Source organism: Heliophilum fasciatum (genome assembly GCF_004341395.1).
Classification (GTDB): domain Bacteria; phylum Bacillota; class Desulfitobacteriia; order Heliobacteriales; family Heliobacteriaceae; genus Heliophilum; species Heliophilum fasciatum.
The window spans coordinates 1-111595 of record NZ_SLXT01000009.1; the positions used below are offsets into that span (position 1 = coordinate 1).

The window sequence follows — 111595 nt, forward strand, 5'->3', positions numbered from 1 at the left end:
ACGGTACGGTTTGCGGCTATTTTCTTGATTAATTTGGAAAAAACACGGTTTCAACGGATACCATACTTGGTTCCATTGGGTTCCTGGACGGACTCATTTAGGTAATTAAGGAATATTTTTTGAGTTATGGGTAGATAGTAACCTAATTGCGCAGCGATGAGTTCGCCAATTGAAAATAATTTCTGATTGCAGGGATTCGAATTGTCGTGTAGAATAAATATGTTTTGGGGATATTGCACTTTCTGTTGACTCCTTATAGCTGATTTGAATGACCGGAGAGGGGGGATAGATATGTTAAAAGAGTATTTGGCGATAAGCATGTTTTTTATAGTCGCCTTACTGATCCCTGTAGCAGTTATTTTTATATCCAGATTGGTTGCGCCTAAAAAGACAACGCCGGAAAAAGAAGAAGTCTACGAGTGTGGGGTAGACACCGTTGGTGACACATGGATTCGGTTCAAGACAAGCTACTTCTTGTATGCCCTTGTCTTTGTTGTCTTCGACGTGGAAACAGTGTTTCTGTATCCCTGGGCCGTTCAGTTCCAGCAACTGGGGACCTTTGCGTTTGTAGAAATGTTTATCTTCATCGCAATTTTGGTTGTTGGTTTCTGGTATGCCTGGAAGGAAGGAGCTTTGGAATGGAAATAGAGAAAGGGATTGAACGCCTCAATGATCAACAAGTTGAGGAATTCGTCCAAAAAAACATTATTTTAACGAGTTTAGATGCAGTGTTCAACTGGGCACGGGGACGCTCGCTCTGGCCATTGTCATCAGGTTTGGCTTGCTGTGCCATTGAGATGATGGCTACCGGTGCCAGCCGCTTTGACATGGCGCGGTTTGGTTATGAAGTGTTCCGGCCTTCGCCGCGTCAAGCCGACGTGGTCATTGTCGCCGGTACGCTGACTTGGAAGATGGCTCCGGCCATGAAGCGTGTCTATGAGCAGATGGCTGAGCCCAAGTGGGTCATTGCTATGGGCGCGTGTGCATGTACCGGCGGTCCTTTTAACGAGTCCTATGCAGTGGTGCCTGGTGTGGACAAGATTTTGCCTGTTGATGTGTATATCCCCGGATGTCCTCCCCGGCCGGAAGCATTGCTTGACGGCATGTTGAAATTAAAAGAAAAAATTCAAGATCCGTCCAAGGCGAGGGTGAAGCATGGTTAAGTTTTTACTTGATGAATTCGAACCGGCTCAATTGTCGAACCTGTTAGGTCAAGAAGTGGCCATTGCCGGTGAAGGTGTTTCCCGGGCGCTGATCGTAACACCGGAACAATTGATTGCTACGATGGAAGCGTTGGTAACGAAGCTTGGTTTTGATTATCTCGGTGACTTGACTTCCGTTGACCGCGGTGCGGAAGGATTGGAAGTTGTTTATCATCTTTACTCCTTAACGAACCAACGGGAAATACGGGTCAAAGCCAAAGTAGACGCAGAAACAGCGACGGTACCAACAGTAACGACAATTTGGCCCGGTGCCGATTGGTTTGAACGGGAAGTCTACGATTTGATGGGCATTTCGTTTGCCGGCCATCCCAATATGACCCGGCTTCTCTTGCCTGAGGATTTTGAAGGACACCCATTGCGAAAAAGCTACAAGCTTCAAAAGCGAGTATAGATAGGTCAGGTGACATTGATTGCAAACACAAACCTATGAATTGAATATGGGGCCGCAGCACCCCTCTACGCACGGGGTTTTGCGGATTATCCTTGAGCTCGACGGAGAAGTTGTTGTCAAAGCGACGCCGGTAATTGGCTATCTGCACCGGGGAATCGAGAAGATCTGCGAAGGCAAGACCTATGGGCAGACCATTCCTTTTACCGACCGGATGGACTACATGCACAGCATGAACAACAACTTAGGGCTGTGTCAAGCTGTGGAAAAGCTCATGGGCCTGGAAGTGCCGGAGCGGGCCGAGTATATTCGTGTGATTATGGCAGAGCTTTCGCGCATTGCTTCTCACATGATTTATGCGGGCGCACTGGTGAATGACTTAGGCGGCGTAACCGGATTCGTCTTTTTGATTCGTGACCGCGAACGCATTTTGGAGCTCTTCAACAAAGCTTGCGGAGCGCGCATGACTTTCAACTACATCCGGATCGGCGGTGTCCAGCAGGATGTGCCGGAAGGTTGGGTCGAAGAATGTCGGCGTTTTGTTGATGATTTCCCGGAAATGATGCATACCTATAATGGTTTAATCATGGGAAATGAAATTTTCCAAGCGCGGATGAAGGACATTGCGATCTTACCGCCCGATCGTGCTGTGGCTATGGCCGCCAGCGGCGGTGTCTTGCGCGCCAGCGGCGTCAACTACGATGTGCGCAAAGACGATCCCTACGGTATCTATGATCGCTTTGATTTTGATGTACCCCTTGGCACCAAAGGGGACAACTGGGATCGCTTTATTGTACGGATGCAGGAAATGGAACAATCGATCCGGATTATCGATCAGGCGCTCAAGCAAATGCCGGAAGGACCGGTCATGGCCAAAGTGCCGAAAGTGATCAAGCCGCCTGTTGGTGAGGTCTATCACCATGTGGAAAATTCCAAAGGTGATCTCGGATATTATGTAGTCAGTGATGGTGGGATGAAGCCCTATCGCTGGCACGCACGTCGTCCGGCCATGGTCAACCTGCAACTGCTGGACGAATTGTGTCGCGGTTATAAGATTGCTGATGTTGTCGCCATCCTGGGAACATTGGACCCGGTGTTAGGCGAGGTTGACTGTTAATGTCACAAGGTAGGGAGTCGATGAAATGAACAGCAACCCGGATTTGTTGACAAGTCTGGCCGGCTCCATTCGCTCTGTTCTGTCACCGTTGATCGGCAATCCGGACGGTGTAGACATGGCTATGTATGGGGTCGGATTGCTTGCGGTGATCACCTTGATTTTTACAAATGCGGTGATCTTGGTTTGGGGCGAACGGAAAGTTGCCGGTTTTATGCAGTCTCGTTACGGTCCCAACCGCTTGGGCCCCTGGGGTCTTTTCCAGTCTATTGCTGACGTCTTAAAGTTGATGTCCAAAGAAGATTATCGTCCGAAACTGGTCGATAAGTGGGTCTGGGCGCTGGCGCCAATCATTATGTTTGCCCCGGCCGTGGCTGCATATGCAGTCCTGCCTTTTGGCAAAGACTTGGTGCCCGTCGATCTGAACATTGGGATCTTTTACTTTATCGCTGTGTCATCAATTACGACAATACCGCTGTTGATGGCCGGATGGGGTTCCAATAACAAATATTCCTTAATCGGTGGTATGCGGGCTGTTGCCCAGATGGTCAGTTATGAAATCCCACTGGTTTTCTCCATGCTGGGAGCGATCATGCTGGTAGGCTCATTGAAAATGTCTTCCATTGTGGAAGCACAATCGCATATCTGGTTTGTCTTCCTACAACCGGTCGCTTTCTTGGTCTACGTGATTGCAGCGACAGCCGAAACGAACCGGGCACCCTTTGACCTCGTCGAAGGGGAATCGGAAATCGTTGCCGGTCCTTTGACGGAGTATTCAGGGATGCGCTGGGCCATGTTCTTTCTCGGCGAATATGCTAACTTACTAGCAGTTTCGGCAATCGCTTCCGCTGTATTTCTCGGTGGTTGGCAACCGTTGCCGCTGCCTGGTGCACTTGGAGATATGATGCATGCGATTCCGGGTTGGATCTGGTTTGCCTTGAAGACATATATCATGATCTTCGTATTTATGTGGTTCCGTTGGACATTCCCCCGTTTTCGGGTGGATCAATTGATGGGCTTTGGATGGAAGGTTCTTTTGCCGCTGTCTTTGGCTAACATCCTGGTTACCGGTGTGGGGATTTTTCTGTACCGCGTAGCGATTGGAGGGTAAACGATGCAGGGTAAGGGACTACTGACAGGAATGGGAATCACCTTCCGTGAGTTTTTTCGCAAGAAGGTTACGGAAGAGTATCCCGATGTACAACCGGATCTGGGTGACCGTTTTCGCGGCGGTAAGATTCATCTGGTAGCGAGCAAGTGTATTGCTTGCGGGCTTTGCCAGAATGCCTGTCCGAATGGTTCGGTTCGCCTGACAACGGTGAAAGATGCGAACAATAAACGGCAGTTGGCGACCTATGTGCACGATACAGGCCTTTGTCTTTATTGCAACCTTTGTATTGAGGCGTGCCCGACAAAATGCATTGAATGGACGAAGGAATTTGCTCTATCGAGCTACTCCCGCGATGGTCTGGTCTTTGACTGCCTGGAAGCGGCGCGTCAACGCGGTGATGTGAAACCGCCGGAAGCACCGCAACCGGACGGGGAGAAGGGGTGAGTGACCGGTGAATGACATGGTCTTTGCAACAGCGTTCTATATCCTGGCGGGGATAACAATACTTTCGGCAGTAGGTGTGGTTTTTCTCAAAAACATTGTTCATTCAGCTTTCTTGTTGGCTTTAGCCTTCTTTGGTGTAGCAGGAATTTACGTGCTTTTGAATGCGGAGTTCTTAGCTGCTGTACAACTGCTCGTCTATGGCGGTGCCATTGCCGTCTTAATCGCTTTTGGTGTGATGTTGATTCAGCGCCGGGATATGAGTTCATCGAACCCGGATGCTGCCTGGTCACCCTTAGGTCTCGGCATGGCTGTGATGGCGATGGTTGTTTTTATCGCAGCGATTGTGCTGACCCAGTTTCCGGTTACCAATGTGGCGCCGGAATTTTCTGTGGAGGGCCTGGCACGGTTGTTGTTAACCGATTATGTAGTTGCTTTTGAAGCTGCTGCTGTGTTGCTCTTGGCAGCGATGGTCGGTGCGATTATCTTGGCGAAGGGGGCGAAAGAAGCGTGACTGTAGGCTTGACGCATTTTTTAATTCTGGGCACGATTCTTTTTAGCCTTGGCTTGTATACTGTCTTTGCCAAGCGCAGTGCCATTGCCATTTTAATGGGCATTGAGTTAATGCTCAATGCAGTCAACGTTAACCTCATAGCCTTTAACCGGTATGTGGCTCCTGAAAGTCACATTGGTCAGATTTTCTCGGTTTTTGTTATCGTTGTCGCTGCTGCGGAAGTAGCTGTGGGATTGGCGCTCGTGATCAGCATCTACCGGGATCGCATTAGCACCAATGTGGATGACTTAGACTGGCTGAAATGGTAGAGGCTGTGAATCGGAGAAGAAGGTAGGTGTGGCAGGGCGATGAGTTTTGCCCAGTTTAGCTTAAATAATGCCTGGCTGATTCCGATGTTGCCGTTTATTGGCTTTTTGCTGATCGTCACGTTTTTTAAACGGATGGAAAAGACGGCTTCGACGACAGCGATCATCTTTAGTGCGATGTCGCTGGCCCTGGCGTTGGGTGTAGTTGCTGCGATTGCGCAACGCCCCGAATTAATAGAAGAACCTTTTGTGCGCTCTTTCCGCTGGTTCTCCATGCCGGGATTAGAAATTTCCATGGGGATGATGGTGGATACCGTAGCGGCTGTCATGCTGTTTGTGGTGACTTTGGTTGCTACGATGGTCATGATCTATTCGACCGGTTACATGCATGGTGATCCTGGATATACGCGCTTTTTTGCGTATCTCTGTCTCTTTGCTTCGTCCATGCTGGGTTTGGTCATTGCAACGAACTTGTTGCAGATGTTTGTCTTTTGGGAACTAGTCGGTCTGTGTTCGTATCTCTTGATCGGCTATTACTACTTCAAAGATTCGGCGCGGGAAGCGGCAAAAAAAGCCTTTATGACCACGCGGATCGGCGACTTTGGCTTGCTCTTGGGGATTGTGGTTCTGCAACTTAACTTGGGTACGCTCGAATTTACCGAATTGGCCGAGAAGCTGCCTGCTTTTGCTGCAGCGAAGCCGGCGCTGCTGACCCTGATCGGTACGCTGATTTTCATCGGTCCGATCGGTAAATCCGGTCAGTTTCCCTTGCACGTGTGGCTGCCCGATGCGATGGAAGGTCCTTCGCCTGTGTCCGCTTTGATTCACGCGGCGACGATGGTTGTTGCCGGTGTTTATCTGGTGGCACGACTCTTTACCCTTTTCCATGTTTCACCGGAAGCGCAACATCTGGTCGCTTATATCGGCGGATTTACGGCCTTCTTTGCTGCTTCGATTGCCTTGACGCAACGAGAAATGAAGCGAATTCTGGCTTATTCTACGGTTTCGCAGCTGGGCTATATGATGATGGCCCTTGGTGTGGGCAGCTTAACTGCTTCCATGTTCCACTTGATGACGCACGCCTTTTTCAAAGCACTCATGTTCCTTGCTGCCGGTTCGGCGCTGCATGCGCTCCACGGCACGGCTGATATCTTTGAGATGGGTGGCCTGCGCAAAAAGATGCCTTGGACGGCTGCGTTCATGGTCATCGGGATGCTGGCGATTGCCGGGATTCCGCCCTTTGCCGGGTTCTGGTCGAAAGATGAGATTCTCTTGATGACCAAACTGCATGGGTTTACCGACCTCTATATTCTTGCCTCGCTGACGGCCTTTATGACCGCCTTCTATATGTCGCGTATGGTTTTTGTAGCCTTTTTCGGACCTGAAAATCCGAAAAATCATCCTCATGAATCGCCGGCGAGCATGCTGTTCCCGATGAGCGTTTTAGCTGTACTGGCTGTTGTTGGCGGCCTCGTCGGTACCCCTTGGACAGAGCATGGCTTTGGCTACTGGGTACGCTTTGGCGAGTATCACCATCCTGAAGCTGACTGGACAGTTATGGGCGGTTCCGTTGTCTTGGCCGTGGCAGGTATCGCTTTGGCTTGGGCTATCTATGGTGCGAAAGTAATTGATGCTGAAAAGCTCAAGCAACGTACAGGATTTCTGCATACGTTATCGTTCCGTAAATTCTTCATCGATGAGATCTATCAATGGTTTAACGAAAAAATTGTTACCGGTGCAGGAAAAATGCTTTACTGGGTTGACTTGCATATTGTTGATGGCTTGATTGACGGAATGGCCTACATTACCGGTAAATTCGGTGAACAGTTGCGGCTGACGCAAACCGGCCAGTTACAGCATTATGCATTGGTCCTTGTTGGCGCGATTGTGTTGCTCGTTTTATTGATGGGTATCGTTGGCGCTGACTCGGCCATGGCATTGATGGGAGGTGGCAGGTAGATGGGCTTTCCGTTGTTGACGATCGCGCTGTTAGCGCCGATCATCGGTGCGTTGATCTTGATGTTTGTACCGGAAGACGAGCACCGGACGATCAAAGGAATCTCGGCTTTTTTTACCGGCATCTCTCTGATCTTGTCACTGGTCGCTTACTTTGGCTATGATTTTGCACTCGGCGGCTATCAATTTGTCGAAGATTTGGTTTGGATCAAGGAAATTGGCGTTACCTATGCCATGGGTGTTGACGGGATCTCGTTGCCGATGCTGCTTTTAACGAACTTGATCGGCTTTAGTGCTGTCTTTGCTTCATGGAATGTAAACAAACGTCCGAAAACCTTCTTCGTGCTACTGTTGCTTTTGATTGCCGGGGTTATGGGTACCTTTATCTCGCGCGACCTCTTTATCTTCTTCCTCTTCTACGAAGTTGTGGTTATCCCGCTCTATATTATGGTTGTCATCTGGGGTTCGACCAAGCGGGTCACCAAAGAGTATGCTGGTATGAAGTTAACCATTTACTTGTTAATTGGTTCGGCTTTTCTGCTCGTTGGTGTTATCGCACTGTACCTCAATGCGTTCCCCGTTGGCGAACGGACGTTCTTGATTGAAAAGCTGGCCCAAGCGCAGATGAGCGACTCCTTCCAGATCTTCGCCTTCTTGCTGCTTTTGATTGGCTTTGGTTCACTGTTGTCGATGTTCCCCTTCCACTCATGGTCACCGGACGGTTATGCTGGTGCGCCTACAGCCGTGTCGATGATTCACGCCGGGGTCTTGAAAAAAATCGGTGGTTACGGTTTGATCCGCATCGGCCTGCTGGTTCTACCGGTAGGGGCCAAGTTCTGGGCTCCCGTCATTGCTGTCTTAGCGGTATGTAACGTAGCCTATGCAGCGATGATTGCCTTGGCGCAAAAAGACCTCAAGTATGTTGTCGGTTATTCGTCAGTCAGTCACATGGGTTATGTGTTGATCGGTTTTGCTGCGCTGAACGTGATCGGTATCAACGGAGCGATTGCGAATATGTTTGCTCACGGTGTTATGTCGGCGCTGTTCTTTGCCATGATCGGTTTTGTCTATGAAAAAACCCATACCCGGTGGATTCCCGATATGGGCGGTTTAGCTCATCAAATGCCGCGAGCGGCGATTGGTTTGATGATGGCCGGTATGGCATCCTTAGGTCTGCCCGGTTTAGTTTCTTTTATTCCGGAGTTCACGATCTTTATCGGTGCTTTTAAGGTTTATCCGGTGTTGGCGACGATCTGTATTTCGGCGATCATCATCACAGCATTGTATACGCTGCGGGCCCTGGCAAATGTGCTCTTTGGGCCGCGTCGTCCTGAATTTGATCAGTATCAAGATGCTAAGGGCCCCGAATTAGTTCCGCTGGTTGTGCTTGGTTCGGTCTTGGTTCTGGCAGGCTTCTTCCCATCACTGTTGATGGATATGGTCAATTCCGGTGTTGAGCCGATGCTGAAGCCGTTGATGGATACGTTAAACTCGGCTCCTGCGATCGGAGGTGGCTTCTAAGATGAACTTTTCGCTTCTTTCGTCGGAGATGTTAGCTGCTGGTCTGGGAACGGGGTTGTTAATACTCGGGTTGATAGCACCGAAAACAGAAAACCGTCGTGGCTTTGGTTATATCACAGCCTTTGGATTGCTGGCGGTGCTTGTAGCAACGTTCTTTCAATATGGGATCAACCAGTCCACTTTTCATGAGCTATGGATCGTTGACGATTACTCGGTGTTCATGAAGCAAGTGTTCATCGTGGCAGCAATTCTTGTGGTGTTGTCAGCGGTGGACTTTGTGGAGACGCTGCCTCGTTTTCGCGGTGAATTTTTCGCCTTAATTGTCTATGCCTTATTGGGCATGATGGTCATGGCTTCTGCCAATGATCTGATCACCATCTATGTTGGTTTGGAACTGATGACGATTACGTTCTTTGTCCTGGTTGCTTATCAACTGGGGGACGGACGTTCGTCGGAAGCCGGGATCAAATATCTGATCCTGGGCAGTGTTTCATCAGCGGTGCTCCTCTATGGGATGAGCATCCTTTATGGCTTGACAGGTACGACGACTATTCCTGAAATGCTAACCAAGCTGACCTGGAGTCCGATTCTGGTTGTGGCCATTGTCATGCTGATCGGTGGTTTTGGCTTTAAAATCTCTTTGGTGCCGTTCCATATGTGGTCACCGGATATTTATGAAGGTGCGCCAACGCCGATCACAGCTTTCTTGGCGGTAGCTTCGAAGGCAGCCGGTTTCGCTGTAATGGTGCGGGTTTTCCTGCTCGGTCTGCCCTTGGAAGGTGCCGTAGATTGGATGCTCTTGATCTCGCTCCTGGCGGGGATTACGATGGTTATCGGTAACGTAGTAGCTATCCCCCAGACGAATATCAAACGCATGCTGGCCTATTCTTCCGTGGCCCAAGCCGGTTATATGATCGCTGGCTTGATGTCGATGGATGCGCCGGGCGTCAAAGGGATTCTTTTCTACTCGATGATTTATGTCGTAGCCAACGTCGGCGCTTTTACGGTAGCGACCTTGGTGCGCCGTGCCCTCGATACGGATACGATTGCTGATTATGCCGGTCTTGGTCAACGGCAACCGTTGCTTGCTTCAACGCTGACCATCTGCTTGCTTTCGCTGGCAGGGATTCCGCCGTTGTCGGGATTTGTCGGGAAGTTTTATATCTTCCAGGCCGTTATGGATAAGGGCATCCTGTGGCCGGCATTTGTCGGGTTTGTCATGTCCATGATCTCGGTGTATTACTATCTGAATGTAGCGCTCTACATGTGGCGTGATGATCCCAAAGATGATCGGCCGGTGCCGGTGCCTGGGCCTGCTAAACTGGTGATTGTACTTTCACTCGTTGTTACAGTAGTTCTCGGGGTGTACCCAGGTCCGCTGGGCGAACTGGCCACAATGGCAGCTAAGTCACTCTTTTAATGCGTAATCAGTAAAGGAATATAAAAAGCCGCTTCTCTACTTGTTAAGGTAGGGAAGCGGCTTTTTGATTTTTTAAATAAGGAAAGCCACGTTTTTGTTCGTGTAAGAGCTTACGCTTTTATGTCCAGCAGGCTACCTAAGTGCGGTTGAAGCGATTTTTCCATCATTGCGACCATGGAAGCACTTGTTTGTTCAGCTGTATTCATTGACATTTTAAGAACGGAAATGGAAACCTGCTGTGCTACTTTTGCTTGACTCATTGTACTGGAAATAGCACCTATATCCATCTACCTCACACCTTTATAACGGTAATAATTCCCAAAACCAGATCCTCAATTACTTAAAATCATTATACATCAATTGCAGATGGAATGCTTGATCTTTTATCAGATTTATGATTTAGCTTCAGCGATACGTTGCGGTTCGACTGTAGTATATGGCTCTGGAAAACAAAATTGGTTAAAATTGATGCAATTAGCAGGACTGAGCCAATTGCTGACGAAAAGATAGCGGAAGATTATCGGTAGCCGAATGAGTGAGGGGAAAAGTGATGAATCGGCAGGAACTGGGTCGCTGGGGGGAAGAACAAGCATTTCTTCATTTAATTAATTTGGGATGGGCGCCGGTAGCGCGTAACTATCGCTGTCCCCATGGTGAGATGGATCTTATTTTTCAAAACAGTGATTGGCTGATTTTTGTCGAAGTGCGTACGCGATCATCAGGACGGTGGGGGTGGGGAGAAGAATCAATAAATTTTCGAAAAAAAAGACGATTGCTACAGATCGCGGGCTTCTTCATGCAACAATGGAAGGAAGGTTTTGTACGCTTACGTTTTGATTTGGTGGCGATTGATTATGAATCGATCGATCAATTTCGTTTGCGCCATCTGCAGGGGATCTTATTAAATTAACGACCAATAAGAGGGGATGAGAACGCTTGCTGGCACGGGTACAAAGTGTCGTCTTAGAAGGTTTGGAAGCTCACCCGGTATTAGTAGAGGTTGATGTAGCCAACGGACTACCTGCTTTTGATCTGGTAGGTTTAGCGGCTGCCTCCGTGCGTGAAGCGCGTGAACGTGTTCGAGCAGCCATCAAAAACAGCGCTTTTGATTTTCCTTTACAACGGATTACGGTGAATTTAGCACCGGCGAATGTACGTAAAGAAGGTTCGGGATTAGATGTAGCGATCGCGCTCGGTATCTTAGGGGCGACGGGACAGCTTCAAGGGGTCGATATAGGCAATGTTTTTGTTGTCGGCGAACTAGCCCTCGATGGAAGCATTCGGCCCGTAGATGGTGTACTGGCGATGGCTCTGGGAATAGTTAAAAAAGCAGTTGGGCAAAAAGGTACTTGGTTTGTTGTGCCGGAAGAAAATGTTGATGAAGCTGTGCAAGTAGCAACACTGCCGGTAATGAAGGCTACTGCCTTACGGTCGCTGGTTGAAGAGTTAAGCACAGGACGTAAGCAAGCAAAGCGACAGTGTATTACTTCTTCTCCGGTCGTAACAGGTGTAGATTTAGCGGATATTCGCGATCAATCTACGGCAAAACGAGCTGTTGCAATAGCGGCAGCGGGTGGACATAACCTAGTTCTCGTAGGTTCGCCGGGTACAGGTAAAACCATGTTGGCACGAGCGTTGCCATCCATATTACCGGTGATGACGGAGCAGGAATCGTTAGATGCAACGATGATTCATTCTGTGGCGGCTCAATTACCGCATGGAGTAGGGCGCTTAGTTCATCGTCCTTTTCGGTCCCCCCACCATCACATTACCTTGCCGGCATTGATCGGTGGCGGTCGTAATCCAAGGCCTGGTGAAGTAAGCTTGGCCCATCATGGTGTGCTTTTTATGGACGAATGGCCGGAATTTTCTCGCGATGCATTAGAATCTTTACGACAACCCTTAGAAGATGGTCAGGTTACAGTGGCACGCAGTAATGGTACTGTTGTTTTCCCAACCAGGTTCATGCTTGTGGCCTCGATGAATCCTTGTCCTTGTGGGAACTTGCTTGCCGACGATAACGCATTGGAATGCACATGTACACCCAATGCCATTGAGCGATATCGCCAGCGTATTTCCGGTCCTCTTTGGGATCGTATGGATTTACAGGTTCATGTAGCGCGGCCCCGATATGATGCATTACGTGGTGAGGGAGGAAGTGAAGAAACCTCCGCAGCAGTGCAAGCGCAGATCATGGCTGTGCGGGAAAAGCAACTATGGCGTTGGAGGCAAAAATTCGGTACGAAGGTGGCTTTTGTTAGTAACGGTCACTTGCGAACCGATATGCTTAGAGAGCTGACGACGGTTCGTCCTGAAGCGGAAGACCTTTTGAAGCAAGCTTATCAACGTTTAGGCTTAAGCGGACGTGCGGTTCATCGTACCTTGAAAGTAGCGTTGACGATTGCTGATCTACGTGATCAGATGATCGTCGGCAGCGAAGAGGTGGCCGAAGCGTTACGTTACCGGTTACACTAACCGATGATGAGCAGGATATTCATGGTGATGGTAAAGTATATCCCATGGGGTAAAGCTGCTTTTGTGAAAAGACGGTCTTGACAAAATTACAGCCAACCCGTTATCGTAGTAGCGATTATGGCATGAATATCCAAAGATCAGGTGATGGAAGGTGTGGATTGTTCATGCAACCAACTACAGCGGCAGAACGTGTGTTTTGGATTGCTCTGGCTTCATTGCCTATGATCGGCGCACGACGTTTTTATCGGATCTTAGACCATTTCGGTTCAGCCAAAGCGGCTTGGTCAGCACCGACTCAAGCTTGGGACGGTGTTGCCGGAGTGTCTTTGATGCGTTGGTTGCCGACACTGAAAGAGCGTCATGACGATAGAATTGAGCAGTTACGCGAAAAATTGTATCGATCGTCTGTACAAGCCTTGACGATGATTGATTCATCCTATCCTGAATGGTTACGACAAATTCCCGATCCGCCGCCGGTGCTTTATATCCGTGGTGAACTGCGCCCTGAAGATAGCAAAGCCATTGCGGTGGTAGGAACGCGGCGACCATCTGCCTATGGAGAACGTGTTTGTCGTACACTGGTTAAAGAACTGACGTTGCGAGGTTGTTGCATTGTCAGTGGCTTAGCCCGGGGTATCGATGGTATTGCCCATCAAGTTGCACTGGAGAATGGGGGACGGACGATTGCTGTCATGGCGAGTGGTGTGGATATTATCTATCCCTCGGAGCATCAGCGTTTAGCCGAAGCGATCACACGCCAAGGAGCGCTGGTTAGTGAATACCCGCCAGGCTTGCCGCCGGAACCGGGACTTTTTCCGGCTCGCAACCGCGTGATTGCTGGATTATCACAAGGTGTTTTGGTGATTGAGGCCGGTGAACGTTCTGGTGCTTTGATCACGACGGACCAAGCTTTGGAGCAAGGACGGGAAGTTTTTGCTGTGCCAGGACCCATTACGCAAAAACAAAATGCCGGCACGAATCGCTTGATTCAACAAGGGGCAAAACTGGTGATGAATGTGAATGATATTTTGGCCGATGAGCAGGGCTGTTTACCTTTTGGAGATACTGCTGTTAGCGTGCCACCGGTTTTGTCGTCGACAGAACAGCAAGTGTTGGGTTGCCTCAATTGGGATCCTCAGGGCGCCGATGAAATTATCCGCCTGACGGGCTTGCCGGAGAGGACCGTTGCTACCACCTTGACCTTATTAGAACTAAAAAACATGATTCGTACCCTGCCGGGTGAACGTTTTGTGATTGCCTAAGTGAAAAATAGATGCATATTTTTTATTTCTAGGCCATAATAGGCGTTAACGGGTTTCTTCCGGATGCAGATCATGTAAAGCAAGCAGCATGGACAGATTCCTGCTGGTATAAGAATAAATCCTGAGGATATGGAAATAAACGAGGTGAACTGGTTGTCCAAGATGTCCAAGGTGCTTGTTATTGTAGAATCACCAGCCAAAGCCAAGACGATCGGTAAGTTTTTAGGGCGCCGTTATCAGGTGAAGGCGTCCATGGGACATGTACGTGATTTACCGAAAAGTCAATTTGGTGTCGATGTGGAGCAAGATTTTGAGCCGAAATATATTACCATACGCGGCAAAGGCGATCTGTTGAAAGAACTCCGCACTGCTGCCAAAAAGGCCGATAAGATTTTGTTAGGCCCTGACCCGGATCGAGAAGGTGAAGCGATTGCTTGGCATTTAAGTCAAGTCTTGGGCGTGGAAGCGATGCAGCCTTGCCGGATCGAATTTCATGAAATCACCAAGTCGGCCATCCAGAACGCTGTTAAACATCCCCGGCAGATCGATTTACATCGAGTTGAAGCTCAGCAGGCTCGGCGTATTCTTGACCGCCTTGTCGGCTATAACCTAAGTCCCCTGCTTTGGCGTAAGATCCGTAAAGGACTTTCGGCAGGACGCGTACAGTCAGTAGCTGTTTCCATGATCTGTGAACGGGAAGAGGAGATTCGTGCCTTCCAAAAGGAAGAGTACTGGACGCTTACCGTTCTCTTAAAAGCAGGCAAAGGCAAATTAAAGGCTCGTTTACTACGCCAAGGTGATCAAAAGCTGGAGATCACTTCGGAAGAGCAGATGAATCAAGTGTTACAAACGCTTGATGGCCGAGAATTTATCGTTAAAGAGATTAAAAAGCGTGAAAAACGTCGTAATCCGGCACCGCCGTTTACGACGAGTTCGCTGCAACAGGAAGCCTATCGTAAACTTGGCTTCACGGCACGACGAACGATGATGGTGGCCCAACAGCTTTATGAAGGGATTGACCTGGGAGAAGAAGGTACGGTAGGTTTGGTAACTTATATTCGTACCGACTCGGTTCGTGTTGCCGATACGGCCTTAGCTGATGTACGAGATTATATTGGTCAGCGTTTCGGAGCGGACTATGTGCCGGAAGAAGCCCGTGTTTTTCCCACCAAAAGCCGTTCCCAAGATGCTCATGAAGCGATTCGCCCTACATCGTTGGAGCGAGTGCCGGAAGCGATGCGCTCCGTATTAACGTCGGAACAGTACAAATTATATAAGCTGATCTTTGAACGCTTTGTTGCCAGTCAGATGAGTGTAGCGGTTTTGGATACAACGACATTGGAAATCGAAGCCGGTGACTACGGGTTTCGTGCCAATGGTTCGGTTGTTAAGTTCTTTGGTTTTATGAAAGTATATATAGAAGGAAAAGATGAAGAAAGTAGCGACGATGAAGGCTTGCTGCCCGATGTAGCTGTAGGAGAAACATTACATCAAGTTCAGTTGGAGCCAAAGCAGCATTTCACCCAACCGCCACCGCGATTTACGGAAGCGACACTGGTGAAGACCTTGGAAGAGAACGGCATTGGTCGTCCCTCTACTTATGCACCGACCATTGAGACGATTGTTATGCGTGGCTATGTAGCACGAGAAGATAAGCAGTTTTTTCCAACGGAGCTCGGTGAAATTGTGGTTGACCTGCTCAAAGAGCATTTTACTGAGATTGTTGATGTAGAATTTACGGCCGGTATGGAACATCAACTCGATGAAATTGCTGAGGGCCAGGTTGCTTGGCGCGATGTGTTGCGCCGTTTTTACGAGCCATTTAAACACACCCTTGAAGAAGCTGAACAACAAATTGGTACGATTGACATTGTTCCGGAAGTATCGGATCAAACATGCGATCTGTGCGGTGCGAATCTTGTCGTTAAGATGGGTCGTTTTGGCAAATTTTTAGCTTGCCCACGTTTTCCCGAGTGTCGCTTTACGAAGCCCTTGCTGGAGGAAATCGGCGTAACTTGTCCAAGATGTGATGGTGCTGTTGTAGCGCGTCGTTCCAAAAAAGGGCGCAAGTTTTTTGGCTGTGCCAAATACCCGGAATGTGATTATGTGTCTTGGGATCGACCGACGAATCTTGCTTGTCCGCAATGCAATCAACGTTTGGTGATCAAAGAATCGAAGAAAAACGGTGCACGCCACATCTGTCCGGAACCGGGCTGTGGTTATGAAGAAGTGGTTGTCGAAACAAATGAGCAGGAACAGGGGACAGGATCGTGAAAGTTACAGTGATAGGCGGCGGTTTAGCCGGCGCCGAGGCAGCGTGGCAGATTGCTGAGCGCGGAATTGATGTGCAACTTTATGAAATGCGGCCAACGACAATGACGCCAGCCCATCATACGGGCGACTTGGCTGAATTGGTTTGCTCGAATTCCCTGCGCGGGGCAGCGCTGGAGAATGCTGTTGGCCTATTGAAGGAAGAATTGAGGCAACTGGGCTCATTGATCATGAGAGCTGCTGACGCCAGTTCGGTGCCGGCAGGCGGTGCATTAGCCGTTGATCGTCAGACCTTTTCGCGAATGATTACGGAACATCTTGAGGCTCATCCGCGGGTACGCATTGAGCGAAGAGAAGTAACCGATATTCCTGATGAGGGCATTGTGATCATTGCCAGTGGTCCTTTGACTTCATCCGATCTTTCGCAGGCAATCGGCAAACTTACCGGTCAAGAAAAACTTTATTTTTATGATGCGGCTGCGCCCATCGTCGACGGAGAGACGATCGATCATGCAGTCGCTTTTTGGGCGTCCCGCTATGACAAGGGTGATGCTGACTACCTGAATTGTCCCATGACTCAAGAGGAATATGAGCGGTTTTACGATGCATTGATCACCGCAGAGATTCATCCCCGTAAGGACTTTGAAAAAGAGATCTTTTTTGAAGGTTGTATGCCTGTTGAGGTGATGGCCAAACGGGGACGGCAAACGCTGTTATTTGGCCCGCTTAAGCCGGTGGGCCTCATTGATCCGCGCAATGGACGGCAGGCTTACGCTGTGGTGCAATTGCGACGGGAAAATCGCGAAGGTACTATGTTTAATTTGGTTGGTTTTCAGACGCACTTGAAGTGGCCTGAGCAGAAACGTGTTTTCCGGATGATCCCAGGTCTGGAGCAAGCCGAGTTTCTCCGCTATGGTGTCATGCATCGCAATACTTTTATCAATGGTCCTCTTTTGTTAACACCGACGTATCAACTACGTACGGACAAGCGAATTTTCTTTGCCGGACAAATTACCGGTGTCGAAGGTTATGTCGAATCGGCTTCTTCCGGGTTTGTCGCCGGAGTGAATGCCGTCCGTCAAGTACTCGGTCAGCCAAGAGCCCTTTTCCCAGCGGCAACAGCCATCGGTGCGTTAGCGACGTATGTGTCCAGTGCTGATCCGGCCCATTTTCAACCAATGAATGTAACCTACGGTTTGTTTCCGCCATTACCGCATAAAATCAAAGGCAAGCGTTTGCGCCAAGCAGCTCATGCAGAGCGGGCCTTGCAGATGATCGAATGTTGTCATGTATGAGTAAGAAAGTTTTTCCACAACACCAGGGAGAAAATGATCCGGCAGTACGGCGATTTTTAGATTACCTCTTGGTGGAGCGTGCTGCCTCTCCCCATACACTGCTGGCCTATGGCGCGGATTTGCGGGAGTTAATGCGCTTGCTGGAGCAACGCTACGGTCATGTACCTGCCTGGACAACAATCCAACCAGAGATGTTGCGGCTGGCCTTAAGCGGCTTGCATAGCGCTGGCAACAGCCGAGCTTCGATGGCGCGCAAACTGGCTGCTTGGCGCAGTTTCTTTCGCTTTTTACAGCGAGAAGGTCTGCGTCACGACAATCCGATGCGGCGCTTGCGCGCACCCAAGTTAGGGCACCGTTTACCTAAGGCGTTGGCGCAGAAGGAAACAGAGCATTTGCTCGATGATCAGCCACCACGTCCTTTGGATGATCCGCGACAACGTGCGTTGATCTGGCGCGATCAAGCGATTTTGGAACTACTCTATGGTTGCGGTTTACGGGTTAGCGAGCTTTGCCAGTTACATCTCGCGGATTTGGATTTAGATCTTGCTTACGTGCGCGTCTGGGGTAAGGGTAGCAAAGAGCGGATTGTTCCGATGGGCGAAATGGCGAAGGAAGCACTACGCCTTTATATCGATGAGGGAAGGCCTTGGCTGCTGCAGTCCAATGAGGAAGCGTCAACGGCCCTCTTTCTTAACGCGCGCGGTGGTGCTTTAGGTGTGCGGGCGATACAAATGATGATACATAAACTGGCACAAGGGGCAGGGTTGAATCAAAAAGTGACGCCACATACGTTTCGCCATTCTTTTGCAACGCACTTACTGGAAGGTGGCGCCGATTTGCGAACAGTGCAAGAATTATTAGGTCATAGTCAGCTTTCAACAACGCAGATCTATACATCGGTATCGGTGGAACGGTTGAAAAAAACCTATGACCGCACGCACCCGCGAGCGTAACGTTGCCCAGGCATATTTTTAAGGAGGCTTTCGAATGGAGTTTCGCGGCACGACGATTGTGGCTGTAAAAAAAGGCAATCAAGTTGCAGTGGCCGGTGACGGGCAAATTACCTTAGGTGACAAAACGATCATGAAGTCTACGGCCAGGAAGGTGCGCCGTCTCTATCACGATCAAGTGATCGTCGGTATTGCCGGTTCGGTAGCTGATGCATTGACCTTGCTGGATAAATTAGAAAGCAAACTGAATGAGCATCGCGGTAACTTGCAGCGGGCTGCTGTTGATCTGGCCCGTGAATGGCGTACGGATCGGTATTTACGCAAGCTTGAAGCGTTGATGTTAGCCGCTGATGCACGGCAGTTATTATTGATTGCCGGGTCTGGTGAAGTGATCGAACCGGATGATGGCGTAGCGGCCATCGGCTCTGGGGGACCTTATGCGCTGGCGGCAGCTCGATCACTGTCTCGGCATACGGATTTACCACCAAGTCAAATTGCCCGTCATGCCTTGCAGATTGCTGCGGAGATCTGCGTTTATACCAATGATCAAATCACGGTGGAAGAGATAGGGGGAACAAAGCCGTGAGTACAGAACAACTGACGCCACGGGCCATTGTCGAAGAGCTCGATCGTTATATTGTCGGTCAGCGTGCGGCCAAAAAAGCTGTAGCTATTGCCTTACGCAATCGTTACCGTCGTCACTGTCTGCCTGAAGCGATGCGTGATGAAATTACGCCCAAAAATATCTTGATGATTGGACCGACCGGTGTAGGCAAGACGGAAATTGCTCGCCGCCTCGCTCGCCTTGTACAAGCGCCTTTTATTAAGGTCGAAGCGACGAAGTTTACCGAAGTGGGCTACGTTGGACGGGATGTCGAATCGATGGTACGCGATCTTGTAGAGATGGCGATTCGGATGATCAAAGCAGAAAAACTGGAAGATGTACAGCAAGCAGCAGTTCGGGAAGCCAATGAACGTTTGCTGGAGCACCTTGTGCCACAGCCCAAGCCAACGCGCCCGGGGATCAATCCTTTTGAGATGATTTTTGGCGGGTCGGCAAATACACCAACAACACAGGAACTCGATCCGGCGATTCGCGAAAAGCGTGCCATTATCCGGGAGAAGCTAAAACGTTTGGAACTGGAAGACGATTGGGTCGAAGTCGAAATAGAAGATCATGCTCAACCCCTTGGTGGTTTCATGAATCAGGGCGGTATGGATGATATGGGCATGAATCTGCAAAATATGCTCGGCCAGATGCTACCGCGGATCAAGAAAAAAAAGCGAGTTAAAGTTAAGGAAGCGCGCGAGATTCTGGCTGTGCAAGAAGCACAAAAGCTGATCGACATGGAAGCAGTGCAGCGGTTAGCCGTTGAGCGGGCGGAACAATCAGGGATCATCTTTCTTGACGAAATCGATAAGATTGCCCAGCGTGAAGGTGGCCAAGGTCCCGATGTTTCACGAGGTGGTGTTCAAAGGGATATTTTGCCGATTGTTGAAGGGTCGACTGTGATGACCAAATACGGACCGGTAAAGACGGACCATATTCTGTTCATTGCCGCCGGCGCTTTTCATGTATCAAAGCCATCCGATCTGATTCCCGAACTGCAAGGACGGTTTCCCTTGCGTGTGGAATTAGAAGCATTGAGTCAAGAGGATTTTCAACGGATTCTTACGGAACCGGAAAATTCACTTTTGAAGCAATATGTGGCCTTATTATCAACGGAGAACCTCCATTTGGAATTCACAGAAGATGGTATCGAAGCCATGGCCTCGATCGCTTTTCGTGTCAACGGGCAAACTGAAAATATCGGAGCACGGCGCTTGCACACGATCTTGGAAAAGGTTTTAGAAGAGATCTCTTTTGAAGCACCGGAATGGAAGGAACCGAAGGTGGTCATCGACAAGCATTATGTCGAAAAGCGCCTCAACGATATTGTCGAAAAAGAAGATCTAAGTAGATATATTTTATGAATAAGTGTTATAATACAAAATTAGAACGGTATTGATTGAGCTCCCGCCAGATTTTTGGGCGAGCGACGTAAGGAGGAACGTAAGGCAGTATGGCAATGGCAACGTTATTAGAAAAAACACGTATCGTCAACCGCCTTATTCAAAAGTCTGCTGGACATCCGGTTAATTTTGAAGAAATGGCTAAAATTGTATCCGAGCTAATTAACTCGAATTGCTATATCATCGATCGCCGAGGCAAAATCCTCGGCTATGCTTTTATGCCCAACTTTGATTGTGGCATCATGATTGATATTGTTCATCATACAGAGCGATTTCCGGAAAGCTATAATCAGGATTTGTTACGTGTAACGGAGACACAAGCCAACTATTGTCAGTTAACTAATGCTTGTGTGTTTAACTACGGTGAAAAATGCTCCTATGGGCATAAATTAATGACGGTGACGCTGATTTTGGGCGGTGGTCAGCGTCTTGGGACGCTAGTCCTGGCGAAGTTTAATGAGGAGTTTACGAATGAAGATTTAATTTTAGCGGAGTATGCTGCTACTGTCGTTGGCATGGAGATCTTGCGTGCCAAAGCAGAGCGCTTGGAAGAAGAAGCTCGTAAAAAAGCAGCTGTACAAATCGCCATCGGTACACTTTCCTATAGTGAACTGGAAGCAGTAGAGCATATCTTCTCTGAGCTTGATGGGAACGAAGGGCTGCTAGTCGCTTCCAAAATTGCTGATCGTGTCGGTATTACTCGTTCGGTGATCGTCAATGCCTTGCGCAAATTTGAGAGTGCCGGCGTTATTGAATCAAAGTCATTAGGCATGAAGGGGACCTATATTCGCATCCTTAACGATAATCTGCTGGAGGAGTTGGAAAAACTCCGCCATTAATAATTGCTTCTCTTTGATGTTTTTAGGTTGGAATGTCATAGTTTTATCGGATATCAGCGTTAAAGGTGACGGTTATCGTCACCTTTTTCTTTTTTATTTAAGCAACAAAATTCGATTAATTGTTGTCAAAATGAAAGAGGATTTGCCGAAATTATAGCGAAATTAAAACGAGGGAGACTGTGCAATTCGTTTTAAAAGGTCGCCATAGCTGGTAATTATGCTATAATTCGACAGACAGATATGAGGTGGAAGGGATGGCCGGCTTTTTTGATACCCCGCTGCAACGCATGTTGGAACAAGGGCTTGACGCAGCTGCGTTGCGTCACCGGGTGATTTCTAATAACTTAGCTAACGTTGATACACCTGGTTATAAGCGTCAGGAAGTTGCATTCGAAGACGAATTAGCACAGGCACTGCGGCAAGAACGAAGTGGATTGGTTGGTAAGACGAGCAATCCGCGGCATCTGCCGATCAATGGTGTAGAGAATGCTGATGTAAAGCCAAAGATGATCACTGTAAACGATGAAGTGTTTCGCAATGATAAAAATAATGTTGATATAGACAAAGAAATGGCTGTACTTGCTAAAAATACGCTTTGGTATGATGCGCTGATCACTCGTACCGCCGGTCGATTGGCCGGTATCAAGAATGTGATCCGGGAGGTGCGTTAACGATGCGGTTTCTTAATGCAGTGGATACAAGTGCTTCAGCACTGACGGCGCAACGTTTGCGTATGGATATCATTGCCAACAATTTAGCCAATGTGAATTCCACCCGTACCGGTCAAACCGATGCGGAGGGTAATCAAATTCCCTATCGGCGTCAAGCCCCTGTTTTTGAAACGCGGACGCGTGGAGTTTCCTTTGCGGAAGCTTTGCGCGATGCCGGTGAGCCAGGAGCAACTGATGCTCCCGGATCGGGCGTTCGGGTCGTACAAATTGTTGAAGACGAAGCACCCTTTAAGTTTGTTTATGATCCTCAGCATCCCGATGCGATCCGTAATGGTCCGCAAGCAGGTTATGTACGAATGCCTAATGTGAATACCGTCACGGAGATGGTTGATATGATCTCGGCTACACGTGCCTATGAAGCCAATGTCACAGCTGTAAACGCCGCCAAAGGAATGGCCACAAAGGCACTGGAAATCGGTAAAGGGTAATTTTTGGTATAACAAATCTTCCAAGGAGGGATGAATAATGGGAAGTTCACCAATCTCCATGTTGAAGCCGCTAACGCCGATGATCGAGCGTGAAACGACAGGTCCTGCCAAGGCAACTGTCGAAGGCCAAAACTTTGGAGATTTTTTGCAAAGTGCAGTAAAAGGCGTACAACAACTTGAAAAAGAGGCGAATCAACAAGCGGTTGCTTTAGTTTCAGGGCAATCGAATGATCTTCATCAGGTCATGATTGCGGCGGAGAAAGCGAGTATGGCCGTTCAATTAACCGTTCAGGTCCGCAACAAAGCGATTGAGGCATATAACGAAATTATGCGTCTGCAAGTTTAATCGCGCGGGGAAAAGGACTATTAACCGATGAATGAACTCTTTGAACAGATCCGATCGCAACTCAGTGAACTGTTAGGTAGATTTTCCTTACAGCAAAAACTGATTATCGGTGGATCGGTTTTGACCGTGTTGATTGCCTTAGGGGGCTTTGTTTTTTGGGCGGGACAGCCTGACTATGTGCCGCTCTATCCAAAGCTTGATCCGGCAGATGCCGGTGCGATTCGCGCCAAGTTGTTGGAAGCCAAAGTTGATTTTAAGATACCTGAAGATGGTTCGACCATTCTCGTGCCAGCGAAAGATCAGGCGAACCTACGATTGGAGTTAGCGAATGCTCAACTGCCGAAAGGTTCAGGCTGGGGCTTTGAAACGTTTAATGAAAGCCGCTTCAGTGAAACCGATAAAGAACGAGACATTCGACTAAAAGTCGCCACCGAAACGGAACTGGCCAGGACATTACAAAATGTCCCTGGCGTTGAAAATGCTCGTGTCATGATTGTGCCGGCACAAGATGCTTTATTTAAAACGAATGCTTCGGAAGCAACGGCATCAGTCATGTTGGTATTAAAGCCATATACCGAATTAGAGCCTAAACAAATCCAAGGGATTATTCATTTAGTTTCACGCAGTGTAAAATCACTGAAACCTGAAAATGTTACCGTCACTGATCACACAGGGACGGTTTTATCGGACGGTTTGATCCAATCAGCGGACAAACCAAACCTAGAGGGCCTTACAAGCCAACAGATTGCGGCGAAACGTGAATTTGAAAAATACTTGGAGCAAAAAGCCCAAGATATGCTTAACCGCGTTGTCGGACCGGGTAATGGGATTGTTAAAGTCGCGACAGAACTTGATTTCTCACAGTCCGAAACCAAAGGATCGCAATATGGCAAACCTGTAGGCCCCTTGTCGCAACGAGAGATCATCGAGTCCGGTACTGGTTCAAGTTCCGGCGGAACACCGGGAACGAATGCGAACATACCAACGCAACAAAGTACGGCAACGGGAACAAGTAATTACAGCAAGACGGACATAACGACAAATAATGAAATTCCCAAGACGGAGACATTTGTAGTAACACCACCGGGTTCAACGATCAAACGTCTCAGCGTCTCCGTTATTGTCAATCGTGATGGACTGACTCCGGAAGAAACTCAAAAATACGAACAGGCCGTAGCTCAAGCTGTAGGGATTCAGTATCCCATTCAACAACCGTTACCGGGACAAGTACCGGCCCGTGTGGAACAGGTTAGTGTCGTGGGTATGGCCTTTGATCGCACCCAGACTGACGAATTGAATCGAATTGCTGAACAGCAGAAGATGCAGCAACTTTACATCTGGATTGGTGTGGCCGTGGCAGCGTTACTTTTTCTTAGTGGCGCAGGATATCTTGGATGGCGTGCTTACCAGCGCAAACAAGCGGCGGCCCGCGCAGAAGCGGAAAGATTGGCAGCCCTTATGCCGCCACCACCACCCCCGCCTCCGCCGCCGATTCCAGCACCAGTAGTTGAATTAACGCCGGAAGAGAAAAGAAAGCAAGAGCTTCGTGATCAGTTGGATGAGATATCTGACACCAACCCAGAAGCGATTGCCCGTTTAATCAAGACTTGGATGAACGATGAAATGGGGTGACCGTAGGTAATGGCAACAGCTAAACCGAACTTGACGGGTAAGCAAAAAGCGGCGATCTTGCTGATTTCGTTAGGTCCGGAGAAGTCTGCCAATGTATTTAAGCACCTAAAAGATGAAGAAATTGAGCAGATGACGCTGGAGATTGCAACGATCCGGAAAGTCCCGCCGGAAAACCGTGACGCTGTGTTGGAAGAGTTTAATCAGCTTTACATGGCAACAGAGTACATCAACAATGGCGGGATTGATTATGCCAAAGAAATATTAGAAAAAGCTGTGGGGTCGCAAAAAGCGATTGAGATCATTAATCGTCTGACGGCATCCTTGCAAGTTCGTCCTTTTGAATTTGTCCGTCGTACTGATCCGGCGCAGTTGCTGAACTTTATTCAATCAGAGCATCCGCAAACGATTGCATTAATCCTTGCATACTTAAGCCCTGATCAAGCTTCCGTCATTCTCTCGGCTTTACCGCCGGAACGGCAGTGCGATGTAGCCCGACGTATTGCTTTGATGGATCGCACTTCACCTGAAGTGATCCGGGAAGTTGAGATGGTTTTGGAACGAAAATTATCGTCCTTGGTAACACAGGAGCAAACCGTAGCCGGTGGTATTGATGCCGTCGTGGAAATGCTCAACCGTGTCGATCGTAGCACCGAAAAAGCCATCATCGAGTCACTGGAAGTGCAAGATCCGGAACTGGCCGAAGAAGTCAAGAAACGCATGTTTGTCTTTGAAGACATTGTCTTGCTGGACGATCGTGGCATTCAACAAGTGTTGCGCGAAGTCGATACCAAAGACCTGGCACTGGCACTCAAAGGATCGAGTGATGACGTGGCACAGAAGATTTTCAAAAACGTATCCAAACGGGCTGCCGACATGCTGCGCGAAGATATGGAATTCATGGGTCCTGTACGTTTGCGTGATGTAGAAGATGCGCAGCAGCGTATCGTTAATGTGATTCGCAGACTAGAGGATTCCGGCGAGATCATCATTGCCCGCGGAGGAGGCGATGAACTCATTGTCTAAGGTAATCAAGCATTCTTCCTTGGCGATTAATTCGCCCAAGGTGATGACCTTATTTCCGCGTGTTCCGCTACCGGAAACGATTCCCGCGCAACCGAGCGTAACGGAAATCACTGAAAATGATCATAAAGAAAAAACTCGCCATGCAGAGGAAGAAGCACGACGAATTCTTGAAGAAGCCCGAGGACATGTACAATCACTCCTGGAAACAGCGCGAGAACAGACCGGGGTGATTTTACGCGAAGCCAGGGAAGAAGCTCAGTCGATTATTAACCAAGCGATCGCTGAAGGAAATACACTCAAAGCAAAGGCTGTTGAGCAAGGTTATCAGGAAGGTTATGGGCAAGCACTTCAGGATGTCCAAGGGCAAGCGGAACAGATCATGGCCAATGCTTGGCAAGAGGCCGAGGTAGCTCGTCAGGCGAAAGCTGCTTATCTTACTAATCATGAAGTAGAAATTGTTGAATTAGCCTTGGAAATTGCAGCTAAGATTTTACACCGAGAAATCGAAAGTAACAGCGAAACGGTCATCGCTGTTACTACGGCCGCTTTAAGCAAGGTACAGGATATGAGCCAAGTTGTCGTTCGTGTTCATCCTGATGACTATCCATTGATTGATCGCATTAAGCCCGAACTTTACAGCTTAATCAAAGGCTTGCGAACCATGTCCATTGAGAAAGACGATACCATTGCTCGCGGCGGATGCATTGTAGAAACAGGTAACGGTTATGTCGATGCGCGGATTGATGCCCAGTTTGAAGAAGTGCGGCGCGTAATTTGTGACATTATGAACGGGTGATCACTTGATAAAAAAATGTCTACAAGCGGTCAAACGGCTTGAACCGGTGCGCATGAACGGTAAGGTTAGCCAGGTCATTGGCCTCGTGGTTCAGGCCGATGGACCCGGTGCTAATCTGGGGGAAATTTGTTTATTGTCCACACGAGATGGCCGTGAACGCGTTCGAGCCGAAGTCGTTGGTTTTCGTGAAAAAAAGACCTTGTTGATGCCCTTTGGTGAAATGACCGGAATCGGACCAGGCTCACAAGTGTTAGCTACGGGCGATGTCTTGCGGATTCACGTGGGCGATGCCATGCTTGGCCGTGTCATTGACGGACTTGGCTATCCCCTTGACGGTAAAAGTTTTTGGGAAGCGCGCCAAGCTTACCCTTTAGTTGCCCAACCGCCCAGCCCTTTGACGCGGGCACGTATTAGCGAAGTATTGCCCTTAGGTGTTAAGGCGATTGACGGGCTTTTGACGTGCGGAAGGGGGCAGCGCCTCGGCATCTTTGCCGGTTCCGGTGTAGGCAAAAGTACGCTATTAGGGATGATTGCTCGAAATACGACGGCCGATGTTAACGTGATCGGTCTAATCGGTGAGCGGGGCCGGGAAGTTCGTGAATTCATTGAAAAAGATCTGGGGCCAGAAGGGTTAGCCCGTTCCGTAGTTGTCGTGGCTACTTCCGATCAACCGGCCTTAGTTCGCTTAAAAGGCGCTTTTGTCGCTACGGCGATCGCGGAATATTTTCGCGATCAAGGGCGTGACGTCTTATTGATGATGGATTCGGTTACTCGTTTTGCCATGGCCCAACGGGAAGTCGGATTGGCTGTTGGCGAGCCACCGGCTACCCGTGGTTATACACCATCAGTCTTTGCGATGTTACCGAAGTTGCTTGAGCGTTCCGGCACAGCTGACAAAGGAACAATTACGGCACTCTATACGGTACTTGTTGATGGCGATGACATGAATGAACCGATCGCTGATGCTGTTCGCGGTATTCTTGATGGACATATTGTCTTATCCCGTAATCTGGCGGCGCAGAACCATTATCCCGCTATTGATGTACTTAGCAGTGTCAGTCGTGTAATGATTCAATTAGTAGACGAAAAACATCGAGCTGCAGCAGCACAATTAAGACAAGTATTGGCCACCTACCGGGAGGCAAAAGATTTGATTGACATCGGGGCGTACCAACGAGGGGCCAATGAACGTATTGATTTTGCCATCGCACGCGTTGATGATTGTCGTCGTTTTTTATGTCAGGGCATTGATGAGCGCAATTCTTTTGCGGATACAGTTGGCCGCATGCAGAATCTGTTCTCATCATGAAGCGCTTTCAATTTCGTTTACAAACAGCGCTGATGGTCAAGACGCATCAAGAAGAAATGGTCAAACGTGAGATGCAAGTTCAACAGCAAGCGCTGGAACAGCAAGAAACATTGCTAGCAGAAATTCGTCAACACATGGATTCAGCCATGCAAAATGTTCGTAACCGGTCGGCCGTGAACATTGATGTGCAAGAGCGTATGATGTTTGTCCGATACTGGCAGCGAATGCAGGCTCAGGAACAAAGACAATTACGTCAGGTTGATCAGGAAAAACAAAAACTGGAGGCTGTCCGGCAGCGCTTAATCGCTGCGATGCAGGAGCGCAAAGTTTTGGAAAAGCTTCGGGAAAAACATCTAACTGAATACAAGAAACAAATGTTAGAAGAAGAACAGATCTACCTTGATGAGTTAGCGACGATGCGACATGGAAGAGCCGAACTTGAGTGATCGATGGAGGGAAGGGTGTGGCAGAATCAGCGAATCGAAAAAAAACCGCAACATCGTCGTTGATGTGGTTGCTTATTCTGGCAATACCCGTTGTCGGGATGGCCGCCGTAGCAGCTGCTCAGGTCGCAGGTATTATCGATGCACGTCCCTGGCTACAACAAATCCCGGTAGTTGGAGCTTGGATTCCCCAAAAAACACCGGACCAGATTGGTTTTCAGCAGACGTTAGAAGAACGCAACATGGCCAAGTTGCAAGCAGAAAATGCAGATCTCGCTTTAAAATTAGCCGAGGCAGAGGCTGCTAAAGCAGCCTCTGCCTCGGCACCGCCGCAGCCATCAGCAGAAGAGGTAGAAAAGAAAAAACAGGTCGAAGCAGAAAAACAAAAGCAAGCCGCCTTGTTGCAAGAACAAATTAAATTGGCAGAAGAAGCAAAAGCTCGTGATCAAAAACTTCTGGAAAAACTGCTGGCGATGAAACCGGCCGCGGCGGCCAAGATCATGCAGGAATTTCCTGATGACGATATCAGTCGCTTGCTGGGCTTAATGGAAGTTGAAGATGCAGCAAAAATGATGGCAGCTTTTGAACCAGCTCGGGCGGCGCGAATCATCTATCCGTCCGGAGGAACAGAGTATGATAACCGGCTGAAGGATCAACTGCAAACCGCACAAATGAAAGAAAAATACCAGCAATTAGGAGCAACCTTAGCGGCAATGAATTCTGCAGATGCCGTATTGATGATGGAACAGATGCAAGATAACATGGCTGCCTCTGTGCTTAGAGCAATGAATCAGGATGCTGCCGGCAAATTGCTTTCCGCGATTGCAGCAGCAAACCCTTCCCGTGCGGCCATGCTGGTTAATCTGATGACTTCGGTGTAGTTCGATTTTTTGAAAGGTGGCGATGCCTTGCCAGCTAAAACAGTATGATACCGTTCGTGAACTAGGAATGACAGAAACAGGAGGTTTTAGAATGGGACAACTTGTTTCCCCACTTTCCGGAATGAATGTACCAGTAGAAAAAACAGCAGTAAAAACCATGAACAGTTCCTCGAAACAAGCGTTGTTTCAAGATTGTTTGCAACAATGGGTCAGTGCATCGGGGCGGAATGTGAGCAATGGCCAAAGCAGTACCATTGCCAATTATTCTTTCCTAACTGCACAAAGTGATATGAATCGTGAACGAATTCAGGCTATGGCCAGTCAAAAACAAGCAGCACAAAGTAAAGCTGCAACCAGTAAGGCCAATCAGAATAAATCATCATCAATAAAAGATGAACCGCAAGAACAAGTGGTGGCTAAAGATAATTCAGCGCAACGAATAAATCGTGGAACTTCAAAGAACAATGAAAATTACGGTAAAGAAAAAGTAAACCGTTCTCCAACGGCCGATCGTGCTGTACAGGATCGACAGGATGTTAAAGATACTGATCAGCTTGATGGAAACGAACAAGCGCTTGAGGTCAACGGCAACGGACTCGTCACGAATCCTTTGATACAAAACCAAGTAATTCAGCAAAATGATGAAGTGGCCACCACCTCAATGGCAGCGCAAACCTCGATCGTTGCAACACCAACGGAACAAAGCGCTAAAGCCAATCAACTGCAGCAAGATGAACAAGTACTAAGTGCTTTGCAAGAAGAAGGTCAACTGGATGCAGAAAAAGCTTTGCAGTCGAAGTTGATACGGCAGGATCTCCGTGAGGACGGGAAAAGACGAGATAGCAAGCAAGATGGAATGTTGACGAATGATATGCAAATGCTAGTAGGTAACAGTGACGGAAAACCTGAGCAAGCGGAAATCATGGGACAACGCCAGATCAACAGCACCGTTCAGGTAATGACAAAGGACAACCTTTTGACACAAGATGGTGGAATCAAAGGAAAAACAGCTGATCTGACCGTGACAAACGATGGTAGCAAGGGAGTGGCATTAACAGACGCTGCTACAAGTACAAAAGATATCGCTGCACAAGGAGCAAAGCAAACTGCCGAAGCTTCAACAGCAACTGAGGACCGCTATGAAATTATTCGACAAATTGTTGATCAAGTCAAAGGTGTCCATAAGCCCGGTTCCCATGAAATGCAAATTCGTCTAAAGCCGGAATTCCTCGGTAATCTTGATGTGCGGGTGCGTATGGAAGGCGCTGTCTTTACCGCACAATTTATTGCCGATAATCCTCAAGTCAAACAGTTGATTGAATCACAACTCGATCAATTACGTCAATCGCTGGAAGATATGGGCCTACGTTTTGACAGTCTTGATGTAGGGCTTAACGATCGCGGTATGGGCCAGCAATACCCAGGAGATCAGCAAGGGCTGTGGACGAATAACTTTTCTAAACAAAGCATGAATGGTCTCGAGCGTGACTTTTATATTAGCAACGAAGAGACGGAAACGACTACGACACCGTCGGTAGAGCGCTTGGGTAGCACCGCTTCTATTGAATATTTAGCATGATAAGTTAGCGAAAGGAAGTGATACCATGAGTGTTGTTGCCAATGTAGGACCTGTAGTTACCAACCCTGCACCAGCCAACAGTCGGTCAGTGGACAATAACCTAGGTAAGGATGATTTTTTAAATCTGCTAGTCACTCAATTACGTTATCAAGATCCGATGAACCCCATGGACAATACTCAGTTTATTGCGCAGATGGCGCAATTCAGTTCCTTGGAACAGATGAAAAATATGACCGAAGGGTTAGCAGAATTACAAAAGACGCAAGAAGAGCAACTAAGCACTATGAATAATGTGTTGACGCAACTGATGGGCTCGCAAAGCCAATTTTATTCGGTCACGATGATCGGTAAGAACGTAGAAGCGACAGTTCCCAAGTTGGATGAACAAGGTAATGCCTTGACCGACGGCAGTACGGAGATCTTATCGGGACAAGTCACGGGTGTACGCAACAAAAATGGAGTTTCATTGTTGGTCGTTAACGGCAAAATTGGCGAAACAACGGTTACCCGTGAAGTAAAGATGACTGATCTCCAATCGATTACCAATGCCCAGTAACTCGACAAACAAGTCGATGAAAAGCAGGTGCAAAAGGGGTGAGAAGCAACTTTATGGATCAGCGCCTTTGGATACAGCCAGCACCGATGACTACCAAACTACCCGGAATCAATAAAGCAGAACATCGAGCCCATCCTTCATCTTCGCGTAGCTTTCAGCAGGTGCTCCATCAAGAAGTTGATCAGATTACTTTTTCTTCACATGCTGCCCAACGAATGTCAACACGGGGCATTCCCTGGGGTGAGAAAGAAATGAGACAATTAACAGCTGCTGTTGATAAGGCTGAGCAAAAAGGCTCTCGCTCTTCGCTGATCGTCATGCCCAATTTGGCCTTGGTTGTTTCTATTAGTAATCGAAAAGTGATCACAGCTATTGATAAAGCAGGAATGCAAGATAATATTTTCACTAATATTGACAGTACCGTTATTGTCACAGAATGAACATTTGATTGATCGCGATAAGGCCGGACCTCAAGAGAGGATGCCTTTAACCGCTGAATGACAGAAGCGGTTACGATCGAACACAACGTTGGGAGGTCAGATAACGCTATGATGCGATCGCTTTATTCTGCTGTAACTGCGTTACGTAACCACCAGACCAAGATGGATGTTATTGGTAATAACATTGCTAACGTCAATACAACCGGGTTCAAAAAAAGCCGGGTGGTTTTTCAAGATATTCTTAATCAAACCATTCGCGGTTCTGCTGCACCGGCGGGAGTGCGTGGCGGCGTCAACGCGATGCAAGTTGGTTTAGGCATGCAAACGGGAGCTATCGAAACGGTTCAGACGAGCGGTAGTCCGTCCTCAACTGGCAAAAACTCCGATTTAGCTATAGCCGGTGATGGCTATTTTATGTTGGATAGTGGTGGCCCTGAGCCTTACTATACAAGGGCAGGCAACTTTGATTTCGATAAAGATTATAATCTAGTTCGCACTGATAACGGTGGTAAGGTTATGGGATGGGTCGTCCAAACCGGTGGGGAATTTCCAGAAATACCGGCGCCACCAACACCGCTTCCTGATGCCAGCTTGCCGAAGGCGATCAATATTAAAGAATCGATCGCTAATTTGGGCAATGAAGATGCAACCATTGAAACGTTACAATCCTACTCCATTGATGCAACCGGTATGATCACCGGGATTTTTCAAGGTGTGAGCATCCCTATCGCTAAAATTGCTACAGCAACTTTTCCCAATCCCAGCGGCTTGGTCAAGACCGGTGAAAATATGTATATAATTTCAATGAACTCTGGTACCCGAGATATCGGTATGCCGGGCACCGGTCAGCGTGGAGCACTTATGCCTGGCAACTTAGAGATGTCGAACGTAGAGCTGGCACAAGAGTTTACCGACATGATCACAACCCAGCGGGGCTTCCAAGCAAATAACCGGATTATCACCGTTTCGGACACGATGCTTGAGGAGTTAGTCAACTTAAAACGCTAGATAAGCTAAGGTCAGCAAGCCTGCCGAAGCGGCAGGCTTGCTGACCCTCGTCGGAGGAATGCGAATTTGATCAAGGTACACTTGCTAAATGGTGAAGAATTTGTGATCAATGCGGAAATGATTGAAACAATGGAAGCAAGACCAGATTCAACGATTACCTTAATCGGTGGCAAAAGGCTTATTGTTAGCGAAAGCATTGATTGCTTGATTGAACGTATCGTTGCTTATCGACATGCTTGTTTGCAAGGGCCAAAATTCTTGCAATTATAAAAAAGCAGGAGCTGATACACTGATAACGAATATAAAGAGGGAACAGGATAGTCAGTGGTATGAGCAGATTAGGAATCGATTAACCGGACGGAAGGAGCGCATTTGGTCATGGAAGATAAAGAAGAAAAGGAAAAAGAACCAAATGCCAAGGGCGGCGGAATGTCAAAGCTGCTAATCATTGGGGCTGTTGTTGTCCTTGTTGCAGCGATTGCAGCCGGTGCAGTTTGGTATTTTTTCTTTTCTGCGACGGATCATGCAGGTGAGGAAGCGGCAAAAACACCGAAAACACCTGGTGTTGTCTTCGATGTCGGTGAGTTCAAAACGAACTTGGCTGATCCGGGCGGTAAACGCTACCTGGTGACGAAAGTAGCCATCGAGCTTAACGAAGAGAAAAAAGACGAAAAGAAGATGGCTGCACTAAAAGAGCAAACACCGTTGATCCGTGACCGGATTCTGATGATTCTTTCGGCAAAGACGGTTGAAGATCTGCAAACACCGGAAGCACGTGAAAAGGTAAAAAAGGAAATACTTGTGTCATTGAATAAATATTTTGGTCCTGATAAATTCCGTGGAGTTTATTTTTCCGATTTTATTTATCAATAGTATGATTTTAAAGATAGTACAGGGAGGTGGGGGGCGGAAGTGGCTGAGGTACTTTCCCAAGCAGAAATTGATGCATTACTAGCCGCCCTCGCCAGTGGTGATGTTACGGCCGATGAGGCTAAGCAGGAAGAGCTGGCTTCCAAGATCCGCATGTATGACTTCAAACGGCCGAATAAGTTTTCTAAGGATCAGATTCACACACTGCAAGTTATTTATGAGAACTATTGCCGTAGCTTAACTACTTATTTTTCGGCCAATCTGCGTACGCTTGTGCAAATTTCCGTGATGTCCGTTGATCAGTTGACTTATGAAGAGTTTATTCGATCAATACCTAACCCAACGATCATCAACATTTTCACCATGGCCCCTTTAGATGGCAATGGTATCATGGAGATTAACCCGAATATCGCCTTTTCCATTATTGAGCGTCTTTTTGGCGGGTTGGGTCAAGCCCCTGAGAAGATCCGTGCTTTGACGGAGATTGAACAGTCTGTATTTCAACGTACAACGCGACGTATGCTCGACAATTTTACCGAAGCATGGGAGAACATTGCCCGTGTAAAAGCCCGTTTGGAATTGATTGAGACCAACCCGCAATTCATTCAGATTGTCGCGCCCACTGAAATGGTTGTGCTAATCACCATCTCATGTAAAATCGGTGGCGTTGAAGGTTTGATGAATATATGTCTACCTTATATTTTGTTAGAGCCGATTATTAACAAGTTAAGCGCTCATTTCTGGTTTTCCAATACAGGAAAAGAGCGAACACCGGAACAACTGGAAGTTCTGCGTAATCGCCTTGAAAGAGCTGCCATTCCCTTATCTGTGTTGCTAGGTCGAACAACGTTGACCATTGGTGAACTTCTGGATTTGCAAAAAGGGGATGTGATCCAACTCGATAATCGTGCTGATCAAGAATTAGAGATTTTGATTGGTCAACGTCCCAAATATCGGGGGCGTCCAGGCACATTTGGTGCCAAGATGGGCATCCAGATTGTTTCAACCTTAAGTGAAGGAGTTGAGCTCGATGATGAATAGCGGCGTCTTGTCACAAGAAGAGATTGATGCCTTGTTACGAGGCGCAGAGATTCCGGAAGGTGATACGGAAAATGAATTAGACTATAGTCATCTCGATTTCACTGATATGGAAAAAGACGTTATCGGTGAGATCTCGAACATTTCTATGGGTACGGCAGCCACGACGTTGTCTACGCTGTTAGGGCGCAAAGTTGATATTACAACGCCACAAGTTTCTGTAACATCTAGGTCAGATATTGAAAAAGATCATCCTGCTTACTTTGTTGTCGTTGATGTAAAATACACTGCCGGTCTGGAAGGTAACAATGTCCTAATCATTCATCAAAAAGATGTAGCCGTCATCGTTGATTTAATGATGGGTGGTGATGGAACGGCGCCACCGGTTGATCTGACAGAATTACATTTTAGTGCGATTTCGGAAGCGATGAACCAGATGATGGGTTCAGCTTCCACCTCTATGGCGACGATGCTCAATAAAAAAATTGATATCTCGCCGCCTGATCTTAACTATATAAACTTAGCTACCGAGAAATTAGAATATCCCATTGGCGATCCGATCGTGAAAGTTTCTTTTCGCATGGTTATCGAAGGGTTAGTTGACAGTGAATTAATGCAGATCTATCCCATTCCCTTTGCGAAGATGTTGGTACGTGGTTTAATTGGTGACCCCTCTGAACCTGGTATGGGGGCAGAAGAAATACCTGTGTCAACTGCGATGCCGGAAGTACCGGGGATGATGCCGGAAGCACCAGGAATGATGCCGGGAGCCCCGGGGATGATGCCGGGAGCACCGGGGATGATGCCAGGGGCACCAGGGATGATGCCGGGAGCCCCGGGGATGATGCCGGGAGCACCAGGGATGATGCCAGGAGCACCGGGGATGATGCCAGGAGCACCGGGGATGATGCCAGGAGCACCGGGGATGATGCCGGGAGCACCAGGGATGATGCCGGGAGCACCAGGGATGATGCCAGGAGCACCAGGGATGATGCCAGGAGCACCGGGGATGATGCCGGGAGCACCGGGGATGATGCCGGGAGCACCAGGGATGATGCCAGGAGCACCAGGGATGATGCCAGGAGCACCAGGGATGATGCCGGGGGCACCGTCTGGTATGGGTAGTTATCCCGGTTGGGGATATCCACCACCGGCTTATGGGAACTATCCACCATCACCCAGTCCGATGCCAGTTCCGCCTCCAGTGCCAGTACAACCTGTGCAATTTACACCACTTCAAGAACAAGCTACGGGTAAGGATCTCACCAATCTTGGATTGATCATGGATGTGCCCTTACAAGTCACCGTGGAATTAGGGAAAGCCAAAAAGACGATTCGAGATATTCTGGAACTTGGACCTGGTTCCGTCATCGAACTTGATAAACTGGCCGGTGAACCCGTTGACATCTTGGTCAATGGGAAACTGGTAGCTAAAGGGGAAGTGGTGGTTATTGACGAAAACTTTGGCGTCCGAATCACCGATATTGTTCAACCGATGGAGCGTATCTTAAATTTGCAATAAAAAATGGAGGTTTTGAAAGTGTCAAATCGGATTTTAATTGTGGATGATGCAGCTTTTATGCGCATGATGGTGAAAGATATCCTGACAAAAAACGGGTATCAAGTTGTTGCGGAAGCTGAAAATGGTGCAATTGCCGTAGAACGCTGGAAAGAACATAAACCGGATTTGACGACGATGGACATTACGATGCCAGAAATGGATGGAATTAATGCAGTGCGGGCAATCCGGGCGATTGATCCGAATGCACGTATTGTCATGTGCAGCGCTATGGGGCAACAAGCGATGGTTATCGATGCTATTCAAGCGGGTGCCAAGGACTTTATCGTTAAACCTTTTCAGCCGGCCCGGGTACTTGAAGCAGTTCGTAAAGCCTTAAGTTAAACCAGAAAATTCAGGGGGGAGGTTAAACATGTGAGTTTTTTCTGGCGAACCCGCACATATCAAAGCATGCGCATTGGGGTTGCGACACTTTTGCTAGCGGTATTCGCCTGTGCTCATCCGGTGTTGGCTGCCCCTGAAAAAGAAACGGCGAATTTTCAAGATCAAGCGTACCTTGCGGTAGATACAGCTGTAAGTCCACCGGCAGCAACGAGCACAGTTGAATTGCTTTTTCGTATGATCATTGTCATTGGTGTGCTTGGGGCTGTTGGTTGGGGAGCAGCGCGATTTTTGCGCCGTAGTATGGCCTCGACAGCCATAGGTGATTGGGTAGCCGTCATCGATCAAGCGAGTTTAGGCCCAAATCGTAGCCTTTATGTAACGGAACTTGCCGGACGTTTTTTTGTTCTTGCTATTACAGAGCATGCGGTGCAGCCGATTATGGAAATTACCGATCCGGCGATCATCGAAGCAATGCGTCAATCACGAGATAATCAGAAAAATGCCCTATTATCGACAGAGGGGACGCTACCTTGGCAAAAATGGTTAACTCATTTGCAGCGATTGACAAAGCCGGCTACCGATGATTCTTTTCAAGAAAAAATTAATCATCAGCTTGCCCTTTTGCAACAAACCAAGATGAGCAATGAAGATAAGTCTCCCCAAAAGGGGGAGCAACCATGAAGAAGTGGAACCGCTGGCTCATCTTGTTTTGCCTATTCATAGCGATAGGCTTTATGGATGCTACGGTTGCTTCGGCTGCACCGATTCAGTTTCCGACGGTAAGTATTGGTGTCGAGTCATCGACGGAACCGGCTGACGTGTCGAAAAATTTACAAATCCTTTTTTTGCTGACGGTGTTGTCGCTTGCTCCGTCCATCTTGATCATGATGACGAGTTTTACCCGTATCTTGATCGTGATGCATTTTACTCGTACCGCTTTAGCCTTGCAAACGATGCCGCCGAACCAAATCTTGATTGGATTGTCACTTTTTCTTACGTTTTTTATCATGCAGCCTACATGGACTCAGATTAATGATCAGGCGCTGCAACCGTATCTTGCCGGAACAATTCAGCAGGATGAGGCATTGGAAAAAGCACTTGATCCGCTCCGTACCTTTATGTTTAAGCAAACACGGGAAAAAGATCTGGCTTTGTTCGTTAATTTAGCAGATATCGAGCAACCCCAAACCTATCGAGATATACCTACACGTGTGGTTATTCCGGCCTATATTCTCAGCGAATTAAAGACCGCCTTCCAAATTGGTGCAGTTATCTATTTGCCTTTTATTGTGATCGATATGATTGTCGCTTCGGTCCTGATGTCCATGGGGATGATGATGCTGCCACCGATGATGATTTCGCTTCCGTTTAAGGTGATTGTATTTGTTTTAGCTGATGGCTGGTACTTAATCATCCGGTCACTCATCATCAGCTATCAATAAGTCTGGAGTTGGTTAGTTCTATGACAGCAGATCTTGTCAATCAATTAGCCAGGGAAGCCTTATGGGCCGTGCTTTGGATTTCGGCACCGTTGCTGATCGGTAGTTTGGCTAGCGGTCTGTTGGTCAGTATTTTTCAAGCGACAACGCAAATCCAAGAAGCGACCTTGGCTTTTATTCCGAAGATCGTTGTTGTGTTGGTGATTATGATTTTTTTTGGCCCTTGGATGCTGCAGTCCATGTTGGAATATGCCATCGGCATTTTGGGGGAACTTCAACGCTTTGCAGTGATCCGATGAGCCAAAGGAAGGTCGCATAAAGTGGATAATATTCTCACGGTACTGCAAATGCGCTTGGATACGTTGTTATTAATTATTGTCCGTGTATCCGGTATTATGCTTCTGGCACCGATTTTTAACCAGCGCGGCTTTTCAACATTGGGAAAAGCCGGTACATCTTTTTTCTTGGCGTTGATCGTATTTTTTTCATTACCGGCGGAAAAGTTGCCACCCGTACCGAGTGAGCTTTTTCCCTATGCTTTAACCGTTGTCCAAGAAGCTTTACTGGGTGTAGCGATCGGCTTTATTCTTCAATTTGTTTTTTCAGCGATCATGATCGCCGGACAAATGATCGATGTACAACTCGGTTTAGGGATCGTCAGTGTAATTGATCCCTTATGGGGTGGACAGGCGCCGATCTCCGGCAACTTTCTACAGTTACTGGCCTTACTGATCTTTGTTATCTTTGACGGACATCTATTGATAGTTAAAGCGTTGATTGAAAGCTTCCATACGATTCCGATTACGCAAGCGCTTTGGGGGCAAGTTGATGCCGGGGCCATGGCCGATTATATGGCACGTGTATTTTCGGGCGTCTTCTTAACCGGTATTCAACTGGCCATGCCGATCTTGGCAGTTACGTTGATTACTGATTTTGCTCTGGCCATCGTGGCAAGAACGGTACCGCAGTTAAATATTTTTGTCGTCGGTGTACCGCTGAAATTACTGGTTGGGTTAGCTGCCATGTGGGTGCTTATTCCTTTTTATCTTGATGCTCTAGACAAGCTTTTTTCCATTGACTTTGATCAACTAAGTGGCTTTTTGCGGTTTTTTTATCCATCGACACCGCAGCAATGATGAAGGTGAATAGTATGATTGACTGGCATCTGCAGTGGTTTGCCGGAGAAAAAACTGAAAAACCAACCGAAAAAAAGCGTCAAGATGCTCGTAAAAAAGGCCAAATTGCGCGAAGTATTGAAGTTAATTCCGCACTGATTATGTTGTGTTGTTTTGTTGCCTTAAACAGTTTTGCACCGTCGATTTTTCACGGGACGAAATTGATTATGGTGCGCATTTTTACTGAAACGATTTTGCAGCCAGTTACTCCGACATTAGTGTTTACCGTTGCCTTAGATTTATTTAGCCAAGTACTTTTATTAATTGCACCGATTCTACTTGTTGCTTTACTGGCGGGATTGGTGGCCAACTATCTGCAAGTGGGTTTTTATTTTTCCGTAGAAGGCCTGAAAGTGGACTTTGCTCGTCTTAATCCCTTGAACGGATTTAAACGGATCTTCTCCATTCAGTCAGTTGCGGAATTAGTTAAATCGATGTTAAAAATCTTCATTGTTGGCTACGTAGCAATCTCCACTGTAATGGACTATATCGGCCTTTTTCCCAAAATGCTTGGCTTGGATGTACAACTGGCGATCACCTTGATCTGTCAAATCGCTTATGATGTTGCTTATCGTGTTGCTTGGTTGTTAATTCTTGTGGCAGCGCTGGATTATTTCTTCCAACGTTATCGCACCGAAGACTCGCTCAAAATGAGTAAGCAAGAAGTAAAAGATGAAAATAAGCAATCGGAAGGCGATCCGCAAATCAAAGGACGTATTCGACAAAAAATGCGACAAATGGCAATGCAACGAATGATGCAGGAATTACCGAAAGCTGATGTTGTCATTACCAACCCGACGCATTTTGCTGTGGCTTTGCGTTACGATGGTGCCAGTATGACAGCGCCGGTTGTACTGGCGAAAGGTCAAGACTTGATTGCTTTTCGTATACGTGAAGTGGCGAAACAGCATGAGATCCCCCTGGTTGAGGACAAACCGTTAGCTCGTGCCCTTTATCAAGTTGTAGAGATTGGCCAGGAAATTCCAGCGGAATTTTTTCAAGCGGTTGCAGAGGTGCTGGCCTTTGTCTATCGCTTGAAGCGTAAACGGGCGTAATCGAGAAATGATGAATGCGGTGGATGGAACCATCTGACTGATCAGCATCGAGGAGAGGAGGCGCATTCATGTCCGTACCCCAAGTATCGACACCATCGATTCGATATACAGATTTAGCCGTAGCGGTAGCGATTTTGGGTACCGTTGTCATGATGATCATTCCTTTGCCTTCGTTTCTGCTGGACATGATGCTGATCATCAATATTACCATCGCCATGATTTTGTTGCTGGTGACGATCTTTATTCAAGGGGCATTGGAAATCTCAGTATTTCCCTCGCTTCTGTTAATTACGACCTTGTTTCGCTTATCACTGAACGTATCATCGACGCGGTTGGTCTTATTGAACGGGTATGCCGGAGAAGTGATCGAAAAGTTCGGCACTTTTGTGCTCGCTGGAAATCCTGTTGTCGGCTTTGTCGTGTTTTTGATTCTGGTGATCATTCAGTTTATCGTGATCACCAAGGGCGCCGAGCGGGTAGCGGAAGTTGCAGCTCGATTTACCCTTGATGCGATGCCCGGTAAGCAAATGGCGATCGATGCCGACTTAAACGCAGGTATGATTAACGAAGCTGAAGCCAAACGACGCCGTAAAGATATTCAACGAGAAGCTGATTTTTTTGGCGCCATGGACGGTGCTACCAAGTTTGTCAAAGGTGACGCGATAGCCGGGATCATTATCGTGGCCATCAACGTTATCGGCGGTTTTATTATTGGCGTATTACAAAAAGGGTTATCGATTTCTCAGGCAGCCCTGAAATATACCATATTAACTGTCGGTGACGGTCTGGTGACGCAAATACCGGCACTGCTGATCTCCACCGCAACCGGTATTATTGTTACACGGGCAGCCTCGGAATCGAATCTCGCTGAAGATTTACGGAACCAGCTCTTCAATTACCCTCGTGTTCTACAGATCGCCGCAGGTATGCTCGCGTTACTTGGGTTAATTGGGTTGCCGCCGCTACCGTTATTATCGATGAGTGGCGTACTGTTTTTTCTCGGTTATCGACTCAGTAAAGAACAAAAAGAATCGGTTGTTGCTGAGATGGAAAAGGCGCAGGAAAAAGAAATCGAAGAGATCAAGAAACCCGAAAATGTTATCTCTCTCTTGGATGTGGATCCTTTGGAATTAGAGATGGGCTATGCCTTAATCCCCCTTGTCGATACGCAACAAGGTGGCGATTTACTTGATCGTGTGATCATGATCCGGCGTCAATGTGCCTTGGAACTAGGCTTGATTGTGCCACCCATTCGTCTACGCGATAATATGCAACTCAAGCCAAGTGCCTATTCGATTAAAATTAAGGGCGTTGAAGTGGCCGGAGGAGAATTGTTAATTGATCACTACCTGGCCATGTCTCCGGGATATGATGATGGCAGTATTGGGGGCATCGATACAAAAGAGCCGGCCTTTGGTTTACCGGCCAAATGGATTCCTTCCCAGATGCGCGATCAAGCAGAATTGGCCGGATATACCGTCGTCGATCCACCCAGCGTAGTAGCGACTCATTTGACCGAAGTGATTAAATCCCATGCGGCAGAGGTTCTTGGACGTCAAGATGTGCAGACCTTGCTCGATCATGTCAAGCAATCGAACCCGACGGTAGTATCTGAGTTGATTCCCGACTTGATGACCGTGGGTGATTTGCAAAAAGTTTTGGCAGGACTGCTTAATGAACGGGTACCGATCCGGGATCTGGTGACGATCATGGAATCACTGGCTGATCATGCGCGGATGACGAAAGATCCTGATATTTGGATTGAGTATGCACGCCAAGCACTGGCTCGCCAGATTGTAAAACCTTATCTGATGCCAGGGACTAATCAATTGAATGTGATTACCTTAAATCCCATGCTTGAGAATAAAATTCGCGAAGCGATTCAACAAACGGAACAAGGAAGTTATTTAGCTCTTGATCCGATGGAGGTCCAGATTATCGCCAATAAGCTTGTAAGTGAAGTAGAACGGGTCACACAAATGGGTTATCAACCGGTTGTGCTTTGTGCGCCAATTGTTCGACTTTATTTCAAGCGCATGACAGAACGTGTGATACCTCAGTTGGTTGTTCTATCCTACAACGAGGTTGGTATGCAAATTGAAGTTCAATCGATTGGAATGGTGAGCTAACGTGCGAGTCAAACGATTTGTCGGGGCCACGATGCAAGAAGCTATGGCGCGATTGAAAAGCGAAATGGGAGCGGATGCCGTGATTTTGCATACACGCAAAGTCCAAAACCGTCGTTTTTTTGGTTTGATCTCGCGAGAAATGATTGAGATCACCGGAGCGGTAGAAGAACCGACGTTCGCAGCGAAAGAAACGACGCTTTCAAAGCTCAATCCTTCAACGTTACAACTAAAACCAACGCAAACCCGATTAAGCGCTTCAACCATAGCACCGCCGTCACAACCGGCCGTGGGAAGTAGCTTTACCTTAATTCCGAGTTCGCCTGCGCCCAATCCAATGAAAGAAAGTGATCCACTAAAAGAAACCATGGCAGCAGAAATGGTTGAAATCAAAGGAATGGTTGGAGAGATCTTAGAGCGTTTGAATCAACCAGCCGAAGATCTGCCTTCCGACATTCACCGAATTCATCAGCTACTGATTAAAAATGATGTTGAACTCCGGTTAGCTGATCAAATCTGTTCTAAAATCATGCCACTTGATACGCGACAAAATAACCAGCAAGCAATCGCGTTAATTCAAGCGATACTTGGTCAGCCGAAACCGATTGTTTTACCTCCACCAGGTAATGGTTCTCACGTGGTGATGATGATTGGACCGACAGGTGTAGGCAAAACAACGACCATTGCCAAATTAGCAGCAACCTTCTCCATTGTACAAAAACGTAAAGTCGGCTTGATTACGGCCGATACCTATCGTATCGCAGCGGTAGAACAATTACGAACGTTTGGGGAAATCATTGGTGTACCTGTAGAAGTCGTGTTCTCACCACCGACGCTGCGTACAGCCATTGAGCGTAACTGGGATAAAGACTTGATCTTGATCGATACGGCCGGGCGCAGCCATAAGCATGAACGACAAATGGAAGAATTACGCGCCTTTGTGGAGGCAGCGCAACCATCAAGCCTCTGTTTAGTATTATCGATGACCACCAAAGGCAAGGATTTAGACCAAATTCTCAATTCCTATAATCACTTAAATTTTGAACGGATTATCTTTACGAAAATGGATGAAACAACACAATACGGCACAATGTTGCAAGTAATTCAGCAAACTGGAAACCCGCTTTCTTACGTTACTACGGGGCAAAATGTACCTGATGATATTGAAATCGCCGATCCGGCTAAACTGGCACGCTTGATTTTTGGAGAAATGCAATGAACGATCAAGCAGAAAAGTTACGCACAATGATGCGCAATGTTAAACGACAAGTTGAAGAAGAAATTACCGGCAAGCGACCGACAACAAGAATTATTTGTATATCAAGTGGCAAAGGAGGAGTCGGTAAAACCAATGTCACGCTAAATCTTGGATTGGCCCTTACGGAATATGGTCAACGAGTGATGATCATCGATGCCGATATGGGTATGGCTAATATTGATGTAATTTTGGGTAAGGTACATCCCTTCAATCTTTATCATGTATTCCGAGGTGAAAAACAACTCCGGGACATTATCTTTGATGGTCCCAATGGAATACGACTTATTTCCGGAGGATCGGGAATCGCCGAACTGGCCAATCTAAGTGAACAAGAATTAGACTTGCTTATCGCGGGACTTGCTGACATTGAAAATGCTACCGATATTCTGCTTATTGATACTGGGGCGGGGATATCACGGAATGTCTTATCTTATATATACGCTGCTGATGAATTGATTGTTGTAACCACTCCGGAGCCAACATCAATCACCGATGCCTATGGACTGATTAAATCGGTTGTTGTGAAGCAAAAAAACAAACCAATCAGCTTGATTGTTAATCGAGTAGAAAATAACCTTGAAGGCGAAATGGTAACTAAAAAACTTTCAACAGCAGTAGAACGATTTCTCAATCGAGAAATTAAATTATTAGGTTTTATTCCTGAAGATGTGAACATATCCAAGGCGGTAAAACAGCAGACCCCTTTTTACTTGCAAAATGAACAAACTCCGGCAGCCCAAGCAATCTCGATACTTGCAGCAGGGATTTGTCGGGTATCACCTAAAAATATACAAACTGGTGGAATGACTCGTTTATTTATGAGAGTAAAGCAATTTTTCGCCTAGTTCCCATTTATAGGAATCCGTTGATAAATTATAGAATTATAAGATTAGATAAGCAGGAGATTATAGCGTTATTGTGGAATTTAAAATTTTATTTTTCATGATACGTTTTTTCTTGATACAGGTAGCCAGGAGTGATAGGTTTGCAAAATATAAAAGTTCTTGTTGTTGATGATTCTGCATTCATGCGTAAAGTTATATCCGATATGCTTAGCTCGGAATCAGATATTGTTGTTGTTGGTACAGCACGTAATGGTCAGGAAGCGTTAGAAAAGGTTAAACAACTATCTCCCCATGTAATTACGCTTGATGTAGAGATGCCGGTCATGGATGGCTTAACAACGCTTGAGCGTCTCATGCGTGAAAGCCCAGTGCCGGTTGTGATGCTATCAAGCTTAACGAAAGCCGGAGAAGTAGCCACGTTGCAAGCATTGCAGTTGGGTGCAGTTGATTTTGTTGCAAAGCCATCTGGAACAATATCACTTGACATTCATAAGGTGCGTGATGAATTGATCACGAAATTACGTGTGGCGGCGTCAGTCAAAATACGCACGAAGTCCACGCTACATGTTACCGCGCCCGTGGCACCGACCATCGCTAAGACTTCTCAGCGTCCTTCTGTACTACCTACCGCTAAAATGGGTGAACGGCTCGAGAAACTGGTCTTATTGGGTACTTCAACAGGAGGTCCGAAAGCGCTTTACGAAGTGATCCCACGATTACCGGCCAATTTAGGTGCTGCCGTGCTTGTAGTTCAACATATGCCTCCCGGTTTTACCCGATCTTTAGCGGAACGACTAAATCTATCGTCGGCATTAAAAGTTAAGGAAGCACAGCATGATGAGCCGATTCTACCGGGTGTTGTTTACATTGCCCCCGGTGACTACCATTTGACAGTACGAGTAACAGGGACTTCCGGTGGCAGTTCACAGATGTGGATAAATCTTAATCAAGAGCCTGCTGTGGGGGGGCATCGACCTGCTGTTGATGTCATGATGAAATCGGCAGCTTCACAATTTTGGTCACATATGGTTGGCGTCATTCTAACTGGTATGGGTAGTGATGGAACGGAGGGGATGAAGTTGATCAAGCAACGGTCAGGTCGTACAATCGCTGAAGATGCTTCGACTTGCGTTGTCTTTGGGATGCCAAAAGTAGCGATAGAATCTGGTTGTGTTGACCGTGTTGTTCCTTTAACGGATGTGGCTGATGAAATTGTTAAACAGTTGTATTACAAGTAGTTTGGCAAAGATGGAGGTGTGCTCCCCGATGGATATGAATCAATATATGGACATGTTTATGGAAGAATCACGGGAACACTTACAATCGTTAAATCAGAAAATTTTAGAGCTGGAAGCTAATCCCGATAATCATGCGATTCTTGATGAGATCTTTCGATCGGCCCATACGCTCAAAGGAATGTCAGCCACCATGGGGTATGAACGGATCGCGGAATTAACCCATGAAATGGAGAATGTTCTCTCCGAGTTGCGTAATGCAAAAATGGCCGTAAACACAAACATTATCGACTTACTTTTCCGTTGTCTTGATGCATTAGAAAATATGGTCGAGTCCATTGTCGGTGGCGATAACGGTGATATGAATGTAACGGATTTAGTTAATCGCTTACGTAGTGCCAGTCAAGGTGGATTTGTTGCTGCACCACCACCGAAAATGGTAAAACAGCAAGATGTGCCTACCGCCATTAAGCCGCTCATTAATGGGCCCGTTTCTTTCGAATTCAATTCCTATGAACTTTCCCTTTTGCATGAGGCGCAGCGTAAAAACCTTAACGCTTTTCTGCTTAATGTCGAGATTGAGCAAAGTTGTGTAATGCGGGCAGCTCGGGTTTATATGGTATTTCGCAATATTGAAGAGATCGGTGAAGTCATCAAGTCGGTACCGTCTGTACAAGAGCTTGAGGATGAAAAATTCGACTATACGTTTGAAGTCGTTGTGGTTACTCAGGAAGATCAGCAGCGATTAGTCGAGGCGTTAGAGACGATTTCTGAGATTAAAATTGCCTCGATCAGAAGCATTGATTTTGAAACGAGGCCCAATGATGAAATCATGCCAAAAGAAACAGAAGAAACCCATAAAACCCATGAAACTCATGAAACTGAGCAATCGCCGAAACATGCTGATGTGATCGATACAACGGTTGTAAAAGCTCAACCGACTACGGAGCAAGTGCGTAAGAGCAAGGGAAGCCAAACGGTTCGTGTAGATATTGAACGCCTGGACAGCCTCATGAATCTGGTTGGAGAATTAGTCATTAACAAAACAAGGTTGGAACAAATATCAACGACCAGCAACATTTCTGAACTAAATGAAACCATTGAACATATCGATCGCATCACAACGGATTTACAAAATGTTGTGATGAAAGTGCGGATGGTACCGGTTGAGCAAGTATTTAATCGTTTCCCCCGGATGGTTCGCGATCTGGCGAAGGAATTAGGGAAAGAAATCAATTTGATCATTGAGGGCAGCGAAACAGAGTTGGATCGTACCGTCATTGATGAAATCGGTGATCCCTTAGTTCATTTAATTCGTAACGCTATCGATCATGGGGTAGAAGTTCCTTCGGTACGTCTTAATGCCGGCAAGCCGGTAGAAGCGGTTGTTCGTTTGATCGCCAAACACGAAGGTAACCACGTAGTGATTGAAGTTAATGATGATGGTAAAGGCATTGATGGTGCTAAGATTCGAGAAAAAGCACTGAAGAAAGGAATAATTACGGCCCAAGAAGCAGAGCAGATGGATGATGCTGCTTCCGTTCAGTTGATCTGGCTGCCAGGATTCTCAATGGCTGAAAAAGTGTCCGATATCTCCGGTCGGGGCGTTGGATTGGACGTTGTGCGCAGCAAGATTGAGGCATTGAGCGGTTTTGTAGAGATTGAAAGCAAACCTGGGATCGGAACGAAGTTTAAAATTCGCTTGCCTTTGACATTGGCGATTATCCAAGCACTGCTGGTTCATGTTGGTTCGGAAATCTATGCGATTCCATTAGGTACGATTGATGAAACCACCAGTATTCAACCAGAACAAATTCGCAACGTACAAAATCAAGAAGTTATCTTGTTGCGTAGCAACGTGTTACCGTTAGTGCGGTTACGTAACTTGTTAGAAGTGCATGAAGAGGCGATTGAGGAAGAAGAACTTTATGTGGTTGTTGTTCGTAAAGGTGACAAAAAAGCAGGATTAATTGTCGATTCGTTAATTGGGCAACAAGAAATTGTTATCAAATCTCCCGGGAAATTATTGCAAGGGGTCCGAGGAATTGCCGGAGCAGCGATCCTTGGCAATGGTCATGTTTCTTTAATTCTCGATGTAGGAACGCTATATTAGGAGTTGATAACAATGGACGAAACGCAATCTTTACAGGAGATTCAATTGGTCGCCTTTTCTCTGGCTGATGAAGAGTACGGTGTCGATATTCATTATGTACAAGAAATAGTTCGATTGTTGACCATCACACGTGTTCCTAAAGCACCAGGTTATGTGGAGGGTGTAGTCAATCTTCGTGGTAATGTAGTACCTGTTATTGATTTACGTAAACTTTTTTCCCTACCCATGCGTGATGTAACGGATCGAACGCGCATTATCATTGTTAAGATAAAAGATATCACCGTAGGGATTATTGTTGATGGTGTATCGGAAGTGTTGACCGTTCCTGTCAATGACATTGAGCCACCACCGATGGCCAATAACAACATTGATCAAGAATTTATCTCTGGTGTAGGTAAATTAGGGCAACGCTTACTGATGTTGATTAACTTGGATAAAGTGATTCTTAATTTAACGCAACAATAATCAGTTTTCGTTTGAACCGCAGGCAATTGGGATGGGGAGGTGATGGCGTGCTTGTTAAGGTGGGAATGGCTGATCTAAAGACAGCAAAAGCACCTGCTAATTTAATGACTGCCGGTCTTGGATCTTGTATTGGAATATGCCTCTTTGATCCGGTGGCTAAAATTGGTGGGCTAGCTCATATCATGTTACCCTTATCTACACAAGCCCGCAGCTCAGACAATAAAGCGAAATTTGCAGATACAGCCATCCCGGTATTGGTTGATGATATGATCAAACTTGGGGCATCGAAATCCCGAATTGTGGCGAAAATTGCGGGTGGCGCACAGATGTTTGCCTTTCCGGGTACTTCCGATGTGATGCGCATCGGTGACAGGAACGCAGAATCTGTAGTTAATGGCCTAAAAAAGATGAATATTCCCCTGTTGGCTCGGGAAACAGGAGGGAATTTTGGACGCACAATTGAACTAAATACAACGACCGGAATGCTCCACATTCGCACTGTTGACCGAGGTGAGAAGGTGGTGTAGGGAGGAAGAAGAATTGTTTGGGCCAAAATTTTGGCTCCCCCTCGGCTTGGCCATAATAACGATGATAATAACCACTGCTGTTGGCATTCATGCATCGGTAACATGGTTTATTCTTTTGTTACGTAGTTTCTTTTTTTCCGTGGTTATGGGAGGATGCACTTTTGCTCTGGTCGCTTATATTGACCATATTTTAGCCGAGAAAAAAATTTCTTCACCGGGGACTGCACAAGAGCAAGTTGGTGCAGGAAATGACAGTACGTTAGACATGCAAATACCTTCGGTCCTTCCTTTTGCACCTAGTCAGATTGAACAAGATCTAGAACGTTTATTGTCAGCGGATCCCGAACGGGCTGCAGAAATTATTCGAAAAATGCAGTTGGATGACTAGCCAGAGTCGAAAGAGCAAGGGTTATAATTTTAGGAGCAGGATCGTAGGTAGGTGGCGAATGATATGACTTCGACAAAGTCGGCTGTGCTGGCGGCGCCACTTTGGACTCGATACAAGGTTCATCATGATCGTGTGGCGAGAGATGAGTTGATCGTTCTGTACGCACCATTAGTGAAGTATGTAGCTGGTCGATTGGCCATTGGGTTGCCGTCCAACGTGGACCGCGATGACTTATACAGTTATGGTGTATTTGGATTGATCGATGCGATTGAGAAATTTGATCCAACGCGTGGACTTAAATTTGAAACGTACGCTGTATCGCGCGTACGTGGCTCCATGTTTGATGGGTTGCGAGCGATGGATTGGGTTCCTGCTTCGGTTCGCCAACGAGCGAAAGAATTAGAGAAGCTTTTACATTCCTTATCGGGCAAATTAGGGCGTGTAGCAACAGATCAAGAAGTAGCCGAGGCGATGGGAATTACGGAAGCCGAATACCAAAAGCTACTTCATGATCTGCAAGCTACCTCACTACTTTCACTTGATGAACCTTGGACAACTGATGGCGGAAAGAGCGAGAGTGTTCGCTTATTAGACACACTTATCGATGTTCGGGGGCATGATCCGGTTACCGCTGCCGAAGTCTCTGAGTTACGAAATACATTAATTCGTTCCATTGACCGCTTACCCGAAAAGGAACGTCTGGTGATTACCCTTTATTATTATGAAGATTTGACACTTAAAGAAATCGGCAGTTTAATGAATCTTTCCGAATCTCGTATTTCTCAACTTCACACCAAAGCGATTTTGCGGTTGCGTGGTCAGTTATCACGCCATAAGAAGAAGTTGATTGAAAATTAAACGTAACAAGTATCATTAAGATTACACGCAACCAATCTGTTCATCCGAGGGGGAACAATCGCATGGTTACATCGAATGGGCTATTCAAAAGTGAAGGGAACCTGTCGAACGATTCGCGGGAGACTGTTCAAGAAGTCCATAATAATGAACTACCTGAACAAACAGAACTGCCTGAAGATGTTCCGGCCTATCAAGAAGGCAAAGTGACTGTGCAGATTGACCGTGATGGGATGCATGCATATGTTATTGTTTTGGGTGCAGGAAGCGCGAATGATGCAACCAAAAACGTTGATCCCTCGATTGTTCAAGAGGCATTGCAAAAAAATGGTGTGATCTTTGGTATTATCGATGGCGCTATTGAAAAAGCGGTGCAACCGTTGAATTTTGGCCAAAAAATTACAGTAGCTAAAGGAATTCCGCCTCAACCAGGAACAGATGCACAATTAAATTATTGTTTTGATCCTGACCAAAGAATAAAACTCACCGAACTTGAAGATGGTCGTGTTGATTATTATAATTTGAGTTTGATCAAAAACGTTCAAGTTGGCGACATCTTGATGATTCGTGTTCCACCTACCAGCGGTACACCGGGAACGACGGTCATGGGGCATGAAGTTAAACCAAAGGCTGGGAAAGATCGCCGTATTCCTGCCGGTAAAAACACGATATTAAGCGAAGATGGAAAACTTTTGACAGCTACGGTAGCAGGTCATGTTCATATTGCCGGTGGGCGTGTACATATTGATCCGGTTTTTGAATGGCCCGGTGATGTTGACTTTTCTTCGGGGAACTTATCCTTTCTTGGCTCGATTATCGTTCGTGGGAATATTTCTTATGGCTTTAAGGTCGAATGTGCAGGTAATCTGGAGGTCTTTGGATCCATTGATGGAGGATCTGTTGACATTGGTGGTAACTTAACGGTTCGACAAGGTATTCAAGGGCAACAGCGCTCACTGCTTAAAGTCAAAGGGAATATTGCGGCCCACTTTATTGAAAACTGTACAGTTCAAGCTGATGGTGATATTGTTGTTGGTGAAGGGATTATTCACTCACAAGTTGATGCCGGTGGCAAGATTCATGTTGGCGGTAAAAAAAGTGTAATTGTTGGCGGGCGAGTTCGTGCTGTTGAAGAAATCGAGGCAAAAATTATTGGTTCACCTCATGCAACAGTGACTGAAATTGAAGTGGGAATTCGCCCGGAACGTCGAGAGTATTTTCAAGAATTATTGAATCGGGAAAAGCTTAATGCTTCAAAAGTTGAACAAACCGAGAAAACTATCGCTTTACTTAAAGACTGGGAGAAAAAACAAGGCCGTCTGTCACCGGACAAGCGGCAAATCTTATTGCGGTTAACGCGTTCACAGTTTCAATTGTTAAAAGAAGCTGACGATTTAATGAAGGAAAAAGCGCAGATTGAAAAAGAGTTTGAGCAAGTGGCGCACGGTAAAGTGTGCGCTCATACCATTATTTATCCTGGTGTAATGATCAGAATTGGAACTGCTTCGATGCGGGTCCGTGACAATATTCGGGCTTCTACAGTAGTCATTCGTGATGGGCTATTAGAAGTCATTCCATGAAAACAATGAATCAAAATTGATGAAAAATAGCCTGTAGGGGGGATTCCATTGACCATTCGATCGGTTGATATGCAGGTTATTGTACCGAAAGTCACAGAAATTAGCCGAACTCAACAAATTCAGCAACAACAAGGTCAAAATGAACAGCAGTTTCAATCCCAGCTAAATCAACAAACAACACAATGGAAACAACAAAGTGTACCTACTACAGGACAAGCTGATAAAGGAGCAATCAAAGATCGCGAATCAAAACAACAACAAAGAAAACAACACGAGCAAAAAAGTGACGAAGATAAAGAGCAAAACAAAGATGTACTTGACAACGAAGGACTATTACGGGGACATCATTTAGATTTAAGAATATAATTAGCAAGGAGGCGAGTTTTACACGATGCTCACAGTGCTAACAGTAGCAGGTATCATCATTATGATTATTGGTATTGGACTGATTCTAAAAGAGCAATCGGAAAAACACCTAGATGGGGAAGAGTTAGGTAATTGGCAACAACGTCAAAAAGAAGCACAACGGCTTCAAAACGATCTGGATTTATTGATGCGTACCTTAAGTAGACGCAGTGAAGAGGCAATCGAAAAATTGCGTGTACAAATTGAACAGGGTCGGCAATTAACATCACAATTAGAAGTTGAACGAGCCTATATCGCGGAAATGAGCCAAGATATTTCGGCGAAACGCAAAGAACTTTTATTGCATGCCCAAGCCATAGCACCCACACCCACTGTGGTTGCTGAAGCTTTTGTAGCATCGCCAAGTGAAGCCTCTGTAATGGTCACAGAGCCCTCAACGGCAGAAGCGCCTGTAATGGTCGAGGAGTACGAAGCTCCAGCGGCAGAAGCGCCTACAATGGTCGAGGAGTACGAAGCTCCAGCGGCAGAAGCACCTGCAATGGTCGAGGAGTACGAAGCCCCGGCGGTAGAAGCGCCTGCAATCGTCGAGGAGTACGAAGCCCCGGCGGTAGAAGCGCCTGCAATCGTCGAGGAATATGAAGCCCCAGCGGCAGAAGCGCCTGCAATGGTCGAGGAGTACGAAGCCCCAGCGGCAGAAGCGCCTGCAATGGTCGAGGAGTACGAAGCCCCAGCGGCAGAAGCGCCTGCAATCGTCGAGGAGAACGAAGCCCCAGCGGCAGAAGCGCCTGCAATGGTCGAGGAGAACGAAGCCCCAGCGGCAGAAGCGCCTGCAATGGTCGAGGAGTATGAAGCTCCAGCGGCAGAAGCACCTGCAATCGTCGAGGAGTACGAAGCTCCAGCGGCAGAAGCGCCTGCAATGGTCGAGGAGTACGAAGCCCCGGCGGCAGAAGTGCCTGCAATGGTCGAGGAGTATGAAGCCCCGGCGGCAGAAGTGCCTGCAATGGTCGAGGAGAACGAAGCCCCAGCGGCAGAAGCGCCTGCAATCGTCGAGGAATATGATGCTCCGGGCGTTGAGACACCTGTTTTAAAAGATAAGGTTGTTTCGATTAATGATTATGCAACATTATTAGAGGCACCCTCAGAAGTTGAAGCACCGGAGAGTGGATTGATCTCCTATCCATTGCGTCAATATGCACAGATTCAAGAGCTTACAAAACCTCAAAAGCCCGAGCGCAATTTAGCCCAACTTTTCCCGCCTGAAAAAGGAGATCCCCGCCTATGGCCACGGGAAGAACGTTATGAGAAAGTAGGCCCGTTATATCTTCTGGGGGTAAGTGATGAAGAAATTGCGGAGTTTCTGAATTTAGGAAAAGATGAAGTTAAGCTCATCCGCCAACTCCGGAGGCAGGAGTAGGAGGGGGATATGGTGAACGAAGATCGTACAAACGTTGACCATGACAAAAGCATGGTACCGAGCGTAGGGATGAAAGTCTTTCTAAGCGGTGCTATGTTATTTATGATTAGTGTATCACTTTATGTTTGGGGTCCAACTGATGTGGCTTCTACGGCTGTATCGTCAGCACCACCTGAGCAAGAAAGCGTAGCGCCACCGCAACCTGAAGCAGAAGATTCAAAGCCGCAGGGGATAGCAGCCGGAACTGCCGCTACTCCAACGATGACAGGCACAAACACCCCTATTCAGCCTGCGGCGACCGCAAAAGGAACTGCTTCAGAGCCATCGACACCGAAAAAAACTGTTGACACTACATCCCCAGCGAAAAGAACTTCTGAAGAAACAGCAGCAAAGAAATCTACGACCACGGCCGCCGTAAAATCACGAGTTACGACTGAGCCGGCTGCTTCGGCGCCAGTGAAACCACAGCTAAAACAAGAACCGCTTGCCGATAAAGTTCCAGTGAAACCGCGAACAGAAGAAGAACCACTTACCGACAAAGCTCCAGCAAAACCGCGAACAGAGCAAGAACCGCTTGCCGACAAAGTTCCAGTAAAACCGTGGACCGATGAGGAACCAATTGCTGAGAGAGCGTCGACAAGACCGGAACCGGCACAAGAACCGCCGGCATGGCTTAATTATAATCAGCCATCGCAAGCCCCTAGAGAAGATGATTGCCCAACGTGGTTGAAATGTGTGAAATCTCATAAATAATCAAGTAAATGGAAAACGCAGTCTTCATGGAGAAGACCGCGTTTTTTTATCGATTAGAGGCGGAACAACACTTGCGAGTGTAATTAAAATATGATACTATTACCAACGGTGTTAAAATCCGCACGGTCGTGGACTGGCTCGCCGGGTCTCCTGATTTCGGGAGAAGCGAGGAGAGATGAAGCAACCGGAGGTAAAAAAACCTAAAGGAGGTGGAGATAGTGGCGGTTATTTCGATGAAACAGCTGCTGGAGGCCGGGGTACATTTCGGTCACCAAACCCGCCGCTGGAACCCCAAGATGGCTCCGTATATCTTCACGGAGCGCAATGGTATTTATATCATTGATCTGCAAAAGACGGTGCGCAAAGTCGATGAGGCCTATAACTTCATCCGCGACGTCGCAGCCCAAGGCAAAAAGATTCTTTTTGTCGGCACGAAAAAACAAGCCCAAGACTCCGTCAAAGAAGAAGCAGAACGTTGCGGCATGTACTTCGTGAACCAACGCTGGCTCGGTGGTATGCTGACCAACTTCCAAACCATCCAAAAACGCATCTCCCGTTTGCGTGACTTGGAGAAAATGGAGACAGATGGCACCTTTCAACTGCTTCCCAAAAAAGAAGTAGCTCAACTGATTCATGAAAAAGAAAAGTTAGAGCGATTCCTTGGCGGGATCAAAGACATGAAAGAATTGCCCGGTGCGGTATTCGTGATCGATCCGCGCAAAGAACGGATTGCTGTTGCCGAAGCACGTCGATTAGGGATTCCTCTCGTTGGTATTGTTGATACCAACTGTGATCCCGATGAAATCGACCACGTGATTCCTGGCAACGACGATGCAATTCGTGCAGTGAAGTTGCTGACCGCAAAAATGGCCGATGCAGTTCTTGAAGGCAATCAAGGACAATCAGAAGCCCAGTAAGCTTGTGGGGTGACCCCGGGGACAACCCCGCGGTCACCTTTTTGTTTCGTGTCAGAAGCGATAGGTACTTGATAGAGAAACCGCAGATTCTGATGTTGTATAATAATGATACAGGGAATAAATCAGATTATATTTAGTAAAACTAAATAAATGATACACAAATGAGGAGGAAACTGTTGTGATTACAGCAGCGATGGTCAAAGAATTGCGTGAGCGCACCGGTGCAGGTATGATGGAATGTAAAAAAGCCCTTACTGAAAAAAACGGTAATATGGAAGATGCAGTTGCGTACCTGCGGGAAAAAGGCTTAGCTGCCGCCGCGAAAAAAGCCGGTCGGATTGCTGCCGAAGGTCGCGTTGAAGCATATATTCATGGTGACGGCCGAATTGGTGTTTTGGTAGAAATCAACTGTGAAACTGACTTTGTGGCTAAAACTGACAACTACAAAGCGCTTTGCCGCGATATCGCAATGCAAGTAGCTGCAGCAAAACCAGAGTATGTTAAACGTGAAGAAGTGCCTACCGAAGCACTGGAAAAAGAAAAAGAAATCCTGCGCGCTCAAGCGTTGAACGAAGGCAAACCAGAAGCCATCGTCAATAAAATGGTTGACGGACGTATCGAAAAGTATTACAAAGAAGTTTGCTTGATGGAGCAAGCTTTTATCAAAAATCCTGATAAAACGATTAAAGATGTCATCAATGAAGCAGTAGCGACGATTGGTGAGAATATCTCGATCCGTCGTTTTGTCCGTTTTGAAATGGGTGAAGGCTTGGAGAAACGCCAAGATGATTTCGCATCGGAAGTTATGGCAGAAATGAACAAGTAAGCGATTGGTCAAAAAAGGGAGCACACTTCGTGTTCTCTTTTTTGACACAAAAGGATTTTTTCGCATCGTTGTAGAATGGACAGATATAGAAAGAGGAGGTATGGATGGCTTGCAACCGAAATACCGTCGAGTAGTGCTTAAGCTTAGCGGCGAAGCACTGGCAGGAACGAAGGGATATGGAATCGATCCAGATGTGGTCAATTCCATTGCTGATCAAATTGGTGAGGTCAAAGACTGCGGCGTTCAAGTTGCTGTGGTTGTAGGTGGCGGCAATATCTGGCGTGGCGTTGCCGGATCAGCGAAGGGGATGGATCGAGCTACCGCCGACTATATGGGCATGCTGGCGACGATCATGAATTCCTTAGCCATTCAAGACGCTTTAGAAAAACGCGGCATCGATACGCGCGTACAGACAGCAATCGAGATGCGGCAAGTCGCCGAGCCTTATATTCGTCGCCGGGCGATCCGGCATCTGGCCAAAAACCGTGTGGTTATTTTAGCAGCCGGTACCGGCAACCCCTATTTTTCGACAGACACAACAGCAGCGTTACGGGCAGCTGAAATGGAAGCTGACGTGATTCTGATGGCCAAACGTGGCGTTGACGGTGTTTATGATTCGGATCCACGCACCAATCCGGATGCCAAAAAAATAGAAGAATTGGCTTATATCGATGTATTAAATCGTGGACTTGGTGTCATGGATTCAACGGCCACTTCACTTTGTATGGATAACAATATCCCCTTAGTTGTCTTTGGCTTAGAGACCCGCGGCAACATCAAACGGGCCATTATGGGTGAAAAAATTGGCACGATTGTTGGAGGTACGGACAATGATTAAGTTGCTCAAAACAGAAACAGAAGAACGGATGAAAAAAAGCGTCGAAGCACTGCGCAAAGAATACCAATCGGTGCGTGCCGGGCGCGCGAATCCTTCATTACTGGAACGTGTGCAGGTAGAGTATTACGGTTCACTGGTGCCTGTTAACCAGGTGGCCAATATTTCTGCACCGGAAGCTCGGATGTTGTTAATTCAGCCTTGGGAGCGCTCTTCGTTGGGGGCTATTGAAAAAGCGATCCTTAAATCCGATCTCGGTCTTAATCCCAACAACGATGGCTCTGTAATTCGTTTGATTTTGCCTTCCTTAACCCAAGAACGCCGTGCTGAGCTGGTAAAAGGCGTAAAAAAACGTGCTGAGGAACATCGGGTCATTCTACGCAACATGCGTCGTGATGCTAACGAAGAGATCAAAGCACTGCAAAAGGATCATTCCATATCAGAAGATGAAGCCAAACGGGCTACTGATGATATACAAAAGCTGACTGATAAATATATTAAAGAAGTGGACCGTGTTGCTGAGACGAAAGAAACGGAGATCATGGAAGTTTGACAAGCGTAGCACCGCAGGATGAACAGTTAAAGGTGCTGATCGGTAAAACGGTTGAGCAAGCGGAGGCTTATTGTTCTGAATGGGCATGTTCATTACGGCTAACCTTGACAGGAACGGCTAATGAAGCGTCGGATCGCATTGCGCGAATCGTTCAGGTCTATTCATCTCTCGATGGTGAGATACACGCCATTTACGCCTATTTTCCCGCCCAATTGACCATATCGCAAAGGATATGACCCCCTCGGGGCTCCGAGGGGGTTCAATCTTACATGAACCCCATGTAAAATGACAGCCAAGAATGAGGAGGGGTTAGCTTGCAATGGCGTTTTTGGCCTTTTCACCGTCGTAGAAAAGGCGCAGGATCTGATGATTTGTCAGCGCAACTGAATGCGCAAAAATTACCTAAACATGTAGCGATTATCATGGACGGTAACGGGCGATGGGCCAAACGTCGTGGATTGCCACGTGCGGCCGGTCATCGTGCTGGTGTAGAATCCCTGCGGCAAGTGCTGGAAACATGCACGGATCTAGGGATTCAAGTGTTAACAGTTTACGCTTTCTCCACGGAAAACTGGAAACGACCGGCCGATGAAGTATCTGCACTTATGGATCTCTTAGTTGAGTACTTACGTAAAGAAATTAAAGAGCTTCATGAAAAGGGTGTCCGCGTACGGGCGATTGGCAAAGTGGATGATCTTCCCCAAGTGGCCCAGCGTGAGTTAGCATCGGCGATCAAGAAAACCCAAGACAATCGCAAAATCACCTTAAATCTCGCCTTAAATTACGGTGGTCGTGTAGAGATTGTGGAAGCCGTCAAAAAAGTTGTTGCCAATGTAACGGCTGGCACGATTCAGATCGATGACATTAATGAGCAATATCTGGAGCAGCATCTGTATACGGCCGGTCTGCCCGATCCGGATTTGTTGATTCGCCCTTCCGGTGAATTACGGTTGTCAAACTTTCTATTATGGCAATCAGCCTATACGGAGATTTGTGTGACATCGACATTATGGCCAGATTTCGGGCGGCAGGAGTTGTTACAAGCACTTATCGATTATCAAGGGCGCGACCGCAGATTTGGTGGCGTCAAGGTCTAGGGGGCCTGCCCTATGCTCTGGATGCGTACAGTTAGTGCCGCCGTTGGTATTCCTTTGCTTCTTTATCTAGTCTATCTTGGCGGTTGGTTTTTCACGATCACTGTAGGTGTTCTTGCACTGATTGGTTTCTATGAATACGACAAAATGATGAAAAATCTGGATGTGGAAGGGCCAACCTGGTTAGGCTATTTGATAGCGGGTCTATTGCCACTAACGGCACATTTCCAAAGTGGTCTGGTGTTGGGGCTTACTGTGAGTTTCTGGGCCGGATTAGCGTTATGGGTAATCGCCTACCCACGCATTTCGCCGGTTGCAGTCGGCACAACGATTTTTGGTGCTTTAATGGTAGGTGGTCTGCTTAGCTACTTGCTATTACTGCGCCAATTTCCTCAAGGGGAATGGACTGTTCTTTTGACCTTTTTGCTTACTTGGGCAACCGATACCGGTGCTTACTTTGCCGGTCGTTTTCTCGGACGTCATCGCCTAGCACCTCGTGTGAGTCCGAAAAAAACCTGGGAAGGCAGTATCGGTGGAGCCTTATTGGCTAGTTTAGTTGCTATGGTTTGTGGTCCTTTGTGGTTTCCACAGATCGATGTACTATCATGGGCAATCGCTGCACTGATCATTTCGGCACTTGGCCAGTTTGGTGATTTAGTTGAATCGGCGCTAAAACGGATGGCAGGAATTAAGGACTCAGGAACGATATTACCAGGACATGGTGGGGTATTGGATCGCTTTGACAGTACATTGTGGACGGCGCCGGCGATGTATTATTTTCTGACGTGGGTAGCGAGGTTTTGAGCATGAATCCTTGGCAAGATTGGTTGACGCGTTTTTTGCGCTTAGCGATATGGGCGTTGGCACTGGTGGTCACCTATTTTGTCATTGAGTTTTTGCTACCGATGACGGTTCAGGTGATTAACCAGGTGGTCACCTATTTATTGCCCTTTGTGCTAGGTGCCATGATTGCCTTGTTGGTCGATCCGATCGTTGACTTGATCGTCAGCAGAACCAAACTTGAACGTGGCTGGGCCACTTTTATTTCCTTGATCTTGTTATTGGGTTTGATGACACTGGCAGCAATCCTCCTGATTGGCAAACTGGGCGTGGAATTGATTCGTCTCGCTGGCAATTTGCCTTCGCCTCAACAAATCAGCCAATTTTTTAATGAACTGGTCAGTGGGGCTGCTCCTTATTATGCAGCTATTCATTCTTCGCCTGAGGTACTGACAACATTGCAACGAACTGTCGATGAATTGTTGGCTGTTGTCAAGGGCTTTTTGCTTTCCGGTTCTAATTATATTTTGGACACGGTAGCATCGTTGCCGAGTTTTTTCACCGTGTTAGTTTTCAGCTTGATGGCCAGCTTTTTTCTCAGTCGAGATAAAAGATTGGTATTACAGGCGATTTATTGGGGACTGCCGGGGCGCTATGCTCGGCAATTGCGCTTAATTTTGCTGGACATGAGTAAAACCTTTATGGGGTTTATTCGAGCTCAGATTGTTTTGATTAGCATTACGGCTTTGATTGCGATTATCGCTTTCTACTTAATGCAAATTGAGTTTTCCTTTACGCTGGGCATTTTGGTCGGACTTTTTGATTTGCTGCCGATCTTGGGGCCGGGGCTGATTTTACTTCCTTGGATCATCTGGGAATCTGTAGGCGGTAATTATGCGTTAGCTACCCAACTGGCGATTTTGTATGGCATTTTAGTGTTGAACCGGCAATTCATTGAACCAAAAATAGTGGCTGATTCGATTGGACTTCATCCGTTAGCAACATTGATGGCTTTATATATTGGGATGAAGGCATTTGGCGTTGTTGGCGTAGTGCTTGGTCCGGCTGTTGTCATGTTGCTCTTAGCCATGTATCGAGCCGGAGTTTTTCATAACTTTCAAAAGAGGTGATACCTGTGACTCGTCGAATTGCTATTCTCGGCTCAACAGGCTCCATTGGTCGACAAACGTTGGAAGTTGTTGATCAAAGCGGCGATGCGCTGCAAGTGGTAGCGTTGGCGGCTGGTGGCAATTGGTCATTGTTATTTGAGCAGGTAAAAAAATATCGCCCTGCCGTTGTAGCGATGATGGATCCAATAGCGGCAGAACAATTGCAAGCTGCGTTGCAAGCTGCTTCGATTATGGTGGAAGTGCACACCGGTCAAGACGGACTGATTGCTGTGGCTACCGCGCCTACGGCCGATATGGTGGTTACGGCTGTTAGCGGGGCCATTGGTTTGATGCCGACCATGGCAGCCATCAATTCTGGAAAAACCATTGCTTTGGCAAATAAAGAGACGCTGGTGGCTGCCGGACAACTGGTCATGGCAGCAGCCAAGGAGAAAAATGTGGCCATCTTGCCGGTTGACAGTGAGCATTCAGCCATTTACCAATGCTTACAAGGCCAAGATTGCCGCGATTTACGCTTAATCCTGACCGCTTCAGGCGGACCTTTTCGCGATTTTTCGTTGGAAGAACTGGTCCAGGTATCTCCGGAGCAAGCATTGCGTCATCCCAACTGGGCAATGGGTGCGAAAATTACCATTGATTCAGCTTCGTTGATGAATAAAGCACTGGAAGTTATTGAAGCTCATTGGCTTTTTGACGTTTCCTTTGATGCCATTGAGGTATTGATTCACCCCCAAAGTGTCATTCACTCGATGATCGAACTGCGTGACGGTGCGGTGCTGGCGCAACTAGGTATTCCTGATATGCGCTTACCGATTCAATATGCCTTGTCTTATCCTGAACGTTGGACAGCCAGTTGGCCACGATTGCGTTTTAGCGATCATCCGAATTTAACCTTCCGTGCACCGGATCACGAACGGTTTCCTTGTCTCGCCTTGGCTATCGAAGCAGGGCGCGCAGGAGGCACAGCACCGGTGGTGATGAATGCAGCCAATGAAGTGGCTGTCCATGCCTTTTTGGCTCACCAAATTGGTTTTATGGATATTCCTCGGATTGTCCGCGAAACAATCCAAGCTCATGCCTGGCAGGCATCCCCCAATCTGGATGGAATTTTAGCCAGTGACCAGTGGGCTCGAGAAAATGCTGCGATGCGTGTAGCAGGTGGGAGGGAATTCTCAGGATGATCACTGCGATTGCGTCGATCTTTGTTTTTGGTTTGATGATCGTTTTTCACGAATTCGGCCATTTTGCTACAGCTAAACTAGCCGGAGTGCGGGTGCTGGAATTCAGCATTGGCATGGGACCGAAGCTTTTCGGGATGCGCCGTGGTGATACGTTGTATTCGCTGCGTATGTTACCGCTCGGCGGTTTTGTACGGATGGCCGGTATGGATGCGGAAGAAGGACGAGACATTGAATCATTGCGTCATGATCCGGAGAACTTCAACAATAAAACAGTTTGGAAAAGAGCGGTAATCATTGCTGCCGGTTCGATCATGAATTTTATCTTGGCGTTTTTACTTTTTCTTTATATCTTTATGATCATCGGGGTTCCGGCTTTTTCCAATGTGATTGGTGATGTGGTACCGGGAAAGCCTGCACAGCAAGCGGGAATTTTACCGGGTGATCGGATCGTAGCCGCAAATGACAAGACGGTGCAGAAGTGGTCTGATTTGATTGCTGAGATCCATCCCAATGCTGGGAAGCAAATTGTGCTTAAAGTGGACCGCCAGGGCCAAATACGGGAAGTGCCCGTAACGCCTCTGATGGATGAACAGCGTAAAGTCGGTCAACTGGGAATTATGGCCGATGAAGATTCCATGTTCATGCAGCGGCAAGGTGTTTTTGAATCATTGCGCATGGGAATTGTCAATACGATTGGAATCACGGGGCTGATCATTCGCTCCCTTCTCGATATGATCGCCGGTACAGTACCGGCCGATGTGGGGGGGCCGGTGATGATTGTCAGTGAGATCGGCAAGGCTGCGCAAACGGGCTTAAGCAATTTGTTGATGTTGGCAGCTGTGCTATCCATCAACCTCGGTGTACTCAACCTTTTTCCGATTCCGGCGCTCGATGGCAGCCGTTTGGTTTTTCTGGGCTTAGAAGCACTGCGGGGTCGCCCGATTGATCCGGCAAAGGAAAACATGATCCATCTGGCCGGCTTTGCCTTGTTGATGGCTTTTATGGTCTTTATCGCTTATAACGATATCGTTCGCTTGTTGGGAGGCATGTGAAATTGGAACGTACTTTTCCACGCCGGCCGACGCGGCAAATTCAGCTTGGCTCCGTAGCCATTGGCGGTAATGCACCTGTTTCTGTGCAGTCCATGTGCAATACAGATACGCGCGATCCCCAAACGACACTGTCACAAATCGAGCAACTGGTGGCTGTCGGATGTGAGATTGTTCGTGTAGCTGTACCGGATGAACAAGCCGCTGAGGCACTAGCGGCGATTGTTGCCGGTTCAGCGATACCGGTGATCGCCGATATTCACTTTGATTATCGCCTGGCCATCGCTTCGTTGCGAGCCGGTGTTCATGGGTTGCGACTAAACCCCGGTAATATTGGCGGTACTGAGAAGGTAAAAGCTGTCTTGGATGTGGCCAAAGAGCGGCAAGTACCGATTCGCATCGGTGTAAATGCAGGTTCACTGGAGAAGTCTTTGTTAGTGAAGTATGGTGGGGTAACACCGGAAGCGATGGTCGAAAGTGCCCTTGCCCATATTCACTTGTTAGAAGAATGTAACTATCCTTGGATGAAGATTTCATTAAAGGCGTCTTCTGTACCGTTAATGGTGCAAGCTTATCAAGCGTTGTCACAAGTTGTTGATTATCCGATGCATGTTGGGGTGACGGAAGCGGGAACGATTCGTTCCGGCGTTGTTAAATCGGCCGTTGGGATTGGTGCTCTGCTTGCCCAAGGCATTGGTGATACCATTCGAGTTTCCCTAACGGGCGATCCTGTCCCGGAAGTAACCACAGGATGGCAAATCTTATCTTCCTTAGGCCTGCGACATCGGGGCCCCGAATTGATCTCTTGCCCTACTTGTGGCCGCTGTCAAATCGCTTTGGCTTCCGTTGCTGAAGCGGTAGAACAAGCGCTGCTGGCAGAAACAAGGCCTATCAAGGTGGCCGTCATGGGTTGTGTTGTCAACGGCCCTGGAGAAGCGCGCGATGCCGATGTGGGCATCGCCGGCGGCAAGGATTGTGGACTCCTGTTTCGTAAAGGGGAAGTCGTCCGCAAAGTTCCACAAGATCAATTAGTAGAAGCATTACTGGCTGAGATTGACCGCTTACCTGGCGGCGATACCTAGAGGAGCGTGAACATAGATGCGCATGTCCCAATTATTGATGCCCACATTACGGGAGACCCCTGCGGAAGCTGAAATCGTCAGCCATCAATTGCTGTTGCGGGCCGGATATATTCGACGTTCATCAGCAGGAATTTATCATTATTTACCCTTAGCACACCGGGTATTACAAAAGATCATGGCGATTGTTCGTGAGGAAATGAACAAAGCCGGTGGTCAGGAAATTCTCATGCCGATTGTTCAACCGGCAGAACTTTGGCAAGAATCAGGACGCTGGCAAGTTTATGGTGACGAACTGTTCCGTTTAAAAGATCGCCACGATCGTGATTTTTGTCTCAGTCCCACCCATGAGGAGATCGTTACCGATCTGGTGCGCAGCACTGTCCGGTCCTACCGGGATTTGCCGCTGTCCGTGTATCAAATCGCTAATAAATATCGTGATGAACGGCGTCCACGTTTTGGCTTGATGCGCGGCCGCGAATTTATCATGAAGGATCAATATTCTTTCGATCGTGATGAGGCTGGTCTGGATCAAGCCTATCAAACCATGTATGAAGCCTATAAACGTGTGTTTACCCGTTGCGGTTTGACTTTCCGTCCGGTGGAAGCGGATGCCGGAGCGATTGGCGGTGCCGGTGGAACCCATGAATTCATGGTGCTCGCTGAATCCGGGGAAGCAAGCCTTGTCTACTGCGATGCTTGTGATTACGCAGCGAACGTAGAAAAAGCCGAATGCCAAGCACCGGCACTGGCGGAGAACGTTACGGAATTTCCTCTGGAGAAAAAAAGTACTCCCGGCCAAAAGACGATTGAGCAAGTCGCTGCTTTTCTTGCAGTTGCACCGGCTACAACGATCAAAACGTTAGTTTATCGTGCTGATGATCAACTGGTGATGGTTTTAGTCCGGGGCGATCGTGAACTCAATGAGATCAAGCTGGGTAATTTGCTCGGTTGTCTGGAATTGCGTATGGCTACCGATGTCGAATGCCAAGAAGCGCAACTGGGGCCGGTTGGTTTTCTCGGTCCCATTGGCGTACAAGCGGTATCTATCTATGCCGATCAAGAAGTCATGGCGCTTACCGATGCTGTTGTTGGTGCTAATGAAACGGATATGCACTGGGTCCATGTGCTGCCTGGCCGCGATTTTTCCGTTACGGCTGTAGCTGACTTGCGGATGATCGAAGTAGGAGAACCTTGCCCGGCTTGCGGAGCCCCCTTGCAAGCGGCTCGTGGCATTGAAGTTGGGCAAGTCTTTAAACTAGGAACTAAGTATTCCAAAGCCTTGGGATGTACTTATCTTGATGAAAAAGGGCAAGAAAACCCCATGGTGATGGGTTGCTATGGTATTGGTGTCAGCCGTACGATGGCAGCTACGGTGGAACAAAACTATGATGAGCATGGTATCATCTGGCCGCTGGCCATTGCACCTTTTGGCGTCGTCGTTGTTCCCGTATCCAATAAAGACGAAGGTCAAATGGCCGCTGCCCAGGAGATCTATGAGCAATTAAAGCTTTCCGGTTGGGATGTGTTGCTCGACGATCGTGCTGAACGGCCTGGTGTCAAATTTAAAGATGCCGATCTCATCGGTATTCCGCTACGCGTAACCGTAGGCAATAAGCTAGCCAGTGACGGTGTAGTTGAACTAAAGGTGCGTAAAACCGGTGAACAGTTCCTCCTGCAACGAGAGGAAGTTTTAAGCAAGATCAATGCTTTGCGTCAGCAACTGGCACCAACTGAGTAATCGGAAACGAGGCGTTCTGATGAAGCCAACCGATGTGCTGTTGTTGTCGGTCGAAGCAGGTGCCGGTCATGGGGAGGCAGCGAAAGCGGTTGCTGCCTCCCTGCAGCGGCGTGGCCTGACAGTACAAATTGATGATATGTTCGCTTTTGGTCCGCCTTGGGTCTTTGCGACGGTGATCGGCAGCTATCTGCAGATGTTGCGCTGGTTGCCGTCGCTTTATCGTTGGGGCTACCGGCGTGCGAAAGAACCGTCATCGGGTGCCATGAGCAAAAAATTAATGGCGGCTTATCTGGATCAATTGCTCGGTACAGCCTTACGCCAACGAATTCACCAACTGCAACCGCGGGCAATCTTATGTACCCATCCTTTTCCGATGGGCCTACTCAGCCGGTATCGCCGTGAAGGATGGTTACAAGGTCGATTGGCGGGAATCGTGACCGACTTTACTGTCCATCCTTTTTGGGTTTACCCGGAATGTGATTGTTATTATGTCGCGGCACCCGCTTTGCTTCCGGAGGCGGAAAGGCTGGGCGTTAGGCCAGATAAAGTCGCTGTTACCGGTATTCCCATTAACGATCGTTTTTCGGAAGCACAACAACGACTGCGCTGGGAGCATGAGCAAGCTTTACACTTGCCCACGGCGGAACATCGCCTTTTACTGATGGGCGGTAGTCTGGGATTAGGACCATTGGAGGCGGCAGTGTCGCAATTGCTGAAGTTATCGCTACCGCAACTGCAGATCATCGCTGTTGCCGGCAAAGATCAGCAATTGGAAAAACGTTTACGGGCAATGAAGGGAGAGTCCCCTTCTTTGTTCGTTTATGGATATACGCGGGAGATACCGGCATTAATGGCCTGTGCCGATCTGATCGTAACAAAACCAGGTGGCTTATCATCGTCAGAAGCGATGGCGATGGGGGTGCCGCAACTGCTATTGCCACCTTTACCAGGCCATGAAGAAGATAATCGTGACTTTTTAATTAGCCATCATACAGCGATTGCTGTGCCGATAGAAGAATTAGCGGAGCAAATCACGGCATTATTGGTTGAACCGACAGTCATGGCATCGATGCGCAAGGCTTGCCTGAACTTGGGCCGGCCTGATGCAGCTGCCATAGTTGCCGGTGATCTTGCAGAGATGTTGGATGGTTGACCAGTTGGAAGATGGAGGAAAAGCATGAGTGGTTTGGTTTGTGACCGTTCCGCACAGTCACCGCAAGAGGTACCGCTTCTCAGAAACGACCTGAAGGTCGTACAGGTCGTAGTCTTGCGTCGTCAAGTTGCTTGGCAAGTTCATGTACAAGCAGCCCAACCATGGACAGAAAAAGCGTTACAGCAACTGGAGACATGCATTCGCTCGCATGTTCCGGCATTATCGAATGTGTTTTTGGTTATGCACTGTACCGTAGATAACTTGGAATCCTTGATTGGTCCTTATTGGGAATGCTGGGTTTGTACAGCCGTCAAAGAAAGCAATCCTTTTGTCCGGACGACCTTGCTCGGCACAAAGCGACAAATCAAAGATCAAAAGATCATCTTGGCGCTTCCTCCGGCGCAAGCTGATTTTTTGCGCTCTCGCCAGTGTATTCCCGAATTAGTTCGCTTTGCTCAGCAGACCTTTGGACGTACCATCGATATTTGCCTGGAAGAAGTGCAAGTTGCCGACGATACCGAATATTTTGAAGCCCGGCAACAAGAGGAAAAACGTCTCTTGGCTCAGGTTTGCCCATTGCCAACGGAAGCTACCGCTAAGAATGAAGCTAAACCGGTACCGGCGAATGGGCCGATTTACGGTAAGGCCATCAATGATGGGGCCGTAGCCATTAGCACCATCGAAGATGAAGAGCGTAGCGTGATCATTCAAGGGCGCGTTTTTGACTTGGATACGCGTGAGATGAAATCCGGACGCCGCTTGATCACTTTTGCTGTCACCGATGAGACGAATTCGATTGCGGTCAAAGTCTTTGAAGGGGAAAAAGAAGATCTTTTAGCTGATGGCCGCTTGAAGAAAAATGCTTGGGTTAAGGTACGCGGCAGCGTGCAAATGGATAAGTATTCGCAAGAGTTAACGGTGTTAGCTCGCGATATTGTCCCGGCGCAGCCGGTGATTGGCCGCATGGATCAGGCGGAGCAGAAGCGCATTGAGCTTCATGCCCATACTAAGATGAGTACGATGGATGCTGTTGTTTCCACGGGGGAACTGGTAGCACGTGCCGCTGCTTGGGGCCATGCAGCTGTAGCGATTACCGATCATGGCGTAGTGCAATCGTTTCCCGAAGCCTACGAAGCTGGGCAGAAGCACAAGATCAAGATCATCTATGGTGTGGAAGGTTACCTTGTCGAAGAACCGCCGCAAGCTGGTGTAAAGTTTAAGTCCTACCACATTATCTTGCTCGTTAAAAACATGACGGGACTGAAAAACCTTTATAAATTGATCACTCATTCTCATTTGGATTATTTTCATCGTCGACCGCGCATGCCCCGTGCGTTGATCGAGCAATACCGTGAAGGGTTAATTATCGGTAGCGCTTGTGAAGCCGGTGAAGTTTTTCAAGCATTGCTGCAGGAAAAAACGCCTGATGAGCTGGCGGCGATTGCTTCGTTTTATGACTACCTGGAAATTCAACCGATCGGCAATAACCAGTTTTTGGTTCGTAATGGGCAAGTGACGGATGAGCAAGGGTTACGCTGTTTGAACCAGCGCATTGTCGAATTAGGCGCAACATTACAAAAACCAGTTTGTGCGACTGGGGACGTCCATTTCATGGATGCTAAGGATGAAGTATTCCGACGTATTTTGATGGCTGGGAAAGGATTTGCGGATGCAGAAGATCAACCACCTCTTTATTTTCGCACCACTGAGGAAATGCTCGAGGAGTTTGCTTATCTGAATCCGGAGCGGGCCAAACAAGTGGTTATCGACGGTCCCGCTTGGGTAGCAGACCAAGTCGAAGTGATTAAGCCGATTCCCGATGAACTGTACCCGCCGATTATTGACGGTGCTGAAGAACAAATCCGCGAGATGTCGGAAAATAAAGCGGCTGAACTTTATGGAGCCACCTTACCGGAACCGGTACGCAAGCGCTTGGATAAAGAACTGAATTCGATCATCACTCATGGTTTTTCTGTGTTGTATTTGATTGCTCATAAATTGGTTAAAAAGTCGAATGACGATGGCTACCTCGTTGGTTCTCGTGGTTCCGTCGGTTCTTCCTTAGTAGCGACTTTTACAGGAATTACGGAAGTCAATCCCTTGCCGCCGCACTATCGTTGCATGCATTGCTTGTACAGTGACTTTATCATGGATGGTTCTTATGCTTGTGGTGCCGATTTACCCGATCGCGATTGTCCGACCTGCGGCAAACCGTTGATCAAAGACGGCCACGATATTCCTTTTGAAACTTTCTTGGGTTTTGAAGGCGATAAAGTACCGGACATTGATTTAAACTTCTCTGGCGATTATCAACCGCGTGCTCACAAATACACAGAAGAGCTCTTTGGCAAGGACTATGTTTTCCGGGCTGGTACAATTTCGACGATTGCTGAGCGTACTGCCTTTGGTTTTGTCAAAAATTATGTCGATGAAAAGAAACATAAAGTCCGCAGTGCTGAGTTATCACGGTTAGTTTCCGGTTGTTCCGGTGTCAAGCGTACAACCGGTCAGCACCCTGGCGGTTTGATGGTTGTGCCGCGTGATGAAGACATTCATAACTTTACGCCGTTACAACGCCCTGCTGATGATACTAAGTCCGATACGATCACGACGCACTTTGATTACCACTCGATCTCCAGCCGCCTGGTTAAGCTGGATATTCTCGGTCATGACGATCCCACGGTGATTCGCATGCTCGAAGACCTTACCGGTGTTGATGCCAAGCAGATTCCCTTGGATGAATCCAAAACCATGTCTTTGTTTTCATCAACAGAGGCATTAGGTGTAACACCGGAACAGATTCGTTCCAATACAGGCACCTACGGCATCCCCGAATTTGGCACGAAATTTGTTCGCCAGATGCTGGAGGATACTAAGCCCAAGACGTTTTCGGAATTGGTGCGGATCTCTGGTTTTTCCCATGGTACCGATGTATGGCTAAATAATGCTCAGGATCTGATTCGCAATAAGATCTGCCGTGTTAATGACGCCATCTCGACACGGGACGACATCATGGTGTATTTGATCTATCAGGGTTTACCTCCCAAAAAAGCTTTCTCGATCATGGAAGGTGTCCGTAAGGGCAAGGGCGTAAAGCCTGACGATGAAGCGTTAATGCGTGAACATAAAGTACCTGATTGGTATATTGATTCTTGTAAAAAAATCAAATACATGTTTCCTAAAGCTCACGCAGTGGCCTATGTGACGATGGCTTTTCGTATTGCTTATTTCAAGGTTTACTACCCCTTAGCCTTTTACGCTTCCTTCTTTACTGTCCGAGCTGACGAGTTTGATGCCGACTTAATCTGTGGTGGTGCATCGCATGTACGCCGATTAATTGAAGACATTGATCGTAAAGGCAACGAAGCATCGACGAAAGAGAAAACGATGCTGACCATCTTAGAGATGGCCCTGGAGATGTATGAGCGCGGTTTTCAAATGCATCGTGTTGATCTGCAGCGCTCCCATGCAAGCAAGTTTCTGATTGAAGGCAATGGTTTGCGACCGCCTCTCGGGGGATTGCCTGGAGTAGGTGTGGCGGCGGCCCAAAATATCATGCAAGCACGGGATGAAGCACCGGTTATTTCGATTGAAGATTTACGTATTCGCAGTCGTAGCAGTAAAACTGTGATCGAAGCGCTCGAAAAACACGGTGCCTTAGAAGGATTGTGCCTTACTGATCAAATCTGCTTGTTCTGACCTTGCATTGGATGAATTGGCGTGCTATACTAGTTTTGGTGTATAACCTGACTATTTGTAGGGATTTGGCTTCCTGTCCGGTGCTTGAAGTGTTATTCATGCTGTTGCTTTGAAGGAGTGGGTCTAACCCACTCTTTCCATTTGTTACGGTATCTCTTCATCGCCCAACATAGCCTTTACCGATATGGATAAACTAATCAGAAGTCACGTTGAAGCTCAAGCGCGTCAATCGCGGGAAGAATGATTGGCCATGATGAAGTGAGCAACAGATTGAGGAGGGTCGTTAGTTGGCAGGTAAGATCAATATTGAGCAGCAAGTGAGCGAATGGCTTCAACCAATCCTCGATGAGTTAGGCTTGGAATTGGTTGATGTAGAGTGGCTCAAGGAAGGAGGCGCATGGTATCTTCGGATATTTGTTGATAAAGAGGAAGGCATTGATCTCGATGATTGTCAGGAAGTGAGCCGGCGGTTAGACGAGATTCTGGAGCGCGAGGACCCCGTTCCCCAAGCCTATTCGCTGGAAGTATCCTCGCCGGGGATTGAACGTCCCTTAAAGAAAGATCGTGATTTTGAGCGATTTGCAGGCAGTGCTGTGCGCATCACTACATTTGTGCCCATTGGGAACACCAAAGAGCATATTGGTAACTTGATTGCGAAGACAGATGAAGGAATCCGGATTGAGCAAAAAGGGGGCGAATTGTTAATTCCCTTAGCTCAAGTTGCGTCAGCGCGCTTATATGTTCAATTTTAAAGACGATCAAAAGCCTAGTAGGAGGATAATCCATGAACGTCGATTTTCTGGAGGCTCTCCAGGACCTCGAACGTGAACGAGGTATATCTAAGGATATACTTATCGAAGCGATTGAAGCTGCATTAATTTCTGCGTATAAAAAGAACTTCAACCAGCTCCAAAATGTTCGCGTTCAAATTGACCGCACCACCGGTGAAATAAAAGTCTATTCCCGTCGAACTGTAGTTGAAGAGGTGCTTGATCCACGCATGGAGATTTCCTTGCAAGAATCTCGCGCCATTCATCCCGGTTATCAGGTGAATGACATCATCGATACAGAAGTTACACCTAAGACCTTTGGTCGGATTGCTGCCCAGACGGCAAAGCAAGTCGTCGTTCAACGTATCCGCGAAGCTGAACGGGGTATGATTTTCGAAGAGTTTTCGAGTAAAGAAGGCGACATTGTCAGCGGTACGGTGCAGCGTATCGAAGCCAAAAATGTCTTTGTTGATCTTGGCCGAGTCGAAGCGTTGCTCAGTGTAGCAGAACAAATGGCAGGCGAGCAGTACCGCCATAATGATCGGATTAAAGCCTATATTGTTGAAGTGAAAAAGACGAACAAAGGGCCCCAAGTCATGATCTCCCGTACTCATCCCGGATTGTTGAAACGCTTGTTTGAGTTTGAGGTTCCGGAAATCCAAAACGGCACTGTCGAATTGAAAGCGGCTTCGCGGGAAGCCGGCGCTCGTTCGAAAATCGCTGTGTACTCAAAAGATGAGACCGTCGATCCAGTTGGTGCTTGTGTTGGTCCTAAAGGAATGCGTGTGCAAGCTGTAGTCAGTGAATTGCGGGGCGAAAAAATCGACATTGTCAAATGGAGCGCCAATCCTTCTGTTTTTGTAGCCAATGCGCTGAGTCCGGCGAAAGTTACATCCGTACAGATCGATGAGCAGGAAAAAGTTGCTCGCGTTGTAGTTCCCGACTATCAATTGTCACTGGCGATTGGTAAAGAAGGACAGAACGCACGCTTGGCGGCCAAACTGACCGGTTGGAAAATTGATATCAAAAGTGAAAGTCAAGCCCGGAATTTGCCATCGGATCAGTTTGCAGCCAATTATGAAGAACATGATGAAGCCTACGATGACGAATATGATGATCAGTACACTGATGAAGAATATGATGAAACCTACGATGAAGCTTATGATGATGCAGAATATGACGAATCAGAATATGATGATTTCAACGAAGACGATGACACCGTTGAAAATGATGTGATCGCCACGAAGCGGGCCTAGGGCGGAGGAATATAAGCATGGTACGACCCAAAAAGATTCCTCAGCGCATGTGCGTCGGTTGTGGCGTCATGAAAGAAAAAAAAGCGATGACACGCGTTGTCAGAACGCCGGAAGGCGAAGTGCTTATTGACCCCACAGGAAAAAAATCAGGGCGCGGCGCTTACTTATGTCTCGATCAAGAATGTTTACTGAAAGCGACCAAAGCGAAACGATTAGAAAAAGCGTTACGTCAGCCGATTTCAGCGGATATTTATGATACCTTAAAAACCCAATTGGGTACGTTATCATGAGTACGGAAAAAGTCATGGGGCTACTCGGCTTTGCCCGTCGTTCCCAGAAAACCGCTTCGGGAGATGCAACCGTTGAAGCGTTCTTAAAGAAAGGCAAGGTGCATTTGCTAATCCTTGCCGATGATGCATCACCGGGTATCAGCAAAAAACTTCAGTTCTGGTGTGAAGATCTCGGAGTACCCGTGCAACGTTTTGGCTCAAAAACCGCTCTCGGCCTTGCTTTGGGGCAGTCAGCTCGATCAGCGGTGGCGATACTGGATGAGGGATTTGCCCAGGCGATACGAAAGGCGTTGTCGGATGACTCGTAGTGACGAGTATGATTTGACGGGGGTGGCAGAATGGTCAAAAAAAGAATATTTGAGTTAGCCCGAGATATGAATGTTGACAGTAAAACCTTGTTAAACAAGCTTAATGACTTAGGTATTAATATCCATAACGCATTAAGTACGATTGATGATAAAGAAATTGAAAGGGTTCGACCCTATTTTAAGAAAAATGGAGGCAACATGCCTACGGATATGCCAAATGAAAAACAAAATGAAGTAAAAGCTGTTAAAGAAAATACAGCCAATGAAGTTATCCAACATAATTCAGTAGAAAAACGCAATGAAGCTGCTGGCGAAGCCGGAGAAAAAGGGCCTGCTCGCCCTAATGAAGTAAATAACCAGCCTACCCGGACGGCACGTCCGGAAGGCGGTCGGCCGCCACGTTCCCAAAGTGGTCCATCAACTCGTCCGGAAGGATCTCGTCCACCCCGTGCAGAAGGTCAAGGACCCCGTGGACCGCGTCCGGAAGGGCAAGGCTTTGCGCCCCGTGGACCTCGCCCGGAGGGTCAAGGACCGCAGGGACCGCGTCCGGAAGGGCAAGGCTTTGCGCCTCGTGGACCTCGACCGGAGGGCCAAGGACCGCAGGGACCGCGTCCGGAAGGGCAAGGCTTTGCGCCCCGTGGACCCCGTCCGGAGGGTCAGGGACCCCGCCCAGAGGGTCAAGGCTCCCGTGGACCCCGTCCGGAGGGCCAAGGGCCCCGTGGACCACGCCCGGAAGGCCAAGGCCCCCGTGGACCCCGTCCGGAGGGCCAAGGGCCCCGTGGACCACGCCCGGAAGGCCAAGGCCCCCGTGGACCCCGTCCGGAGGGCCAAGGGCCTCGTGGACCTCGTCCGGAAGGCCAAGGACCCCGTGGACCTCGTCCGGAAGGACAAGGCTTTGCACCCCGTGGACCGCGTCCGGAAGGGCAGGGTTTTGCGCCCCGTGGACCGCGTCCGGAAGGGCAAGGCTTTGCGCCCCGTGGACCTCGTCCGGAAGGGCAAGGCTTTGCGCCCCGTGGACCGCGTCCGGAAGGGCAAGGCTTTGCACCCCGTGGACCGCGTCCGGAAGGCCAAGGCTTTGCGCCCCGTGGACCGCGTCCGGAAGGGCAAGGCTTTGCGCCCCGTGGACCGCGTCCGGAAGGGCAAGGCTATGGACCCCGACCTGCCGGTCAAGGTGGCTATCCGCCCCGACCTGCAGGAGCACGTCCACCGATGGGTGCAGGTCGTCCCGGTGGTGGTCGCCCCCTCAACAAAACAGCGATTCCCAAACCACCGGAAGTCGCTGAGCCGCCGAAGAAAGATGGCCGTCAACGCCATGCTAACCATAAAATGCAAGGGCCGAAAGAACAAAGCTCACGCTATGACGATAAGCCAGGCGCCAAGCTCATTCACCCGCGCAACCAAGGAAAAGGTAAGAAAACAATCCGTGACTTTGAACAAGAGTTGCCGAAACATATCGTAATTGATGAGTCGGTAACCGTCTTGGAACTGTCACAAGCTATGGGTAAATCCGTAACGGATATTATCAAAAAGTTAATGACCCTCGGTGTGATGGCCACCATCAACCAAGAAATTGACAGCGATACCTGCTCCATTTTGGCAGCCGATTGGGGCATTACCGTTGATGTCAAAAAAGCGGTAACAGCGGAAGATATTCTGGGTGAAGAACCGGAAGAAGAAGAAGCCCACCTCATCCACCGTCCGCCTGTAGTCACCGTCATGGGACACGTTGACCACGGTAAAACCTCCTTGCTCGATGCGATTCGTTCAACCAATGTAATGGCGTCGGAAGCCGGCGGTATTACCCAGCACATCGGTGCTTACCAAGTTGAAATCGATGACAAAAAAATCACCTTCCTTGATACACCCGGTCACGAAGCTTTTACAGCCATGCGTGCCCGTGGTGCCCAAGTTACCGACGTAGCCATCTTGGTGGTTGCTGCTGATGACGGGGTGATGCCGCAAACGATCGAAGCGATTAACCATGCCAAAGCAGCAGGCGTACCGATCGTTGTTGCTATTAATAAAATCGATAAGCCCGGTGCCAATCCTGACAAAGTAAAGCAAGAACTGACCGAACACGGCCTTGTCGTCGAAGAGTGGGGCGGCGATACAATCGCTGTTCCTGTATCAGCCAAGGCTCGTCTGAATATTGAGCAGTTGCTTGATATGATCTTGCTGGTAGCCGAAGTTCAAGACTTAAAAGCTAACCCTGATCGGGAAGCCCGCGGCACTGTTGTCGAAGCTAAGCTTGATAAGGGACGCGGTCCGGTGGCAACCGTTTTAGTTCAACGGGGCACATTGGAAGTAGGCGATTTGATCGTTGCTGGTTTTAGCACCGGTAAAGTTCGGGCCATGATCGATGATAAAGGGCGGCGGGTACGCAAAGCCGGTCCTTCGACGCCTGTCGAAGTTTTGGGGCTTTCTGATGTACCGCAAGCCGGCGACACTTTTGCGGCCGTTGTTGATGAAAAGCTGATCAAACAAGTACTGGCCGAGCGGATCAACAAGCGCAAGGAAGAAGAACAAAAACGCACTTCGAAAGTTTCCTTGGATGATCTGTTCAAACAAATCAAAGAAGGCCAGATCAAAGACCTCAATGTTATCGTCAAAGCTGATGTACAGGGCTCGGTAGAAGCGGTCAAAGGTGCCATGGAGCGCTTGTCGACGGACGAAGTGCGCGTCAATTGTGTGCACGGTGGTGTTGGTGCGATCACGGAAACCGATGTGATGTTAGCGGCCGCTTCTAATGCGTTAATCATTGGCTTCAATGTACGGCCTGATGCGCAAACACGGCGGGCTGCAGAACTGCAAAGCGTCGATATTCGCACCTATCGCGTGATTTACGATGCCCTCGATGACATCAAAGCAGCCATGTCGGGACTGTTAGATCCAGAGAAAAAAGAAAAGATCCTCGGTCATGCTGAAGTGCGACAAACCTTCAAAGTTCCTAAGGCTGGCGTGATTGCCGGCTGTTATGTCACCGATGGCAAGATTGTACGCAATGCGGAAGTACGCGTAATTCGCGATGGTATCGTCATTCACGAAGGCAAAATGGAGTCGCTCCGCCGCTTCAAAGATGATGTTAAAGAAGTGGCCGAAAGCTATGAATGCGGGATTGGCATCGAGAAGTTCAATGATTTGAAAGAAAACGATACGATCGAAGCATTTATTATCGAAGAAGTTGAGCGACACATCAAGTAGGGAGGAAAAACCATGTCAGGACACCGCGTGGCTCGGATGTCCGAGGAGATCAAGCGCGAGTTAGCACGTCTTTTACGGGACGAGATGAAAGACCCGCGTCTCGGTTTTGTTTCGGTAACAGCGGTGGAAGTCTCTAAGGACATCCGCCATGCCAACGTGTTTGTCAGTGTACTGGGTAAAGAAGAGGAACGTAAAAATTCGCTGGCCGCTTTAAAGCAGGCCAGCGGGTTCTTGCGTTCAGAACTGGCCCAAGCCATATCAGCACGCTATATTCCCGAGCTTGTATTTATTTTTGACCCGTCCATTGAACGGGGAACTCGTATAGCTGAATTGTTACACAGTGTCGAAGGGACGAATCATGAACACCACAACAACGACCGGCCCGAGTGAATTGCTTGATTCGATTGTGACGGTGCTTACGGAAGCCAAAAAAGTATTGGTTGTTGCCCATTTGATCCCTGACGGTGACACACTCGGTTCTTTGAGCGCTTTGCTTTCAGCATTCGGCGCTCAAGGAATCGAAGCCGTTGGTTGTTGCGATGATGCCGTTCCACGGATCTATCGTTTCTTACCCGGAATGGAGCAGGTTTATCGGCCAGAGTCCATGCCAGCCGGTCCCTTTGATGTTGTGGTTGTTGTTGATTGTGGCGATCTTGGCCGTGTCGGAAATGTACGACCTTGGTTGGAGAAAGCGGATAAGGTAGTCAATATCGACCATCATGTGGGCAATACCGCCTTTGGCCAGATCAATTGGTTAGATCCTTCAGCAGCAGCAACAGGCGAAATGATCCTTACGTTAATTGAACATGCCCAATGGCCGATTGATGAACAAATCGCCACAGCGCTGTACACATCCTTAGTGACCGATACAGGATCCTTTCGTTTTTCCAACACCACGCCAATGACGATGCGCAGAGCGGCTTTATTGCGCGAGCGGGGAGCCGAAGTTAACCGGATTACCAGTGAGATTTATGAACGGCGATCTCTCGCTTCATTACGCATTTTGGCTGCCGCATTGCCGACGATGACATTGTCGGCAGATGGCCGTATTGCTTGGTTATCGGTCAGTATCAGTGATATGGAACGTTTTGGCGCAGTTCAAGAAGATCTAGAAGGATTGATCGATTACCCTCGTTCGATTGATGGTGTGGAAATCGCGATTTTGTTTCGTCAACTTGATGCGCAACATGTGAAAGTGGGTTTGCGGTCGACCGGTGCTGCCGATGTGAATGCAGTGGCAAGGCAGTTTGGCGGTGGCGGTCATCGCAAAGCGGCCGGGTGTACTTTTATTGGTGGCCTGGAACCAGCAGTAGCTGCTGTAGTACCGGCTGTTCAACAGGTCTTAACGCCTGGGCCGCTTGAAAGGTAAGGTGACCTTGTGTCGCTCTGTGGTCTTGTTAATGTTCTTAAGCCGCCGCAAATGACATCTCATGATGTTGTCATGCGTGTTCGGCGTTTTTTGCGTGAAAAACGAATTGGTCACCTAGGGACGTTAGATCCTGATGCTGCCGGCGTGTTACCGGTGGCAGTGGGGCAGGCCACACGGATCGTCGAGTTTTTTGCCGAACAACCCAAAAGCTACCGGGGACAGCTTTGTCTAGGCGTAACGACTACCAGTCAAGATTCCACAGGCCAACCGCTGGTGGTTCAGCAAGTTCCCATGCTGAGTCGAGAACAACTACACAACGCTCTCCAAGCTTTTACCGGTCCGATCGAACAAATGCCACCGATGGTTTCTGCTGTCTCGGTTCAAGGAAAACGGCTCTATGAGTACGCTCGCCAGGGCATTGAAGTTGAGCGTGCGAAACGTCCGGTGACCATTTATGAAATTACAGTTGTAGATTTTGATGAAGCAGCGCCGGAAACAATTGTGCTTGACGTAATTTGTTCCTCCGGAACTTATGTACGTACGCTTTTCCATGATATCGGTCAGTACCTTGGTTGTGGCGCTCACATGGGCTGGTTAATTCGCACGCAAAGCGGACCTTTTGCAATCGAAGAGGCGTTGTCCCTGGAGTGCTTGCAGGAAGCCGGTGCATCGATCCAACTGCTTTCGATGTATGACAGTTTAGCTCACCTGGAAGCGGTGGAAGTCCCTTTAACGCGCCTATCAGCCTTACAGCAAGGGCTAAGTCAATATCTACCCCAAAGCGATTGGGTAGAAGGGCAATGGGTTCGCTTCCATCGTGATCAACAACTGCTCGCCTTGGGCCAGGTAAGTTATCAAGAGAAGCGCTGGATCGGTCAGCCGCGTAAAGTGTTTCATGAAGGGCAGAATATGCCAAGGTAGGGTGGAGTATGAAGACCATCATCTACAACGGTCCATTAGACAAGCATTACTCGTCCGTCCATGTTGCCCTGGGTAATTTTGACGGTGTACATCTTGGCCATCAGCGCTTGATTCAAGAGTTGGTAAAAGATGCACGCCGGCACGATGGAACGGCAATTGTGGCTACTTTTGATCCTCACCCGCTACGCGTGATGCGTACTAATAATCCACCGAAAATGCTAACACCGACCTTGGTCAAAGCGTCACTCATCAGTCAGTTAGGTGTTGATCTTGTCCTGCTACTTCCTTTTGATACCTCATTGGCACAGATGACGCCAGAAACATTTGTAGATACCGTTTTGGCCAAACATTTGCGCGCGCAACTGGTCGTTGTTGGTTTTAACTATTCTTTTGGACATGGCGGCAAAGGAACACCGCAACGCTTGTGGGAACTGGGACGGCATCATCATATGCGCGTGAAAGTGATCGATGAAGTAACCCTTGGGGGTGTCACGGTCAGTTCCACGCGCATTCGTGAATTAATGGCGTTAGGGGAAGTGGAACAAGCAGGCGAACTGCTGGGCTATGCGCCGATCCTTCAAGGTAAGGTTGTTACTGGTGAACAACGAGGAAGAACGATGGGCTTTCCAACAGCTAACTTACAGGTAGCACCGGAACAATTTACTCCCGGACATGGTGTTTACACGGCCTGGGTAAACGGGGGCCCTTTATCACCGGCCGGTTTGATGGCTGTTGTCAATATCGGAACGAAACCGACCTTTACCAAAGAGATGGTAGAAACGATTGAAGCCCATATTCCTGATTTTTCTGGTGATCTTTACGGACAGACCTTGACAGTACACTTGCTCAAGCGCATACGTCCGGAAAAACGCTTTCGCTGTATGGAGCAGTTAATTGATCAGATTGAACAGGATATTTTTCTTGCCCGCCAGCATGTTCGTACTGATGATTTGGCACCGTTATCCCTGAAAGTCTTATAAACTTACCTATAACTTTCCTTTACTTATGGAATTGTTTGTGATAAGATAGTTGATGGTTATAAGGACCTCAAGCTCGGGTGGCCGACACCTCCGGCGGCATGCTGGGTTTGGGGAGACAAACCAAAAAGGAGGTGAACTAGGATGGCACTGGAAAAGAATGTAAAACAAGATCTGATCTCCAAGTTTCAGCAGCATGAGCGGGACACCGGATCGCCGGAAGTTCAAATCGCCATCCTGACGAAACGTATCAACGATTTGACGACGCATCTGAAGGCAAACAAAAAAGATCATCATTCGCGTCGTGGTCTGTTGAAAATGGTTGGTCAGCGTCGTGGTCTGCTTAACTATCTGAAAAAATCGGATGTCGAGCGATATCGTAAGGTGATTGTTGAATTAGGTTTACGGCACTAAGCCGAAAAGGAGAGCGGGTATTCACCCGTTCTTTTTCTTTTTATTCCCTGACTTCTTTTTTTCATGGAAGGAAATACTAAACTATATGTCGAATCTTAGTAGCGATAGAGAGAGGAGGACCGCAACAGTGCAAACGTTTTCGATGGAGATTGGCGGTCGCACATTGTCAATTGAGACAGGTCGTGTGGCCAAGCAAGCTGGTGGTTCCGTGATGGCCCGTTATGGTGATACCGTTGTATTAGTAGCGGCGACAGCTTCCAAGGAGCCCCGTCCAGGTATCGACTTTTTTCCTTTAACGGTAGATTATGAAGAACGACTTTATGCGGTCGGCAAGATTCCCGGAGGATTTATTAAACGGGAAGGCCGTCCTACAGAGAAAGCGATCTTATCGTCACGATTGATCGATCGACCGATTCGACCGTTATTCCCCAAAGGATTTCGTAATGACGTACAAGTTGTAGCGACCGTTCTTTCAGTGGATCAAGATTGCCAACCGGAAATCGTCGCGATGATTGGTGCTTCGGCAGCCTTAATGCTCTCCGATGTTCCTTTTGAAGGGCCGATCGGTGGTGTGATTGTGGGGCGGATTGACGGTCAACTGGTCATCAACCCTAGTGTCCAAGAAGCCGAGAAGAGTGATATGCATCTCGTTGTGGCTGGGACCAAAGATGCCGTGATGATGGTGGAAGCCGGTGCGAATGAGGTGCCGGAAGATGAAATGATTGAAGCGATCATGTTTGGCCATGATCAGATCCGTCAGATTGTAGAATTCCAGGAAAGCATTGCTGCTACGTCCGGTAAAGAAAAACGGGAACTCAAGCTCCATGCTGTTGATGAAGAACTGGCTGCCCGTGTGCGCGAGTTTGCCCAGGAACAACTGGAAGCTGCTGTGCGCAACCCTGAGAAGCTGGCACGGCAAGATGATATCTCCCGTGTCAATCAAGCCACCCTTGATGCGTTGCTGCCGGACTTTCCCGATCAAGAAAAAAGCATTCGTGAAGTGCTTGAATCGATTGTGAAAAAGATTGTGCGACGTATGATCACTGTGGAGAAGGCACGACCGGACGGACGAGATCTCACCGAGATCCGACCGATAACGGTGGAAGTAGGTATCTTACCGCGTACCCACGGTAGCGGTTTGTTCACACGGGGCCAAACCCAGGTATTGAATATCTGCACCCTGGGTACCATCAGTGACCTCCAGATTCTCGACGGCTTAGGCATGGAAGAATCCAAACGCTATATTCATCACTATAATTTCCCTTCGTACAGTGTCGGTGAAACGCGGCCGATGCGTGGACCGGGCCGTCGTGAGATCGGTCATGGTGCCTTGGCAGAGCGGGCGTTATTGCCGGTGATTCCTTCGGAAGAACAATTCCCCTATACGATTCGCTTGGTCTCCGAAGTGCTGGAATCCAACGGTTCCAGTTCGATGGCCAGTGTTTGCGGTTCTACGCTTTCGCTGATGAATGCTGGCGTACCGATCAAAGCACCGGTTGCCGGGATTGCTATGGGCCTGGTCAAAGATGATGAGCACTATGCGATTCTCTCGGACATTCAAGGAATGGAAGACCACCTGGGTGATATGGACTTTAAAGTTGCCGGTACTGCCCAAGGGATCACGGCACTCCAAATGGATATCAAGATTAAAGGTGTCGATCGCGCCATTTTGCAGCAAGCGATGAGCCAAGCTAAGGAAGGCCGCTTGTTCATCTTGAATAAAATGCTCGATGTGATTCCGGCACCGGCGAAAGAAATGTCACCTTACGCACCGCGGATCATCACCATGCAGATCGATCCTGATAAAATCCGCGAAGTGATCGGACCCGGTGGCAAGGTAATTAACAAAATCATCGCGGAAACCGGTGTTAAAATCGATATTGAAGATGACGGACGGATTTTTATCGCCGCTACGGACGATGAAGCGGCTCAAAAAGCCGTCAAGATCATTCAAAGCATTACGGCGGAAGTGGAAGTCGGCATGGTGTATACAGGCCGCGTAACCCGACTGATGAATTTTGGCGCTTTTGTTGAAGTGCTTCCCGGTAAGGAAGGCCTTGTTCACATCAGTCAATTAGCAGAAGAACGGGTCGCCAAAGTGGAAGACGTCGTTAATGTCGGCGATGTAATTACTGTCAAAGTAACGGAGATCGATAAACAAGGCCGGGTTAATCTTTCGCGTCGTGAAGTTCTGCGTGCTGCCCAAGGTAACGGTGAAACAACGGCAACACCGCGACCAGCCCGTCCGGCTGGTAACGATCGACAACCCAGAAGTTAATCATAGTCGGTAAATTAATAAAGGTTTCGATAAACCGAGGTGACTCGGTTTATTATTTTTTTCCCTCCTTGCGCATAAAAATGAAGGTAAGCAAGGGGGAAAGAATGATGAAGGTATTTTGGATCCGGGTCAAGTGGCTACGCTACGGTGTACTGACGGGAATATCATTGGCGGGCCTTTGGGCGCTCAGTTATCCCTTGACGGCAACCTGGTCAGATATCAAGGAGCAGTTTACTCAGTTATCAAGCCGAGAGGGCCGTTATGCCAGCGCCCCTGAATCATCTCCCTTGGCATTGGATAAAGCCGTAGAAGAAAAAGTATTGCGTTCCGGTCCGAAGGTCATGAAGGTGGCCTTAATGGTCAATGTGGATTGGGGAGAGGAATATATTGGGCCGTTGTTGACCTTACTGGAGCAACATCAAGGGCGAGTAACTTTTTTTATTACCGGACGCTTTGCTCAGACTAAACCGGAATGGGTACAAAAAATCCATGCTGCCGGTCATGAGATTGGCAACCATGGTTTTTCGCACCCCCATCCGACGCGTATCAGTGAACAAGCTAATCGAGAAGAATTGGAAAAAACAGAAGAACAATTGACGAAGATTACTGGTAAACGTTCGAACTGGTTTGCTCCGCCTTACGGAGAATATGACAGTAAAGTAGTGAATGTTGCCCAAAAACAAGGATTTCGAACGGTTCTTTGGACTGTCGATACGGCCGATTGGACGAATCCAACATCGCAACAGTGGATGGGACGAGTGCAACAAGGAATCGGTCCCGGTGCACTCGTCTTAATGCACCCGACCAAGGTCACTGTCGAGACGTTACCGGAATTACTTCGGTATTGTCAAAAGCAAGGCTGGCAGTTGGTAACCTTATCCGAATTGATGCAGTAAGCGGAACCATAAAAGACGTTGATCCGTGCCATAATAACCTCCGTGATTATCTTCGGGAGGTGTTGGCATGGCGTTTCGTTGGGTGCTTACCTGTGTTGGATTGAGTTTTTTGCTTTGGCCTGGTTCGGCGATGGCAACAACAGAAGCAGACGCCTTGGCAGTGATCGCTCCGGCAACGCCGGCAACTGCCAAAAAACAATCAGCCGTCCCGTCGGTGACGGCTGAATATGCGATTTTAATCGATGCTGCAGATCGACGGATTTTATTCGAACGGTCGGCCATGACTCCTCGCCCTCCAGCGTCAACGACCAAAATTATCACAGCGCTTCTCGGTGTAGACATGGGCGATCCAGAGGAAGAAACCATCGTCAGTCAGCACGCAGGGACAACGGGAGAGGCATCGATTCATCTTTTTCCCGGTGAACGGGTGTTATTTGGTGATTTGTTGACGGGTGCGCTGGTCAAGTCCGGTAATGATGCTTGTGTAGCTATCGCTGAACACATTGCCGGCAGCGAAGAATTTTTCGCGTTATGGATGACCACCAAAGCGCGGTTACTTGGTGCCAAGCACAGCCATTTTTATAATCCCAATGGTTTGCCCCATCGCCTCCATGTAGCCAGTGCCTACGATTTGGCTGTAGTATCGGCAGAAGCGATGCGTAAAGAAGCCTTTGCGGCGATCGTGAAGCAGCGCTATGCTACGTTAGAACATCGCCAAGGTTGGCCAAAGGAAATTAAAAATACCAATAAATTACTCTGGAGCTATCCTTTTGCTGATGGTATTAAAACAGGGACAACGAAAGCGGCCGGTGCTTGTTTGGTCGCTTCAGCAACCAAAGGGGATAAGCATCTGATTGCCGTTGTCTTGCATTCGGATGATCGTTTTGGTGACTGTCAACGTTTGCTTGAATATGGTTTTAACAAATAACATGATGGATAAAAGGATTACCTCTTAAAAAAGCGAATTACTTTACGATAATGATTCATGACCCAGCAGTAGGCATTGTGGGAATAGGGGGCAGACTTTTGATCATTAAAGAGACGTTAGCTAACGGTGTTCGGGCAATTATTGAACAAGTGCCTCATGTGCGATCGGTGTCGATCGGCATTTGGGTCGGTACCGGTTCCCGCGATGAACGGGCCGAAGTAAGTGGCGTTGCCCATTTTATTGAACACCTGCTGTTTAAAGGAACGGCCAAGCGATCAGCGAAAGAAATTGCGGAAGTACTGGAAGCTGTCGGGGGACAGTTGAACGCTTTTACGTCCAAAGAATATACTTGTTATCATGCCAAGGTCCTCGATGAGCATGTTGATCTGGCGATGGATGTGCTCACGGATATCTTTTTTCACTCACGTTTGGCTGCCGAGGACATGGAATGCGAGCGCCGGGTGATCTTGGAAGAAATCAAGATGTACGAAGATACACCGGATGAAGTGGTCCATGACTTATTGGCCGAAACCATCTGGGCCGGCAATTCTCTGGGCCGTTCGATCTTGGGGTCTGTGGAATCAATAACGGCCATGACGCCGGAAATGCTTCGAAACCATCTCGAAACGGAATATTGTGCCGATCGTGTTGTCGTGGCCGTAGCCGGCGCTGTTGATCCATCCCGTGTGCTGGCGGTGATTCGAGACGCTTTTGCCGGAATGCCTGCCCGCTCACCGCAGTGTACCAGGGTATTACCGGAAGTGACTGGTGCGACGATATTCCAATATAAAGATGTGGAGCAAGTACAGCTTTGTCTGGGAGCACCGGGGCTTCCCCATGAGCACAAGGACATTTATGCGCTGCATGTGCTCAATAACGTCATGGGTGGCGGCGCTTCATCGCGGTTGTTTCAAAAGATTCGTGAAGAACGCGGCATGGCTTATTCCGTATACTCTTTTCATTCCGCCTTTTCCGATGTAGGCCTTTTTGGCGTCTATGCCGGCACAAGTCCGGCCTTTGTTCATGATGTCTTTGGCTTAATTATCGAAGAGATGGTCCGCATTCGTCACGATGGGATCACCGCAGGGGAGTTAAAACGAACGCAAGATCAGATCAAGGGCAGCATGTACTTAGGATTAGAAAGTATTAATTCCCGGATGACTCGTCTTGGTAAAGGGGAAATCTGTTTTCAACGGTATGTACCGCCCGAAGAGATTATTGAGAAAATTTATCAAGTCACCTTGGATGATGTATTGCAAGTAGCCCGGTCGCTTTGGGTTCCGGAACGCTTTACGTTATCGCTGGTAGCCAGTGCTGATCCTGGTCTGAACCGATTAGAGTCAATGCATAAATTAGGTCTGTGATGATCGATCGACATCAACGACAAGTAAAAAAGGGGGCGAGCAAGTGCGGTTAAGTGATCTGGTGGGTAAAGAAGTAGTGAACATCCTTACCGGTGCTCGCCTAGGCACAGTTGGCGAAGTTGATTTGATCATTGATGAAGTGAGTGGCGAAATTGATGCGATCATGTTGCCACCGCGCAGTGGTGTTGTCGGCTTTTGGTCGGATCGCCAACCGTTGCTGATCCCCTGGGATGCGATCGTCAAAATCGGTTCGGAAGTGGTCATCGTTGAACTGGACGAGACTTTTCCCAACTATAAGCGATATCCTTATTAGTTTTCCGTTGACGCAATTTTATCGTATATGATAATATCTATAGTAAAGTTTTTGGGCAACACGTTAAAATTGCATACATACCTCATCCCAATGGAGAGGTAGAGGTGCGGTCGATCAAGAGTATTTCTGTGGAGCCGGGCGAAGGGCTGTGAAGCAGAAAAAAAGGGATCATCGCCGAAGTGGCTTGGTTTCGTCCTACCTTGCTGCTGGGTCTGGGCAAAAGATGTTCAGATCTGTCACAGAGAGGATTCTCCCTGTGGAGTGCTACTTATGTTGTGGAACGGTGGAATCTGTACACGGTTACTTTGGGTTATCGTGGGCAACCGCTGAACTCGACGCGGTTGCCCTTTTCTATTTTCAGGCAGGAGGTCATCCAAGTTGGCTAAAATTACCGTATTGGTGAATGGCGCGAATGGACGCATGGGCCGCGAAGTTGTGAAAGCTGTTCTTAATGATCCTGACTTATCCCTGGTGGCCGCTGTGGATCGTTCCGGAGAAGGCATGGATGCCGGCATTTTGGCCGGTATGCCGGCATGTGGTGTAACTCTATCGACGGATCTGGCGCAAACGATGGAAACCACTCATCCCATGGTGATGGTGGACTTTACGCAGCCTCAAGCTGTTTTTGGCAATGTGCAGATCGCCCTGGAACATAAAGTAGCGGCTGTTGTCGGTACAACCGGATTGAGTGAAGAACAACTAGCCCAGATTCGTTTGTGGACCGAACAGAATGCAACGAGTTGTTTGGTAGCGCCAAACTTTGCCATCGGGGCATTGTTGATGATGCGTTTTGCCCGTGAAGCATCGCGATTTTTCCCTCATGTGGAGATCATTGAGCTTCATCATGATCAAAAACTCGATGCGCCTTCTGGTACGGCGATCAAAACGGCCGAACTAATCCAAGAAGAACGTCAAGCGCTGCAGCAAGGTCATCCCCAAGAAAAAGAATTGATTAACGGTGCTCGCGGAGCCGCTTTTGAAGGTATGCGGATTCATAGCGTACGTTTACCTGGTTTGGTTGCGCACCAGGAAGTGATTTTTGGCAGTGTCGGTCAGACGCTGGTGATTCGTCACGACTCCATCAACCGGGAATCCTTTATGCCCGGTGTGCTGGCAGCAGTACATCGCATTCGTGAAGTATCGGGGCTTATCTATGGTTTGGAGAATCTCTTGTTTTAAGCCAATTTGCATGTTTCCGAGTTTTCCCAATTGAATCAACACCACTTTTCCCGGACTGCATAGTATGGGGTAAGTGAGAAGTGTTCTGTTGGGGGGACGGAGAATGGCAGATCTTGATGGGTTGCGTATCGCCCTAATCGGCGGCGACGCCCGTGATCAGATTGTAGTTCAGCGACTGGCGGCATTAGGCGCACAGGTGCATATCTTTGGCTTACCAGTCGTGGCTTCTTATCGTATCTGGGTTGAAGGGGATGTGCGAAGTGCCATTTTGGGTGCTCACGCATTGATTTTACCGATGTCCGGTGTCGATAGTGAGGGCCATGTGCATGCACCGCTGTTCAGTGGTCGTGTGCGCTTAACGGAAACGGACCTGGCGGGATTATCGACGGGTACCCCCGTGTTTGTTGGCTTTGCCCGCCCAAATTTGCGTCAGATGGTAGAAAATCAGCAACTGCATTTGGTAGAAGTGGCTGATTTGGATGAAGTGGCGATTCTTAACTCTGTGCCTTCTGCTGAAGGTGCGCTGCAGATTGCTATGCAAGGATCACCATTAACACTTCATGCCAGTCATGTAGCTATTATCGGCTTTGGCCGGGTCAGTATGACGCTGACGCGGATGCTTTTAGGTATCGGGGCGAAAGTACAAGTGTTTGCCCGATCAGCCAGTCAGCGTGCTCGTGCCTGGGAGATGGGTGCGCAAGCATTACCTTTGAGTGCGATGGCGCAGGAATTGCAGGATGTCGACTTTATTTTTAACACGGTACCGGCGATGATCCTTGACAGTGCTCTGTTATCGAAGGTGCGGAGGCAAGTCATGATCATCGATCTGGCTTCGTCACCAGGTGGTACTGATTTTGCGGCAGCGGAGCAACTGGGCATCCAAGCGGTATTGGCGCCAGGCTTACCGGGAAAAGTTGCGCCTCGTACCGCCGGAGAACTGCTTGCCCGTGTTTATCCCGATTTATTGCTTGCACACACTGTGCCGCAAAACAAAGCGGCTTCCCGAGGAGGTGCGTAAGATGCGTCTACAGGGAATTCGCTTAGGCTTTGCCGTCACAGGGTCCCATTGCACGATTCCCAAAGTGGTACCGGTGTTGCGTCAACTGGTTGAGCAGGAAGGCGCTTCGGTAATCCCGATTTTTTCAGAATCAGTGTTGCGTACGGATACGCGTTTTGGTGATGCTGAAAAATGGCGGCAGTTATTCTCATCGATTACAGGTCATCCGGTCTGGACAACGATTCCAGATGTGGAACCGATTGGACCGAAAAAGTTATTGGATGCGTTACTGATTGCGCCTTGCACCGGCAATACCATCGCTAAGTTTGCCTATGGGATGACGGACTCTCCCGTGTTGATGGCTGCCAAATCGCAGTTACGCAACTTGCGGCCCGTTGTTTTAGCGATTTCAACAAATGATGGTTTAGGAAATAACTTAAAAAACCTTGGGCTGTTAATGAACATGAAAAATGTCTACTTTGTTCCTTTTGGTCAAGATGATCCGGTCGGGAAAGCGAATTCAGTCATTGCCCGGATGGATCTGGTTACGGAAACCCTTGTGACAGCGTTACAAGGAAAGCAAATTCAGCCGGTCTTGGTAGATCATGACGAATAGATAGCTTAGGGCTGGCGACAACAATGTAGGAGGAAAATAATGAAGAAGTATAATGTGGCGATTGTTGGTGCAACGGGAGCCGTCGGTCAAGAGTTATTAAAAGTATTGCGTGAACGTAATTTTCCTGTTGGCGAGCTGCGCCTCCTGGCCAGCTCGCGCTCGGCAGGAAAAACGATGGAGCATGCCGGTGAAACCTATACGATTGGTTTAACCGATGCGCAAGCCTTCCAAGGAATCGATATTGCCTTATTTGCCGGTGGTTCCGCATCGACGGAATTCGCTCAAGCGGCTGTCGATGCCGGTGCCGTGGTGATCGACAACTCATCGGCTTTCCGGATGAATCCCGACGTTCCCCTCGTCGTTCCGGAAGTAAACCCCGAAGATGTTGATTGGCATAAGGGGATTATTGCTAACCCCAACTGCTCGACGATCATTATGGCTGTGGCGCTCAAACCGATTCACGATGCTGCTAAAATCCAGCGGGTTGTTGTATCAACATACCAAGCCGTCTCCGGTGCAGGCAAAGAAGGCATCACGGAGTTAACGGAGCAGACTCGCCAAGTTCTTGCCGGTGAAGCCATTGCACCGCAAGTTTTTGCTCATCCGATCGCCTTTAACCTTATCCCGCATATTGATGTCTTCCAAGATGGTGACTATACCAAAGAAGAATGGAAGATGATCAAAGAAACCCAAAAAATTATGCATGAGCCGTCGATGAAGATTACGGCAACAACTGTACGCGTACCGGTTTATCGCAGCCATTCCGAATCGATTAACCTGGAACTGGAGCAACCCCTTTCGGCAGCGGAAGCCAAAGAAGTATTGGCTAAAGCACCGGGTGTGATCGTTGTTGATGACGTAACGCAAAAGAAATACCCCATGCCGATCGATACGTCCGATCATGACGAAGTCTATGTGGGACGTATCCGCGAAGACAAGACGGTAACTTACGGTCTTAACCTCTGGGTGGTAGCCGATCAAATCCGCAAAGGTGCAGCGACCAATGCGATTCAGATTGCCGAAACCTTGATTGCCCGTCATAAGCTGTAAGCTTTCGTTGATCAGCAAATGCTGTCAGCGATGTACATGGCCATGGTAAACAGCGCCGCGTAAGCGAGCACAGGATTCAAAAAAGGAGCGACCGGAATTATGGATTTTGGCAGATTAATTACGGCAATGGTAACTCCCTTCACAGCATCGTTGGAAGTGGATTACCATCGGGCGCAGGAATTGGCCAACCATCTTGTAGATAACGGATCCGATGGCATTGTGGTGGCCGGTACGACCGGTGAGTCGCCGACTCTTTCCAAAACGGAAAAAATCAAACTCTTTGCTGCGGTGATGGAAGCCGTAGGGCACCGGGCCACCGTTATTGCCGGCACCGGCAGCAATGATACCCTTTCCTCGATCGCATTGTCGAAAGAAGCCGAAGCCGTTGGCGTCCATGGCTTGCTGTTGGTTGGTCCTTACTACAATAAACCAACGCAAGAAGGCTATTATCGTCACTTTGCGGCGATCGCCCAAGCGACGAAACTACCGATCATGCTGTACAATGTTCCCGGTCGCACCGGATCCAATATTTTGCCGTCTACAATCAAGCGCTTAGCTGCTCTTGATAATATTGTGGCCACGAAAGAAGCAGCTGGCAACATGGATCAATTCAGCGAGCTCGTTGCTTCGTTACCTGATGATTTTCGGGTCTATTCCGGTGATGACGGTTTGACTTTGCCCCTTTTATCCGTTGGTGGTTATGGCATTGTCAGTGTGGCCGGACATCTCGTGGGACGCGGAATCAAAGCGATGATTGATGCCTATGTACAAGGCAGAGTGCAAGAAGCGGCGCAGCTTCATTGTCAGTTGTTCCCCATGTTCAAAGGCTTATTCCAAACTACCAACCCTATCGGGGTAAAAGAAGCGATGAATATGACCGGTTTCTCCGTTGGCGGTTTCCGCTTGCCTTTAGTGGGGGCTGAACCGGAACAACGGGAAGCCTTACGGAATTTACTGGCCGGTTACAACTTAATCTAGCCGTCAGCGTTCGGACCGGATGACAGCTTGTATCTCTATCGATTTTTTTGATATAATGAAGATGCATGGGCTGTTCGGATGGTTTAATCATACGCTGCGGACACATCCCTTCCGTGTACGGAAGGGTTTTTTTGTTGTCTCGATAAATAACTAGGAGGGGTGCTATGGGATCTGGAGACAAACTTACAATTATCCCGCTAGGTGGATTGGGTGAGATTGGGAAAAATATGATCGCGATCAAGTATGGCCAGGAAATCATCGTTATCGGCTGCGGGATTATGTATCCCGAAGATGAGATGCTGGGGATCGATGTCGTCATTCCTGATGTAACCTATTTGCTGGAAAATCGCGATTTGGTTCGGGCGATTTTTTTAACGCATGGTCATGAGGATCATATTGGCGCATTGCCTTACGTACTCGGACAATTGTCTGTTCCCGTCTATGGGACCAAGCTAACCTTGGCATTGGCCGAGAATAAATTGCGTGAGCAGGGCAGGGAAGACCTTGCTGATTTTGTTACGGTCAAACCGCGCGATGTTGTTCGACTGGGATCGTTTCAAGTTGAATTTATTCGTGTCTGTCACAGTTTGCCTGATTCAGTAGCGCTGGCGATTCATACACCTGTAGGTACGATCGTGCATACCGGTGATTTCAAATTCGATCAGACACCTGTTGACGGCAATCCTGTCGATTACTATCGCTTAGCCCAAATCGGTGAGGCCGGCGTGCTGGCGCTACTTGCTGATTCGACCAATGCGGAACGGTCCGGATTTACTCTGTCTGAACAAGCCGCCGTCGCTAAACTGGAACATGTGTTTCATCAAGCAGCGGGACGCATTGTGGTGACGACGTTCCCTTCCAGCTTGTATCGTATCCAACAGGTCTTTTCCGTGGCGGCGCGCTTTGGGCGCAAAGTAGCCGTTGTTGGCAAGGCGATTCAGGAAGTGGTACAAGTTGCTCAAGCGAACGGCTATCTGCATATTCCACCTGGGACGTTGATCGAGGGCGATCAGTGGGGCGGGATACCGCGAGAGCGCTTGGTGTTATTGACGACGGGCCATCAAGGAGAGCCCTTGTCGGCATTAACTCGGGGCCCCTGGTCCGATGCACGTTTAAATAATTTTCAGCCCGGTGATACAGTGGTGATTTCTGCAAGCCCACTGGCCGGTAATGAGAAACTCGTATCGCGGACAATCGATGGGTTATGCCGATTAGGTGCTGATGTATATCACGAAAATGATGCCAATCATATTTCCGGTCATGCCAGCCAAGAAGAATTAAAATTAATGCTCAACCTGATTAAACCAACCTTCTTTATTCCCGTGCAAGGTGCGTACCGGATGCTCGTACGGCACGCGAAGATCGCCATGGAGACCGGTGTGCCCAAAGAAAATATCTTTGTACTCGATAATGGATTGCCTTTGGAATTATCGTCCAAAAAAGCGTCCTTGTTAAGCAAAGTTGCAGCAGGAAGGGTCTTGGTCGATGGTTTTGGTGTAGGTGATGTGGGCAATATTGTCCTACGTGACCGCCGTCAATTGTCGCAAGACGGTATCTTGATTGTCGTGGTCACCATCAATAAGGAGTCCGGTCAGGTCGTCGCTGGCCCTGATATGGTTTCACGTGGTTTCGTCTATGTCCGTGAAGCGGAACCATTGATGGAAGATGCGAAGATCCGCGTGAAACAGTCTTTAGAAAAGACGGGCGAACGAAGGGTAACGGAATGGGCGGCTATCAAAACGAACGTCCGTGATATCTTATCGAAATTTCTCTATGAAAAGACCCGCCGACGGCCAATGATTTTGCCGATTATTATGGAAGTTTAAAAAAGCCATGAAAAAAAGCAAGGCGCGCAGTAGGAACTGCAGCGCCTTTTTCAATAGCTATTCTTTATTCTTTTTATTACGAAGTTTTTCATTTTCTTTTTCTACGGTTAACCGGACGAGCTCTTCAAAAGATAATGTAGAAGCATAGTGCATTTGCTCTTCTTCCGCTGCTTTTCTGCGTGCTCTTTCACCAATAACTAAGGAAACTTCAGGGACGCGCTCTTGAATCACTTTTTCGACGTTGATCTTTAGTTTATCGGGTAACATCGATGAAGCTTCAATGAAAATTCTTGGATACTTATCATAAAGCTCGCGTAAATGATTAAGATCTCCGTTACTATTGGTAAGTTCTCGTTTCATTGTTGCTTTAGTCATCCCACGAGTTCGTTTTGTTTTGTTCATGTCACTCATCATGAGAACACCTCCTTGATGGTATTTTAACATATTATCTAAATAAATAAACTAAAAAACAAGGGGGATTTTAATTTATTTTATTATTGGTTATCAAACTTTTATCGCATATTAACTCGTTAAAAACAGCGGGTTTATCTTTTTGGTTTGTCCTTTATTGAAGTTACGATGAGGCAGGAGTTTCTCGTCAGAATCACGAATGATCAAGGTCGAGAAGAATTTGCGTTACGATCCGCTCCGAGGTATGGGGGATGCTTAAAAAGAGCATACTGAAAAAAATGTGCCCCATAAAGGAGGACAACCGTAACGCATGAACGAAGAACTGGGTCATGAAAATCAAGAGTCTGAGGAAGAAAAATCCCGAGGACGCAAGATGGATGCGCTGAAGGAATTAGGTCAAACCGAAGTGCCTGGCGGGAAAAGTAATATTCATTGTTTAACCATTGTGGGACAAGTGGAAGGTCATATGATCCTCCCACCGCAAAATAAAACAACGAAATATGAACACATTATTCCGCAGTTGGTAGCTATCGAGCAAAGTAAAGAGATTGAAGGCGTTCTTATCTTATTAAATACGGTAGGTGGCGATGTGGAAGCCGGGTTGGCCATAGCCGAGATGATTGCCAGCTTATCAAAACCATCGGTTTCACTGGTCTTGGGCGGCGGTCATTCGATTGGTGTACCGATTGCCGTATCCGCCGGGTACTCCATGATCGCTTCTACGGCAACGATGACCATTCACCCGATTCGCTTGACTGGCTTAGTGATCGGTGTGCCGGCTACCTTTGAGTATCTGGAAAAGATGCAAGAACGTGTGGTCGCTTTTGTCACGCGCAATTCACGTATCTCACAAGATAAATTCAAAGAGTTAATGTTTCGAACCGGTGAGTTGACCCGTGATATCGGTACGGTCGTTGTTGGCCCGGAAGCCGTTGAATATGGCTTAATCGACGCTGTTGGTGGTATTAGCGATGCGGTTCAACGTTTAGAGTCGATGATCGAAGCGCGCCGACAAGGGGAGGGGCTGGTCCAGTGATTCTCTATACGCCCCTTCCTATGGAAGCCGTTCTTGATGGAGCGGAACCGGTCTTGCCGGCAATGATGACCAAGTCTTATCAGGGCCGCATCGTCATGGGTTATCAGCGTACTGATGGGCATTTTGAAGTGGCGCGGTTACTCAGCACCGATCCGCAGGATTATTTAGATCCAGGGCTCCAACCAGGGCAGTATCTGGCCATCGAATGATCAATGCGTGAGAAAGCCACCTGCATCCTCAGTGTGGCTTTCTCATTTTTATTCAATCTTGTGTAGGGAAAATAGGGGATTCATCATGGCGAACATGTTTAATCAGTTGAAGAAAGACCTAAAATATGAATTAATCGGCTTGGTTTTTTTAGTCTTGGCTTTGTTCAGTATGATTAGCCTTTTGACGTTCAATACGGAAACTATGGCCACGGCTTCGGCAGGTGCAGGGGCATTAGGGGAACTGGTTTACCGGATTTTGAGCACGATGGCCGGCCAAGGCAAGTTTTTGTTGCCGGTATTTTTGCTTTATCTGGGCCTCAAAATCATGATTGAAAAAGCAAAACTGGTCATTACGCGTCAAGCCTTAGGTTTTTTATCGGCTTATCTGATTTTGCTGGTATTCTTACAATTGATTTTAGTATCCAATGACTCCGATTGGGAAGCAGGCTGGGACGGTCAAGGCGGTGGCTTGCTGGGAGCAAGCATCGCGATTTTGTTAAAGACCGTTTTTGGTACGATTGGCACGTATATCGTCTTGGGTGCTATTGTACTTGCCGGAATTCTCTTTGTGTTTGAATTATCGCTAGTGGATCTCGTACGTAAGGCAGTGCGGTTTTTACACCGTCACGGGGGGGTAAGTCGAGAGAAACTGCGTGAATTTTTGTATACAACCGTGCAGGAAGAAGAACCATTACCGCAAAACAGTAAGGAAAAACGCAGTCGTCGTACAAAATTCAAGGAGAGCGAAGCCTTACCAACAATGCCCGTCCAGGAAGAACCAATCGACACCGTAGCTGACGAAAACGATTTGCCCTTTATTTTTATCGAACATACCGATAACGACGTACCGCAATGGCTGCAAGGGCAGGACGAGCCTGAACCAATACCGGTGCAAGAGCGTGAGCAGCGCTATGCCCAACCGGTGTCGACCGTCGCCGGAGCATGGAAAGATGATACACTGGTACAGTCATTAGGCGCAGTTGCTCCTGTGGCGTCACCGACACCGGCACCATCACTGACGTCGGCGGCTGCAGTTTCACGGTTGGCCAGTTCGGTAACTGATGAAAGTTATGAGTTGCCGCCGTTGTCCTTGTTGCACCGGGTAATGCGAACCAAAAGTCCGCGCTTAAGCCAGGATATCACGGAAAATGTACATATTCTGGAGGAGACTTTGGAAAGTTTCGGTGTCAAGGTAAAAGTGGCACAAGTGAGTCGTGGGCCGGCCATCACCCGCTATGAAGTGCAACCGGCCCCCGGTGTGAAAGTTAGCCGGATTACTGGTTTGGCCGATGATATTGCCCTTTCGCTGGCGGCCGGAGCTGTGCGGATTGAAGCACCTGTCCCGGGTAAGTCTGTTGTCGGCATTGAAGTGCCTAACAAGGAAATTATGGCCGTTACCTTTCGTGAAGTTTTAGAAGGGCCGGAATTTCAACAAGCAGCATCCAAATTAACGATCGCCCTGGGGAAAGATATTGCCGGGACGCCGATCGTTGCTGAACTGGCGAAAATGCCCCACCTGTTGATCGCCGGAGCAACCGGCGCCGGCAAAAGCGTATGCATGAATTCGTTAATATGCAGCATTTTATTTAAGGCCAAACCAAGTGAAGTCAAGTTCTTAATGGTCGATCCCAAGATGGTGGAATTGACCCAGTATAACGGCATTCCTCACCTGATTGCACCGGTGGTGACCGATGCGAAAAAAGCATCGACTGCGTTGAAATGGATTGTTTCCGAGATGGAAAATCGGTATGAATTGTTTGCTTCAACCGGTGTCAAAGATATTACCCGCTATAACCAGATGAAACAGCGGGAAAATCCGGACTTGATGCAACCGGCGATGCCCTATGTAGTGGTATTGATCGATGAATTGGCGGATTTAATGATGGTAGCCGCCGCTGATGTGGAAGATGCGATTTGTCGATTGGCACAAATGGCGCGGGCTGCAGGCATTCACCTGGTAGTAGCGACGCAACGCCCGTCTGTCGATGTAATTACTGGTTTAATTAAAGCGAATATTCCTTCGCGCATTGCTTTTGCCGTTTCTTCGCAAACTGATTCCCGTACAATCTTAGACCAAGCAGGCGCTGAAAAATTGCTTGGTCGTGGCGATATGCTTTTTTCGCCGGTCGGAACGAATAAGCCCATGCGTGTTCAAGGTTGCTACGTGTCGGATCAAGAAGTGGAAGACCTTGTGGACTACTTAAAAAACCAAGGCATACCGGAGTACCAAGAAGGTATTCTTAAGGAACAAGAACGCGTAGAAACAGCTGAATCGGCCGATGACCCGTTGTTTGTGGATGCTGTTCGCGTACTGCTGGATAGCGGACAAGCTTCCATTTCCATGTTGCAGCGTCGTCTCCGTGTGGGCTATGCTCGTGCGGCCCGATTGGTTGATATTATGGAGCAACGAGGAATCGTTGGCGGATATGAAGGCAGTAAGCCACGGGAATTATTGATTACAGCGGCACAATTTGAAGCACGCTACGGAAAAACACAATCGCAAGATGAGTAAGCAACTAGGGGGAACGCTCTTGTTTGGAATAAAACAGGTAGTAACGGTAGTTCTGGGCATAATACTTTGTGCGTTTTTAACCGGGTGCCGTATCGATACACCAAAGACCAATATTGCCCCTGATTTGCAAATGCAAGGTCCCGTACCTACACTGGTTGGATTACTGTTAGCTCCGGAAGGCTCGACCGGTGCAGCGATGAATCCTACGTTGGTTGAAGGACTTCGGGCAGTACGCGATCGCTACGGTTTTCACAGCAAAGTAATTGCTGCAACCGACTTTTTATCACCCGATGAGGCCTTACAATATTTTGGTGAAAATGAAGCTGCTTTGGCCTTTATTGCCGACTTGCGTGTACGTGAGCAATTACCGGCTTTGCAAGAACGTTTTCCCAAAACAAAATTTATCTTGTTGGGACCATCAGTAGAAGATGCCAAACAAGAGTTTTATTCAGCCGGGTACTTAGCAGGAACATTAGGGGCTATAACTGTTCCGGAAGGAAAAAGTGTGGCGGTACTGATTCCACCATCAGAATCAGCGGAAGCATGGAATCAAGTGATACGTGGAGGTTTTGGGGAAACAGGACGTACGGTAATGGTTGAAACGATGACTGAGTTGCCGGTAGGCCCCTTACTGGCCGATCTGTTTATCCTGGTCAAACCATCACAACTGGCGATTCCTCTTGCTTCCATCGCTGGGAAACCGGGAATTGCCGTTTGTGATCCTACCGAGGTAAGTCCCGTTGGTTTCTGGTCGGTGCGTCCAGAAGAAAATATCAATGGGAATATCACTCAATACGTTGACAGTGTCATGCCAAAGGATGCCACTTCAGCAGCGCCGAAGCGTATTGCCTTGTACCGTATCGCCGGACCGGCGACAGGAAATCGCCAAAATGAGAGCATTCTGCCACTTTCGGTAGACGGACTTGCGAAAATCGATACAGTTCAACAAAAACTACGCAATGGGAGCATTAGTTTTCCAACGTTTTGACAGGGAATAAAAAAAAAGTTATACTACTAGCATATCTTGCGATCATTGTAGTTGCTGTCCGAAAAAGGCAGCAAGAAAGGCGTAGGCATGGTTGAGCTTAAACTTTTGACAATGCGTAACCAATAGATTTATCAGCGGTGCTTTTGGACCGCTTTTTCTCTTTTGTTTTTTTAGTTCAAAAAGAAAGGAGGAGCTGGTGTGAGTCATCTTGGAGCTGAGTTAAAAGCAGCGCGGGAAAATCGCAATATGACCTTACGTCAGGTAGAGAATGAAACCAATATTCGGATGCAATATCTAAGTGCACTTGAAGAAGGACGTTATGATCAACTGCCGGGAAAAGTCTACGCATTAGGCTTTTTGCGCAGTTATGCTAAATTTTTAGAAGTAGACGATCAGGCTTTGGTTGATGAATTAAAGCAGTTTTGGCATGAAGAAGATGAAGAGATACAGACCATTACTCAGCCTGTTGCTCCTGAAGTGGTATCGCCCATATCAAAGGGCATATTGCGCTTTGCCGGCTACGCCTTGGTAGCCGTTGTTTGTGCTGGGATTGTCTTTTTTGCTGCCGGCCGTCCAAAGGATACAGGGGCGCAGCCAGAGGTTGCCAAGAAAATTACTGAAGAGCAAAAGCCGAAAACGAACAACTCACCAATACCGGCACCTACATCACCTTTGATCGAGCAACCGTCGACACCGGCTGTGCCTAGCGGTGAAAATCTTTCGCCTGCATCGATAATACCTACCGATCAGACGGTGCCACCGGCACCGGTCGGCCAACCTCCGGCATCAACCACTGAGCCGGCACCCATAGCCAATACTGTGGCAGTGACGTTATCGATTATCCAAGATCGCAGTTGGGTGGCCATTTCGGAAGACGGCGTTCTGCGTTTTGAAGGAATTTTAAATGCAGGACAACAGATGAGCTTTTTGGGTAAAGAGACGGTATTTGTTCATGTGGGCAATGCCGGTGTTGTTGATGTGACCTACAACGGCCAGAACATGGGTCCCCTTGGTAGGTTAAATGAAGTAATTCGCAAAGAGTTTGTTCGTTCCTAGCCTTGGGCTGGACAAGAATGGAGGAGCAATCATGGCCAAAGATGCCAGTTTTGATATCGTCTCGCAAATTGATGACCAGGAAGTAACGAATGCCGTACACCAAGCGATTAAAGAAATTGAGCAGCGCTTTGACTTTAAAGGCAGTAAAAGTGAAATCCGGCAAGAAGCCGATAAGATTATCTTGATTTCTGATGATGAATTTAAATTAAAGAACGTGACTGATATCTTGGAAAGCAAGATGATCAAGCGAGGTATTTCCTTACGAGCGCTAAAGTACGACAAGATTGAATCTGCTGCCGGTGATACAGTTCGGCAGAATGTCAATTTGGTGCAAGGGATCTCTAAGGAAATGGCTAAGGATATTATCAAGCTGATTAAAGACAGCAAAATCAAAGTGCAAGCATCCATTCAAGGTGACCAGATCCGTGTTACCGGAAAAAATCGTGACGATCTGCAAGCAGTGATAGGTCTATTGCGCAAAGCCGATCTTTCTATTGAGCTACAATTTATTAATTTCCGTTCCTAAAATAATTGAAATTATCCCACTTAGTTAAAATAACACGACATAAAATGTTTTTAGATGACGAATTTTAGCGAAGCAGGATAATGCAGAGGATTCGTCGAAGAAGAGTGCAGGACATCTTGATGCATTGGTTTTCTCTAATTTAAATAAAGAGGTGAAGGTATGTCGGTCATAGAAAGCATGGCAGCCAACTTAGCAGTGTTACAAAAGCTTTCTCCTCACGATTGTTGTGTATTCGTTACCAATGAAGATGGTCTTGTTCAAGCGATCGCTAATGCAAAAACATTTTCTTTGAAATTAGCTATTGGTTCAAAAGTATCATCCAGTGGTGCAACGTCCGAGTGTTTGCAAACGAGGCGAGCAATAACCAAGATATTATCTAAAGATGTTTATGGGATTCCTGCTCGTTCCGTTTCGATACCATTGCTGGACGATGGGGTCATGGTTGGAGCGATGGCGATGGTAACGACACTTGAATCACAAGATGTACTGCAAAAAGCCGCGCAAACGATCGCGGCCACTTCTGAAGAAATTACGGCCAGTACGATGGAATTAGCTAATTCTGCAGCTCAGTTGGCTAATAACTTATCAAGTTTGCAAAAAAACGGCGATAACGTTCTGGAACATGTCAAAAAAACCGATGGGATCTTACGTTTTGTCAGTGAAGTCGCTTCAAACTCGAATTTACTTGGTTTAAACGCGGCAATTGAAGCGGCCCGTGCCGGAGAAAGCGGTCGTGGTTTTGCCGTAGTTGCTGACGAAATCCGTAAAATGGCCGATAACAGTGCGGCAGCGGTAAAAGATATTAACCAGATCCTTAAAGCGATTCAAAGTGATATGAACATCATTGTCCGGGTGTTGTCAGAGACATCAGAACTTGGTGAGCGCCAGGCGGCGGCTACCCAAGAGATATCGGCTTCCATGGAACAGCTAGTTTCATCGGCAGAAAACATCGAAAAATTATCAACGATTTATTAGTGTATTTGCGATGTTTGGCTTTAAAAAAGCTCCGAAAGTTCTTGGACTTTCGGAGCTTTTTTATGTAAATATAAAACGACAATTTTACGATATACGATCGTGGTACGTACATACACCCAATGAAAGCAAGACTAAAATGGGAAATTATACATAAGGGTTTGGCGAAGAACTGCAAGGTATTCGTGACTTACATGATTCGACACACATGTGGAATATACATCCCGTTGAGGGTTTTGGGCTAATATTTTATTGTAAAACACCAAAAAAGGTGTTTAAATTTATGCAATTTCTGATAAAATAAAATAAAGCAAAAGATTCAGAGGAGGACTCAGTTTGATGACTGAAAGAGTAGTAAAAAGACGTAACCGGGGTATGACAAAGGCCAATATGAAGCGTGAGCTTACAGACAACATAGGCAATCTGGAACACTTACAAGAACTTTTTACAAAGTACCCGCGAATTTTTATCGAAGCTTCTTCGCAATTGCCTGATAAATTAAAGATTAAATTAGAAAAAATAATTCAAGAACGTGTTCCTGAAGTTTATTTGCAGATCGGTGAACGTGCTCGCAGACAAGCGCTAGAAGAAGAAAAGATGGCCAATGAGAATGCCTTATCTTTTGAAGAGATTGTTCGACTCACGGTGGAAAAGGAAAATCAAAAGGTTATGTTGAGAAAGAAAAAAATTTAATCTGCTCCTAAACTAAAGGGAGCATTGCGCACTCCATACATAGACTGCTCTCCGGAACGGGGAGCAGTTTGTTTATTCGAGGAGAATGCCTATATGGAACTAACTTCGATATTATCTTTTCTGGCTGTGTCGGTCATGTTAACTTTAATGCCCGGTCCGGACATTATTTTTGTGGTTACCCAAAGCATAGCCCAAGGCTACCGCGCAGGCATTGCTACGGCATTGGGGTTGTGCACTGGGCTTACTGTTCATACCTTGGCGGCAGCTCTAGGTGTGGCGGCGCTGATTTATCAATCGGCTATGGCGTTTCAAGTTGTTAAGTATGCCGGTGCACTTTATCTGGTCTATCTTGCTTGGTTAGCTCTCAAGGATAAGGATACGATTGCCCTTGGGAAGGAAGAAACACATACCCTCCAAGCGCTTTATCAACGTGGCATCTTGATGAACATACTGAATCCTAAAGTATCGCTTTTTTTCTTAGCTTTCTTGCCACAATTTGTGTCCACCGAAAGAGGTTCTGTTTCACTGCAAATGGTGATGCTGGGCTTTTTATTTATGGTGCAAGCAATCATTGTATTTAGTCTTGTTTCGTTGTTTGCCGGTAAGCTCGGGGACAAATTGGTGCGAAGCCCCGGTATCGGGCGATATATCAATTGGGCCAAAGCCGGTATCTTTGCGTTGCTGGGTATTCGATTAGCTTTTTATGAGTAAACCGGACAAAATAAAAAGCTCACCTTTGCAGGTGAGCTTTAGCTGTTGAATTAGATTCTACCAGCGGTTGCGGGGTTGGAAGCAATCGCGGCAGTAGACAGGCTTATCGCCACGGGGTTGGAAAGGAACCGTTGTTTCTTTGCCGCAAGCGGAGCAAGTAACAGGGTACATTTCGCGCTCTTGACGTTGGTAACCGCCACGGTCGTTGTTGCGGTTTTGTTTGCGGACGGCGCGGCACTCGGGGCAACGGCCAGGTTCGTTGGTGAAACCTTTTTCAGCATAAAATTCTTGCTCGGAAGCAGTGAATTCGAATTCGCGGCCACAGTCTTTGCAGGCTAACACTTTGTCTTGAAACATAGAAAAAATCCTCCTCAATATTTGCCCTGTCTAGGGATATCCGTAAACCTCCCTAGCCGATGGCCATCGAGAAGAATAGCGTTTTTCCATATCAGGAACTGATGTTAATTCTACACGGTAAAAGCACGTTTGGCAAGTGCTTGATCGAATATATTTTCAGAAAGGATAGCTATTAATTTTGATAAAAGCAAGACGGTCACGATATTCTAGGACTTTTATATGTTATATTTTAGACAACAATCGACAGTATATGATGGATTTACGCCGGAGAAATGCTGAGATATGTTGAACAGGCAAAATTGCGATAAAGAAGGAGTAATGAAATGAAAAAAGTGTTCTTTTGTTTGATTTTTATTATCCTGTTGCTCGGGGCACCGCCTTGTTTTGCCCAAGAAGCGCAGATCGCTACGCTTTCTGCCGAGGTAAAGGATCTTCGGGTGACGATCAAGGGGTCGGTCAATATTCCGCAGTCGAGGCAGATCACCCTAAAGGTTATTGATCCACAAGGGAAACTGAATCATCTTAATCAATTTGGCTGTCAGAACGATGGAACCTTCCAGTACAGCTACAAACTGACGAGTCCCAGCCAAGGGGCTTATCAAGTGTTTGCAGGCGGTACCGGCATCCGTACGCTGAAAACAACGACAATGAGCTACAGCGCAGATAGCGGTGATAGCGGCGGCGATGGTGGTGGTGGTGGCGGTGATGAACAAGGTGGAACTCAAACCGGCATCATTAAAGGCGTAACGATTACTCCTTTATCCCATGTGGCAGGCCTAGCCCAGGAGATCACTGTTACCGTAACGACGGAAAACATACTCGATGGGACGGTGGTAAAAGCAGAACTTGTTACCGCGCAGGGCGATTCATTAATCCCGGCGGTAACGGCTGTGGATGCGGTTGTTTTGAATTCGACGATCATTAGATTAACGATACCTGATACCGTTGCAGAAGGTGAATACAAAATCAAGGTAACTGCCGATGACGCTGTTAACACACAGAGTGCCTATACGATCAGTGCACCGGTTGATGAATGCTTTATCGCCACGGCCGCTTATGGAACCAAGTACGATCCGGCCGTCGTGATGCTGCGGCAGTTCCGCGATCAATGGTTATTGACGAATGAGGCTGGGAAAGCCTTTGTGCAATATTATTATCAAAATTCACCGCCGATCGCACGTTTTATCGCCAACCAAGAAGGATTAAAAACATTGATTCGCTTCGCTCTGATACCGGCCATTGCCGTGGCCTACGCACTCATGCATCCTTGGGTTGTTGTGGCAGTATCACTATTAGTGGCGTCGATTTATGTTTATTACCGCAGAAGCAAAAGCACAATTTCTGTAGGATAAAGAGTGAACAACAACAGAGTAAAATCGATAAAAGGGGAGAACTGCCGATGATGCTGAAAAAGACAAGTCGTCGATCGCTGTGGTTGCTAGCCATCACGGTGGGACTTTGGTGCTTGTCCGGGTTGAGCATAGTCGTTGCTGAAGCCGCAGAACAGCAATGGAAGGACTTCTGGAATACCTGGCGGCACCGTATGATCTGGCCCGTCGATACACCGGAAAGCGGGCCTTATGCCTATTTGCGCTGGCAACAGCGTGGCATCACTACGCCGTGGATTCAAGAATTCCGGCAAGTGATCATCGAATTCGGCAATGAAGCGCTTTTTGCCGCCCAAGCAAAGAACCGCGATGAGATGGCTGCCAAGGGATATACCTATGATTTAACAGCAGTTTGTTTCCTTCATCAATAAAGCGTATTTGCACTTACCTACGGTGGTCTTCCCGGAAAATCAATGGGTTCACCTGGTTACAGTATTTGATGGAAGTAACCTTTGTGTGTATGTAAACGGTGAATTCGTCGGGACAAAGCATACCGGTATCCAGTCTTTTACGACGACGGAAGACTTGGTGCTGGGAGCGATTAAAGACACCTGGGTCAAACCGATGAAAGGGAAGATGGATGAAGTGCGCATCTATCGACGGGCATTGACGATCGATGAGATTCGACGTTTAGGGATGAAGTAAGGTAGCCTGGAAAAAGAGGAGCCATAAGATTAAGGAAAGTAGGGGTGAGGCTGCCTTTGAAAAAAATACTTCCCCATATCCATCTTTTAATCTTTTTGTTATTGCCATTTTATTTGTCAACAATGAGCCCCGTTTGGGCAAGTAGTACTGGAAAGAGTCAAATAAGCAGTGACTGTTCCTATCTGTTTCCTGAAGTTTTCTCGGGCAACGCGGATACAATTCCCCATATGAGCTTTTATGTAATGGACAAAGATTATAAGCCGATCACTGGAATCGTGGTTGATCAAATTGAGATCAAGCAACAGGGAGCGCTGATCTTATCAGCTACAAAAGTAAAATCATACAGTCGTTCAGGTTGGTATTATTCAGAGAATATTAATTTACAAACAAAATTTAGCAACAACAATGGGAATAACAAGGTTGATATTGTTTTTTATCAAGATGGGACGGAAGTAGCAAGACTCCTTGACTTTACGATCCCCTGTTATGATCAGACCGTCATCTCGTCAGTTCGCCCGACGATATTGGGGACGGAAAGAAATGAATTTCCCCTGGATGTGACCATATTAAACGCCAGCGATAATGCCACGGTTGATGCCTATTACACGGATACGTTTGGGAATAAGGTTGCCACACTCGTAGCAGAGAATCATAATGTCCGAAGCCATGACAGTGCCGCGAAAGAGTTACATGTTCGATTAAAAATGCTCAAAGGAGCCTTATTCGATAAAAGCAAGGCTACGACCTATTCCGCGCATATCCTTGTCAATGGCATGGAAGCGACGTACCGTGGAGCCCACGCCAGTCCCCTGCAAGTGTACGATCAGCCGTTGGTCACGAAATGGTATGTTATGGAGAACCCGCCCTATCGTTATCGCATTGAAGGTATAAATCTTATGAAGGCCAGCCCCTTTACCCTCAAACTAAAACAAAAAGGTGAAGTCATTGGTGAGGTAACCGGGATCAATGCCAAATTTAATGCCGACACCTATTGTGTATACATTGATGAGGATATTACGAGTAAGATCAAAGATCCGAATACCGAACTGGAAACAACCTTATATTCCAATGGTGTCGCATACGAAACGATTACATTTTTAGACAAATCCGATTCTTCTGACGGGGGCGGCAATGCCAATGATATAACGAAGACGGATTTACTTTCCTTAGCCATGAGTGACGGGATGTTGACGCCGGCATTTACGCCCGACATTACATCGTATCGTGCAACAGTAGATGACAGCGTGGACAGCATTATCGTCACACCGACGCTCGTTGACAGCAAATTGGGAACGATTACAGTCAACAACATTCCTGTGGCCAGCGGGCAGGCATCCGGTGCAATCGAATTACTTCCCGGCGATAACCTGATTACCATCGTCGTTACTGCCCCGGATCAAAGCAAAAAAACCTACACCATCAACATAACAAAGGATATTATTCTTGACGAGTGCTTCATCGCCACAGCATCGTTTGGCTCCAAGTTCGACCCGGCCGTTCTTCTGCTCCGCCAATTCCGCGATGCCTATCTCCTCACCAACTCGCCGGGAAAAGCCTTTGTAAACTTCTATTATCGGCATTCGCCGCCGATTGCCCAATTCATCGCCGGTAACGAGCCCCTGAAGTCAGCGGTCCGTATGCTTCTGATCCCTTTTGTGATAATGGCGCACCTCTTACTTCATCCGCTTGGACTTGTGACCGGTAGCGTTGTACTTTTCGGAGCAGCAGGGTTTTACCGCAAGAAGCGTTTGACCTTTTCAAATCAAAAATTATAAAAACAAGACCGATGAATGCTCCTCTTTCAGGACGGGACAAAGTTCAAAAATAAGGGGGCGATTTTGATGGACCCGATGAAGAGGCGCTGGCTTTGTTTGATGCTGGCGATCCTTTTTTCTGTATTCAATCTGCCCATACGTTACCCGGCAGAACCGGTAGGTTGCGCGAACGCCCAAGTGAGACAAGCAGACCCAGTAAGCCTATCCTCCGATCCCACTGCATCTGCGCTGCAATCTTCAGTGCCCCCCACCATGCCGCAAGGAGAGCTCATCGCGTACTACCCCTTAGACGGCAACTTCAATGATGCCTCCGGCAACGGCTATCACCTCACGCCGCTGATGACCGATCCGCCCTTCAGTACGGAGTATCAAATTCGTGAATCGAACCGTTGCTTTGGTCCCGTCGCTGACGGCCGCCTCCATGGGGCAGCGTCTGACCGGTTGCCGGCCGATGTAAGCAAGAGCTTGACGGTGGCCGGATTTGCCCGCAAAGTCAACAGCAGCAACCAGATCTTTGGCACGATCTTTGGCTTTTCCTCCGAAAACTGGACGGAATCGACGATCGGCTTGAAAACAAGCTGGGGTATGGTAACGGCATCGAGCGGTGATATCCGTACGGGCATCCAACTTGGGCGATGTTTGGACACCGATGCATGGTACCATCTGGCCCTGGTTGTTGATCCCGTGGACCCAACAACCAACACACAAACCTACCGGGCCTACATTAACGGCGAATTAAAAGAGGTAAAAGCGTATCAAAAATATGGTCCCGTTGACGCTTTTTATATCAGTGCGATCGAAGGTGCTTCGAACTACATTAATTTTTATGTCGATGAAGTTTATGTCTACGGTCGAGCCCTGGCACCTACAGAAATCCAAAACTTGGCCGTCATCAACAATCCCAACGGTCCGCCACCGCCCAACAGCGGCATTCGTGCCCGGAAAATTCCGAAGGACCTGACCGTGCAAGGAAAACTGCGCATTTACCCCATCACCAACGAATGGATCTGCGTGACCGGTGATTACAACGATTTTTTACGAGAACGGTTTCACGATGAGTTCGGTGATTATCTCAGCTACATCGACAAGCTCTATGTCAAAGATGCCGCCTCCGTAAACAATTGGACCGTCTATAAGCCCTACTTATCGTGTTTACAGGAAATCTTGTTTGCCTATCGACCGCAGATCAAAAAGAATTTTGAAGATCCCGCTTTTTTTACCGTACAGGAATTGAGCGGCGACGGATCGGGCAATGCCGGTGACAGCGCGGCCCGACCGCAAGCGTTGTTTGCCTATCAGCCCAAGAATCCCAACAATGGCGAAGAAGCGGCATTTTTTCGGTTTAGAGAATTGCCCGGTAGCGGGACAAGCGCAACACCGGAAGAGAATCCGGTGGCGATTGTGAACCAGGGCTATTGGCTCCAAGCGATCGGCCGCTTTCCCTATTACACCCAGACTGCACGATACACGGTGCATAACTGGGGCAATACCAACGGCGAATTGATCCACTACGCGTTCATCAAGCTGGAGAAGCCGCTTGTAGAAGGCAAAACGTACCGGATAAACACCAAAAATAATGAACAAGCAACGTTTCAATACCGCGAGCAAGACTTGATCTCACGGGCCATCAAAGTTAACCAAGTGGGCTACATGCCTGATGCCGGCAAAAAATATGCCTATCTGGGGTTATGGATGGGCACGGCCGGCGCTTTGGAACTGCCGGCGTTGGTGGGGCAGCCTTTTTATCTGATCAGCAACGGGACCGGCACGATCAAATACACCGGCACGGTGCAGCCGCGCTTTACGGCCGACAATCCCGTGCAGGACAACTTTTTCCCCGACCAGGTGCCCCTGACCGGGGAAAAAGTCTACCAGCTTGACTTCTCTGATTTTAAAGAACCTGGCCATTACTACATCTACGTTCCCGGCGTCGGCCGGTCCTGGGATTTTCGCATCAATGACGATGTCATGGGCGAAGCTTTTTATCTTCATGCCAAAGGCTTGTACCACCAGCGTTCCGGCACCGACAAGGTAGCACCTTATACGAACTGGACGGTCGATGAACCGGACTATCATCGGTTGACCTATAAGGCCAACTTTATCGCCTACCATACCGATCAGGCTTATCCGGCGCGCACCGATCAATACGGTTTTCGCAATGAAAAAGGCGAACCGATTGAAAAACCGATCACCCCGTTTACGGTGATCAGTGAATCAGCGACGAACGAACTGGTTGAAGGCGTCTGGGGCGGATGGCGCGATGCGGCCGACGGTGATCGACGACCGCACCATTTTGGCATCGTACAAAGTTTGCTGACGGCGTACTTGATGTTTCCGGAAAAGTTTACGGATGGGCAACTGAATATCCCGGAAAGTGGCAACGGCATTCCTGATATTATCGACGAAGCTACCTGGGGCGTAGACGTATGGCGCCGGGCGCAAAATGAAAAAGGCGGCGTTGGCTGCTGGATTGAAGCGGAGTCCCATCAAAACAAGCAGTGGTATCTGGCCCAGCCGACAAAGATCAGCACCATGCAGTATGCAGCCCATGCGGCGCTGCTGGCGCGGGTGTATCGTATGGTCTATGAGCGTGATCCCCGGTTGACGGAAGCGCTGGCGCAGTCCCGGCTTTTTTACGCATCGGCGAAAAAAGCCTATGAATATGCATTGAACCCGGAGAATGTACTCACTTTTTCTTGGAATCACAAAAAAGACGACGGCACCATGGCCGTCTATAGCTACATCGAACCGCCCGATGAAGTGGAACCGGGCTATATCTTCAAAGCGGCCCTCAACTTATATTATCTCGCTCAGGATCAAGCAGAAAAAGCCGTCTATCTGCAAGCACTTAACGCCAACGAAGCGGGCTTTACGAATGAAGTTCTGCAAATGCACTGGCGCTTGAGCCCCTACACTTTTTTTGAAATCGTGCTCAGTAAGGATGAGGGAGACCCCTTTGCGGCATGGGTGCAATATTATCGCGATCGCATTTTGAAGAACAATCTTCCTGCCACCGCGCTCGGCTTACTGGAGCAGCAAGAAAAGGATCCCTATCGCTTCACCAACCGGTTTACCCCGTCGGTGCCGGCACGCTGGGGACTCAGCAATGCCTATCGCTACGGGCAGCCCTTGCTCATCGCTTACTATTTAACGAAAGATACAGATAAGCAGGCGGCGGAAAAATACCGCAATGCCGCATTGAATCTTGTGGATTTTCAAAATGGCGCTAACTCTATGGGGAAATCGTGGACCACATCGCTTGGCCATGTGTATCCGCTGCGCATTCAACATCATGATGCGTTGCCCGATAACGGCTATTATGAGCCGGTACCGGGCATCAGTATCTACGGCATCATCGGGGATACGCCCATAAACGGCAAATTCAGTTATGTGCAATCCATCAGCTATGGAGGGCAGTATCAATCCATGCTGCCCGATGCATGGTCCGGTGGCAATGATCAACTGAGTTTGTCAGAGATCAAGCAAATCTTGCTCAGCAAAATGCCCGTCTGGCATCGCTATTGGAACATTGAAGATGCGATCGTCGATTGCAATGAGTTTACGGTTCATGAAACGATTGGGCCGAGCATTATTTTTACCGGTGCTTTGTTGCCGGACGGGTGGATGCCCTCGGAAGAGTTAAAGAACCGGAAACCGATGACTACGAAAGAAGAGATGGAGAAGCATCCGGGGTATGTGTTTATGCCGTAGCAGGGGGGGAGCGCCCTTACTAGTGCCTCATCAGACAACGTTGAACCGGAAATTCTATTTTCTTTAAACGATAAGATTAAGAGTTTGTATGCTTTTAAAAGCAGGTTAAGGTTGCTTGATGGGGCACTAGGCAGGGCCTGTCGGCAGCCCCTGGTACTGTGCATATTTCTTTAATTCGAGGATCCGTTTGGTCATCCGTGGGTGCGTGGAATAGAGCTCCTGCAATAATCCGAACATGGAAGGGACCGATTGTTCTTGGTCGATAAAAGACCGGAGATTGGTTTGGCCGGCCAATACGCGACTGCCTAAGCTGAGGCTGACGAGGGCGTTGCAAGCGGCATCGGTATCGCCGGTTAGCACCATGGCCACGCGATCGGCACTCAACTCACAAGCCCGGGCGTAGGCGCCACCTAAAAAAGGCACGGTCGTTGCCGGCCATAAAAAGAGGGTTCGCCATATACTGATATGACCTAAGCGATGGTGAGCCAATTCATGGCTGATGATCATGGTCAGTTCTCCCCAGGCTTTACGGTCAAGTGAGAGATCGACCAAATCACCATAGAGAATCATGTACCGCCCTGATAATACCCGAATCGCCAGGGCGTTAAGGACACCTTGACCGTTGGCGATAAACACGTCGGGAACGGAAGTTAAACCAAGTTTGCCGGCGGCGTCATCGACAATCTGCTGGATTTCGGGAAATTGGCTGCGACTGACTTTTACTGCATTTCCGAACAGTTGCGCTTTTAAGTACAGGCCCGTGATCCAGGAAAAGAGCATCACCGGGATGAGAATCGCCCAGGCGAACCAGATCAGCGTCAACCAAAGCAATCCGCTGATCCCGTAGGCCAGGTACAGGTAGGCTTCTTCCTTCTCATGACGGAGAGCATTCACGTTCATCAAAAGCAGTTCCTCACTTTCTCATTATCGATTGCTGTCATTGACGGCAATGTCATGATTATGAGGTGGTGATACTGAACATGATGGAAGCTCTAACCAGCATCTTTTGGTACGTGGTGAGTATACATTTGGGGGTTACACAGGTGTTTCAGTTGGGAAAGTAGATCACGGCTTGCGATACGATACCCCTGTCCTGAGAGAAAACTAAGCCATAAACGTTTCCGGATTGAGGTTGATAGACCGTAAAGTACCAGAGCGCGCCGTTCTCGATTTTGAAGGGCTCACCATAGAGCTCTTTGACTTTCGATATAGGATCGCCGAGGCGGATTCCCCGCCGTGTCATTCCGTCAGGCTTCAGTTCCAAGTAGGGCATCCCGTATTCTTCCCGCTCGACAAAACTGGGACTGTTCACTTCAATATCATCCCAGGAGAGCAAATGTTCTTCGGTAATCCAGACGGTGGGACCGAGCAGTTGATCATCATAATAGACATGTTTGCCGAGCCCCAGGGACACCACCCGCAGCGGAACCATGACATAACCGTCCACCTTTTGCGGTGCAACATCCAAAGGCACCGGGGTTCCATTGATCAGTGCTTCCGGTTTACCGATAACCAGTTCGATGGTGTTTTTCTTACCCGTAATCGTTGCCTTTTGCTGCGCATCGTCCCAGGTGACAGGCGCCCCGAGTGATTCACTAACTGACCGTAGCGGCACGAACGTCCGGTCTTGGATTAGGCGCGGGGCTATCGGGGTTTGTAAGTATTCGCCTTCAACAATGATTTGGATTTCACCGGCCATCGCCGGCACCGCTGAAGCAGTGAGCATCAGGCTTGTCAAAAAGGCAATAAAATAACGGGATAAGCATTTCATGCAACCAGCATCCTTTCTGTTGGCTTTCCCTTTGGTAAGCCATATATATCTGCCGGTTGCGTTTTTCGTTACAGGTAATATCAAGAATGTTTTAAGCGGGGGTTAAACAAAGTGGCAAGGAATAAAATAAGTGGTTATTGTTTTGGCGAGGGAGAAAGCAACGAAAAAAGCGTGTCCCGGTGAGGGGAAGCACGCCATCTGCTTACTCTTTGCCATTTATCAATTCATCGAATGCGGACCAAGAATGATAATAGTTTGATCGTAGTCCATCCTTAGAATGAACAACCGCAGATAAATACGCGGGATCACGTCTCAGATTTTTACCCTGAACCTTCAAACATACCCCATTTTTCTCAACGATCAAATCATACTTTGAAGCACCGGATAGGGGCTTGCTTACGTTATAGCCGGCCAACATTAAAAAGCCAGCAACAATTACTTCTCTTGCATTGCCCAAACTCTGAATACTTGCCAAACTACGTTCACCTCATTATCGATTTTTAACACTAAAGAGCGCGATGGATGATCGGGGAGCAGCGGGGAAGTAGCGTTATTTTTGAAACAATCAGTTTTTACGGCTTGAGCGTCGACGGCCATGCTGTTTTTTTGTATGGCGTAGTAGCTTTTGTCAAAGCTTTTAAGACTGATTAAAAGGAAGTTTGTGATGAACAGAGAACACTATTTACTACTATGGTAATCATCTTGATAGCATTCGTACTCGGTTAACCAAAAATATATTGGTAAAGAGTTTCTTTGGTTCCTCAAGGTACTACAGCGTCGTTTTCATCGTTCCGAACGCTTGTATCTCATTCTGAATAACTTCTGTCCCCACAAAACGAAGCTTGTTCGTGAATGGGCAGAGCAAAACAACATGGAACTTGTCGTTACGCCAACCTACATCGTGGCCCAATTGGAGCGAGTGCCTCTTTGCGCCGGCATTTTGTACTGTCGGGCTTTGATTACCCGGATCATGTAGCATTAGCCGATGTAAAACAATTCTACCTATGTTGGCGAAATAAAAGTGCTAAATCACAAAAGATTTTCGCCTTCAAAAACGGGTCAGAGTTGGCTGATGGGGCACTAGCTGATTTGTGTTGGTCGAGTAGATGGGCTCCTCTCTTGCTTTAGGAGCAGGTTTGTGTTCCCTGTTTCTCTCCGTTTCCTCTGAGAGTGTCACAATATTTGCTCCAT

Annotated in this window: 111 protein-coding genes and 1 riboswitch; of the genes, 105 read left to right on the forward strand and 6 right to left on the reverse strand. The window is 47.9% G+C overall.

Translation table 11 applies throughout. The features are described 5' to 3' along the window. The first annotated feature begins 318 nt into the window (after positions 1 to 318). The 11 genes from EDD73_RS06285 to EDD73_RS06335 are packed head-to-tail and all read left to right on the forward strand — an operon-like array spanning position 319 to position 9993. Positions 319 to 648 carry an NADH-quinone oxidoreductase subunit A gene (locus EDD73_RS06285; RefSeq protein WP_406567184.1) on the forward strand — a complete coding sequence of 110 codons (330 nt, stop codon included), beginning with the start codon at positions 319 to 321 and terminating at the stop codon, positions 646 to 648. Beyond that, positions 639 to 1163: an NADH-quinone oxidoreductase subunit B gene (locus tag EDD73_RS06290; RefSeq protein WP_131918938.1), complete on the forward strand. Its 525-nt coding sequence runs from the start codon at positions 639 to 641 to the stop codon at positions 1161 to 1163. The genes EDD73_RS06285 and EDD73_RS06290 overlap by 10 nt, the downstream gene beginning before the upstream one ends. Continuing rightward, entirely contained in the window at positions 1156 to 1614 is a 459-nt protein-coding gene (locus EDD73_RS06295; protein ID WP_131918939.1) for an NADH-quinone oxidoreductase subunit C, read from the forward strand. The genes EDD73_RS06290 and EDD73_RS06295 overlap by 8 nt, the downstream gene beginning before the upstream one ends. A gap of 19 nt (positions 1615 to 1633) precedes the next feature. Next, positions 1634 to 2728, forward strand: coding sequence for an NADH-quinone oxidoreductase subunit D (locus EDD73_RS06300; protein WP_131918940.1), 1095 nt, complete (start codon positions 1634 to 1636; stop codon positions 2726 to 2728). Between the two features lie 25 nt (positions 2729 to 2753). Beyond that, positions 2754 to 3836 (forward strand): NADH-quinone oxidoreductase subunit NuoH, encoded by a 1083-nt coding sequence (gene nuoH, locus EDD73_RS06305; RefSeq protein ID WP_131918941.1) that lies wholly within the window; start codon positions 2754 to 2756, stop codon positions 3834 to 3836. Positions 3837 to 3839: 3 nt separating this feature from the next. Then, positions 3840 to 4280, forward strand: coding sequence for a NuoI/complex I 23 kDa subunit family protein (locus EDD73_RS06310; protein WP_131918942.1), 441 nt, complete (start codon positions 3840 to 3842; stop codon positions 4278 to 4280). 16 nt (positions 4281 to 4296) lie between these two features. Then, positions 4297 to 4791: an NADH-quinone oxidoreductase subunit J family protein gene (locus tag EDD73_RS06315; RefSeq protein ID WP_131919037.1), complete on the forward strand. Its 495-nt coding sequence runs from the start codon at positions 4297 to 4299 to the stop codon at positions 4789 to 4791. After that, positions 4788 to 5099 (forward strand): NADH-quinone oxidoreductase subunit NuoK, encoded by a 312-nt coding sequence (gene nuoK / locus EDD73_RS06320; RefSeq protein WP_131918943.1) that lies wholly within the window; start codon positions 4788 to 4790, stop codon positions 5097 to 5099. The genes EDD73_RS06315 and nuoK overlap by 4 nt, the downstream gene beginning before the upstream one ends. 39 nt (positions 5100 to 5138) lie before the next feature. Then, positions 5139 to 7055, forward strand: a complete 1917-nt coding sequence (gene nuoL / locus EDD73_RS06325; RefSeq protein ID WP_131918944.1) for an NADH-quinone oxidoreductase subunit L — start codon at positions 5139 to 5141, stop codon at positions 7053 to 7055. Then, positions 7056 to 8573 (forward strand): complex I subunit 4 family protein, encoded by a 1518-nt coding sequence (locus tag EDD73_RS06330; RefSeq protein ID WP_131918945.1) that lies wholly within the window; start codon positions 7056 to 7058, stop codon positions 8571 to 8573. Between the two features lies 1 nt (position 8574). After that, entirely contained in the window at positions 8575 to 9993 is a 1419-nt protein-coding gene (locus tag EDD73_RS06335; RefSeq protein ID WP_131918946.1) for an NADH-quinone oxidoreductase subunit N, read from the forward strand. Positions 9994 to 10103: 110 nt separating this feature from the next. Here EDD73_RS06335 and EDD73_RS06340 read toward each other — a convergent pair whose 3' ends face one another. Continuing rightward, positions 10104 to 10280: a YjfB family protein gene (locus tag EDD73_RS06340; RefSeq protein WP_131918947.1), complete on the reverse strand. Its 177-nt coding sequence runs from the start codon at positions 10278 to 10280 to the stop codon at positions 10104 to 10106. A 263-nt stretch (positions 10281 to 10543) separates the two neighbouring features. On the opposite strand from EDD73_RS06340, the gene EDD73_RS06345 reads away from it, so the two are divergent. The 80 genes from EDD73_RS06345 to EDD73_RS06740 all read left to right on the forward strand — a co-directional run bounded on the left by EDD73_RS06345 (position 10544) and on the right by EDD73_RS06740 (position 91643). Beyond that, positions 10544 to 10903, forward strand: a complete 360-nt coding sequence (locus EDD73_RS06345; RefSeq protein ID WP_131918948.1) for a YraN family protein — start codon at positions 10544 to 10546, stop codon at positions 10901 to 10903. Positions 10904 to 10929: 26 nt separating this feature from the next. Further along, positions 10930 to 12468, forward strand: a complete 1539-nt coding sequence (locus EDD73_RS06350; protein WP_131918949.1) for a YifB family Mg chelatase-like AAA ATPase — start codon at positions 10930 to 10932, stop codon at positions 12466 to 12468. Between the two features lie 164 nt (positions 12469 to 12632). Then, positions 12633 to 13730, forward strand: coding sequence for a DNA-processing protein DprA (dprA, locus tag EDD73_RS06355; RefSeq protein WP_165876352.1), 1098 nt, complete (start codon positions 12633 to 12635; stop codon positions 13728 to 13730). A 162-nt stretch (positions 13731 to 13892) separates the two neighbouring features. Beyond that, positions 13893 to 16004, forward strand: coding sequence for a type I DNA topoisomerase (topA, locus tag EDD73_RS06360; RefSeq protein ID WP_131919038.1), 2112 nt, complete (start codon positions 13893 to 13895; stop codon positions 16002 to 16004). Further along, entirely contained in the window at positions 15998 to 17296 is a 1299-nt protein-coding gene (trmFO, locus tag EDD73_RS06365; RefSeq protein ID WP_207668828.1) for a methylenetetrahydrofolate--tRNA-(uracil(54)-C(5))-methyltransferase (FADH(2)-oxidizing) TrmFO, read from the forward strand. Before topA ends, trmFO begins: the two co-directional genes overlap by 7 nt. Then, complete coding sequence (gene xerC, locus EDD73_RS06370) at positions 17293 to 18249, forward strand: tyrosine recombinase XerC (RefSeq protein ID WP_131918952.1); 957 nt, start codon at positions 17293 to 17295, stop codon at positions 18247 to 18249. Before trmFO ends, xerC begins: the two co-directional genes overlap by 4 nt. Positions 18250 to 18283: 34 nt before the next feature. Next, entirely contained in the window at positions 18284 to 18832 is a 549-nt protein-coding gene (hslV, locus tag EDD73_RS06375) for an ATP-dependent protease subunit HslV (RefSeq protein ID WP_131918953.1), read from the forward strand. Then, the gene (gene hslU, locus EDD73_RS06380) at positions 18829 to 20220 is read left to right on the forward strand and encodes an ATP-dependent protease ATPase subunit HslU (RefSeq protein WP_131918954.1); all 1392 of its coding nucleotides are present in this window, start codon (positions 18829 to 18831) and stop codon (positions 20218 to 20220) included. Before hslV ends, hslU begins: the two co-directional genes overlap by 4 nt. A 95-nt stretch (positions 20221 to 20315) precedes the next feature. Then, positions 20316 to 21098: a GTP-sensing pleiotropic transcriptional regulator CodY gene (gene codY / locus EDD73_RS06385; RefSeq protein ID WP_131919039.1), complete on the forward strand. Its 783-nt coding sequence runs from the start codon at positions 20316 to 20318 to the stop codon at positions 21096 to 21098. 254 nt (positions 21099 to 21352) lie between these two features. After that, positions 21353 to 21769, forward strand: coding sequence for a flagellar basal body rod protein FlgB (gene flgB / locus EDD73_RS06390; protein ID WP_131918955.1), 417 nt, complete (start codon positions 21353 to 21355; stop codon positions 21767 to 21769). 2 nt (positions 21770 to 21771) lie between these two features. Then, positions 21772 to 22257, forward strand: a complete 486-nt coding sequence (gene flgC, locus EDD73_RS06395; RefSeq protein WP_131918956.1) for a flagellar basal body rod protein FlgC — start codon at positions 21772 to 21774, stop codon at positions 22255 to 22257. A gap of 37 nt (positions 22258 to 22294) precedes the next feature. Continuing rightward, positions 22295 to 22603, forward strand: coding sequence for a flagellar hook-basal body complex protein FliE (fliE, locus tag EDD73_RS06400; RefSeq protein WP_243116818.1), 309 nt, complete (start codon positions 22295 to 22297; stop codon positions 22601 to 22603). 27 nt (positions 22604 to 22630) lie between these two features. Next, entirely contained in the window at positions 22631 to 24235 is a 1605-nt protein-coding gene (gene fliF, locus EDD73_RS06405) for a flagellar basal-body MS-ring/collar protein FliF (protein ID WP_131918957.1), read from the forward strand. Between the two features lie 9 nt (positions 24236 to 24244). After that, positions 24245 to 25258 (forward strand): flagellar motor switch protein FliG, encoded by a 1014-nt coding sequence (gene fliG / locus EDD73_RS06410; protein WP_131918958.1) that lies wholly within the window; start codon positions 24245 to 24247, stop codon positions 25256 to 25258. Continuing rightward, positions 25251 to 26054 (forward strand): FliH/SctL family protein, encoded by an 804-nt coding sequence (locus EDD73_RS06415; protein WP_165876353.1) that lies wholly within the window; start codon positions 25251 to 25253, stop codon positions 26052 to 26054. Before fliG ends, EDD73_RS06415 begins: the two co-directional genes overlap by 8 nt. 7 nt (positions 26055 to 26061) lie before the next feature. Further along, complete coding sequence (gene fliI, locus EDD73_RS06420; RefSeq protein WP_131919041.1) at positions 26062 to 27363, forward strand: flagellar protein export ATPase FliI; 1302 nt, start codon at positions 26062 to 26064, stop codon at positions 27361 to 27363. Then, positions 27360 to 27809 carry a flagellar export protein FliJ gene (gene fliJ / locus EDD73_RS06425; protein ID WP_131918960.1) on the forward strand — a complete coding sequence of 150 codons (450 nt, stop codon included), beginning with the start codon at positions 27360 to 27362 and terminating at the stop codon, positions 27807 to 27809. Before fliI ends, fliJ begins: the two co-directional genes overlap by 4 nt. A gap of 17 nt (positions 27810 to 27826) precedes the next feature. Then, the gene (locus EDD73_RS06430; RefSeq protein WP_131918961.1) at positions 27827 to 28687 is read left to right on the forward strand and encodes a hypothetical protein; all 861 of its coding nucleotides are present in this window, start codon (positions 27827 to 27829) and stop codon (positions 28685 to 28687) included. 91 nt (positions 28688 to 28778) lie between these two features. Then, on the forward strand, positions 28779 to 30266 hold the full coding sequence (locus EDD73_RS06435) for a flagellar hook-length control protein FliK (protein WP_165876354.1): 1488 nt from the start codon (positions 28779 to 28781) through the stop codon (positions 30264 to 30266). Between the two features lie 25 nt (positions 30267 to 30291). Beyond that, on the forward strand, positions 30292 to 30822 hold the full coding sequence (locus tag EDD73_RS15220) for a flagellar hook capping FlgD N-terminal domain-containing protein (RefSeq protein WP_243116819.1): 531 nt from the start codon (positions 30292 to 30294) through the stop codon (positions 30820 to 30822). Between the two features lie 53 nt (positions 30823 to 30875). Further along, a complete protein-coding gene (locus EDD73_RS06445) occupies positions 30876 to 31262 on the forward strand; it encodes a TIGR02530 family flagellar biosynthesis protein (RefSeq protein ID WP_131918963.1) in 387 nt (128 codons plus the stop codon). Between the two features lie 108 nt (positions 31263 to 31370). Then, positions 31371 to 32270 (forward strand): flagellar hook-basal body complex protein, encoded by a 900-nt coding sequence (locus EDD73_RS06450; protein WP_131918964.1) that lies wholly within the window; start codon positions 31371 to 31373, stop codon positions 32268 to 32270. Positions 32271 to 32336: 66 nt separating this feature from the next. Beyond that, positions 32337 to 32540 (forward strand): flagellar FlbD family protein, encoded by a 204-nt coding sequence (locus EDD73_RS06455; RefSeq protein WP_131918965.1) that lies wholly within the window; start codon positions 32337 to 32339, stop codon positions 32538 to 32540. 108 nt (positions 32541 to 32648) lie between these two features. Continuing rightward, positions 32649 to 33143, forward strand: a complete 495-nt coding sequence (locus EDD73_RS06460) for a flagellar basal body-associated FliL family protein (protein ID WP_131918966.1) — start codon at positions 32649 to 32651, stop codon at positions 33141 to 33143. A gap of 39 nt (positions 33144 to 33182) precedes the next feature. Beyond that, a complete protein-coding gene (gene fliM / locus EDD73_RS06465; RefSeq protein ID WP_131918967.1) occupies positions 33183 to 34181 on the forward strand; it encodes a flagellar motor switch protein FliM in 999 nt (332 codons plus the stop codon). Continuing rightward, positions 34171 to 35700, forward strand: coding sequence for a flagellar motor switch phosphatase FliY (fliY, locus tag EDD73_RS15225; protein ID WP_131918968.1), 1530 nt, complete (start codon positions 34171 to 34173; stop codon positions 35698 to 35700). Before fliM ends, fliY begins: the two co-directional genes overlap by 11 nt. 18 nt (positions 35701 to 35718) lie before the next feature. Next, positions 35719 to 36081 carry a response regulator gene (locus EDD73_RS06475; protein WP_131918969.1) on the forward strand — a complete coding sequence of 121 codons (363 nt, stop codon included), beginning with the start codon at positions 35719 to 35721 and terminating at the stop codon, positions 36079 to 36081. A gap of 90 nt (positions 36082 to 36171) precedes the next feature. After that, entirely contained in the window at positions 36172 to 36762 is a 591-nt protein-coding gene (locus EDD73_RS06480; protein WP_207668825.1) for a FliO/MopB family protein, read from the forward strand. After that, on the forward strand, positions 36759 to 37523 hold the full coding sequence (fliP, locus tag EDD73_RS06485) for a flagellar type III secretion system pore protein FliP (protein ID WP_131918971.1): 765 nt from the start codon (positions 36759 to 36761) through the stop codon (positions 37521 to 37523). The genes EDD73_RS06480 and fliP overlap by 4 nt, the downstream gene beginning before the upstream one ends. 20 nt (positions 37524 to 37543) lie before the next feature. Further along, positions 37544 to 37819, forward strand: a complete 276-nt coding sequence (fliQ, locus tag EDD73_RS06490) for a flagellar biosynthesis protein FliQ (RefSeq protein ID WP_131918972.1) — start codon at positions 37544 to 37546, stop codon at positions 37817 to 37819. A 21-nt stretch (positions 37820 to 37840) separates the two neighbouring features. After that, positions 37841 to 38656 carry a flagellar biosynthetic protein FliR gene (gene fliR, locus EDD73_RS06495; RefSeq protein WP_131918973.1) on the forward strand — a complete coding sequence of 272 codons (816 nt, stop codon included), beginning with the start codon at positions 37841 to 37843 and terminating at the stop codon, positions 38654 to 38656. After that, complete coding sequence (gene flhB / locus EDD73_RS06500) at positions 38653 to 39750, forward strand: flagellar biosynthesis protein FlhB (RefSeq protein ID WP_243116820.1); 1098 nt, start codon at positions 38653 to 38655, stop codon at positions 39748 to 39750. Before fliR ends, flhB begins: the two co-directional genes overlap by 4 nt. Before the next feature lie 68 nt (positions 39751 to 39818). Next, positions 39819 to 41879 carry a flagellar biosynthesis protein FlhA gene (flhA, locus tag EDD73_RS06505; protein ID WP_131918974.1) on the forward strand — a complete coding sequence of 687 codons (2061 nt, stop codon included), beginning with the start codon at positions 39819 to 39821 and terminating at the stop codon, positions 41877 to 41879. 1 nt (position 41880) lies between these two features. Next, positions 41881 to 43095 (forward strand): flagellar biosynthesis GTPase FlhF, encoded by a 1215-nt coding sequence (gene flhF, locus EDD73_RS06510; protein WP_264672915.1) that lies wholly within the window; start codon positions 41881 to 41883, stop codon positions 43093 to 43095. Next, the gene (locus EDD73_RS06515) at positions 43092 to 43979 is read left to right on the forward strand and encodes a MinD/ParA family protein (RefSeq protein ID WP_131918976.1); all 888 of its coding nucleotides are present in this window, start codon (positions 43092 to 43094) and stop codon (positions 43977 to 43979) included. Before flhF ends, EDD73_RS06515 begins: the two co-directional genes overlap by 4 nt. A gap of 140 nt (positions 43980 to 44119) precedes the next feature. Beyond that, entirely contained in the window at positions 44120 to 45217 is a 1098-nt protein-coding gene (locus EDD73_RS06520; protein WP_131918977.1) for a protein-glutamate methylesterase/protein-glutamine glutaminase, read from the forward strand. A 28-nt stretch (positions 45218 to 45245) separates the two neighbouring features. Then, a complete protein-coding gene (locus EDD73_RS06525) occupies positions 45246 to 47327 on the forward strand; it encodes a chemotaxis protein CheA (RefSeq protein ID WP_131918978.1) in 2082 nt (693 codons plus the stop codon). Positions 47328 to 47339: 12 nt separating this feature from the next. Further along, complete coding sequence (locus EDD73_RS06530; RefSeq protein WP_131918979.1) at positions 47340 to 47792, forward strand: chemotaxis protein CheW; 453 nt, start codon at positions 47340 to 47342, stop codon at positions 47790 to 47792. Between the two features lie 65 nt (positions 47793 to 47857). Beyond that, complete coding sequence (locus EDD73_RS06535) at positions 47858 to 48319, forward strand: chemotaxis protein CheD (RefSeq protein ID WP_131919043.1); 462 nt, start codon at positions 47858 to 47860, stop codon at positions 48317 to 48319. Positions 48320 to 48332: 13 nt separating this feature from the next. Further along, the gene (locus tag EDD73_RS06540) at positions 48333 to 48707 is read left to right on the forward strand and encodes a hypothetical protein (protein WP_131918980.1); all 375 of its coding nucleotides are present in this window, start codon (positions 48333 to 48335) and stop codon (positions 48705 to 48707) included. 63 nt (positions 48708 to 48770) lie between these two features. Further along, on the forward strand, positions 48771 to 49565 hold the full coding sequence (locus tag EDD73_RS06545; RefSeq protein ID WP_131918981.1) for a FliA/WhiG family RNA polymerase sigma factor: 795 nt from the start codon (positions 48771 to 48773) through the stop codon (positions 49563 to 49565). A 62-nt stretch (positions 49566 to 49627) separates the two neighbouring features. After that, entirely contained in the window at positions 49628 to 51142 is a 1515-nt protein-coding gene (locus EDD73_RS06550) for a FapA family protein (protein ID WP_131918982.1), read from the forward strand. A gap of 48 nt (positions 51143 to 51190) precedes the next feature. Beyond that, positions 51191 to 51508, forward strand: coding sequence for a hypothetical protein (locus tag EDD73_RS06555; RefSeq protein WP_131918983.1), 318 nt, complete (start codon positions 51191 to 51193; stop codon positions 51506 to 51508). Between the two features lie 25 nt (positions 51509 to 51533). Beyond that, entirely contained in the window at positions 51534 to 52922 is a 1389-nt protein-coding gene (locus EDD73_RS06560; protein WP_131918984.1) for a hypothetical protein, read from the forward strand. A 12-nt stretch (positions 52923 to 52934) separates the two neighbouring features. Continuing rightward, a complete protein-coding gene (locus EDD73_RS06565) occupies positions 52935 to 53675 on the forward strand; it encodes a hypothetical protein (RefSeq protein ID WP_131918985.1) in 741 nt (246 codons plus the stop codon). Between the two features lie 218 nt (positions 53676 to 53893). Continuing rightward, entirely contained in the window at positions 53894 to 54592 is a 699-nt protein-coding gene (gene rpsB, locus EDD73_RS06570; protein ID WP_131918986.1) for a 30S ribosomal protein S2, read from the forward strand. Between the two features lie 178 nt (positions 54593 to 54770). Beyond that, entirely contained in the window at positions 54771 to 55418 is a 648-nt protein-coding gene (gene tsf, locus EDD73_RS06575) for a translation elongation factor Ts (protein WP_207668826.1), read from the forward strand. A 100-nt stretch (positions 55419 to 55518) separates the two neighbouring features. Next, positions 55519 to 56256, forward strand: a complete 738-nt coding sequence (gene pyrH, locus EDD73_RS06580) for a UMP kinase (protein ID WP_131918987.1) — start codon at positions 55519 to 55521, stop codon at positions 56254 to 56256. Continuing rightward, positions 56249 to 56806: a ribosome recycling factor gene (frr, locus tag EDD73_RS06585; RefSeq protein WP_131918988.1), complete on the forward strand. Its 558-nt coding sequence runs from the start codon at positions 56249 to 56251 to the stop codon at positions 56804 to 56806. Before pyrH ends, frr begins: the two co-directional genes overlap by 8 nt. Further along, positions 56803 to 57042 (forward strand): hypothetical protein, encoded by a 240-nt coding sequence (locus tag EDD73_RS06590; protein WP_131918989.1) that lies wholly within the window; start codon positions 56803 to 56805, stop codon positions 57040 to 57042. The genes frr and EDD73_RS06590 overlap by 4 nt, the downstream gene beginning before the upstream one ends. Before the next feature lie 78 nt (positions 57043 to 57120). Beyond that, positions 57121 to 57903, forward strand: a complete 783-nt coding sequence (locus EDD73_RS06595; RefSeq protein ID WP_131918990.1) for an isoprenyl transferase — start codon at positions 57121 to 57123, stop codon at positions 57901 to 57903. 12 nt (positions 57904 to 57915) lie between these two features. After that, positions 57916 to 58704, forward strand: coding sequence for a phosphatidate cytidylyltransferase (locus EDD73_RS06600; protein ID WP_131918991.1), 789 nt, complete (start codon positions 57916 to 57918; stop codon positions 58702 to 58704). A gap of 2 nt (positions 58705 to 58706) precedes the next feature. Then, positions 58707 to 59810 (forward strand): sporulation integral membrane protein YtvI, encoded by a 1104-nt coding sequence (gene ytvI, locus EDD73_RS06605; RefSeq protein WP_131918992.1) that lies wholly within the window; start codon positions 58707 to 58709, stop codon positions 59808 to 59810. A gap of 5 nt (positions 59811 to 59815) precedes the next feature. Then, complete coding sequence (locus tag EDD73_RS06610) at positions 59816 to 60991, forward strand: 1-deoxy-D-xylulose-5-phosphate reductoisomerase (protein ID WP_131918993.1); 1176 nt, start codon at positions 59816 to 59818, stop codon at positions 60989 to 60991. Beyond that, positions 60988 to 62043, forward strand: a complete 1056-nt coding sequence (gene rseP, locus EDD73_RS06615; RefSeq protein ID WP_131918994.1) for an RIP metalloprotease RseP — start codon at positions 60988 to 60990, stop codon at positions 62041 to 62043. Before EDD73_RS06610 ends, rseP begins: the two co-directional genes overlap by 4 nt. A 2-nt stretch (positions 62044 to 62045) precedes the next feature. Then, positions 62046 to 63122: a flavodoxin-dependent (E)-4-hydroxy-3-methylbut-2-enyl-diphosphate synthase gene (ispG, locus tag EDD73_RS06620; RefSeq protein ID WP_131918995.1), complete on the forward strand. Its 1077-nt coding sequence runs from the start codon at positions 62046 to 62048 to the stop codon at positions 63120 to 63122. A 16-nt stretch (positions 63123 to 63138) separates the two neighbouring features. Then, the gene (locus EDD73_RS06625; RefSeq protein WP_131918996.1) at positions 63139 to 64860 is read left to right on the forward strand and encodes a proline--tRNA ligase; all 1722 of its coding nucleotides are present in this window, start codon (positions 63139 to 63141) and stop codon (positions 64858 to 64860) included. A gap of 19 nt (positions 64861 to 64879) precedes the next feature. After that, on the forward strand, positions 64880 to 66013 hold the full coding sequence (locus EDD73_RS06630; protein ID WP_165876355.1) for an MGDG synthase family glycosyltransferase: 1134 nt from the start codon (positions 64880 to 64882) through the stop codon (positions 66011 to 66013). Positions 66014 to 66037: 24 nt separating this feature from the next. Then, complete coding sequence (locus EDD73_RS06635; protein WP_131918998.1) at positions 66038 to 69712, forward strand: PolC-type DNA polymerase III; 3675 nt, start codon at positions 66038 to 66040, stop codon at positions 69710 to 69712. Positions 69713 to 69999: 287 nt separating this feature from the next. Further along, on the forward strand, positions 70000 to 70464 hold the full coding sequence (locus tag EDD73_RS06640; RefSeq protein WP_131918999.1) for a ribosome maturation factor RimP: 465 nt from the start codon (positions 70000 to 70002) through the stop codon (positions 70462 to 70464). A 32-nt stretch (positions 70465 to 70496) separates the two neighbouring features. Next, positions 70497 to 71738: a transcription termination factor NusA gene (nusA, locus tag EDD73_RS06645; protein ID WP_131919000.1), complete on the forward strand. Its 1242-nt coding sequence runs from the start codon at positions 70497 to 70499 to the stop codon at positions 71736 to 71738. Positions 71739 to 71755: 17 nt separating this feature from the next. Next, complete coding sequence (gene rnpM, locus EDD73_RS06650) at positions 71756 to 72028, forward strand: RNase P modulator RnpM (RefSeq protein WP_131919001.1); 273 nt, start codon at positions 71756 to 71758, stop codon at positions 72026 to 72028. Then, a complete protein-coding gene (locus EDD73_RS06655; RefSeq protein ID WP_131919002.1) occupies positions 72025 to 72336 on the forward strand; it encodes a L7Ae/L30e/S12e/Gadd45 family ribosomal protein in 312 nt (103 codons plus the stop codon). Before rnpM ends, EDD73_RS06655 begins: the two co-directional genes overlap by 4 nt. A 30-nt stretch (positions 72337 to 72366) precedes the next feature. Then, a complete protein-coding gene (gene infB / locus EDD73_RS06660) occupies positions 72367 to 75537 on the forward strand; it encodes a translation initiation factor IF-2 (protein WP_131919003.1) in 3171 nt (1056 codons plus the stop codon). Between the two features lie 12 nt (positions 75538 to 75549). Further along, positions 75550 to 75927, forward strand: a complete 378-nt coding sequence (gene rbfA, locus EDD73_RS06665) for a 30S ribosome-binding factor RbfA (protein ID WP_131919004.1) — start codon at positions 75550 to 75552, stop codon at positions 75925 to 75927. Next, positions 75896 to 76906 (forward strand): DHH family phosphoesterase, encoded by a 1011-nt coding sequence (locus EDD73_RS06670; protein ID WP_131919005.1) that lies wholly within the window; start codon positions 75896 to 75898, stop codon positions 76904 to 76906. The genes rbfA and EDD73_RS06670 overlap by 32 nt, the downstream gene beginning before the upstream one ends. 72 nt (positions 76907 to 76978) lie before the next feature. Beyond that, entirely contained in the window at positions 76979 to 77827 is an 849-nt protein-coding gene (gene truB / locus EDD73_RS06675) for a tRNA pseudouridine(55) synthase TruB (RefSeq protein ID WP_243116821.1), read from the forward strand. Between the two features lie 8 nt (positions 77828 to 77835). Beyond that, complete coding sequence (locus tag EDD73_RS06680; RefSeq protein WP_131919007.1) at positions 77836 to 78807, forward strand: bifunctional riboflavin kinase/FAD synthetase; 972 nt, start codon at positions 77836 to 77838, stop codon at positions 78805 to 78807. A gap of 147 nt (positions 78808 to 78954) precedes the next feature. Then, entirely contained in the window at positions 78955 to 79218 is a 264-nt protein-coding gene (gene rpsO, locus EDD73_RS06685; protein ID WP_207668830.1) for a 30S ribosomal protein S15, read from the forward strand. A gap of 85 nt (positions 79219 to 79303) precedes the next feature. Further along, positions 79304 to 81496, forward strand: a complete 2193-nt coding sequence (locus EDD73_RS06690) for a polyribonucleotide nucleotidyltransferase (protein WP_131919009.1) — start codon at positions 79304 to 79306, stop codon at positions 81494 to 81496. A 107-nt stretch (positions 81497 to 81603) separates the two neighbouring features. Next, positions 81604 to 82392 carry a polysaccharide deacetylase family protein gene (locus EDD73_RS06695; protein ID WP_165876356.1) on the forward strand — a complete coding sequence of 263 codons (789 nt, stop codon included), beginning with the start codon at positions 81604 to 81606 and terminating at the stop codon, positions 82390 to 82392. A 67-nt stretch (positions 82393 to 82459) separates the two neighbouring features. After that, entirely contained in the window at positions 82460 to 83320 is an 861-nt protein-coding gene (locus tag EDD73_RS06700) for a D-alanyl-D-alanine carboxypeptidase family protein (RefSeq protein WP_131919011.1), read from the forward strand. A gap of 98 nt (positions 83321 to 83418) precedes the next feature. Next, complete coding sequence (locus EDD73_RS06705; RefSeq protein ID WP_131919012.1) at positions 83419 to 84684, forward strand: M16 family metallopeptidase; 1266 nt, start codon at positions 83419 to 83421, stop codon at positions 84682 to 84684. Between the two features lie 43 nt (positions 84685 to 84727). Next, positions 84728 to 84997, forward strand: coding sequence for a YlmC/YmxH family sporulation protein (locus EDD73_RS06710; RefSeq protein ID WP_131919013.1), 270 nt, complete (start codon positions 84728 to 84730; stop codon positions 84995 to 84997). A gap of 91 nt (positions 84998 to 85088) precedes the next feature. Next, positions 85089 to 85272, forward strand: a riboswitch (Lysine riboswitch). Between the two features lie 103 nt (positions 85273 to 85375). Then, positions 85376 to 86176, forward strand: a complete 801-nt coding sequence (gene dapB, locus EDD73_RS06715) for a 4-hydroxy-tetrahydrodipicolinate reductase (RefSeq protein WP_207668827.1) — start codon at positions 85376 to 85378, stop codon at positions 86174 to 86176. Positions 86177 to 86279: 103 nt separating this feature from the next. Further along, positions 86280 to 87194 (forward strand): dipicolinate synthase subunit DpsA, encoded by a 915-nt coding sequence (dpsA, locus tag EDD73_RS06720; protein WP_131919014.1) that lies wholly within the window; start codon positions 86280 to 86282, stop codon positions 87192 to 87194. Between the two features lies 1 nt (position 87195). After that, positions 87196 to 87789 (forward strand): dipicolinate synthase subunit B, encoded by a 594-nt coding sequence (locus tag EDD73_RS06725; RefSeq protein WP_131919015.1) that lies wholly within the window; start codon positions 87196 to 87198, stop codon positions 87787 to 87789. A 39-nt stretch (positions 87790 to 87828) separates the two neighbouring features. Next, positions 87829 to 88839, forward strand: a complete 1011-nt coding sequence (locus EDD73_RS06730; protein WP_131919016.1) for an aspartate-semialdehyde dehydrogenase — start codon at positions 87829 to 87831, stop codon at positions 88837 to 88839. Positions 88840 to 88938: 99 nt separating this feature from the next. After that, positions 88939 to 89817: a 4-hydroxy-tetrahydrodipicolinate synthase gene (dapA, locus tag EDD73_RS06735; protein WP_131919017.1), complete on the forward strand. Its 879-nt coding sequence runs from the start codon at positions 88939 to 88941 to the stop codon at positions 89815 to 89817. Positions 89818 to 89981: 164 nt separating this feature from the next. After that, a complete protein-coding gene (locus EDD73_RS06740) occupies positions 89982 to 91643 on the forward strand; it encodes a ribonuclease J (RefSeq protein WP_131919018.1) in 1662 nt (553 codons plus the stop codon). A gap of 57 nt (positions 91644 to 91700) precedes the next feature. Here EDD73_RS06740 and EDD73_RS06745 read toward each other — a convergent pair whose 3' ends face one another. Beyond that, on the reverse strand, positions 91701 to 92054 hold the full coding sequence (locus EDD73_RS06745; RefSeq protein WP_165876358.1) for a hypothetical protein: 354 nt from the start codon (positions 92052 to 92054) through the stop codon (positions 91701 to 91703). 310 nt (positions 92055 to 92364) lie between these two features. On the opposite strand from EDD73_RS06745, the gene EDD73_RS06750 reads away from it, so the two are divergent. The 9 genes from EDD73_RS06750 (at position 92365) to EDD73_RS06790 (ending at position 100757) form a co-directional block, all read left to right on the forward strand. Continuing rightward, positions 92365 to 93090 (forward strand): ClpP family protease, encoded by a 726-nt coding sequence (locus tag EDD73_RS06750; RefSeq protein WP_131919020.1) that lies wholly within the window; start codon positions 92365 to 92367, stop codon positions 93088 to 93090. Further along, a complete protein-coding gene (locus EDD73_RS06755) occupies positions 93087 to 93299 on the forward strand; it encodes a YlzJ-like family protein (RefSeq protein WP_131919021.1) in 213 nt (70 codons plus the stop codon). The genes EDD73_RS06750 and EDD73_RS06755 overlap by 4 nt, the downstream gene beginning before the upstream one ends. Positions 93300 to 93384: 85 nt before the next feature. Beyond that, positions 93385 to 95811 (forward strand): DNA translocase FtsK, encoded by a 2427-nt coding sequence (locus tag EDD73_RS06760; protein ID WP_243116822.1) that lies wholly within the window; start codon positions 93385 to 93387, stop codon positions 95809 to 95811. Between the two features lie 19 nt (positions 95812 to 95830). Then, a complete protein-coding gene (locus EDD73_RS06765) occupies positions 95831 to 96799 on the forward strand; it encodes a type 1 periplasmic-binding domain-containing protein (RefSeq protein WP_131919022.1) in 969 nt (322 codons plus the stop codon). A 198-nt stretch (positions 96800 to 96997) separates the two neighbouring features. Next, the gene (locus EDD73_RS06770; protein WP_131919023.1) at positions 96998 to 97855 is read left to right on the forward strand and encodes a helix-turn-helix domain-containing protein; all 858 of its coding nucleotides are present in this window, start codon (positions 96998 to 97000) and stop codon (positions 97853 to 97855) included. Between the two features lie 31 nt (positions 97856 to 97886). After that, positions 97887 to 98381: a YajQ family cyclic di-GMP-binding protein gene (locus tag EDD73_RS06775; protein WP_131919024.1), complete on the forward strand. Its 495-nt coding sequence runs from the start codon at positions 97887 to 97889 to the stop codon at positions 98379 to 98381. A gap of 159 nt (positions 98382 to 98540) precedes the next feature. Further along, positions 98541 to 99356, forward strand: a complete 816-nt coding sequence (locus tag EDD73_RS06780; RefSeq protein WP_131919025.1) for a methyl-accepting chemotaxis protein — start codon at positions 98541 to 98543, stop codon at positions 99354 to 99356. Between the two features lie 336 nt (positions 99357 to 99692). Further along, complete coding sequence (locus EDD73_RS06785) at positions 99693 to 100046, forward strand: hypothetical protein (RefSeq protein WP_131919026.1); 354 nt, start codon at positions 99693 to 99695, stop codon at positions 100044 to 100046. A gap of 93 nt (positions 100047 to 100139) precedes the next feature. Then, on the forward strand, positions 100140 to 100757 hold the full coding sequence (locus EDD73_RS06790; RefSeq protein WP_131919027.1) for a LysE family translocator: 618 nt from the start codon (positions 100140 to 100142) through the stop codon (positions 100755 to 100757). Positions 100758 to 100814: 57 nt separating this feature from the next. Here the strand turns inward: EDD73_RS06790 and EDD73_RS06795 are convergent, their stop codons facing one another. Then, positions 100815 to 101114 (reverse strand): zinc-ribbon domain containing protein, encoded by a 300-nt coding sequence (locus EDD73_RS06795; protein WP_131919028.1) that lies wholly within the window; start codon positions 101112 to 101114, stop codon positions 100815 to 100817. 323 nt (positions 101115 to 101437) lie between these two features. Between EDD73_RS06795 and EDD73_RS06800 the strand changes: the two genes are divergently transcribed. The 5 genes from EDD73_RS06800 (at position 101438) to EDD73_RS06820 (ending at position 108633) form a co-directional block, all read left to right on the forward strand. Next, entirely contained in the window at positions 101438 to 102466 is a 1029-nt protein-coding gene (locus EDD73_RS06800; RefSeq protein ID WP_131919029.1) for a CFI-box-CTERM domain-containing protein, read from the forward strand. A 47-nt stretch (positions 102467 to 102513) separates the two neighbouring features. Then, positions 102514 to 102873: a hypothetical protein gene (locus EDD73_RS06805; RefSeq protein ID WP_131919030.1), complete on the forward strand. Its 360-nt coding sequence runs from the start codon at positions 102514 to 102516 to the stop codon at positions 102871 to 102873. A 22-nt stretch (positions 102874 to 102895) separates the two neighbouring features. Next, the gene (locus EDD73_RS06810; RefSeq protein WP_264672917.1) at positions 102896 to 103147 is read left to right on the forward strand and encodes a LamG domain-containing protein; all 252 of its coding nucleotides are present in this window, start codon (positions 102896 to 102898) and stop codon (positions 103145 to 103147) included. Positions 103148 to 103203: 56 nt separating this feature from the next. Continuing rightward, positions 103204 to 104922, forward strand: a complete 1719-nt coding sequence (locus EDD73_RS06815; protein ID WP_131919032.1) for a cadherin-like beta sandwich domain-containing protein — start codon at positions 103204 to 103206, stop codon at positions 104920 to 104922. 66 nt (positions 104923 to 104988) lie between these two features. Then, positions 104989 to 108633: a glycoside hydrolase family 9 protein gene (locus tag EDD73_RS06820; protein ID WP_165876360.1), complete on the forward strand. Its 3645-nt coding sequence runs from the start codon at positions 104989 to 104991 to the stop codon at positions 108631 to 108633. 126 nt (positions 108634 to 108759) lie between these two features. Here the strand turns inward: EDD73_RS06820 and EDD73_RS06825 are convergent, their stop codons facing one another. The 3 genes from EDD73_RS06825 to EDD73_RS06835 all read right to left on the reverse strand — a co-directional run bounded on the left by EDD73_RS06825 (position 108760) and on the right by EDD73_RS06835 (position 110879). Beyond that, entirely contained in the window at positions 108760 to 109533 is a 774-nt protein-coding gene (locus EDD73_RS06825; RefSeq protein ID WP_131919034.1) for a M48 family metallopeptidase, read from the reverse strand. Positions 109534 to 109681: 148 nt separating this feature from the next. Further along, positions 109682 to 110404, reverse strand: a complete 723-nt coding sequence (locus tag EDD73_RS06830) for a copper amine oxidase N-terminal domain-containing protein (RefSeq protein WP_131919035.1) — start codon at positions 110402 to 110404, stop codon at positions 109682 to 109684. Positions 110405 to 110606: 202 nt separating this feature from the next. Continuing rightward, the gene (locus tag EDD73_RS06835; protein ID WP_131919036.1) at positions 110607 to 110879 is read right to left on the reverse strand and encodes a group I intron-associated PD-(D/E)XK endonuclease; all 273 of its coding nucleotides are present in this window, start codon (positions 110877 to 110879) and stop codon (positions 110607 to 110609) included. Positions 110880 to 111595 lie beyond the last annotated feature (716 nt).

Coding starts and splice junctions, on each gene's coding strand:
- EDD73_RS06285 (WP_406567184.1), top strand. CDS start 319: ATGTTTTTTATAGTCGCCTTACTGATCCCTGTAGCAGTTATTTTTATA.
- EDD73_RS06290 (WP_131918938.1), top strand. CDS start 639: ATGGAAATAGAGAAAGGGATTGAACGCCTCAATGATCAACAAGTTGAG.
- EDD73_RS06295 (WP_131918939.1), top strand. CDS start 1,156: ATGGTTAAGTTTTTACTTGATGAATTCGAACCGGCTCAATTGTCGAAC.
- nuoH (WP_131918941.1), top strand. CDS start 2,754: ATGAACAGCAACCCGGATTTGTTGACAAGTCTGGCCGGCTCCATTCGC.
- EDD73_RS06310 (WP_131918942.1), top strand. CDS start 3,840: ATGCAGGGTAAGGGACTACTGACAGGAATGGGAATCACCTTCCGTGAG.
- EDD73_RS06315 (WP_131919037.1), top strand. CDS start 4,297: ATGGTCTTTGCAACAGCGTTCTATATCCTGGCGGGGATAACAATACTT.
- nuoL (WP_131918944.1), top strand. CDS start 5,139: ATGAGTTTTGCCCAGTTTAGCTTAAATAATGCCTGGCTGATTCCGATG.
- EDD73_RS06330 (WP_131918945.1), top strand. CDS start 7,056: ATGGGCTTTCCGTTGTTGACGATCGCGCTGTTAGCGCCGATCATCGGT.
- EDD73_RS06335 (WP_131918946.1), top strand. CDS start 8,575: ATGAACTTTTCGCTTCTTTCGTCGGAGATGTTAGCTGCTGGTCTGGGA.
- EDD73_RS06340 (WP_131918947.1), bottom strand. CDS start 10,280: ATGGATATAGGTGCTATTTCCAGTACAATGAGTCAAGCAAAAGTAGCA.
- EDD73_RS06345 (WP_131918948.1), top strand. CDS start 10,544: ATGAATCGGCAGGAACTGGGTCGCTGGGGGGAAGAACAAGCATTTCTT.
- dprA (WP_165876352.1), top strand. CDS start 12,633: ATGCAACCAACTACAGCGGCAGAACGTGTGTTTTGGATTGCTCTGGCT.
- topA (WP_131919038.1), top strand. CDS start 13,893: ATGTCCAAGGTGCTTGTTATTGTAGAATCACCAGCCAAAGCCAAGACG.
- xerC (WP_131918952.1), top strand. CDS start 17,293: ATGAGTAAGAAAGTTTTTCCACAACACCAGGGAGAAAATGATCCGGCA.
- hslV (WP_131918953.1), top strand. CDS start 18,284: ATGGAGTTTCGCGGCACGACGATTGTGGCTGTAAAAAAAGGCAATCAA.
- codY (WP_131919039.1), top strand. CDS start 20,316: ATGGCAACGTTATTAGAAAAAACACGTATCGTCAACCGCCTTATTCAA.
- flgB (WP_131918955.1), top strand. CDS start 21,353: ATGGCCGGCTTTTTTGATACCCCGCTGCAACGCATGTTGGAACAAGGG.
- flgC (WP_131918956.1), top strand. CDS start 21,772: ATGCGGTTTCTTAATGCAGTGGATACAAGTGCTTCAGCACTGACGGCG.
- fliE (WP_243116818.1), top strand. CDS start 22,295: ATGGGAAGTTCACCAATCTCCATGTTGAAGCCGCTAACGCCGATGATC.
- fliF (WP_131918957.1), top strand. CDS start 22,631: ATGAATGAACTCTTTGAACAGATCCGATCGCAACTCAGTGAACTGTTA.
- fliG (WP_131918958.1), top strand. CDS start 24,245: ATGGCAACAGCTAAACCGAACTTGACGGGTAAGCAAAAAGCGGCGATC.
- fliJ (WP_131918960.1), top strand. CDS start 27,360: ATGAAGCGCTTTCAATTTCGTTTACAAACAGCGCTGATGGTCAAGACG.
- EDD73_RS06435 (WP_165876354.1), top strand. CDS start 28,779: ATGGGACAACTTGTTTCCCCACTTTCCGGAATGAATGTACCAGTAGAA.
- EDD73_RS15220 (WP_243116819.1), top strand. CDS start 30,292: ATGAGTGTTGTTGCCAATGTAGGACCTGTAGTTACCAACCCTGCACCA.
- EDD73_RS06445 (WP_131918963.1), top strand. CDS start 30,876: ATGGATCAGCGCCTTTGGATACAGCCAGCACCGATGACTACCAAACTA.
- EDD73_RS06450 (WP_131918964.1), top strand. CDS start 31,371: ATGATGCGATCGCTTTATTCTGCTGTAACTGCGTTACGTAACCACCAG.
- EDD73_RS06460 (WP_131918966.1), top strand. CDS start 32,649: ATGGAAGATAAAGAAGAAAAGGAAAAAGAACCAAATGCCAAGGGCGGC.
- fliY (WP_131918968.1), top strand. CDS start 34,171: ATGATGAATAGCGGCGTCTTGTCACAAGAAGAGATTGATGCCTTGTTA.
- fliP (WP_131918971.1), top strand. CDS start 36,759: ATGAAGAAGTGGAACCGCTGGCTCATCTTGTTTTGCCTATTCATAGCG.
- fliQ (WP_131918972.1), top strand. CDS start 37,544: ATGACAGCAGATCTTGTCAATCAATTAGCCAGGGAAGCCTTATGGGCC.
- flhB (WP_243116820.1), top strand. CDS start 38,653: ATGATGAAGGTGAATAGTATGATTGACTGGCATCTGCAGTGGTTTGCC.
- flhA (WP_131918974.1), top strand. CDS start 39,819: ATGTCCGTACCCCAAGTATCGACACCATCGATTCGATATACAGATTTA.
- EDD73_RS06515 (WP_131918976.1), top strand. CDS start 43,092: ATGAACGATCAAGCAGAAAAGTTACGCACAATGATGCGCAATGTTAAA.
- EDD73_RS06525 (WP_131918978.1), top strand. CDS start 45,246: ATGGATATGAATCAATATATGGACATGTTTATGGAAGAATCACGGGAA.
- EDD73_RS06530 (WP_131918979.1), top strand. CDS start 47,340: ATGGACGAAACGCAATCTTTACAGGAGATTCAATTGGTCGCCTTTTCT.
- EDD73_RS06535 (WP_131919043.1), top strand. CDS start 47,858: ATGGCTGATCTAAAGACAGCAAAAGCACCTGCTAATTTAATGACTGCC.
- EDD73_RS06545 (WP_131918981.1), top strand. CDS start 48,771: ATGACTTCGACAAAGTCGGCTGTGCTGGCGGCGCCACTTTGGACTCGA.
- EDD73_RS06550 (WP_131918982.1), top strand. CDS start 49,628: ATGGTTACATCGAATGGGCTATTCAAAAGTGAAGGGAACCTGTCGAAC.
- EDD73_RS06560 (WP_131918984.1), top strand. CDS start 51,534: ATGCTCACAGTGCTAACAGTAGCAGGTATCATCATTATGATTATTGGT.
- pyrH (WP_131918987.1), top strand. CDS start 55,519: ATGGATGGCTTGCAACCGAAATACCGTCGAGTAGTGCTTAAGCTTAGC.
- frr (WP_131918988.1), top strand. CDS start 56,249: ATGATTAAGTTGCTCAAAACAGAAACAGAAGAACGGATGAAAAAAAGC.
- EDD73_RS06600 (WP_131918991.1), top strand. CDS start 57,916: ATGCTCTGGATGCGTACAGTTAGTGCCGCCGTTGGTATTCCTTTGCTT.
- ytvI (WP_131918992.1), top strand. CDS start 58,707: ATGAATCCTTGGCAAGATTGGTTGACGCGTTTTTTGCGCTTAGCGATA.
- rseP (WP_131918994.1), top strand. CDS start 60,988: ATGATCACTGCGATTGCGTCGATCTTTGTTTTTGGTTTGATGATCGTT.
- EDD73_RS06625 (WP_131918996.1), top strand. CDS start 63,139: ATGCGCATGTCCCAATTATTGATGCCCACATTACGGGAGACCCCTGCG.
- EDD73_RS06630 (WP_165876355.1), top strand. CDS start 64,880: ATGAAGCCAACCGATGTGCTGTTGTTGTCGGTCGAAGCAGGTGCCGGT.
- EDD73_RS06635 (WP_131918998.1), top strand. CDS start 66,038: ATGAGTGGTTTGGTTTGTGACCGTTCCGCACAGTCACCGCAAGAGGTA.
- nusA (WP_131919000.1), top strand. CDS start 70,497: ATGAACGTCGATTTTCTGGAGGCTCTCCAGGACCTCGAACGTGAACGA.
- rnpM (WP_131919001.1), top strand. CDS start 71,756: ATGGTACGACCCAAAAAGATTCCTCAGCGCATGTGCGTCGGTTGTGGC.
- EDD73_RS06655 (WP_131919002.1), top strand. CDS start 72,025: ATGAGTACGGAAAAAGTCATGGGGCTACTCGGCTTTGCCCGTCGTTCC.
- infB (WP_131919003.1), top strand. CDS start 72,367: ATGGTCAAAAAAAGAATATTTGAGTTAGCCCGAGATATGAATGTTGAC.
- rbfA (WP_131919004.1), top strand. CDS start 75,550: ATGTCAGGACACCGCGTGGCTCGGATGTCCGAGGAGATCAAGCGCGAG.
- EDD73_RS06670 (WP_131919005.1), top strand. CDS start 75,896: ATGAACACCACAACAACGACCGGCCCGAGTGAATTGCTTGATTCGATT.
- truB (WP_243116821.1), top strand. CDS start 76,979: ATGCGTGTTCGGCGTTTTTTGCGTGAAAAACGAATTGGTCACCTAGGG.
- EDD73_RS06680 (WP_131919007.1), top strand. CDS start 77,836: ATGAAGACCATCATCTACAACGGTCCATTAGACAAGCATTACTCGTCC.
- EDD73_RS06690 (WP_131919009.1), top strand. CDS start 79,304: ATGTCGAATCTTAGTAGCGATAGAGAGAGGAGGACCGCAACAGTGCAA.
- EDD73_RS06695 (WP_165876356.1), top strand. CDS start 81,604: ATGAAGGTATTTTGGATCCGGGTCAAGTGGCTACGCTACGGTGTACTG.
- EDD73_RS06700 (WP_131919011.1), top strand. CDS start 82,460: ATGGCGTTTCGTTGGGTGCTTACCTGTGTTGGATTGAGTTTTTTGCTT.
- dpsA (WP_131919014.1), top strand. CDS start 86,280: ATGGCAGATCTTGATGGGTTGCGTATCGCCCTAATCGGCGGCGACGCC.
- EDD73_RS06725 (WP_131919015.1), top strand. CDS start 87,196: ATGCGTCTACAGGGAATTCGCTTAGGCTTTGCCGTCACAGGGTCCCAT.
- EDD73_RS06730 (WP_131919016.1), top strand. CDS start 87,829: ATGAAGAAGTATAATGTGGCGATTGTTGGTGCAACGGGAGCCGTCGGT.
- dapA (WP_131919017.1), top strand. CDS start 88,939: ATGGATTTTGGCAGATTAATTACGGCAATGGTAACTCCCTTCACAGCA.
- EDD73_RS06740 (WP_131919018.1), top strand. CDS start 89,982: ATGGGATCTGGAGACAAACTTACAATTATCCCGCTAGGTGGATTGGGT.
- EDD73_RS06745 (WP_165876358.1), bottom strand. CDS start 92,054: ATGAGTGACATGAACAAAACAAAACGAACTCGTGGGATGACTAAAGCA.
- EDD73_RS06750 (WP_131919020.1), top strand. CDS start 92,365: ATGAACGAAGAACTGGGTCATGAAAATCAAGAGTCTGAGGAAGAAAAA.
- EDD73_RS06760 (WP_243116822.1), top strand. CDS start 93,385: ATGGCGAACATGTTTAATCAGTTGAAGAAAGACCTAAAATATGAATTA.
- EDD73_RS06775 (WP_131919024.1), top strand. CDS start 97,887: ATGGCCAAAGATGCCAGTTTTGATATCGTCTCGCAAATTGATGACCAG.
- EDD73_RS06780 (WP_131919025.1), top strand. CDS start 98,541: ATGTCGGTCATAGAAAGCATGGCAGCCAACTTAGCAGTGTTACAAAAG.
- EDD73_RS06785 (WP_131919026.1), top strand. CDS start 99,693: ATGACTGAAAGAGTAGTAAAAAGACGTAACCGGGGTATGACAAAGGCC.
- EDD73_RS06790 (WP_131919027.1), top strand. CDS start 100,140: ATGGAACTAACTTCGATATTATCTTTTCTGGCTGTGTCGGTCATGTTA.
- EDD73_RS06795 (WP_131919028.1), bottom strand. CDS start 101,114: ATGTTTCAAGACAAAGTGTTAGCCTGCAAAGACTGTGGCCGCGAATTC.
- EDD73_RS06800 (WP_131919029.1), top strand. CDS start 101,438: ATGAAAAAAGTGTTCTTTTGTTTGATTTTTATTATCCTGTTGCTCGGG.
- EDD73_RS06805 (WP_131919030.1), top strand. CDS start 102,514: ATGATGCTGAAAAAGACAAGTCGTCGATCGCTGTGGTTGCTAGCCATC.
- EDD73_RS06820 (WP_165876360.1), top strand. CDS start 104,989: ATGGACCCGATGAAGAGGCGCTGGCTTTGTTTGATGCTGGCGATCCTT.
- EDD73_RS06825 (WP_131919034.1), bottom strand. CDS start 109,533: ATGAACGTGAATGCTCTCCGTCATGAGAAGGAAGAAGCCTACCTGTAC.
- EDD73_RS06830 (WP_131919035.1), bottom strand. CDS start 110,404: ATGAAATGCTTATCCCGTTATTTTATTGCCTTTTTGACAAGCCTGATG.